Source organism: Vibrio paracholerae (genome assembly GCF_037672085.1).
Classification (GTDB): Bacteria; Pseudomonadota; Gammaproteobacteria; order Enterobacterales; family Vibrionaceae; genus Vibrio; species Vibrio cholerae.
Window position 1 is genome coordinate 288,358 of record NZ_JBBHLM010000001.1, and the last position, 112,456, is coordinate 400,813.

The window sequence follows — 112,456 nt, forward strand, 5'->3', positions numbered from 1 at the left end:
CAGGTTCTGCGAAAGCGATTATCGAAATTTTCCCTGAACTTAAAGGAAAAATTGATGGTCATGCAGTGCGCGTGCCGTTAGCTAACGCCTCTTTAACCGACATTATTTTTGATGTTAAGCGTGACACTACGGCTGAAGAGGTTAACGACTTACTTAAAGAAGCGTCGCAGAATGAACTGAAAGGCATACTTGGTTTCGAAGAACGCCCTCTTGTCTCTATTGATTACAAAGGGGACCAACGTTCAACGATTGTCGATGCGCTTTCGACTATGGTGGTTGGCAAGCGTATGGTTAAAATCTATGCGTGGTATGACAACGAAATGGGTTACGCAACACGTACCGCAGAACTTGTTCGTAAAGTCGGCCTAGCATAAGGAAGCAAACAAATGACACATCCTACGTGGGAACTGCCTGTTGAAGACAATAACGCAGCGTTAGTACTAACTCCTTGTCCTGGCACTAAAGAAGCGTCGCTGAGTGACAGTATTGATCAACTCAAGTCTCAAGGTGTCACCGTCGTTGTTACGGCACTGAGCACTCATGAGATGCAAGAAAAGGGCGTTGGTGACTTGCCAGACCTTGTTGAGAAAGCAGGCTTGCAATGGTTCCATACACCAATAGAAGATGACTGCGCACCAAACGAAGCGTTCTTGGCTCGCTGGAAACATATATCCCCTTCGTTACACAAAGCTATAGAAAATGGCGAAAAGATAGCGATGCATTGCATGGGGGGATCGGGACGTACTGGTTTGCTTGCTGCCCATCTCTTGCTAGAGAAAGGCTGGGAGTTGCAAGAAATCATCACCCATGTCCAGTCATTAAGACCTGGTGCGTTTACCAAAGATGTACAAGTTGAGTACATCCACCAATTTGCTAATCAATAAAAGCCTTAAAGAGCTGCCTTAGGCGGCTCTTTTTAAAGAGAGTGAATATGTTGTCTAAGCTCAACCAAAATGTCCGCCAGTACATGTTGGTCACATTTAACTATTGGAACTTCACCGTTACCGATGGCGCACTACGTATGTTGGTGGTGCTCTATTTTTATGACTTGGGGTATTCAACCTTAGAGATCGCCTCCCTCTTTCTTTTTTATGAATTCTTTGGCGTCGTCACTAACCTCATCGGTGGTTGGCTAGGTGCTCGTCTTGGTTTGAACCGAACGATGAATATTGGCTTGGGAATGCAAATCATCGCTCTTTCAATGCTGGCCGTTCCTGCAAGTTGGCTCTCGATTCCATGGGTCATGGCGGCACAAGCCTTGTCAGGTATTGCCAAAGACCTAAACAAGATGAGCGCGAAAAGCTCCATCAAAACTTTGGTGCCAGAGAATGCGCAAGGAGCATTGTATAAGTGGATCGCTATACTTACAGGCTCTAAAAACGCGCTAAAAGGTGCGGGATTCTTCTTAGGTGGTGCGTTGTTATCGATGATTGGCTTCCAATATGCGGTAGCTGCGATGGCAGGTGTTCTTTTACTGGTCTTTATCGGCAGTGTGATTAGCCTTAAATCCGACCTGGGCAAAGCGAAAAATAAACCTAAGTTCTCTGAAATTTTTTCCAAATCTAGCAGCGTAAACATTCTATCCGCTGCACGTATGTTCCTGTTTGGTGCGCGTGATGTTTGGTTTGTAATTGCACTGCCTATTTATCTGGGATCTGTGTTTGGATGGGATCATAGCGCCGTAGGTGGATTCTTGGCTATTTGGGTTATCGGTTACGGTATCATTCAAGGGATTGCACCAAAGATCACAGGCAGTAAATCAGGTCATACTCCAGATGGTAAAGCCGCGATAGTGTGGGCGTTGGTATTGTCTGTAGTGACTGGCGTAATTGCTTACAGTGTGCAGCAGCAATGGCACCCAGAAGTGGTTATTGTCGTTGGACTGATGATTTTTGGTGCTGTGTTTGCGGTTAATTCTTCTCTGCACTCGTACTTAATCGTCAGCTATGCCAAGGGAGATGGTGTCTCTCTGGATGTCGGTTTCTACTACATGGCAAACGCAATGGGGCGTTTGATAGGGACGGTTCTATCTGGATGGGTGTTCCAAATGTGGGGGTTCTCAGCCTGTCTATGGGTATCCTTTGCCTTCTTAGCATTAACGACCATTATTTCGTTTTGGCTGCCTATAAGTACAAATCAAAAACTGGCTCAGCAATAAATAAAACTAAGCAGATTTGTTCACCAATGCCAGCTACGATTGCTGGCATTATTTTTTAGCCTCAAGTCATCGAATAAGCGAGAGCTATAAAAAACGTTAATGAAGTAGTATCAGTTCGTTACGTATACACTTATCTACATTGATTTCAGATCGAGCACATGCTGTTTTATTTCTTCAGAATCGAGATTTTGAAAATCGATGTTTGCAAGAGCTTCAATTCTTCGTTTTAGAGAGGAGTATACTTTATCGCACTGCTTGTTAAATTCGGAGACTGAAGCTTCATCATTAGGCAATGGCTCAAGATCCCAAGCAACACGAATACCAGCAGATAACCAGTTTGGGCAAGTTTCATTGTGCATTGTGTCACACACAGTAATTATTAGATCTGGATGGAAGCTCAGCCTTTCTTCCCATGACGTGCTGTGAAACTCAGAGGCATCAAAACCATGCATATCAAGGTATTGTGCAATACGAGGATTGATCTGACCCTTAGGATGGCTACCGCCACTTGCGATTTGGAAATTTTCAGGCAGGTATTTTTTTGCAATTGCTTCAGCCAAAATGCTTCTGCTTGCATTACAGTTTGTTGACGGTTGAAAATAGGCATGAGCTAACTCATGGAAATACGCTGAGAAAGCGAGTCGTCTGCACTATCAATATTGGACAATAAATTTTTCCATACCTTAGTTAATCTATGGTTTACTAAATTAGTAAACCATATGAAACATTTCTGTCCATAAACGCGTTATCCCACCACAATCAGCCATGTGATCACCAAGCGACCATAAATCCAGGCCCATCGCCCTAGAATGTGGGGGTAATGCTTGAGCTAGTGTTGAAACATCCATTATCCAACGATACTTGTTACCAAGATAAGCCCTGCAGTGCCGACCGATATCCGCATAAAAATTTGCCTTTTATATTCATCTACCCGTCGACTAAAGTGCAATGTGTTGTTATGTTATAACATTGCATTTGGTAGTTGTTATCATTTAATCGTTAAGGGGAATGAGTTTGGGGGTGATCTTAGAAGTCAAGCAACTAGCAACACGAAGCCCGCAAGGCTGGAAAGCGTTGATTGATGCAACGTTTGAGGTCGCAGGTGGTCAATGTTTTGCCGTGATAGGACCGAACGGCAGTGGTAAATCGAGTCTGTTAAAATCGATTACTGGCGAATACGCGGCAGTGCAAGGTGAGCTGCTGATTAATGGTTACCAACTCAGCGAGTTATCTCTTCAGCAAAAAGCCAAATTGATTGCCGTTGTTGCTCAAAATGATTACGTCGATCCGCGTTTAACGGTACGTGAATATGTCAGTCTTGGTCGAGTGCCACATGCTTTCTGTTGTAGCCAAAGCTCTCACTTGGCGGCGGTTGATAACGCGCTTAATGACGTAAAACTGCTCGAAAAAAGCGAGCGTACAATGGGCTCGCTCTCTGGTGGTGAACAGCAACGAGCAAATATTGCTAGAGCTTTTGCCCAGCACCCTCAACTTTTACTGCTCGATGAACCTACTAATCATTTAGATCCTTTAGCGCGTTTAGAATTGCTCGCTCTAATTAAACGGAAAGGCGTCGCCTGTATTGCAGTATTGCATGATTTACAATTGGTTGCTCCTTTCGCCGATAAAGTGATTCTCATGGCCAATCAACGCATTGTGAAATGCGGCTCGGCAGTAGAAATCCTAAGCAATCAATATATCACGCCAATATTTGGGCTAAATGTGCTGACTTTTCAACACCCACATATCGACAACGCGGTTCTTCATTTTGAAGCTGCGTGTTAAGCACTCAAATTTTCGACAGGAATGACCTTATGAAATGGAAAGTTATATTTTCACTTTTATTGCCTATCACCGCTGCGCAAGCCGCGACAACCCAATATCCGGTGATAGTAGAAAGTTGCGGAACCCGATTGATGATTGAGAAGCGCCCGACTCATGCGGTGTTTCATGATATCAACATGACTGAAATGGCGTTTGCTTTAGGTCTGCAAGATGATATGGCTGGCGTTACTGGCATCACTGGCTGGTACAAGATGTCACCTGAATTTAAACATCGTTTGGGTGGGATTCCAGAGCTGGCACCTAAATACCCATCGCTTGAAACCATGATAGCCGCGAATGCCGATTTCTTCTTCGCTGGTTGGAATTATGGCATGACAGTGGGTGGCGAGGTCACGCCTGAAACATTAGCGCCTTATGGCATTGATACTTTGGTGCTGAGCGAAAGCTGTGTCCACACTCATCCGAAGCAGCAAAGGAGTGCCAGTATGGATTTACTGTATACAGACATTCTGAAGCTTGGCGTGATTTTCGACCGTCAAGATAAGGCCAATGCACTTGTCAACAGTTGGAAACAACGTATTGCGGCTTTGCCAAAGCCTACATCCAACGCCAAAGCTCCGAAGGTATTCTTATACGATTCTGGTCAAGATAAGCCGTTTACCGCAGGTCAGTTTGCGATGCCAGACGCTATGATTCGAGCCGCAGGTGGAGTCAATGTTGTGCATGATATGCCAACCAGTTGGGCGACCACTTCGTGGGAAAAGGTGGCTAAGGAAAATCCAGATGTCATCATTTTACTTGATTATCAAAATGCCAATGGTGCGAATGCACTGCAACATTTTCTCGAGCAACATCCGCTGATGAAATACACCAATGCGGTTAAGAACAAACGCTATATTAAGCTGCGATATGAACAATTAACGCCTGGGCCTGCGAATATCGCTGCCGTTGAGAAGATGGCTAGTGCTTTTGCTCAATAACACGGCTTATTAAATGATGAAAATTAGCCGCTATTCATGGATGTGGTTGTTGGGCTGCACTCTGTTAGGCACGACATTTCTATTGAGCTTAATGTACGGTTCGATGACCTTTTCTATCCATCAGGTTTGGGATGGAATGGCCGAGATTGGCTCACAAGATATGTCGATGACGAGCCGAATTTTGCTGGATCTGCGCTTGCCGCGAGCGCTGCTTGCGATTATTGCGGGTACGGGACTTGCGATGGTTGGAGCATTATTACAAACGGCCACGCGTAATGATTTGGCCGATCCATTTCTATTTGGCCTTTCTTCAGGGGCGTCTGCTGGCGCAGTGTTAGTTATCACTCGCTTAGGGGATACGCTCGGTGTTTGGTCGCTACCCATTGCCGCGTTTAGTGGTGGTCTTGTCTCTGCTGCTGCGGTGATTATGCTGTTCTCGATGCAGAAAAAGCGTGGTAACGACAACTTAGTGCTATGTGGGCTCGCCATCTCATTTTTGTTTGGTGCCATGACGAGCTTTTTTATCTATTCGGGCGACCAGCGTGCTGCCAGTTCTATTCTTTTCTGGACCATGGGAGGATTAGGGCTGGCGCGTTGGGATAATTTACCTTTTGCTTGGTTAGGTGTTGCGGTTGTTGTTGTGCTGTCGGTCAAACGGTATCGCGCGCTCGATACGCTGCTGGTTGGTGATCAGACCATTCACTCTCTGGGAATGAATGTTCATCGTCTGCGCAGTGAAATCTTTATCTGTTGTGCGTTTTGTACTGCGGCGATCGTCGCAATAACGGGTGTGGTGGGATTTATTGGTTTAATGGTTCCACATTTGATAAGGCCATTTTCGGGTATGACTCATAAGCGCTTGCTACCTCTCGTTGCATTATGGGGAGCGGTTATCATGAGCCTTGGTGATCTGCTTAGTCGCATATTACTTGCGCCGCAAGAACTACCGGTCGGAATTATTACTGCCGCGGTTGGCGGTGTGTTTGTTTTGTATTTAGTTTGGAAGAAAAATTAGTGTTATGAGAGGATTAAATGATGTGTTCCGTAGCCAACACTGTTGCAGCTTCAAGTAGGAAGGGTATAAAAAAGCCGCTGAATGCGGCTATTTATTGTAATGCCTTTATATATTAAGTGTTTTAGTGGTCACAGATATATCAGCTGTACGAGTTTTAGCGAGGTTGGCGCGAAATACCCCCTACCTTAGTCCTTTAAGAAAGGGGGAGGAGATTAACGCTCCCCTAATACTTCGAAATCATCGCTGGCTAAGCGGGCTTTTCCATCGGCTTCTACAACCCAATGTTCACGATGAATCGCGCCAAACGCTTTATTCATTTGCCATTTTGCGGTCAAAATGTAGCCGTTTTCACCTGCAGCTTGCCATTGCACATCATAGTACTCTACCTGTGCAAATCCTTGGTCCATAATATTTTGCCAAAAGGCCTGAATGGCTTCTCGGCCTTCAAATTGGCCAAAGGGACGAGCATGCATGATGGCATTCGTCGCGTACTGTTCTGCGCAGCCTTGCGCATCCTGTTGGTTAAACGCGTTCTGCCAAGCTTCAATACCCTTCATACAAACGGCTAATACTGAATGATCTAACATAGTGGATTCCTCTTAATCTTTCTTCTCCCTTCGACTTAAAGCGGCCACTTCAAGTTGTTTGGGGATATGGGTTTTTATCTGAAACGATAACGGCAAGTGGTTTGCGGATAACTCATCTCTTCCCAGTTAGATTAGTGCTTTCAATTGATCTGAAAAATACCAATAATAAAAATGACTGTTTAGAGAAAGAGAACAATTGGCCATGAATCGATTAAGGCAGATGGCGATTTTTGCGCATGTAGTGGAGGCCGGCTCCGTCTCTGCAGCAGCCGATAAACTTAATGTGTCAAAATCAGTGGTTAGCCAGCATCTCAAAACCTTAGAAAATGAGCTGGGTATGGTACTGATGAAAAGAACCACGCGGCGTCAAACATTAACCGATGTCGGCGAGCAGTTTTATTTAAAATGCAAAGAGTTGAATACGATTGCTGAGTCAGCTTGGGATATTGCCTCTGACTACCAAACCGAGCCGCAAGGGCGATTTCGTATTACGGCCTCGCACGCTTTGATGGATAGCTTGGTGGCACCTGTGATCGCCGAATTAATGACTCAATACCCTAAGTTAAAACCGGAATTGATTGCTGATGACCAGCATCTGGATTTGATGGCAAACGACATTGATATGGCGATCCGAATTGGCCCATCTCATGACAGTTCACTGAAACAAAAACGGATTGGCGAATTTAGAGATGTTTTATGTGGGCTTGAAGAGCGCAGGACGAAGCTTAATGAGTCGCCGTATATTGCGAATGTTTGGCAACCTAAGCAAATTGAACACCATTTTCGCAGCGCTGAGGGGCAGACGTGGATTTATCGTCAACAGGCGAGTTGTACCGCGAATTCATTTCATACCTGTTTAGCACTGATTCGCTCTGGCGCGGGCGTAGGTATTGTGCCTGATTTTTACTTGTCAGAGAGGGGATCACAACTGGTGAATGTCGTGCCTAACTACACTTTACCCATCAATACGGTTTATACCTTAACGCCGTACTCTAGCCATACACCTACAATCGTGAAGCTATGTACTGATTACTTGGAGCAAGCGCTAGGCAAAAGGTTGAGCTAGCCCCTTCCCTCAAGCGGAAAAGTGGCTTGAAGGAAGGGTGTAATCAGGGGAGCATTATCCCCTTCCTACTTGAAGCTGCAGCGGTGTTGGCTACGCTCGTTCACCCCAATCACCTCGTTCACCCCAATCACATAGTTTGCCTATGCTCATGGGGGTTCACTTACTTGCCGCCTACCTGCAACTCCAAGTTGTTTGGGTATAGGCCGTGAATATGCCCACTAAGCATCACTTCGCCTGATAAGGCAGCGAGGAGTGGTGCAGTACAATGCGCAGCTGGCCTTGCTCATCTTTCTTAAAAGCCCAGCTTTTATCTACCACGGTTTCCTGCCCTTTATCATTCACTAGGAAGACATTGCCTGTGGTGAGTGCAAGATCGCCATCAATGTAAACTGCGGCATTTTCAAAACGGTATTCCTTCCAGCCTTTTAGGGCAAAGCCCGAATCTTGTGGATAGCTTTTATTGTTGCCAACAAAGTAAGAGAGTGCGCCTTCTGTATCGGTGCGGAAGGTTTGCTTGCCACTGGCGAGGGTCGGTTTAAACAATACTGCGCCTTGTTGGTAGCCATAGGCTTGATCTAACACTTGGTTCGCAAGCTCAGTTGCCGCTTTGATGCCTTGTTTTTGATAAGTATCGCTGATTTTAATCAGCGCTTCGCCCCATGCTTGTTGGGCTTTTAGCACATCTTCATGAGTGATGTTGTTATTCACGACAAGATCGGCAGCTTGAGTCGTGAAAGGTAATAAGCCGCACAGAATCAGGGCGGAAACGGATAGAGTACGAGTCATACGTTGCATAATCTGCCTTCCTTAAATGTTTGCAGTAGGTTCAGCGCTACTCTACGAGGTTTCGATGAATGTAAACCGAGCGCAAAGATTAACCTCAGATTAACAAGATTTACCCTTGGGTAGAGGATCACGTAATCTGCATATCTCCTTGCTACTTAACGCGGTCTTGGCGACGCTGATTCATCTTAAACACCGAGTGTGTCTATGCTGATGGAGATGGACTCATTGGTCGCCTATTTGCCACTGCGAGTAGTTGAGACTCATAGAAAGAAGACAATTTTGGGAAATGACTATGTTTCGATATCGGCTTGCGTTTGTACTCGCATTACTATTGACCTTGATTTTGGCGCAGGCCGGGGTGGCTTATTGGTCAAATCAAGTTGCGAATCAGCATCTGCTGCGTGGGCAAATCTCAAGCCAAATTCTGCAAGGTTTTATGCAGTTAAGTACCGAAAAACAGCAACTTAAAGTCTGGCTCGCCGAGTATCTTCTGATTAAAGATGGCAGTACCCTGAAAAGGGATATGCGTTTTTCCAAAATTGAAGCGCTGCTACACAAGCTCAATCTTTTGACGGAGCAAGCTCAGCAGCACAGCTTAACCGTGCAAGATTTCTCAGAAATAAACCAGCAGATCAAGGTAATCTCCCTGTTTGAAACCAACTTCGCCAGCTTAAAAAAGGCGTTGCGTTCATGGGAAATTGCCAAAATTACTGACGATGATGAACGCTGGCTATTGTTGAACCAGTCGTTCGATCAGGTCGATGATACCGATTTACGCCAGCTGTTGACGCAAGCCATTAGCCTCCAGCAGCAGCGTACCGCACGTTATGAAGAAGCGGCGTTGGATGCGTTATCGAATGTGAGAGCGGTCATCACCAGCTTAGCGGTTTTTGGCATGGTGTCGGGGGCGCTGCTTGGCGTTTGGTTATTGCGTACCCTTTCTAAGCCGCTGGCTGAGTTGGTGAAAAGTACTACCGCCTTAGAGCAAGGCCGATTGGATCACCGCATTTCGATCAGCGGGCCGGATGAACTTAAAACGCTGGCGCGCCATTTTAACTATATGGCGCAAAGTCTTGAGCAAGCGCAGCAAAAAGAGCGGATGTCACGCCAATTAATTGAGCGAGAAGTGGCAGACCGAACCCAAGAGCTGGCGCAAGCTTTACAAACGTTGGAGAAAGCCAAGCACCAACAAAAAGAGTTCTTCGCTAATGTCAGCCATGAACTGCGCTCTCCTGCCACTGCGATTTTAGGTGAGGCGCAAATTACTCTGCGCAGTCGGCACAATAGTGATGATGAGTATCGGCAAACCTTGCTGCGGATCAGTGAGTCGGCAGAGCAACTGGCATTTCGGATTGAAGATTTATTGATGTTGATCCGACACGATGAGCGCCTGTTTCATCCTGCGTTAACCGAGTTGCTCTTAGGTGAAATTTGGCAAGCGGTGGTGCGGCAAGCCAGCTTGTTGACTCACGCGCAGCAAGTTGAGTTGACGGTGAATACGCCAGCACAGGGTGAGTGGCAAACACAGCTTTGCTATACGGATCGCGATAAATTGCTGATGGTGATCCGTATCTTGGTGGATAACGCTTTACGCTATGATCCGACGCAGCGACCGATAGGATTGAATCTTGAGTTGGATGAAGAGGCATGGCGTGTGCAATTGGTAGATCAAGGTATTGGGATTGCTGAAGCGGATCTGAGTGTGATTTTTGAACGCTATTTTCGTGCAGAAAATGGCAAGCGGTATCGCCCTGATGGGTTAGGCATTGGCTTAACGCTGGCGCAAAGTATCGTAAAACAACTGGATGGTGAAATCCGCATCGAAAGTGTGTTGGAACAAGGCACGACGGTGACGTTAACTTTTCCGCGAGGAGAGGAGCAAGATGCGAATCTTATTGATTGAAGATGATGAAAGAATTGCCCGTTTTATTGAGCGAGGCTTAAAAGCGGAAGGGCACCAAATCCACCGTTTGAAAGACGGTCAATACGGATTAGAAACCGTGAAAAGCAGCGAGCCGGACTTACTGATCTTGGATCGCATGTTGCCCCATGTGGATGGGTTAACCCTATGCCAGCAAATCCGTGCGACGGGTAATCAGGTTTTAATCCTGATGTTATCCGCTTTGGGCGAGGTGGAGGAACGCATCCAAGGATTGCGCACCGGTGCGGATGATTACCTCGCCAAGCCTTTCCATTTTGAAGAGCTGTTGGCACGCATCGAGGCACTGCAGCGGCGTAATATTCAAACCCACACCAGCAATAAGCTGCGTTTTGCTGATTTAGAACTCTGCCTATCCACCATGCGCGTGTATCGTGCCGAGCAACCGATAGAGCTGACGGCAAAAGAGATTTCAATACTTGAGCTTTTTTTGCGTAAACCGGGGCACATTTTTAGCCGGGAGCGAATTTTGGCGAATGTGTGGGGTATTCACCAAGATCCGCTGACCAATGTAGTCGATGTCTATATGCGTCGTTTACGCAAGAAAATCGATATGCCTTTTGCCCAGCCGCTGATCCAAACCAAGCGGGGTATGGGGTATTACTTAGGTGACGCTTAACCCTATTCTTTAGACGCCAATTGGGCAAACTTGCTGTAGCTACTCACGCGGCCATTGATGTATTCAATTAAGACCCTAATTCAATACAATGTCCACGATACAAAACCTGACTGTTTGGGTCTCTATTCGCGGTCACCAATAACTCTGAACTGTTTTTGAGCGCTTGCCATTCACTAGGTGACATGTAGCGAATATCATTAATTTTTTGCAGGCTATCTATCAATTGAAGCTTGCCCGTGTTTTTATCTCTCATCCAAACCATTGCTTGCCCAAATGAGGGATTTTCCATGTTAAGGTTCCGCTGCATGCGCAGGCTAGATTGCCCCGGTTTATCACCTTGATAAGCCACCAACGCAAAATGGTTTGTTTGGCTCTCGGAGGACATTATGGCTAAGTAGGTGATTGGGCGTACTTGAGCTATTTCAATCGTTGGCGATAGGGATTGCATTGTATTTTGCACCCAGATTCCGACAAAGAGTGACATGGTCATCCCGATGGGCAGCCACCACCAACGCATGCGTTGAAAGGGGCGAGCAGGGTTAGTGCGCTCAGTAATCTTTTTCCATACTCGTTTCGAGGGTGAAGCTAACGAGATAGTTGAGTTATGAAGATCTGCCGCTGGGGTCAAGCCTGATAAATGCTTTTGCCACAGCTCGATGTGCTCCCACCAAGTAGGATCAGCTTTCATCAAGGTTTCCATACGGCGTTTGACCAAGGGGGTTTGTGTACCTAACACGTACTCGGCGGCTAACTTATCTCGTAATTCCGCTTTTATATAGCGGCGGCTTTTCAATCGGTTAGACATTGTTTCAACTCCTGCAACCCGCGGCGGATCCAAGATTTTACCGTACCCAGCGGTGTATTGATGTGTTGGACGATTTCTTGATGACTCATTCCGTACTGATATGCCAAAACAATCGCGCTTCTTTTTTCTTCAGCGAGAGATTGCAAGCATCGGGTCAAATTCTGGTCGGATGCCGATTCGGTGGAGGATTCTTTTTCGAACAGATTTTCGAGCGATTCTTCGCTGCGGCGACCTCGTTTGCGGATTTCATCGATCGCTAGATTTCTCATACTCTGGCAAAGCCAGGCCCAAGGATAGTCAACCGGATAGGAGTGGTCATTGAACCAGAGTTTGACGAATCCATCTTGCAAAACATCCGCCGCAATATGTTCATCTCGGACAACATGGAGAATTAAGTTGTAAAGCCTTGAGCTGGTTAACTGGTACAGCGCTTCGAACGCCTTGCGGTCGCGAAGCGCTATTTTGGAGAGCAGTAAACCTATTGCATGTTTATCTGTACTCACACTGACCTCATTGAGTAATTAGGTGCCAGACGTTTTTTACCCCATCGCCTTGGGTTTCACCCGGTTCGGTATCTTTAAACCAACGATAAAGTGGTTGGCTTTTAAATGTCCATTGATAAGTATGATCATTTCGTTGTATCACGCCAAAATCACCAGTAAGTCGAAGATTTTCAATGCCTTTGTGTATAAGTGCTGCATCAACATAAGCTGGTGGCCATTTGGTTTCACATTCACCATAACACACCGACATCTCAGGTTTATCTTGATCAAAGGTATAGAGCGTTAATTGATTACTATCGACTAAAAAGCGGCGAGTACCATCATTAAATAGCTGCAGAGGAACATCATCAGCGCGAGCCAACTGCCAAACGCCTTTCACTCCAGCACCAGTGATGTCGCCGGGTTGGGTATCTTTCACCCATCGATAAAGCGGTTTGCCTGCTAATGTCCATTGTTGACGACCATCATCACGTATGATCGGCTTAGCGTTGTCCAGTTTTGCGATTTCAAGGGTGGATTCTTCATCGGCCCACATCGGTGGCCATAGTTTTTCACATTCCCCATTACAGACTGATTGGCCGACAGGATCTTTGGTGAAAGTATAAAGTGTTTTACCTGCATTATCTGTGTATACCTGTCCTAGATCGGTATCGATGGTTGTTGCCGCTAAGCTATAACTGGCAGGAAGTAAGAGAAGTGTTGATATGAAGAGTGTTTTCATAATGATTATCCTTATTGACGGGTCCAACCGTCACGTAAAAAATATTCGGCACCAGCGTCACTGGTGATGAAGTCGATAAAGTCTTGGGTTTGGCTATCTGCACCTTGCGCTTTGGCCAGATTCAAATCTCTATAGATACGTCGTTCAGGTTCGATCTCCACGTAGTCGACTTTATCTGTATGGTTTAATGGCCAATGAATCCAAGTAATCCAAGCATCTGCCTGTTGCTGCTGAAAAGCTTGGAAACTTGCACCACTACCTTTGGCGTAAGCGATAATTTTGCTGCGGAAGTTCTGTACATCAGCCAATGATCCTGTGCGGCCGGCGATATCCTCCCAAACTCCCGTGCCAGAGGTGTTGTAGACGCCCAACCCTTCGGTCACTACAATGCGTGATGGGTTATCGAGAAGATCTTGAATGCCACGAATCCCCTTAGGATTACCTTTAGCGACAGCGATGACCGCTCTGCGTAAGTAAATGGGCTCAACATCTTGATGAGTAATGAAAGGATAGGTTTCCGCAAAGGCACTCATCGATTGTTCGGAGGAACCAAACAGTAGATCGGCGTTTTTTTGCGCTTCCTGACTCCATTTGGATTCAGGGCCTGCGATGATATTTACCTTTACGCCACTTTGTTGGGTGAATGCTTGGGCTGCATGGCGTAATGCGGTATCTGGCCCTCCTGGACCATACACATTAATCACCCCATCTTTGGGTTGATGTATCTGGTTTGAGCTGCTTTGCGGCGCAGCGAATGCCGATGTACTCGCAACCAATAATAACCAATGAGTCATAACGCTATGACATTTCATGAGTTCTCCTTAAGTGAGGAAAAAAGTCACCTAAGAGACGTTAAAAGAAAGGATTTGGATGCACGAAAACAGAAAATTTTTGTTGAGCGCAAACGAGTATCGGATTAGAGGCGGGGCATTGGCTCGATTTAGAGCCGTGAGTTATAGCTATACTTGTTGGTTAGCGAGTTTAGCAAACTTGCTGTAGCTACTCACGCGGCCATTGATGTATTCAATGCCGCAGTGCACTGGGTGAGGTTGGTGGCCGACAATTTGGTATTCGACAATAAATTCACCGCTGATCACTTTGACGAACAAAAACCCGTCCATCACTTTCCACAAACCATGCAGCGCTTTGTCGCTGAATATGTCTTTCTCAATCAAGGTACCGTTGGGTTTAAAGGTCAGCAGTGATGAAAAACCATCGGCGTTGACCTTAATCCACGCGTGTTGATGCACTTCATAACTGAGAATTTTGCGCCGTGTTTTGATCCACTCTTCAAGTTCTTGCTGTTGTGCCGGGCTCAGTTGTGGCAGGGCCTCTAATTCAAGTAGGGTGTGGTGCTTCTCGTACCAAAACAGCTGAAGGTGGAGTAATTTCATGCTAACCGGTTGGAATTTCAAACAAACAGCCGCCACTGTGCGTCAAGGTGCGGATGAAGTCAACCATAAGGCGAGCTTGAAAAGGTGCGGTAGGCTGGGGGAAACCTACCGCACATTCCCTGTTCGGGAAGTGCCGCGTTGCGCGGCTCAGGAGCTTAAAGATGAGGGAACAAGCGAGGGAGTTCGGCGCGATCACAAGCTTGGTTTAATCGACGCTGCGCGGTGTGAATATGGTGTTGCCACTGTTCATCGTGCGCCCACATTTCAATCACTAACGGCACCACGCAATCCAGTGCTTTTAAGCGGCAGAACAGTCCATCAAAGTCGACGTCGCCTTCGCCAATCACTAAATCACGAAACTGTCCGGCGCACTGCTCGCTCACCTTGTAAGTGTCCTTGAGGTGGATCTGAGTGATGTGAGGTTTGCTTAACGAGAGCTCGGTCAGCAAGTCATAATTCCAGCCTGAGATGTTGCCAACGTCTGGATAAGCCGTAAAAAAGGGCGATTGGATCTGCCGATTCAGCACTTCAAATTTACTCAGCGCATTGAGATAAGGGGTATCCATGATCTCAACGGCTAACATCACGCCAGCGCGCTCAGCTAAACGGGCGGCGTGTTGTATGCCCTCAATAAAACGCTGATGAGTGGCTGAGTTGGCGGGCTCGTAATAGACGTCATACCCCGCCAACTGAATGGTGCGAATACCCAGTTTGTAGGCGAGGGTTATCGCCTTTTGCATAATTTGCAGCGCCTCATCGCGCAGCGCGGGATCGGCCGAGCCAAACGGAAACTTGCGATGAGCGCTAAGGCACATGGATTGCAGCGGCACGCCATACTCCTCACAAAGGCGGCGCAATGAATAAATGGTGACATCATCCCAATCGAGGCGGCTGCGGCGATCGTCGCTTTCATCCACCGAGATCTCCAGAAAATCGAAGCCGAGCTCTTTGGTGCAGGCCAGTTTTTCCTCCCAACTTAAGTGATTGGGCAGCGCTTTTTCATACAAGCCAACGCGGTGGCGCAGTAAATGTTGGTACATGCGGCCTCCTGTTATGGCCAGAAACGGTCGATCCGCTCACGCAGAGCCGCCGCGGTTTGTTGGCCTTCGGCGCCTGCTAATGCACGTCCGGCAATAAAGGTTTTGGTTTTGATCCCTTCAAACAGGTAAATATCTTCTGGTACGATGCCGCCGGTGATCGAAAGCTCAATGCCGAGCGCAGAGAGCTGGCGCATTTTGTCGAGATCGTCCGTTGTCCAACCAATCCCTGCCAATTCCGCATCGCGTGAGCGGTGGTAAATGGCTTGAGTGATGCCTAAATCGACCCACGCTTTAGCATCTTGCATCGTCCAGTTGCCATAAATCTCGATTTGGATTTCGCCATTCAGCTCATCCGCCACTTTTTTACACGCGGCAATGGTCGCGATGTGCGCGGCGGCTGAGACGGTGATCCAATCCGCCCCCGCTTCAAATGCCATGCGCGAGAGAATGGCTCCGCCATCGGTGGTTTTCATGTCACACACCAGAATATGATCCGGATGGTTGTGGCGCAGAGTCGACACCGCTTTCATTCCTTCCGCGAAAGCCAAAATGGTGCCAACTTCAATCACATCGACGTAACTGGCGACATTACTCGCTACGGCCACGGCATCGGTTAGGTTGGTTTGGTCGAGGGCGATTTGAATCATTGGTTTGGTCATACTGTTTATCCTTGAATATGTTCACGTATCAGTTGGGCAAGCCCAGCGTGGTTGTTATCGGTTGAGCAAAGGCTGCGCGCGTAAGATTTCACGGTGTCATCGGCATTGGCCATCGCTACGCCATGGCCCGCATAGCGCAGCATGGAGATGTCATTGTGGTTATCGCCAATCGCCATCACATGGTTGGCGGCGTAGCCGAGCTGAGCGACGTATTGCGCAAGGCGCAGACCTTTGCTGTTGCCTTTGGCGGCAAAATCAATGCGGTTGGACCAAGAGCGCTCGCCATTAAAATGGGCGTTGACCCAAGGATGCTCTAGGAGTCGCTCAACCGAGCTTGGTAAACCTTCGACGACAAATTTCCACACAAACTCAGAGTCGCGCGCAGTTTGGTGAAAGGAGTCAATCGCATAAATTTGCGGCGGATGAGTGAGAGAGGCCGCTTGCGCCCATTTTTCCAATGCTTGCATGTACGCGATGGGGCTGCGCTGCGAGTAAGTCATTGCATCTTTGATGTACATCACCAGCTTGAGCTGAAACTCTTGGGCCAGATCGATAAAGGTCAGCGCATCTTGCTTATCGATCGCATTGTGCTCCAGCACCGTTTCGCTTGCGTAGTCATACACATACGTGCCGTTGCAACAGATGATGGGCGTGGTCAGACCCAGTTCATCGTAGTAAGGGCGCGCAGCGGTGTGGTGACGGCCCGTGACGATCAGCACATGGCAATGCTGCTGAGCCGAGCGAATCGCGTCTTTGACTTGTGGATGGATGGTGTGATCGTCACTGAGCACAGTGCCATCAAGATCCAAGGCGAGCACTTTATACATAGCGATTACCTCTGGCCGTAGTAAGCGTTCGCGCCGTGTTTGCGCAGGTAGTGTTTATCGGACAATTCGGGCTGAATTTTGATGCCGCTATTGAGCGAGCGAGTGGCGAGTGCCATTGCGGAGATCTCTTCCAGCACCACGGCGTTGTGCACCGCATCTTCGGCATTTTTGCCCCAAGAGAAAGGCGCGTGTCCGGCCACAATCACACTCGGTACCGCCATCGGATCGATATGACGATGACGAAACTCTTCGACGATCACTAGGCCGGTGTTTTTTTCATACTCACCAGCAATTTCGCTGTGCGAAAGCTTACGCGTGCAGGGAATGTCGCCGTAAAAGTAATCAGCATGGGTTGTCCCGAGCGCGGGAATATCAATGCCCGCTTGAGCCCAAATCGTGGCGCTGCGCGAATGGGTATGCACTACGCCGCCGACGTCGGGAAAGGCGCGGTAGAGTTCAATATGGGTTGCAGTATCACTCGATGGATTTAATTTGCCTTCCACCACTTTGCCCGTGAGGTCGACAATCACCATATCTTCGGCGCACATCGCATCGTATTCGACGCCGCTCGGTTTAATCGCCAGTACGCCGCGTTCGCGGTCAATTTCCGACACATTGCCCCAAGTAAAAGTCACTAAGCCGTATTTGGGCAATTTGAGATTGGCGTTGAATACGCGCTGTTTCAGTTCGCTGTACATACTCCCTCCTACGCGATGTGCGCTAATTCTTGTTGGGCAGAAGCTTGTTGCGAGAGTGCTTGGTCAATCACCGCATACACTTGCTGTTTATCGCGGCAGCGGCGCAGCTTATCCAGATCCACTCCGGTGTCGCTGTTTTCATCATCCAGCACTTGCGTCACTTCCATCAGTCCTTCCATATGCTCATCGGAGGAACTGCCGGCTAAGGTAATCAGTACATCCACCGGCTCATCTTCGCCTTCGAAATAGATCGGCTCTTGTAAGGTCACCAGCGCAAAAGCGGTTCTCAACACGCCGTTTTCGGGGCGCGCATGGGGCAGGGCAAGATTAGGAGCGATGCAGATGTAGGGACCGAGCTGCTCGACGCTGGCGATGATCGCCTCGTGATAAGCTGGCGTGATTGCGCCTGAGGCAATCAACATATCGGTGCCAATTTTGATCGCTTCACGCCAGTTATTGGCTTTGGCTTGCAGTTGGATTGAGTTGTTTTCGATTAAGGATTGTTTGAGTCCCATGGTTCTATCTCCAGAGTAGAGCTGATCAAACCAGCTTCTTATTGTCGTAGGGGGCGGTAGGCAACCAGAGAGGTGCGACTGCCCACCGCCTGTCGAGCTAGCGAATTTTCACAAAATGGTTATGGATAATGTCGAGCAGTTCATTGCCAAAGGAATTCGGGTTGAGCATGTTCTGCACCCCGAGCACAAACTTGCCTTCGCCCGGTTCCATCTCGGCTGAGAGGTGTTTCGAGGAGACAATGATGTCGGTCGTCGCGAGTTTGGATTTGTAATCAGACACCGCGCAAGAATCCATCACGTGTGGAATGCCTTTTTGTTCCAGATACTTGCCGATTTTCATCTTCATCATCATCGATGAACCTTGGCCGTTACCGCACACTGCCAGAATGCTCACTGGACGAGTGCCTTGCGCAGCTTGCAGAGCTTGTTCAACCGCTTCAATCACTTCCGGCTCGTCACTGACCGTGATGCTACCTTGTGCATCTTCTTCGGCGCGTAACTGTTTGGAGGCAAAGAACATGTAGACTAACGCCAGGGCAACCAGTACGAAGAAGAAAAGTTTCGAGGCGGACAAACCTTGCATAATCGGTGGGAAGACCAGTGCCCAGTCGGCCATGCCCATCCAGCCACTGAATTCGGTGCCTTGTTGGGTGAAGAGGTGAATTGCCCATGCAGAGCCGAGCACTTCGATAATGCCCATCACAAAACAGATCTTCATCACCGCTTTCCAACCGCCGAAATGGTTCGCAAAGACGCCAATCGTTGCGTTGGAGAAGAACATAGGAATGAAGCCGGGGATGATCATGATTGGCGCATTAAACGCCAGCATGGCTAAGACTGCTGCAAACTGGCCGAGTGCGCCCCACATAAAGCCAAACACCATGGCATTGGGGGAGAAGGCGTAGATCGCCGCACAGTCAATCGCGAGCACAGCATTAGGAATAACGCGCTCGGAGATGCCTTTGAACGCTTCGGACAGCTCGGCGACAAACATACGCACGCCGGCCACAATCACTTGGATCGCGACGGCAAACTTAAGACCCGTTTCGAGGATGTAGAGAGTCCAGTGGGTGGAGCCCGCCATCTCTTGCAGATTATCCAGACCGAAAGAGAGCAGAATGATGCCGAAGAATATCGTCATTACAATCGCGGTGGCAGCGATGCTGTCGTGGAAAATATGTAGCCATTTAGGCAGTTGCAGGTGATCAACACTGTCTTTTTTATCCCCCAGTTTGGGAGCGATTTTTGTGGCGATCCATGAAGCCACTTGCTGTTGGTGGCCGATGGAGAAACCCGCGCCGCCAGTAACTTCTTCGGTCGGTTTAAACATGATATTGGCAGAGATGCCCCAGTAGAGCGCCATCAATACCGCCGAATAAATGATGGTTTCCCACATGCCCGCGCCGAGCACAAAGTAGAACACCGCAATCAACCCCGCTTGCTGGAACATGATGTGTCCAGTCAGCATGATGGTACGAATGCCGGTGTAGCGGCGAAACAGCACCAACAGAATGTTGATCGCCAGCGCCAGCAGCACGGCGTACCCGACCCATGAATAGTTATCGCCCATGGTTTCCATGGTGGCCATCATCGAGGTGTAGGGGTCAATCACTGATCCGGTTAAACCGTGGTATTGCGACAGCTTTTCAATCACAGGTTTAAAGCCAGCGACCAGTGTGCCTGCGCCCACTTGTACCAGCATAAAACCGACAATGGTTTTGATTGAACCTTTAATGATGGTTGTCGCATCGCGTCTTAGCAGCCAATAGCCGATTAAGGTGACTAGCCCTAGCAGCAAAGGGGCTTTGGTCATTACTTGGCTGTAAAAAATATAGAAAACGTCGTACAAGAACTCCATATCTCTACCCTTAGTTGTTTTGATGTAGGAAGAGTGATTTTTGGTGGTGCGTAAAATCGCTCCTTTTGCTCACGGAATAGACTTTAACAATCAAAAGTAATCATTCAATGCTCATTTGTGATTATTTTGATTTTTATCAATTTTGCCCAAAAGAAAACCACATAAATGATAGGTAGATCACCCTGTATTTTATTATTTGATTAAAAATCAATAGCTTAGATTTAATTGTGATAAATGTATGATTTCTATGTACAGAAAGTTTGACAAGATTTACGATGATTAATAGAATCAAAACCAATCAAGATTAATCACCAAATAATCACTAAGTCGACATTCGGTGAGTTTTTTCTCAGTTAGGTGATGGTATGAATGAAGTCCAACGACATAACGGTATTTTGTCTCTGCTTGAAGAGAATCAAGCGATTAACGTTTCACACATTATTGAGCGCTTTAATGTCTCTCCAGCCACGGCGCGGCGCGATATCGCCAAGCTTGATGAGCTAGGTAAACTGCGCAAAGTGCGTAATGGGGCAGAGCGGATTGAAAATCAAAAAAGAAAATGGTCACCGCTCAATATCAACAGCACAGAGCATTATGAAGAGAAATCGCTGATTGCCTTGAAAGCGGCTGAACTCTGCCAACCAGGCGATAGTGTGGTGATCAACTGTGGTTCGACCGCTTTTTTGCTGGGCCAGCAGTTGTGTGGCGAAAACGTGCAGATTGTGACCAACTATTTTCCGTTGGCGAGCTATCTGATCAATGAAGATCACGATGATGTGATCATCATTGGCGGACAATACAATCGAGCGCAAAGCATTTTCCTCAACCCCGCGCCAGATTCTCTTGGCGGTTATGCTGGAAACTGGATGTTTACCTCTGGCAAAGGGCTAACCGAAGCGGGATTGTATAAAACCGATATGCTCACAGCGGTTGCTGAACAGCAGATGCTAGAGCAGATCGATAAGCTAGTTGTAGTGGTGGACAGTTCAAAAGTCGGGCAGCGTACCGGCATGCTGTTTTGCCCTACCAGCAAAATTGACATCGTCATCACCGGTAAAAATGCGAATGCTGAAGTGGTGAAAGCCATTGAAGCGCAAGGGACGCAAGTGATTTTAGTGTAGCGTTTCACTCACTTTTACCAAATTAAAAAACTAACCCAACTGGCCAGTGCCAATCCTCAGGATTTCGGCGCTTGGCTCCCTACATCCAAAATTTATCTTAACGTTGTGAAACAAGAGGTGTTGTTATGAGTAAAGTGAATGAAATCACTCGCGAATCCTGGATTTTGAGTACGTTCCCTGAGTGGGGAACTTGGCTAAATGAAGAGATTGAGCAAACGGTTGTGGAGCCAAATACCTTTTCGATGTGGTGGCTAGGTTGTACGGGGATTTGGTTAAAGAGTGCTGGCAACACCAACCTTTCCATCGATTTTTGGTGCGGAACCGGTAAAAAAACGCAGAAAAACCGCTTGATGAATACCCAGCATCAGATGATGCGTATGGGTGGTGTGGAAGCGTTGCAACCGAACTTGCGTACCTCGATTTTCCCACTCGATCCGTTTGCGATTAAAGAGATTGATGCGGTACTGGCTTCACACGATCACGCTGACCACATTGACGTTAACGTTGCTGCAGCGGTGCTGCAAAACTGCGGCGAGCACGTAAAATTCATTGGCCCACAAGCCTGTGTTGATTTGTGGCTAGGATGGGGTGTACCGCAGGAGCGCTGCATTGTGGCAAAAGTCGGTGATGTACTTGAAATCGGCGATGTTAAGATTCGCGTGCTGGATTCGTTCGACCGCACGGCGTTAGTGACACTACCGAAAGGCGTATCGTCTTACGACAAAGCGATTTTGGATGGTATGGATGAGCGAGCCGTCAACTACTTGATCGAAACCTCGGGTGGCTCTGTGTACCACTCCGGTGATTCACACTACTCAAACTACTATGCGAAACACGGAAACGATTACCAGATTGATGTGGCGCTGCTGTCTTACGGTGAGAACCCACGCGGAGTGACCGATAAAATGACCTCTTCGGATGTATTGCGCGCTGCAGAATCGCTCGATTGCCAAGTCGTCATGCCATTCCACCACGATATTTGGGCGAACTTCCAAAATGATCCGCGTGAAATCGAAGTGCTGTGGAATATGAAAAAAGATCGCTTACAGTACCAATTTGCGCCGTTCTTCTGGCAAGTTGGCGGTAAATATACCTACCCTACCGATAAAGGACGCATGCATTACCAGCATTTCCGTGGCTTCCAAGATATCTTCAAAAATGAGCCAGAACTGCCTTATAAAGCCTTTTTGTAAGGATGAATGATAAAAAGCCACCATGCGTTGGTGGCTTTTTCTATGCCTGCACCTAATAATTTCCGCTAGGTACGATGGACAACATGAGAGGCTAGGATATTAACCACGGCCTAACATACGAGCCATAGTGGCATCTTTATCAATCAGTTGATGCTTAAGCACCGCCGCGATGTGCAGCAGCACGATAGCAATAATGATGGGAGGCGCAGTTTTGTGAACGGCTGCGCCAAGCTCTTGCAACCAAACCACTTTTTCACCTGCCGCAACCAGCGTATAACCAAACACTTCCAGTGCACGCCCTGCGCCGATATTCATCGCGATCCCAGAAAGTGGCATCGCCAGTGTGGCGAGCAACAATAAACCATGAACCGCTTTCGCGACTTTTTCCTGCCAAGCTGGCATCACAGAGGCCGGCGGAATCGCCCCTTCTTTGATTCGCCAAAAGACCCGCGCGAGCGCGAGCAGCAAGATCAGCACGCCAAATGATTTATGCAGCGCCACCAGTTCCATTTTTTCTGGCCCACGCGGTAAGTCGGATAGATAGGCTCCGACTATAAATACGCCAATAAAGGCCAGACCAACTATCCAGTGCAGAGCAATCGAGGTTTTCGAATAGGTTTTTGTGTTATCCATAATCTATTTCCACAAGTTTCATAAGGGTATGGTTATTATGCGCGATTAGCTTAGATTGTGAACAGTTTGTCTGAGTAAATTTAGGTAAAGGTAACAAGGTATGATGCCAAGCCGCATAACCCATTAAGCTAGCTTGCTTTTCATTGCCTCACCACAAGGCTGTGAACCCATAAGGTCACAGCCTTGATTGAACTGCCCAATCGTGAGGTTTTCGCTCGCGATGGTTATTCGTTTGATTGTTATTCGTGTGATTTTTATTTAGGTTGCCATTGATGGGGTTGCCCATTCGCCAATTGAGCCAATAGGCTGTGTGGCGCGATCACTTCTCCTCCTGCGAGCTTAAACGGCTGCGCGCTAAAATTCGCACTGAGAATCGAGCCATCACTATAGCGCGTTTGCTGCACTTGGCCTTGCTTATCCAGCCAGCGAAAATCGACCAAGGCTTTATCCCACAACTGCTCATGCAAGGGCAAAAACCCTTGTTGATAGTGCTTGAGCTGCTCGATACGCGCGGAGTTTTTACGCGTTTCATCGCGGCTTAAATGCACCATCGCCGGAGTGTTAAACAGCATGGCACGCAAATCACGCACGGCTTTGACATTCGAAAACTTCAAACTGTCGCTGTGCCAGTGGTGGCTAAATCTGCGATGTCTTGCCAGGTATATTGAGTAAAATCAGGATATTGACTGTGACTGCTGAGTAGCGCAAACGGGTATTGATTGAGGGTTTGGCTCGCCACCAGTGGTGCGCTTTGCTGCTCAAGTGCTGCGCGATAAAAAATCGACCAGCGCTGAGTTTCAGGCAGGTCAATATTGGCCAGTGCGGGCACTGCCCATAAGCTACACAGTAAGAGGCTTAACCAGCGGTGAGTCAGCAGCAACGTCATGATTTAAATACTTAGAATTGGGTTCATGCCAATAGTAGCCGCTTCATCACAAGATTTGTAATTTGGGTGTCAACAAATAGGAAATAGGAGGGAAGTTGGCAGCAAAGTCTGTTTTTACATTTTCCTTTGCGCCTACTTGTAACTCCAAGCCGTTTGGGTATATCTGCTCCTACCGTTCCATAACTATTGAGATAGTAATTTGCGAGAAATCGCGCATAATCTTGCTACTTACTCTGAAAGAAGACATGACCTATGACCAATTTTCAATATTACTTTCATCAACTGCCTTGTTTTGACTGTAAAAAAACCACCGTTAGTACGGATTTAGGCTGGTTAACGGCGGCGATGAAAGAGGATGTATTAGCACAAGTGGCAGAGCTGATTGCACAAGACAACGTTGAGCCAGATCTTTCCGTAAACGTGACTTGTACTAAAGAAGAAGCGCGCGATTACTTATTGCTGAACTTCTACGGTTACTCAGAAGAAGAACTGGCAAATCAAGTAGAAGCGGAAGATGAGCAAGAAGTCGCGGATGAAATCGCAGAACTGGTGGCAGAAGGCAATGGCGCAATTGTGTTTGAACACGAAATCGCGCTGCAAAGTTGTACCGATTGCGATATGGATGAAGCGTAATCCTTCAGCATAACAACAGAATGCTTTCATAATTTAAGGCGTTAGCAGAGTTCAATCGGCTAACGCCTTATTTTGGAAAACTCTATCCGATGACGATTAGATTCAGAAAAATGTAATCAGTAATATCTCTTTATGTATTATTTTTTGGAGGATGACGCACTAGGTATAAAAAGTAAGTAGTGCCTAAGTGATAATACTTCGTCACTAAAAAGCGAGCTATACAAGTGGAGCTTTCAACAACATCAACATCAGATAAACCATAGTCAGTGCGATTAGGGCATCCAAAATGCGCCATGCCCGTGCGCTTCGGAAAAGAGGTAACAAAAATCTCGAACCATAAATGATGGCAGTAAACCATAAAACGCTAGCCAAAGAAGCTCCAATCGCAAATTGCCATTTATCAATTCCAGAATACGGTATTGATAAACTTCCAATCATAAAAACAGTATCAATATAGACATACGGATTGAGCCAAGTAAAACCTAGACAAGCGAGTACAACCTTTTTGAGTTGCATGTGATCATCGCCTGCAGGCTTTAATAGACTATTGCCATACCATGCCTGTTTAGCTGAGGTGAAAGATGCCAAAGCTAAGAAAGCCGCTCCACCGTAACGAATAATCTCTATTAAGTCAGGCCAATACTTGATTAGCTTATCGATACCTGCCACTCCAGCACAAATCAGTACAATGTCACTCACTATACAAATAGTTGCTATTGTAAAGAGATGATTGCGTAAGAGTCCTTGTTTGAGTACAAACGCATTTTGTGACCCAATACAAACCAATAATCCAGCACTGGTTGTAAATCCCGTAATTGTTGAAGCACTAAACATACATTCTCCTATGGATTTATTTCTTCGTGGTTGAGTATAAGAAGTATGTCCAATTAAGAAAATTGATATAATCTAACCTAACTTTAGATAATTTAAATGGTTTGCTTATGAGTTTGTTATCTCCTCAAGTCGTCGCTTTTATTGCGGTTATTGAAGAAGGCAGTTTTGACCGAGCGGCTAAGAGACTATCAGTCACACCTTCGGCAATTTCACAGCGTATAAAGCAATTAGAAGATAAAATGGGGCAGCTGTTAGTTGTTAGGCAGTTTCCTTGTAAACCGACTCCATCAGGGGAGCAATTACTGAGTCGAGTTCAGCAGATGGCATTACTTGAATCTGAGGTGACAGCAGATTTGTTACCTGATGCACGTAGCAATATTCATTCGAGTACATTCTCGATCGCAGTGAATGAAGACTCTTTGTCAACATGGCTACTTAAAGCTTTAGCTCCGCTTTGTCGAACATATAATTATCAGTTTGATATTCGTGTAGACAATGAAGACTTTACTTTGGAGTATCTCAAAAACGGACATGTTATTGGTGCGTTAACTTGTGAGGCAAGACCATTGCAAGGTTGTGTGGTGCATGAATTAGGAAAAATGCGTTACGTTGCTGTAGCTACACCTGCTTTATTTGAACGCTATTTTCGCCATGGTCTAAATGTAGAAGCATTCCAAAATGCGCCAATGATTGATTATGATCACAAAGACTTTTTACAACGTCGATTTATTAGAACCATCACTGGACAGGAGGTTCTGCCTAGACATGTCCATTATCTGCCTAGTGCAACAGGAATTGTTGAAGCGGCATTATTGGAAATGGGCTGGTGTGTAACTTTGGAGGGTTTTTTAGGTGATAAGCTTGAAACCGGGCAGTTAATCGATCTAGCCCCAAATACCGCATTATATGCGCCTTTGTACTGGCAACATGTAGGAATCCGTTCTCGAGTACTATCAACAATTACCAATGCTTTAATAACGGAATCTAAACAAGTGCTCTATTTTTAGAGATTAAAATGATGCTGAAGAATGGAACCAGTGATAAAAAAGTAATGCTAATCCCTTAACCTTAAGAAGTTAGGAAAAGGCCTCGAAAGAGAATTGCTAAAGCTGACCGACGTCCTCATCGCATAAAATTCACGAATGATAATCTTATTGATATTCATGGTTTTAATTTGAATTTGACCTTCAAAGCGCTGGATATTTCTGTGATAGAGCTTGCATATCTTGAATCTATGCACCAATTTTTAAAGGTTGGCTAGGTGGCTCTCGTGTCATTTCATTCTATTACTCTAAGACTCGACCCCACCTGAAGAGGAACCGCAATCACATGCATGAAAACGGCAGGGGGAGTCATGACTCTAGGATTCAAAGGAAGAATATACGCCAGTGTGGTCATTTTGGTGACCATATCGCTGATGGTGTTAGGTACGATTAATATGCTCTCTCTGAAACGAGAGATGATTAAATCATTAACGACCGAAACGCAAAACAAGCTCAACTATCACGTCTCAGAACTTGAGTTTTGGGTGAAAAGCCGTTACGAGGCTGTATCACGTGGCGCTAAGTTATTTACTCCAGAGTTATCGGATACCGATAACCTCAATAAAGTACGACTACTGGCTGAAGCCGCGCAAATTACCAATGTGATTGCAGCCTATGAAGATGGCCGTTCTTACATGTCGATGGATAAAGAGGGGGGAGTGACGACAGAGCGGTTTAAATTTACCGACCGTGACTGGTATCAACAGGCCAAAAGTCGTCGTAGCCCATTTTTGACTGAGATTTATCAAGATCAAGTCACAGGAAAAAAAGTGATCAGTGCAGTGAGCCCGATTCTTCATCAAGGCCAATTTGTGGGCGCTTTGCTGGGTGACTTCCAGCTTGATGATATCATCACTCAAGTGAGTAATATGCGTTTTGCCGGAGGCGCAGCGACGCTGACCGATAAAAATGCGGTGTTTTTTGCTAGTGATGATCCCAACGATATTGGCCGCACCCCTTCCCAAGTCAGCCCATCGTTTCGCGAAATGGAAGCTGGGTTTCACCGTCAAGAGAGCGGGCATCTTTCCTTCCCTTATCTAGGGATTGAATTTGATGGTTACTACAAACGCGTCAATTTAACCAATGATATGTACTGGACCTTGATGGTGTTTGTTGATCAAGCCACCGCTTTAGCGGATGTCGATGTCGCTGTGGCGAATGCGATCACGACGGGGGTAGTGCTTATTGGGATCAGTGTTGGGGTGATCATCGTTCTCATCAATCAAATCTATAAACCTTTGCTACGTTTGAAAGTTGCTGTTCTGGATTTAGCCCAAGGCAACGGCGATCTAACTCGCCGCCTAGAAGTGAATGGTAACGATGACTTGGCGCAGATCAGTGAGGGCTTCAACCGCTTTTCAGGTAATTTACAAAACATGATGCTTCAGATTTCCGATGCAACTCAGATCATCTCAAGCAGTATTGAGCAGTTAAGCCAGACGGCGAAAGAGAACGAACAGATGCTGATTTCGCACTCTTCCGAAACCGATCAGGTGGTCACTGCGATCACGCAAATGAGTGAGAGTGCGCGCACGGTTGCAGAAAGCGTCACGCAATCAAATCAGATCACGGAAGCGGCGAGCAAAGAAGCGCAGCAATCTTTGGTGATTGTGAATAATGCCGTATCTACGGTGACTTCTTTGGTCAACGATGTGGAAAATATGTCAGAAAGCATCTCTAACATGAATCGCGATGCAAACAAAATCAGCGAAGTGTTAAGTGTAATTGGCGCAATCTCAGAACAAACGAACCTGCTGGCTTTAAACGCGGCTATTGAAGCGGCGCGAGCGGGAGAACAAGGTCGTGGTTTTGCGGTGGTGGCCGATGAGGTGCGTGCCTTGGCGGCAAGAACTCAAAACAGCACCACAGAAATCTCCGATATGTTGACGAAATTGTTGGAAGGTACCGACAGCGTCGTGGGTGCAATGGAGCGTACTAAGCAGCAATGTCAAACGACGGCGGATAAAACCTCTGAAGTTTCAGGCAGCCTGAATATGATGAGCGCATCGGTGAGCGACATTGATGATCTCAGCACACAAATTGCGGCGGCGACAGAGCAGCAAAGTACGGTGGCCGCAGAGCTTAGCCGTAACATGCTCTCAATCCGTGAGATCGTGGAATCTCTTGTGGTCAGCGGAAGACAGACCGTGGGCGCGACAGAATCGCTTTCTCACTCCAATCATGAATTAGAACAGCTAGTAGGCAAATTTAAACTGCGTTAATTAAGGTGTTCAATCATGACTCATACTCTATCTGATCGCTGGTTGGCGCTACCTGCCAACCAGCTCAATCCGCGTTTCGAGCAACATTACTTCGCCGTAAAAGCGAAGTTTTTTTCCCGCGATCCGGCATTGTGGCCGCTGTATCGTTCGTTGGAAATCCAACCGCTTTTGCAGTCGCGTCGAGAGTCACCCGTTTACGATCATCATCTGTTTAAACAACTGACTACCCGAGAGGAAGTGCCCCCTTTTTCACGTTACCAAGGCAAGCCATTTGATGAAGTGGCTCTTTATGCCGCGCAGCATTCGAAAAATTGGGATGATCCTCGCTCAGTCGAAAATGTGATTTCAACGCCGAGTGATCCCGCAATTCACGGCGCATTACTGGCGATGATTGCCAATCCCAATCTAGTGTATGGCGAATATTCGGGTATGGCGGCGGAGTTAGAAAAGTTGGTGGTACGGCAAATTGCTTCACTGGCGGGCTATTCTACCGAGCTGGCGACCGGGATTTTTACCCAAGGGGGGACATTTTGTAATTTATATGGATACCTGCTTGGGCTGCGCAAAGCATTACCCAATTCTATTTCTCAAGGTATTTCGACAGATTCCTTGCGGATGCTGAATTCTGAGGCGGGACACTACTCGAACATGACAAATTTGGCGCTGCTCGGGATCAGTGTGCAATCACAGGTGATCCGTGTCCGAGTCAACGACAATAACGAAATTGACTTGATTGATCTGCATCGCCAGCTCAGTCGCTGCTTTGAGCAGGAGCAGGTTGTGCCAACCATCATGCTCACGTTTGGTACGACCGATACGTTTGCGCTGGATGATATCAAAGCGGTCTATGACATCCGTGAATCGCTCTGCCATCAATATGGAGTGCGTCGTAAACCACATATCCATGTTGATGCCGCGGTAGGGTGGAGCTTACTGTTTTTCACAAGTTACGATTTACAGCGTAACCCGTTGGCGATTAACGCTGCGACCTTATCGGCCATCACCGAATGGCTACCTAAAATTCGCGCGCTGCAGTGGGCGGATTCGTTTACCGTGGATTTCCAGAAATGGGGTTATGTACCCTACACCTCCAGTTTGGTGATGATAAAAAATAGGCATGATTTACAGGCACTCAAATCTGATCCCAGCTATTTCTCCTATTTTGAAACCGCGCGGCAACAAGAAACGCATTTACAAGCCACGATAGAATGTTCACGCAGTGCGGTTGGGGTGTTTGCCGCCTATTCAGCATTGCAAATGATGGGGATTGATGGCTATCAAACCATCCTCGCGCATGGTTTACAAAACGCCAGTTATCTGCGCGCGCAGTTGGCGACACTTCCACATTGCAAATTGATCGCAGAACAAAATCATGGTCCGAGCGTGGCATTTCGTCTCTACCCTCCAAGTGTCAAATCAGCTCGTGAAGCTTTCGCTCTAGAGATGGACCTCAGTCAACATCCAGACTATGTCGAGAAGATGGTGACTCATACTCTGTATCATCGTAGCCACTTTCTTGCGCGCAAGGGGCAAACCTTAAACAGTAACTGGGTTGAATCACTAACGCGTACTCATTATGACCCTGAAGGTAACTGCTTGCATCTGCCGGGAGAAAAAGTGGTATTGATGAACCCGCATACCATGCGCACTCATTTGGATGCTTTCTTTACAGAAATGAGTCTCAGATAGGCACTCTTCATGACCGACCGACTAGTTGTGGTGCGCTAGTCGGTTGAGATCTGTAACACAATGTAAGTACTTGACCTTCAACTGTAAGAGTTAGTAAAGAGAAGCTGTGCTAAAGTCGCAGTTGGTTATACTGCTTGCTTGGTATTTTATTGGGGGACACGTTATGACCAGCACCAAGTTTCTCGTCAGGTTTTCAATGGGTTGTATGGCATTTGTGCCAACGTTAGGTTTTTCCGCTTTGACAGTCGTGCCCGAGCCACCACAGTTGGCTGCTAACGGCTATGTTCTAATTGATTTCCATACAGGTAAAGTTCTGGTCGAACACAACGCACATCAAAAACTCAATCCGGCCAGCTTAACCAAACTTATGACCTCATATGTCGCAGGACAAGAGATGAAACGCGGCAATATCCATGCGGATGATCAAGTGCGGATCAGCAACAACGCATGGGCAAAGAAATTCCCCGATTCATCAAAAATGTTCATTGAGGTAGGTAGTTACGTCAATTTGATGGACCTTTATCGCGGTCTAATCGTGCAGTCAGGGAATGATGCCAGTGTGGCGATTGCCGAGCATGTCGCTGGATCAGAAGGGGCGTTTGTGAGTTTAATGAACTCGTGGGCGCAGCAATTGGGAATGAACAATAGCTCGTTTGCTAACCCGCATGGGTTGGATAATCCTGCGTTGTACAGCACACCTTACGACATTGCGCTACTTGGCCGTGCGATTATTCGCGATCTGCCAGAAATCTATCCGCTGTACAGTGAGCTTTCGTTTACCTATAACGGCATCACTCAGCACAACCGTAATGGTCTGCTGCGCGATCGCAGTATGAATGTTGATGGCATGAAAACGGGTTACACCAGTGGCGCTGGATACAGTTTAGCCAGCTCGGCAACCAGTGGTGAGATGCGCCTTATTTCGGTGGTGATGGGATCTAAAAGTGTCAAAATTCGAGAAGCAGAAAGTAAAAACTTGCTGAGTTATGGTTTCCGTTTTTTTGAGACAGTCACACCACATCAAAAAGAAGCTGTGATTCAAAAACAGCGTCTCTGGTATGGGGATAAAAACGAAGTAGCGTTAGGCAGTGCCGAAACTGTCTACTTGACACTGCCACGCAACGATGTAAAAAAACTCAACGCTGTAATCCAATTGGATAAAACGCTCGAAGCGCCGATCGCTAAAGGTGATGTGGTTGGTTCGATTTTCTACTATATCGATGATGCAAAGGTTGGCGAGGCCAAATTGGTCAGCCAAGAATCTGTCGAACAGGGCGGGATCTTTAAACGTCTAATTGACTGGTTCAAGCTGCTCTTCTCTGGCTGGTTTTGATTGCGTTGTTCGATGGCTTATTCTTATCGATAGTATGCTCACTACAAACTGGGATTTTGATCTCAGTTTGTGGTTCTATGATCAACACACATCGCAAACTCACATCAGATTGACACGTTGCTCTAAAAATTCTGGCATGGTATCGGCCATTCGAAATAACGACGAGGAGAGGCAGAAATGGAACTGAACCAAGAAGACCGTAAGGCGCTGTACGACGTCTGGATGACAAAGAAAGCCAAAATGCACATGACCCAGATGGAGATGACTAAGCGTCTTGGTGTGAGTCAGGGGGAGTTTTCCGAGCTATTGCGTGGTGATGCGCCGCTGTCTATGTCTTTCGTCAGTCGTTTTTGCCAGCACCTCCATGTTGAGCCGCACAACGTATTACCTACGCTAAAACGCAAAACTCGCTCTGGTGAAAAGCTTGTTCATCTACAAAATCGAGTGACGGTTGATGGTGATATTAAACGTGTTTATGTAGAGGGCAACCAAGTCATTATTGAGTATACTCACTTAGCTAAATAGCCTTATTCGGCAACCCTCTCTATGTTCAAGTTATTATCGTTACGCTTACCTTAACGCTCAGCGTAACGATACAGCAGCTCAGTCAACTCGGTTGACCATGCCAGAGCATGTTCTGGTTGGATCGCGATCAGTTTTTCCACTTCAGCACAATGGGTTTCTAAATCCACACTCTGCTCTAAATGAAAGGCAATGGCATAAAAGTGCCACATCAAAAGGCGTGTCATGCGCTGGGTATTTTGCATCGCTTGATCTGAGCCTTCAAACATCGCAGGTAGCTGGCCTAAAGCGATCGCGTGCATTTTCACCATTGCATCAATATGTGCCATGTGTGCTTTTTCTTCGCCTGCAAATTCATCATCATCAAAGCGGTACAACTCGCGTAAAGTCTCTTCGCTGATCAAACGGTGCAAAATGCGCAAACTGAATTCGGTTAGCTCTTGTTTATCCATTGCACGCAGGCATTGATAAGTGTAGTCACGCTCCATGGCATTACTCTTCTTTGGGTCATAACAGGAGGCGATATTGTAAAGAGTTTTTGAGTGAGTGCCAGTCAATCTTATTTGAGTAAGTTGTCGATTACATTCGGCCGTGATGAGTTTCTAGAATCTTATATTCCGAACATATTCATTTTGTCTGCCAATACTATTCTGCATCATGTCAAACCTAAACCATGCTTCAATCAACCAGTTAAGTGAGGGACTATGAAAAAGACAACGTGGGTATTAGCGATGGCAGCCAGTATGAGCTTCGGCGTACAGGCTTCCGAATGGGGGTATGAAGGAGAGCATGCTCCGGAGCATTGGGGCAAAGTTGCCCCACTTTGCGCAGAGGGTAAAAATCAAAGCCCGATTGATGTCGCGCAAAGCGTTGAAGCGGATCTACAGCCTTTCACGCTCAATTATCAAGGGCAAGTGGTTGGGCTGCTCAATAACGGGCACACTTTACAAGCGATAGTCAGTGGTAATAACCCACTGCAGATCGATGGCAAAACGTTTCAGCTTAAGCAGTTTCATTTTCATACCCCTTCTGAAAATTTGCTAAAAGGAAAACAATTCCCACTGGAAGCGCATTTTGTTCATGCCGATGAGCAAGGCAATCTGGCGGTTGTTGCGGTGATGTACCAAGTGGGGTCGGAAAATCCGCTGCTTAAGGATCTCACGGCGGATATGCCGATCAAAGGGAATTCGACTCAGCTCACGCAAGGGATCCCTTTGGCTGATTGGATTCCAGAATCGAAGCACTACTATCGTTTCAATGGCTCATTGACTACGCCGCCTTGCAGTGAAGGTGTACGTTGGATTGTGTTAAAAGAGCCAGCACATTTGTCGAATCAACAAGAGCAGCAGCTGAGTGCCGTGATGGGACACAATAATCGACCCGTACAACCGCATAATGCTCGTCTTGTCTTGCAAGCCGACTAAATACAAGGCTTAGCAGGCATAAAAAATGGCGTCCAAGAGGACGCCAAAATCTTCGCAGAAATTAAATTCACAGAAGTTAAATTGGGACGAGAAAAGTCTCACAACAGCGATGATAAGCCGTGTGGCTGGTCATCCTTTACTGCCGCCTGTCAACGTTAACTTTGTGATTTGACGAGAAGATGTCTGTTTTGCTGCGATTTGATGACGTCTCGAAAAAAGCTATGAAAAAGGCGAGCACTCTGGCTCGCCTTTACTAAACAGATTACCGATTAGTCTTGATAACTGTCAATGCTTGGGCATGAACAGACGAGGTTACGGTCACCGTACACGTTATCGACACGATTCACCGTTGGCCAGTATTTGCTGGCTTTGGTGTGCGCCGATGGGAAGCAGGCGATTTCACGTGAGTATGGACGATCCCAATTCTCTTCGCGCAGATCTGCTTGGGTATGTGGCGCATGTACCAGAGGGTTGCTTTCCAATGGCCATTCGCCATTTTTCACCTTGTCGATCTCGCCACGAATCGCAATCAATGCATCACAGAAGCGATCCAGCTCCGCCAAATCTTCCGATTCTGTTGGCTCAACCATTAAGGTGCCCGCGACTGGGAATGACATGGTTGGCGCGTGGAAGCCGTAGTCCATCAAGCGTTTGGCAATATCTTCTTCGCTAATCCCAGTTTCTTCTTTCAGAGGACGGATATCGATGATGCACTCGTGCGCCACTCGACCATTCGCACCACGGTAAAGGATCGGGTAGTGCGGACGCAGACGCTCCATCACATAGTTGGCATTCAAAATCGCCAGCTTGGTGGCTTCAGCCAGACCTTCTGCACCCATCATCGCAATGTAGGCCCAAGAGATCGGCAGAATGGATGCGCTGCCAAGATCGGCTGCGGAAACCGCGAAATCGGAACCCTCTACGCCACCTTCAATGTGTCCTGGTAGGAAAGGCGCTAGGTGCGATTTCACACCGATAGGTCCCATGCCTGGGCCGCCGCCGCCGTGTGGAATACAGAAGGTTTTGTGCAAGTTCAGGTGTGATACGTCTGAGCCGATAAAGCCCGGCGAGGTCAGCCCCACTTGCGCGTTCATGTTCGCACCATCAAGGTAAACTTGACCACCTGCTGCATGCACCATTTCACACACTTCTCGCACTTGCTGTTCATACACGCCATGCGTTGAAGGGTAGGTGATCATGATGCTGGAAAGATGGTCTTTGTGCTTTTCAATCTTGTCGGCAAGGTCAACCATATCAATGTTGCCGTTGTCATCGCATTTCACCACCACAACTTTCATCGACACCATTGCCGCGGTAGCTGGGTTGGTGCCGTGTGCAGAGCTTGGGATGAGGCAAACATTGCGGTGGCCTTCGCCACGGCTTTGGTGATAACGCTGAATCGCCACTAAACCAGCATATTCACCGGAAGCCCCTGAGTTAGGTTGCAATGAGAAAGCATCGTAACCAGTAATCTCACACAGTTTTCGCTTCAGGTCTTCAGCCAATGCCGCATAGCCCGCTGCTTGTGCTTTTGGTACAAACGGATGCAGTGCGCCAAATTCAGGCCAAGTGACAGGGATCATCTCCGCCGTGGCGTTGAGCTTCATGGTGCAACTGCCTAGCGGGATCATGCCGTGAGTCAGAGAGAAATCTTTGTTTTCCAGATGCTTCATATAACGCAGCATCTGAGTTTCACTGTGGTGTGTGTTAAACACAGGGTGAGTCAAAAACGCGCTTTGACGACGGCAACTTTCTGGAATCGCGGCGAGCTCATTGGTCGCAATACGGTTTGAAAGTGCATGAACCTCTTCTTTAATACCAAAGATCGCAAAGAGCGCTTCAACGTCAGCCACTGTCGTGGTTTCATCAAAGCTCACGCCAAGCTGATTAGGCAGTTTACGCAGGTTGATGTTCGCTTGTTGCGCAGCTTGGTACAGAGCATCGGTTTTTGCACCTGTATTGATCGCCAGCGTATCAAAGAAATGCTGATGCGCCAGTTCGTAACCCGCTTTGGTTAAGCCAGCAGCAAGAATCGCGGTGAGGTGGTGAGCGCGGCGCGCAATAGTGCGCAGACCTTGTGGACCATGGTACACCGCATAAAACGCAGCCATGTTGGCCAGCAGTGCTTGTGCGGTACAGATGTTGGAGGTCGCTTTTTCACGGCGAATGTGTTGCTCACGGGTTTGCATTGCCATACGTAAGGCTTGATTGCCTTTCGCATCAATCGAAACACCGATCACACGTCCCGGCATGGTGCGTTTGTGCGCATCACGTGTTGCCATGAAAGCCGCGTGTGGACCGCCGTAACCCATAGGTACACCAAAGCGCTGCGCTGAACCAATCACCACATCAGCGCCCATTTCACCCGCAGGTTTGAGCAGCACGCTGGCGAGTAAATCGGTCGCCACGGTGACTAAGGTTTTGTTGGCTTGTGCTTTGGCGATGATGTCAGTCAGATCGCGCACTTCACCGGTTGTACCTGGGTATTGCAGCAGTGCGCCAAAAGCTTCTTGTTGGGTGATGTTGTCAATCGAATCGACTTTTACCTCAAAGCCAAGGAATGCGGCGCGAGTTTTCACCACTTCAATGGTTTGTGGATGCACGTCATCGGCAACAAAGAACAAGTTGCTTTTGCTCTTACCTGCGCGTTGACACAGTGCCATTGCTTCGGCCGCTGCTGTCGCTTCATCCAGCAGTGACGCGTTCGCAATCTCCATCGCGGTTAAATCCATCACCATCTGCTGATAGTTAAGCAGCGATTCAAGACGGCCTTGCGAAATTTCTGGCTGATAAGGGGTGTAAGCGGTGTACCAGCCCGGGTTTTCCATCACGTTACGTAAAATGACGTTCGGTGTGAAGGTGTTGTAGTAACCCTGACCGATGAAAGTCCGTTTAAGCTGGTTAAGTTTGGCGAATGATTTCATCGTTGCCAGCATATCAGCTTCGCTTTGAGCGGGCGCGAGCTGCATTGGCGCTTCTAAACGGATTTGTGCAGGCACGGTTTGGGCGATCAGCGCATCCAAACTTTCCGCATTCACCGTTTTAAGCATGGAGGCTTGTTCTTGTTTATCTGGCCCGTTGTGGCGTGCAACGAACTCATTTTGTGTGCTTAGGCTGTGAAGTAATTCTGTCATTGTCCTTTACCTTCTTTCCATGTGAGCATGCGAACAACCTTGGTGGAATCACCACTCACTTGGCGATCAAACATCACTCATTTGCGGTGAGTGACTTTGAAAAAAAGCCGCCCTGAAGGGCAGCTTTCTCATGCATATTGCGTTTAGTCTTCTTCGATTGAAGCTAGGTACTCTTCCGCGTCTTTTAGATCTTTGAGTTCATCAGGATCGGACATTTTCACTTTCACGATCCAACCGCCATCGTAAGGCTCTTCATTAATCAGCTCTGGGCTGTTTTGCAGATCTTCGTTGACCTCAATGACGACACCGGTCACTGGTGCATAGATGTCAGAAGCGGCTTTCACCGATTCAACCAGTGAAAAGCTGTCACCCGCATCAATTTCGGCATCGATTTCAGGTAACTCTACAAACACTACGTCACCGAGCATTTCTTGGGCGTGCTCAGAGATGCCGATGGTTACTGTACCGTCACCGTTGTCGCGAACCCATTCATGGCTTTCTGTGAACTTCAGTGTCTTGTCCATTGCGTATTCTCCAAAAAATATCGTACTGATAAAAAGCTATTGATAGAGCGGAAAGCGTTGGCACAGTGCTTTCACTTGTTTACGCACTTGTTGCTCAACGTCTGGGTTGCCTTCTGGGCTGGCCACCAAACCATCCAGAACATCCCCAATCCACTCACCGATGAGTTTGAATTCTTCACGACCGAAACCACGGCTGGTTCCGGCAGGCGTACCTAAACGAATGCCCGATGTAATCATAGGCTTCTCTTCGTCAAATGGGATGCCGTTTTTGTTACACGTGATCCCGGCACGCTCTAAGGCTTGTTCAACTTGGTTGCCTTTCAAACCTTTAGGTCTAAGATCGACCAACATGAGATGCGTATCCGTTCCGCCAGTCACAATGTCACACCCGCGAGTTTGCAACACTTCAGCCAGCACTTTTGCGTTATCGATCACCGAATCAATATAAGTACGGAATTCAGGGCCGAGCGCTTCACCAAATGCCACTGCTTTAGCTGCAATCACGTGCATCAGTGGGCCACCTTGTAAACCGGGGAACACTGCAGAATTAATCTTTTTGTTGATCTCTTCGTGGTTGGTCAAAATCATGCCGCCGCGTGGGCCACGTAGAGTTTTGTGTGTTGTCGTGGTGACGACATGGGCATGCGGCAGCGGGCTTGGATGTGCGCCAGTTGCTACCAGACCAGCAATGTGCGCCATATCGACCATCAACAGCGCGCCAACTTCGTCAGCAATTGCGCGGAATTTAGAAAAATCAATCACGCGTGGAATGGCACTGCCGCCTGCGATGATCATTTTTGGTTTGTGCTCTAACGCCAGTGCACGAACAGAATCGTAGTTAATTTCGAGAGTTTGACGATCCACACCGTATTGCACCGCATTGAACCATTTACCTGAAAGAGCTGGGCGCGCACCATGGGTGAGGTGACCGCCTGCATCCAGCGACATACCCATAATGGTATCGCCCGGTTGCAGCAGAGCAAGCATCACAGCGCCATTAGCTTGAGCGCCTGAGTGTGGTTGAACGTTTGCGTATTGACACTGAAAAAGCATTTTGGCGCGTTCGATAGCAATTTGCTCAACGCTGTCAACATGCTCACAACCGCCGTAGTAACGACGACCCGGATAACCTTCGGCGTATTTGTTGGTCAGGCAAGTGCCTTGCGTCTGCATAACTGCTTTAGAGACGATGTTTTCAGAGGCAATCAGTTCAATCTGTTCATTTTGGCGGGTGTATTCAGCTTGAATGGCGGCAAATACCGCATCGTTGGTCGCCGCCAGTGGGGTAGAGAAGAAGTTCTCAAGGCTAACGTTAGGATAAGCTTTGTTTAGATTTGCATTCATTGTAGATGGCCTTCCAATCTGATAACCGCACTAAGATGGGGTTATCGCTCCTTTTTCTGATCGCAATACTCATCGCGATCGGCTGAGTCATTCCTAATTTTGATTGCCCTAAACCTTGGCAATCTATCCCCTTCCTACTTGAATCTGCAGCGGTGTTGGCTGCATTCTTTCACCCCAATCACATAGTCTATCTATGTTCATGGGGATTCACTCACTTGCCGCCTTGCTGCAATTTCAAGTAGTTTGGGTATAACCCCAATGCGTAGGGTCGAAAACTCGCGGTGATAAACTGAAAAATCAGCTAAGAGCCGCGAGTGATTGCATCTCTTCATCTAACAAGTCGGTAACATACTCTTTGCTTACAGAACAATCAATCAAAAATTTCCTATAGGAAACACGGTTTCTGATCTGCTTAGCAAAAGTACTTTTATTTCTTTGTGTACTCTTTAATCAACAAATCGCTTCATGCCACAATGCTTGGTAGACAGGAAGTTTTATAACCAGAGGGAAAGCATGTCAGAAGACATTTATGATGAGTACCCATCCATCACTTTGGCGCGCGAATCGGGCGAGCAAGGCATCGAGCCACTCAAGCTGGGTCAGCGGATCAAAGACATTCGCACGCGATTAGGCATCACGCTTGAAGAGGCGAGCCAGCGCACCGGACTCGCTCGCTCTACACTGAGCAAAATCGAAAACGAGCAGATCTCGCCAACCTTCCAGGCTATGCAAAAATTGGCGCATGGTTTGCAGATTGATATGCCGCAACTCTTTGAACCACCAAAGAAAATTGTTGCCACGGGGCGGCGTGATATTACCCGTAAAGAAGCAGGAAAGCCGCACCCAACCCAAACCTATGAACATGAATTGCTGGCAACCCAGCTTTCTAACAAAAAGATGATGCCGTTCAAAAGCCGCGTGCGTGCCAGAGCGTTTGAAGAGTACAGCGATTGGGTGCGTCACGATGGTGAAGAGTTTCTGCTGATCCTTGAAGGCGAAGTGATGTTCTACAGCGAATTTTATGAGCCGGTACATCTGGTGGAAGGGGACAGTGTGTATTACGACGCGAACATGGGACACATGCTGGTTTCGGTGAGTGAAGAGGATGCGCTGATCCTTTGGGTCACCGCAAGATAGTGAGTTTCCTATCCGAAACATCCGCGTATAACAACCCAAGACGTGGAGTGTGTCGGTGGTGGTTTTTGATAACCATTCCTTAACAATGTTGTTAACTGTGATGGTGAGCACTGTTTTAATTTGGTGAATCCTCTAAAACGGGCTCGGCTTGTTTATTATCGGAAACATAGTTTCCTCACTAAAGGAATCTTGCCACGGTAGATTGCGCCAAAAGCGCAGCTTTGGCTTATATGGAGAACAAGAATGACTCAGCAACACGAAACCTTACTGACGACACCGCTACATGCGCTACACATTGAAGTTGGCGCAAAGATGGTGCCTTTTGCGGGCTACGATATGCCAGTTCAATACGCCCTTGGGGTGAAAAAAGAGCATATACACACCCGTGAAGCAGCCGGTCTGTTTGATGTTTCCCACATGGGGCAACTGCGTTTGTACGGTGCTCAAGCGGCTGCCGCCTTAGAAGTCTTGGTTCCGGTTGATATTATTGATCTCCCTGTTGGCAAACAGCGTTATGCGTTTTTCACCAATGCCCAAGGTGGCATTATGGATGATTTGATGGTGGCCAATATGGGGGATCATCTGTTTGTGGTGGTGAACGCGGCGTGTAAAGCGCAAGACATTGCGCATCTAAAAGCGCATCTGCCTGCGGATGTTGAGATAGAAGTGATTGAAGATCGCGCTCTGCTCGCGCTGCAAGGTCCGAAAGCCGCGCAAGTGCTCGCACGTCTGCAACCTGCCGTTGCCAAGATGCTGTTTATGGATGTTCAACTCCTTGAGATCGATGGTGCAGAATGTATTGTCAGTCGCAGTGGCTACACCGGTGAAGATGGCTACGAAATCTCAGTGCCTGCTGATAAAGCGGCGGCACTGGCTCGTAAACTGACGGAGTTTGAAGAAGTGGAGTGGATTGGCCTTGGCGCGCGCGACTCACTGCGTTTGGAGTGTGGTTTGTGTCTCTATGGACACGATCTCGACCCAACCACAACGCCAGTCGAAGCAAGCTTGCTGTGGGCTATTCAGCCAGTTCGTCGCAAAGGTGGCGCACGTGAGGGCGGCTTTCCCGGTGCAGAGATCATTCTCAGCCAGATTGAAACCAAACAAGTTAGCCGTAAACGCGTCGGTTTGGTCGGACAAACCAAAGCGCCAGTACGCGAAGGCACTGAACTGTTTGATGCGCAGGGCAACAAAATTGGTATCGTGACCAGTGGAACTGCAGGCCCAACGGCCGACAAACCTGTTTCAATGGCTTATGTCAGCACTGAACACGCCGCTTTAGGCAGTGAAGTGTTTGCCGAAGTGCGCGGGAAGATGCTGCCAATGACCGTTGAAAAAATGCCTTTTGTACCTCAGCGTTATTATCGCGGAGCATAATCTAATCAGTGTTGTTCTTATAAATAGCGCTTATTAACAAAGGAAGGGAAACCTTCCTTTGTATTTTTGGCAACAGAGGTTTACCGCCTGACCTAACCGAGAAAGCGGTTGTCATTTCAGCATATTGCTTTATGATGCTGCGACGTACTTAAGCTGGTGCATCCGTATTTGTACCAAAATTTGTACCGAATTTTTTGAACTCGTTACGCTGCAATTCATAACAAAATGAATTTAAGCGTAATTTTTTCACACAAGTGTTGCTTGGTGTGCAACACCACTGTAAGGATAATACATGCCTATTATTACTCTTCCTGACGGTAGTCAGCGTCATTTTGACAACCCAGTATCTACTCTCGAAGTTGCCCAATCTATCGGCCCAGGTCTTGCGAAAGCGACCATTGCCGGTCGTGTGAATGGTGTACGCGTTGATGCTTGCGATCTGATTGAACACGATGCCAGCCTAGAAATCATCACCACGAAAGATGAAGTCGATGGTTTAGAAATCGTGCGTCACTCATGTGCGCACTTGCTTGGCCATGCACTGAAGCAGCTTTACCCAAATGCGAAAATGGCGATTGGTCCAACCATCGACAGCGGTTTTTACTACGACATCGATCTCGAGCAGTCTCTCTCTCAAGAAGATCTTGAGAAAATCGAAGCTCGCATGGTTGAGTTAGCGAAAACCAAATACGCGGTTGTCAAAAAGAAAGTGAGCTGGCAGGAAGCGCGCGATACCTTTGAATCGCGTGGCGAAAGCTACAAAATGGAAATTCTTGATGAAAACGTGGCGCGTGATGATCGCCCAGGTCTTTACCATCACGAAGAATACATTGACATGTGCCGTGGTCCACACGTACCCCACATGGGCTTTTGTCAAAACTTTAAATTGCTGAACATTGCAGGTGCATACTGGCGTGGTAACAGCGATAACAAAATGCTGCAGCGTATCTACGGTACCGCGTTCCATGATAAGAAAGCTCTGCAAGCGCATTTAACTCGCCTTGAAGAAGCCGCAAAACGTGACCATCGTAAAATCGGTAAGCAACTTGATCTGTTCCATATGCAGCAAGAAGCGCCGGGTATGGTGTTCTGGCACCACAATGGGTGGTCAATCTTCCGTGATCTGGAAATCTTTATTCGTCAAAAATTGAACGAATACGGTTACCAAGAAGTAAAAGGTCCATTGATGATGGATCGCGTACTTTGGGAACGTTCAGGTCACTGGGATAAATACGCTGATGCGATGTTCACCACTTCATCAGAAAACCGTGAATACGCGATCAAGCCGATGAACTGTCCGGGTCACATCCAGATTTTCAACCAAGGTTTGAAATCTTACCGTGATCTGCCATTGCGCATGGCTGAGTTTGGTTCCTGTCATCGTAACGAGCCATCAGGTTCACTACACGGTATCATGCGTGTTCGTGGCTTTACTCAAGATGACGCGCATATCTTCTGTACTGAAGATCAAATTCAACAAGAAGTGACTTCGTGCATCAAGATGGTGTATGACACTTACACGACTTTTGGCTTCCAAAATATCGTGGTGAAGTTGTCTACTCGCCCTGAAAAGCGCGTGGGTAGCGATGAAATTTGGGACAAATCAGAACAAGCGCTGATCGATTCTCTGAAGGCAATGGACATTCCATTTGAAATTCAGGAAGGCGAAGGTGCGTTCTATGGTCCGAAAATTGAGTTTACACTCTACGACTGTTTAGGTCGTGCGTGGCAATGTGGTACAGTGCAGCTCGATTTCAACTTGCCTACACGTTTAGGTGCCACTTACGTTGGTGAAAGCAATGAACGCTTAATTCCGGTGATGATCCACCGTGCGATTTTGGGTTCACTTGAACGCTTTATCGGTATTCTGATTGAAGAATACGCAGGATTCTTCCCAACTTGGTTGGCGCCAGAGCAGGCTGTTGTTGTAAATATCACGGATAAACAAGCCGACTATGCTCATGAAGTCGCTCAAAAGCTACAAAAATGTGGCATTCGAGCAAAAGCAGACTTGAGAAATGAGAAAATAGGCTTTAAAATCCGCGAACACACTTTGAAGCGTGTTCCGTACATGTTGGTTTGTGGCGACCAAGAGATGGAAGCTGGCGAAATCGCAGTACGTACACGTAAAGGTAAAGATCTTGGTAAATTTAAATTGGATGATTTTATTGCACATATCCAAGCTGAGATTGCAAGCCGTAAGCTTAATCTGGAGGAATAAACTATTAAAGGCGGAAGACGTGGCCAAGTTCCGGTCAAGCAAAACCAGCACCGTTTAAACGGTGAAATTCGTGGCGTTCGTGAAGTTCGTTTAACTGGCGCAGACGGTGAGTCTGTAGGTATCGTTTCGATCCAAGAAGCACTGGCTACAGCAGAAGAATCTGGTTTGGATCTCGTTGAGATCAGCCCTAACGCCGAGCCCCCGGTCTGTCGTGTGATGGACTACGGCAAGTTCCTCTTTGAGAAGAGCAAGGCTACAAAAGAGCAGAAGAAGAAGCAAAAGCAGATCCAGATTAAGGAACTCAAATTCCGTCCTGGGACTGATATCGGAGACTATCAGGTAAAACTACGCAACCTGATCCGTTTCCTTGAAGAAGGCAACAAAGTGAAAGTAACGATTCGCTTCCGTGGCCGAGAGATGGCTCACCAAGACATCGGTGTAGACGTTTTGAATCGACTGAAAGAAGACACTGACGAATTCGCAGTGGTTGAGTCTTTCCCGACCAAAATTGAAGCACGCCAGATGATCATGGTGTTAGCCCCTAAAAAGAAGTAATTAACGGCATTACAAGTAATGAACCTAGCCGTTGAAAGGCGGCTGGGTTTTATTCGCCCTAATTACACTGTTATTTAACTACTACAATGCGGAGTTATTCATCATGCCTAAGATGAAAAACAACAAAGGTGCTGCTAAGCGTTTCAAAAAAACTGCTGGTGGTATTAAATTCAAGCACGCTACTAAACGTCACATTCTGACTAAGCGTACTACTAAGAACAAGCGTCAGCTGCGTCCAAACGCCATTCTGCCTAAGTGCGAACTGGCTGCTGTAGCACGTATGCTTCCATACGCTTAATTCTTTTTAGTTTAATATTCGTTTAGTTTAGGAGAGACATAATGCCTCGCGTAAAACGTGGTGTACAAGCTCGTGCACGTCATAAGAAAGTTTTAAAACAAGCTAAAGGTTACTACGGTGCACGTTCACGTGTTTATCGTGTAGCGTTCCAAGCAGTTATTAAAGCTGGTCAATACGCTTACCGTGACCGTCGTACTAAGAAACGTCAATTCCGTCAACTGTGGATTGCTCGTATCAATGCAGCGGCTCGTCAAAATGGCCTATCTTACAGCCGTTTCATCAACGGTCTGAAGAAAGCATCTATCGAGATCGATCGTAAGATCCTTGCTGATATCGCAGTATTCGACAAAGCAGCATTCGCTGTTCTGGTTGAAAAGGCGAAAGGCGCTCTGTAATAGCGTGCTACTAAGAAAGGGGAGCATTCATGCTCCCTTTTTTCTATCTGACATTTCATGATTTCGCAAAGAACCCATGCTAAAGACGGGATAATGGGCTTAAAACACCGCTTGCACCTCTATCAAGAACATGAGTGTAAATCTGTGTCGTTTTTACATCGGTATGTCCTAGTTGCTCTTGCACGGTTCGAATGTCCGCCCCTACTTCAAGTAAATGTGTTGCAAATGAATGTCTGAGAGTGTGGCAAGTAACGGTCTTTTCAATTCCTGCTTCTTTAGCTGATCTTCTCACCGCTTTTTGTAGTACCGTTTCATTCATATGATGGCGGCGCATTACATCAGATTCCGGATCTAGAGATAACTGAAAAGACGGAAAAAGATAGTGCCAACGAAGCTCATAAGGTGCATTTGGGTATTTTTCTTTTAGGGCGTTAGGCAACCAAACCCCCCCGTAATTTTTCTGATGCAGATCTCTGTCGTAATAGCGTTTTGCCAGCGCAATTTGCTCTTTGAGATGGGGATAGAGTTCTTTCGCTAACGTGACTGTCCGATTTTTCCCACCTTTACCTTGCCAGATTCTGATTGCACCATAATCAAAATCGATATCCTGAACTCTCAAACGCATACACTCCATCAACCTTAACCCCGAACCGTAGAGTAACTTGATGGGAAGTTGATGCTTAGGATCGACAATTTCAAGTAAACGTCGAATCTCATCTCTAGTCAGTACAACCGGTAACTTTCGTTCTAGTTGCGAGCGTTGAAAGCGGATCTCAAGAGAAAGGGGTGTTTTTAGAATTTCTTTGTATAGAAAACTGAGTGAGTTCAAGGCTAGTGATTGAGTCTTTGTGGCCACTTTACCTTGCACGGCTAAGTAGGTTAAAAATTCTTCGACCTCTTTATCTCCCATTAAGCTAGGGTGCTTTTTATTATGAAAATGGATGTAACGAGTGATCCAATGAAGGTAAGCTTCTATGGTCTTTTTGGCATAGTATCGAGTTTGCATAAATTCGCGAACACTTAACAAAAATTGGGATTTCATATTGTTCTCACTAAATATTTGCTGGTTATTTATACAGTATTTGTTGGTTGTTTTCATGTCAAGAGGCTATGCAGACATCTGCAATCTATAAGCTGAGATTTTTGAACGGTGTGATGCTCAACATACTGATTTGGAAGGGTACTATGGTATTATGCACCCAGTGGTCTATTAATTAGAAAGCGGTAGCCTACCTATTGGAAAGGTAAGAAGCTGTCTAGAAAGCGTTATGCTTAATCCATAAAAATCAGTAGTTTGCCGTTGTCGATTCCTTTGGCATTTCGTTCATGTTTTGTCGGCAATTCAATATTGTTTTTCGCTGCCTAATGAAGTGGCAATGTATCTGGCGCTGAAAAATCGCAGTGATTGCCTCATTGTGTTGTTGAGTCTGCGTGAGGTTAGTATTGTTGGCTCAAGTCGCTTTGAGCAGTTTGGTGCCTTTACTTATGGGCTTAAAGTTTGTCAGCAATTAGGCATTGTTTTTCGCTGCCTAATGAAACGGCAATCTGTCTGTCGCTGTAAATTTCAGTGTCATTGCCTCATTGAGTTGTTGTGCCCATGCGTGGTGAGTGAGTTTGTCGGAGAGGGTTTCCACATTGGCCTGGTTACTAAATGAAAGCCTGCATTGGTTAGTTCATAGGTAAAAGTTGAGCCAGTTCTAATTCAAGATAATTCGAAGTTTGGTCAATAATTTCAGTGAGTTATTCTTGAGTTGGTTCAAATGTAAAGTGTTGAAGCTTAAGCATAACAAACGCCTCAAGAGGGACTGTCAACGCGTGGCGTTTCCAGTCCCATTGAGCCGAAGTGGTTTCGGCTGTTGTGTTTGAGTTTAGTGGTAGTGCGTTGCCAGCCCCTTAGGCGGGCGTTATGCTTAATCCATAAAAATCAGTAGTTTGTGGTTGTCGATTCCTTTGGCATTTCGTTCATGTTTTGTCGGCAATTCAATATTGTTTTTCGCTGCCTAATGAAGTGGCAATGTATCTGGCGCTGAAAAATCGCAGTGATTGCCTCATTGTGTCGTTGAGTCTGCGTGAGGTTAGTATTGTTGGCTCAAGTCGCTTTGAGCAGTTTGGTGCCTTTACTTACAGGCTTAAAGTCTGTCGGCAATTGAATATTGTTTTGCGCTGCCTAATGAAACGGCAATGTGTCTGTCGCTGTAAATTTCAGTGTTATTGCCTCATTGAGTTGTCGTGCCAATGCGTGGTGAGTGAGTTTGTCGGAGAGGGTTTCCACATTGGCCTAGTTGCTAAATGAAAGCCTGCATTGGTCAGTTCATAGGTAAAAGTTGAGCCAGTTCTAGTTCAAGAAAATTCGAATTTTGGTCAATGATTTCAGTGAGTTATTCTTGGTTTGGTTCAAATGTAAAGTGTTGAAGCTTAAGCATAACAAACGCCTCAAGAGGGACTGTCAACGCGTGGCGTTTCCAGTCCCATTGAGCCGCGGTGGTTATGGTTGTTGTGTTTTAGTTTAGTGGTAATGCGTTGCCAGCCCCTTAGGCGGGCGTTAGGTTTAAGGTTGTTCATGGAAATCAAAGAGTTTAGTGCCTGTAATCTCGAATCGTTGAGAAAGCTCTACTTGGACTCTAGACGAGATAGTTTCCCATGGCTCAAGGCGGATAGTTTTCGGATAGAAGACTTCGACCGCGATAGTCAAGGTGAACGAATTTGGTTGTCTGAGGTTTTAGGGAATGTTGCCGGCTTCATTTCCATTTGGGAGCCTGACAATTTTATTCATCATCTCTATGTCGCAACCGAATATCAGGGGCAAGGTGTGGGCTCGATGCTGCTTAACGGCGCAAAAATGAGATATGGCAACTTAAGCCTTAAGTGCATGGTTCAAAATCAAAAAGCACTCAACTTTTATTTGTCGCAAGGTTTTGAAATTGTGTCGCAAGTGGATGATGAATTGGGTGGTTATTACTATATGAGCTTCGTAGCACAAACCTAACAAACGCCTCAAGCGGGACTGTCAACGCGTGGCGTTTCCGTCCCATTGAGCCGCGGTGGTTTCGGCTGTTGTGTTTGAGTTTAGTGGTATGCGTTGCCAGCCCCTTAGGCGGGCGTTATGTAAATTGAGTCAAATGGGAGAAAACGTCATTGGAAAGTCTATTAACCCCTACTTTGCCAAGCAATATTAATTCATTTTATGAGATGCTTGTCTCTGTAGCTGGCGTTTTACTTGGTATTGGCTTTGCTGCAATGCTCTTTATTTTACAAAGTGGTTTTTCGTCATTTAAGTTCTCTAGACGAATGTTTGTGATGCTATATCTTTATTTTGGAAAGCAAGTTCTACTGTCTTTGGCGTATTTAACAATCATGCCGTTTTTAGTTTTGTATTTGGCAGACAGTAAACAGTTGATAGCTTTTATTCATTTGCTGTTTTGTCTCTTTTTCTTAGTTAGTGCTCTGGATTATGCGAAAGAAGAGGGGTACATCAATACAATACAGGGCCATAAGTTTGTGCCATCAAAATACGGTAAGTTCCGCAGTTACTTTCGATATATATACAATCGCGGGTTATTAAGAAACATTGTCCACTTATTTCCTCCTATTTTTGTTGTTTTGTATCCTTACATACTGTCATTTAAGTCTAGCTTTACACTAGAGTTGACGGAAACAGCGATGTTTTATAGTTGCTTATTAGTTCTTGCTTATACGCTATTCAAACTAACCATGTTCGTACCGGAATTTTTTACATTTACAGACATGGAGTTCCAATCTGCACATATGTTCAGTGAAGGTGAGGCGATATCAGATGAATCTAAAGATAAGAACGAAAAAGAGTTAGAGCTTCTTAAAAAATACTTAGTTAACCATGGTGTAAGTGAGCTTAGCCCAATGTCTCCATTGGCGTTTATGGATGGGGAGCTTACCGCAAACCTTATCTCAAGTAATAATGGGGTTGCTCATTTCAACTTCTATGTCAGAATTCATAACGCCACACCACCAATGGTAAGAGAACAAGTGGCGAATTATGGATATCAGTTTGCGAATTGTCTTCTGAACTCAAAAACAGACATTACTCAATATGTAATGTCTTTTCATGTACAAATTGCTACAGATAAACAAAGAAATCTGTTCTTCAGATTCGATAGGCATGACTTTGAACAAGCAAAAGTCAAAAATATAAATAATCCTATGTGTATCTACGATCTAAAAAATGTTTGTATCGATGAACTGTTTAGGTAATTTACATAACAAACGCTTCAAGAGGGACGGCCAACGCGCGGCATTTTTACTATGCGTTGGTTTTTGTGATTACGGTGTTATGCGGTAAGTTGGCAGTAGCGTTGGCTGCCCCTTAAGCGGGCGTTAGCTTCTTAAAGGCTAAAATCATCAAAATCCAAACTTCTTGTTCTGAAAAATCAGCTTTTAGTGTTCAAATTGCACAATTTGGCATTTGAATTTTGCTAGATACTGATTTGGTAGAAAGTGTTGGAAGTTCCGCAGTTTCAAAGCCGCTGAAAGCCAACAAGTCTCGATGCTTCAAAGTCGTTGAATGTTCAATTCGGTCAACTTGGTTTCACAAAAAGCAACATCGTCGCTGAAATCGTGCTTCTTTGTCGGAAATGCAGTAAGTGGCCAACTTAACCTTGAACGCTGCAAGTTTTGGCAGGTCACTTCACAGCTTTTGGCGTTGGACGTGTGTTTGAGTGATGCTTTTGCGTAAAATGTATTTCAAGCAAATGTGTTTAAAAAGTCATTGGTAAACAATGGGCTACGAAGCTAACAAACGCCTCAAGAGGGACTGTCAACGCGTAGCGTTTCCAGTCCCATTGAGCCGCTGTGGTTACGGTTGCTGTGTTTGAGTTTAGTGGTAGTGCGTTGCCAGCCCCTTAGGCGGGCGTTATGCGGTTCGAGGAAGAGAACAATGAGAGCACCATTTCAAGTATTAGTTTTTCCGTATCAAATTCTCGAACAACAACCTCGATACTTAATCGGGCAACGAAGTGATAATGGTGTATGGCAAGCTATTTCAGGCGGTGGTGAAGATAGTGAATCTATTCTTGAGGCAGCAAAGCGTGAACTTCAAGAAGAAACTAGTTTAATTGGCTGCGATTGGCAGCAATTGGACTCAATGTGTATGCTTCCCAAAGTGTACTATGCGGATCATGAGAATTGGACTAATCATCGGTTTGTAGTACCGGAATATTCTTTTTCAGTTCGAGTGTCTGCTGAGCCTCAGTTATCAAATGAGCATACAAATTTTCGTTGGTGTGGCTTTCAAGAAGCGAGTGAACTTTTGAAATATGACTCAAACAAAATAGCTTTATGGGAGCTTGATCAGAGGCTTAAGAGCACGCTTTGAAAAATCGCATAACAAACGCCTCAAGAGGGACTGTCAACGCGTGGCGTTTCCAGTCCCATTGAGCCGCGGTGGTTTCGGCTGTTGTGTTTGAGTTTTGTGGTAATGCGTTGCCAGCCCCTTAGGCGGGCGTTATGTGTTTTCCTAGAAAATGGAGTTTCTGATGAAAATTAGTCACCTTGATCATTTGGTTCTGACTGTTGCAGATATTCCAACAACAACGAACTTTTATGAAAAAGTGTTGGGCATGAAAGCTGTTAGTTTTGGCGCTGGTCGGATTGCTCTAGAGTTTGGTCACCAGAAGATCAATCTTCATCAACTCGGTAATGAGTTTGAACCTAAAGCCCAAAATGTCAGAGTTGGGAGCGCAGATTTGTGCTTTATTACCGACACAGTTCTGTCTGATGCGATGAAGCATGTGGAGAATCAAGGTGTGACTATCATGGAGGGGCCTGTAAAACGTACAGGTGCACAAGGTGCAATCACATCATTCTATTTCAGAGACCCTGATGGGAATCTTATTGAAGTATCAACGTATTCAAACACATAACAAACGCCTCAAGAGGGACTGTCAACGCGTAGCGTTTCCAGTCCCAATGAGCCGCGGTGGTTGCATTTGTTGTTTTTGAGTTTAGTGGTAATGCGTTGCCAGCCCCTTAGGCGGGCGTTAGTTTCTCTCGGGAAAATTCATCAAAAACTCACGCACAAGGTTCTGAAAATTCAGCATTTAGCATTCAAGCTGCACAATTTGGCGTTTGGGGTTTCTTGATGCTAATTTGGTCGAAAGCGTTGAAAGTTCTGTAGTTTCACAATCGCTGATAACTAACAAGCTTCGATTGCTCAATGTTGTCGGATGTTCAACACGGATAGTTTGGTTTCCCAAATAGCTGCATCATCGCTGAAATTGTGCATTCTTTGTCGCGGACTCTTAACCGTGGCCAACTTAACCTTGATCGTTTTGAGGTTTGGCAGCCAACTTCACAGCTTTTGGCTCTGGACGTGTGTTTGTGTGATGCTTTGCGTAAAATGACTTTCAAGCAAATGTGTTTAAAAAATCATTGTTAAACAATAGGCTACGAAACTAACAAACGCCTCAAGAGGGACTGTCAACGCGCGGCGTTTCCAGTCCCAATGAGCCGCGGTGGTTACGGCTGTTGGGTTTGAGTTTAGTGTTATGCGTTGCCAGCCCCTTAGGCGGGCGTTAGCCTTCATGGAGTTAAATATGAACAAGAAAGATATAATGGATATATTTTTTAGTAACAAATCTAGAGAAATATTGTTTAGCTTAGTTGATCGAGAAGATCCGAATAGCTCGGCTACTGGAAATGATGACGTATTTGAGCCAACTATCTCCTCGATATTTCAGTTGTTTGATGAATTAATGCTCAAAAATACTCCAGATTTATACCAGGCTGAATGGCTTCTTTTATATAAGAGTTTATCTTCAATTTCTGGGGTTCAACGATTACCAAACTCAATCCAACGAATAAGAACAGCTGTAATTATGTCATTAGAAGACTTAGGGAGTGATGAGCCTTACAAAGTTAATAACTTTGAACTATCAAAAAAACTTGCTGGTTTCTCGGACTTATCATTGTGTGCTATTTACTATCAAGTTCAGAAAGCACTGGTTGCTACGAAACGAAATCAAGAGTACAACTTCCCAGAAATTGAGTTTAAAGGCTAACAAACGCCTCAAGAGGGACTGTCAACGCGTAGCGTTTCCAGTCCCATTGAGCCGCGGTGGTTACGGTTGCTGTGTTTCAGTTTAGTGGTAATGCGTTGCCAGCCCCTTAGGCGGGCGTTATGCTTAATCACCAATAATCAGTGGTTTATGATTGTTCTTTGTTCCCTTGGCTTGTGAGTTTTGTGTTTCTCGGCAAGTTGGCTTCAGTGTGCGCGGTTTTCCGGACAATTATTCTTTGGCGCTGGAAATTCAGCGAATTGCCTCATTCAATTTTCGGGCAAGCACGAGGTTATGACGGGTGGCTCAATCGGAAATTTGGTCTTAGGTTTTTTCGTTTTAGCTGCCAAAGTTCAAAGTCTGATTTTCAAAATTATGAGTCATTTCAGTTTTTGGCTTTTGTTCGTGAGTTAAAGTCGAGTTAATCTTGGTTCTGGCAAAACGTAAGTCATTGAAGCTTAAGCATAACAAACGCTTCAAGAGGGACAGCCAACGCGTGGCATTTTTACCATGCGTTGGTTTTTGTGATTACGATGTAATGCGGAAGCTTGGTAATGGCGTTGGCTGCCCCTTAAGCGGGCGTTAGTTTCTCTCAGGAAAATTCATCAAAAATTTACGCACAAGGTTATGAAAATTCAGCCTTTATCGTTCAAGCTGTACAAATTGGCGTTTGAGCTGGAGTCTGATGCTGATTTGGTAGAAAGCGTTGAAAGTTCAGCGGTTTCAAAATCGCTGATAACCAACAAGCTTTGATGCTCAATGTTGTCGGACGTTCAACTTGATCAGTTTGGTTTCATAAAAGGCTGAGTCATCGCTGTGATCTGGCTTTCTTTGTCGCGGACTCTTAACGTTTTGGCAGCCAACGTCACAGCTTTTGGCGTTGGGCGTGTGTTTGCGTGATGCTTTTGCGTAAAATGACTTTCAAGCAAATGAGTTTAAAAAGTCATTGTTAAACAATAGGCTACGAAACTAACAAACGCCTCAAGAGGGACTGTCAACGCGTGGCGTTTCCAGTCCCAATGAGCCGCGGTGGTTGCAGTTGTTGTGTTTGAGTTTTGTGGTAATGCGTTGTCAGCCCCTTAGGCGGGCGTTATATTAATGAAGGAGTATGTGAGACTTGAAAATCTTAGATTATGTCGACAGTTGGTTCGTCCATATGACTATTGCCGTTGTTTTTTCCTATGTCGCTTTGGCTTCTTCTGCTGATCCACTCATTAACCTAATTGACTCAGACTTCTATATCTATGCATTCTCAGATTTGTTGCCTGTAAACTCCGTAATCTTCAATATATCAATCGGCATATTGATTAGTTACATCTTCTACTTTTTAGTTGTGTTCCTTCCAAGCTTTAGGGCTAAGAGATTAGTAATGCCAGTACTAGTTAAAAGAATTAGCAAGATAGATGGCGCAGTTAGTAGAATGCTTAGTGATATTGGTAATTCAAGTGGAGTCATTCTTTCACCAGACTCTCTAAATTTTAATGACTTGGACTCTGCACTTTCGTCTGTTAACTCATATACAGTCCACTCAAGTTTTAAATACTATGTCCCAAAAGTTGTTAATGAACAATATTTATTTGGAGCAGATGGTAAAGTGGTTTTTACAGAATGCTGTGATACATTGGGTCATAGATTGGCACACGAGTGGTCAATCATAAAGTCTAGCAAAAATGAATTAATAAGCTTATACGGAGTGCTTCCAATTAAGTCTATAGCTGTTCTTGACTTAATTGATGATATAGGGTTCGATTTTGTTTTTCAAAATCACCATACGTTACACTCCTATAGTTCACAAAATATTTTTCAGCTTTATGAGTTTGTATCTAGGCTTAAACAGTCAATCACGAAATATTAATATAACAAAGCGTTCAAGAAGGACAGCCAACGCGTGGCATTTTCATTATGCGATGGTTTTTGTGCTTACAGTGTTGTGCGTTAAGTTGGTAGCTGCGTTGGCTGCCCCTTAACGCGGCGTTAGCTTCTTAAAGGCTGAAATCATCAAAATCGAAGCTAAATTGTTCTGAAAAATCAGCTTTTAGCGTCTAAATAGCACAATTTGGCTTCTGAGTTTTGCTTGATGCAAATTTGGTAGAAATAGCTGAAAGTTCCGCAGTTTTAAAGTCGCTGAAAACCATCAAACCTCGATGCCTCAATGCTGTTGGATGTTCAACACGGCCAGTTTGGTTTCACAAAGGCTGCATCATCGCTGAAAGTGTGCTTTCTTTGTCGCGGACTCTTAAAAATGGTCTACTCAACCTTGATCGTTTTAAATCTTGGCAGCCAACTTCACAGCTTTTGGCGTTGGGCGTGTGTTTGCGTGATGCTTTTGCGTAAAATGCTCTTCAAGAGAAGTGGTTAAAAATCATTTTGAAACAATAGGCTACGAAGCTAACAAACGCCTCAAGAGGGACTGTCAACGCGTGGCGTTTCCAGTCCCAATGAGCCGTGGTGGCTATGGTTGTTGTGTTTGAGTTTCGTTGTAGTTCGTTGTCAGCCCCTTAGGCGGGCGTTATGCTTAATCCATAAAAATCAGTTGGTTGTGTTATCGATTTCTTTGGCATTTCGTTCAGGTTTTTTCGGCAATTCAATATTGTTTTTCGCTGCCTAATGAAGCGGCAATGTGCCTGGCGCTGTAAATTCTGAGTGATTGCCTCATTGGGTTTTTGAGTCTGCGCGAGGTTAGTCTTGTTGGCTCAAGTCGCTTTGAGCAGTTTGGTGCCTTTACTTACAGGCTGAAAATTAGTCGGCAATTGAGTACTGTTTTACGCTGCCTAATGAAACGGCAATGTGTCTGTCGCTGTAAATTTCAGTGTTATTGCCTCATTGAGTTGTCGCGCCCATGCGTGGTGAGTGAGTTTGTCGGAGAGGGTTTCAACATTGGCCGAGTTGCTAAGTGAAAGCCTGCATTGGTCAGTTCATAGGTAAAAGTTGAGTCAGTTCTAGTTCAAGAAAATTCGAAGTTTGGTCAATGATTTCAGTGGGTTATTCTTGAGTTGGTTCAAATGTAAAGTGTTGAAGCTTAAGCATAACAAACGCCTCAAAGGGACTGCCAACGCGTGGCGTTTCCAGTCCCATTGAGCCGCGGTGGTTACAGTTGTTGTGTTTGAGTTTTGTGTTATGCGTTGCCAGCCCCTTAGGCGGGCGTTATGCTTAATCCATAAAAATCAGCAGGTTGTGAATGTCGATTCCTTTGGGATTTCGTTCAGGTTTTGTCGGCAATTCAATATTGTTTTTCGCTGCCTAATGAAGCAGCAATGTATCTGGCGTTGTAAATTGCCTCATTGGGTTTTTGAGTCCACGCGAGGTGAATTTTGCTCTCTCAAGTCGCTTTGAGCAGTTTGATGCCTTTATTTACAGGTCGAAAGTCAGTCGGCAATTGAGCATTGTTTTGCGCTGCCTAATGAAACGGCAATGTGTCTGTCGCTGTAAATTTCAGTGTCATTGCCTCATTGAGTTGTCGTGCCCATGCGTGGTGAGTGAGTTTGTCGGAGAGGTTTTCTACATTGGCCTAGTTGCTAAATGAAAGCCTGCATTGGTTAGTTCATAGGTAAAATTTGAGCCAGTTCTAGTTCAAGAAAATTCGAGTTTTGGTCAATGATTTCATTGGGTTATTCTTGACTTGGTTCAAATGTAAAGTGTTGAAGCTTAAGCATAACAAACGCCTCAAGAGGGACTGTCAACGCGCGGCGTTTCCAGTCCCAATGAGCCGCGGTGGTTGCAGTTGTTGTGTTTGAGTTTAGTGGTATGCGTTGCCAGCCCCTTAGGCGGGCGTTATGTTTATAAGAGGGTATGAAGTAGTTGGTTTTTCAAATTTACTATAATTTAAGAGCGCTGGTGCGGTTCTATCTGATATCGTACTTTATTAGGCACCTTAGCAATGAACACCCTCAATTTGTTTTCTTGCCTCGTTATAACATTGAACTATTCATAGCGGAAAATACGCATATCAAGGAAGGAAAAAGAGTTAGTAAAGACCTAGTAATGTACTCTAGAGTTAAGCTCAGATTTAAACCTAAACAGGTATGTAGCAAAAGACTTAGAGTTTTATCGGGTATCGATTCCGGATCCATGAGCGAGCGGAAGTACTATTTGTCGTATGATCATTTAGCACATATGAAAGTTTATATTCATATCGAACAAAATAGGTGGTCAGACTCTACCAATACATATTCAACATTTACATTATTAAAATACTACCTATATAGGAAATTTGCTATTTTCTACTTAGCAATAGCGTGGGAAAAGATAAGCTGGTTAAGGAATAGGATTTTCCACCGTTTAAGACCGCTCGATGTAGTTAAGTCAAAATATGAAATATTCCAGGCTATCTTTGAGAGCAAAGATTTTGTAAAAAGTGGTTTGTTTAATCAATCAGATTTAATTGACCTGCTTTATCCTAAGAAAGAGTATAAAGGTGTCATTCCAAGAACGGTTATTTCCAACTATATAAAGCTTGTTATAGACTCAGCGATTGAGTCTGGTGAGCTTGCATCGATAAATAAAGACCGTCCGAATGAGATAATTAAGGTCACCGGTCTAGGTATAAACTTTTATACAGAGACGAAAGAGGCCTACAAGAAAGATGTACAACTATTGAAGCTACAAAAATCTCAAACAGTTACCCAAAGAACTATTGCGTGGTTGACATTAGTACTTGCTATAGCCACTTTGCTTACGCTAGTTGATAAAGTAGATTTGATTCTATATTGGTGGAATTATCTTTGGTGTCTGTACGAAGCATAAACATAACAAACGCTTCAAGAGGGACAGCCAACGCGCGGCATTTTTACCATGCGTTGGTTTTTGTGGTTACGATGTTATGCGGAAAGTGAATCGTAGCGTTGGCTGCCCCTTAAGCGGGCGTTAGGCATTCAGGAAAGTATGAAGATTAAGTTTAGTGAGTCAGAGTATATTGAGATCGAGCTGCTAAGTAGGGGAGCGGCTAATTACGTTTATGATTGTAACTTGTTGATATCAATTCAGACATCCAGTACTAAAATAACTCAGGAAGTTTGGGTCGACGGCTATGAGTTTAAATGCTTTCTAAACAATTTGGATAAGCTCCAATCAGTTCTAATTGGTGAAGCATCAATCACTTCTGAAACAATAGGTGAGCTACTAATATCAATTAGATCTGTCGATACATCTGGACATTTTGTTTTCTATATCGAGCTAGGTAAACAGAAACTTATTGGGCCTGAGCTTTTTTGGACTAAGACAGTTGATGTATTCCCAATTGAAACGACATTGTTGGACGAAATTTGTGCAGGTTTCGAGGGTGGTTTTCGGGAAATAAAAAATGCCTAACAAACGCCTCAAGAGGGACTGTCAACGCGTGGCGTTTCCAGTCCCAATGAGCCGCGGTGGTTACTGTTGTTGTGTTTGAGTTTAGTGGTATGCGTTGCCAGCCCCTTAGGCGGGCGTTATGTGTAATTCAGTCAAAGAGAACACATATGAATCATCTAGCGATGGCTGTCGTAATAAAGAATAACCTTGTTTTGGTACAAAAACGGTTCAGAAAAAATACTGGGATGATTTTTGAGTTTCCGGGTGGTTCTATTGATGCCGGTGAGTCAGGAGAACAAGCAGCTATTCGTGAACTCTGGGAGGAAACTGGGCTGAGAAATTTAGAGCTCATTGGCACTCATAAGTCCATCAACGAGAATGGCGGCGATATTTATCATGTTGTTTTCAGCGCTTCGATGGATGCTGAGCCTAAAGAGATCGAACCTTACCGACAACAAACGTTTTATTGGTTTGAGGCTTCCCAAATTCCACTGAATGACTTTTATAATGCTGATGTAAATTTCATCATGGAACATTTGGGCAGTTACACATAACAAACGCCTCAAAGGGACTGTCAACGCTCGGCGTTTCCAGTTTCAGTGAGCCGCAGTGGTTATGGCTGTTGTGTTTAAGTTTAGTGTTATGCGTTGCCAGCCCCTTAGGCGGGCGTTAGCTTTAATTGAGTGAGATATAGCGTATGTTAAGTTTTATTTTTAGTATTTTTCTATCCGTTATTTCTGGGATTTATGCAGGGCTGGTTGTAGCGCGATTTATCAAGTTTGAAGAAGTTAGGAAAAATATTAAAAGAATTATTCATGATGTCCAAATAATACATGATCTACAAGAAGATGATTACTTTTTGTTAGATAGGGGCGATTACACTCAGCTCACTTTATGCATTGGAGAGTTACAGGTTTCGAATCACGATGAAGCGGCTGAAAAAGTAAATATGCTATTTACTCAATTATCTGGTTTTGAAAGGTTAAAATCGAATAAAAACAGATCTGATATTGAGACGCTTAAAGCTCAGTTAGTTTCTATACCTGAAAATATTGCGCCAAATATATGGGTATTAATTAGTGTTAAGCTTGCAATATAAAGCTAACAAACGCCTCAAAGGGACTGTCAACGCGTGGCGTTTCCAGTCCCAATGAGCCGCAGTGGTTACGGTTGTTGTATTTAAGTTTGGTGGTAATGCGTTGCCAGCCCCTTAGGCGGGCGTTAGCCATAATAGGAAAGTTAGTCATTGATTAATAATATGAAAGAATTTCTAGATGTTTTGAATGAAGCCAAAAATGTACGACTAAACTTGGCAATTTTTTTTGTGGTATCAATTCTGTTATGGGCAGGCAGCTTTGAACATATTGCTCTTGAATCATTATCAAAGACTTTGCTTCAAAGTCTATTTTTCTTAACCTCAATACGCCTTGTATATGCTGGGATTTCTTTGATGTTCGGCACTTTTGAAAACAGTCGAATGAAAAAGAAAAATGCAGAAAATGAGAAAGAAAGAGTGTTGCTTGAAGAAAAGGAAAAGCAGGACAAGAAAGAAAAAATGCGCCGGCAATTCCATGATTTAGATGTTCATCAATTGTATATAATTCAGGAACTCAAAAAGCAAAATTACGTCTTGGTCAGAAAAGGGGCTGCATTATTCACGTTGAAAAATGCGAACATAATTTACACACCTGCGGTTGTAGGTAATTCAGAATCGGCATCGCTAACTTCTTTAGCAAAATCGCTGATGGACGAAGAACTTTGGGCTAATTTTGATCAGCTAAAATACAATCCTTTAACTAGATTTTTTAGTGGCATGCAGCCAAAAGATGTAGAGCATTTTGTTGAGTTTTTGAAGAAAGATTCAATCTGTACGAAAAGGTATAATCCTTATGATGGCAGTTACTACTATGATAATGAGCGAGTTTTCTCAGCATTTTCTAAAACTATAGTATTCTCGCAGCCACAACGCAGCTATACCTATCATCTTGATCCTATAGCAAAAGAAGTTGTTGTTTCTTTGTTTGGTAATGAGGTCAGTGACAATTATGGCTAACAAACGCCTCAAGAGGGACTGTCAACGCGTGGCGTTTCCAGTCCCATTGAGCCGCGGTGGTTGCAGTTGTTGTTTTTGAGTTTAGTGGTATGCGTTGTCAGCCCCTTAGGCGGGCGTTATATTTTTGAGGAAAGTTATGAGTTTATTAAACAATGCAGTTGACTCGATTCAGGTTGGTGTCGAAGATTTCGATATGGAAGATGACCGCAGAAATGCTTCGGCTATTAGGAACATTTTTGCCGGTATTCTTCTTTTATATAAAGAAAAGCTATGCCGTCTTTCTCCAGATAACGACAAAGAGTTACTGATCAAAAAGAAAATTCAACCTGTAATTAATGAACAGGGTGCGTTGGAATTTCAGGGCAACGGTCATAATACTGTTGACGTGCAAATGATTAAGGAGCATTTCAAATCTCTGAAAGTCAATGTTGAGTGGAAGAGGTTTGATGAAGTGAATAGGTTAAGGAATGACCTTGAACATTACTACACAGCAAAAAGTCCTGACGCTATTCGTGAAATAGTTAGTAAGTCTTTCTTACTAATTCGTGACTTTACAGCCAATGAACTCCAAGAAAACCCTGTTTCGTTATTCGGTGAAGGTTGTTGGCAATCACTACTAAATGTAGCGGATGTATATGCTAAAGAAGAGGCTGAGTGTAAAGAGTCTCTGGATAAAATTGATTGGAAATACGGTGTTGTCAGCGAAATACTATCTAGTCTTCGTTGTAATTCATGTCATTCATCACTTGTTTTTGCTCCTTATGAGGATGATGTATACCCAACGATTAACTTAACTTGCCGTTCTTGTGATAATGACTTTTCATTTGATGATGTTGTTGCAAGTTGTGTGAAAGCTAGCTTATATGGTGCTTATGTCAGCTCAGTAATGGACGGTGGTGAGAGTCCATATGATTCTTGTCCAGAGTGTAATGAAACGACTTATATTCATGAAGAAAGCTGTTGCATTAAATGTGAGTACACACAAGAGCACACTCACTGTGATGACTGTGGTGAGAGCCTAACTCTTGATGAGCAGTACTTAGAAGGACGTTGTGGCTACTGCCAACATCGATGGGAAAAAATCATGGCGGAATAAAAATATAACAAACAATTCAAGCAGACCCTCAACGCGTGGCATTTTTGTTTTGCGTTGAGTTTGGTGATTACGGTGTTGTGCGGGAAGTTGGTAGTCGCGTTTCGGGCTACTTAATTGGGCGTTATGTGCTTTGTGGTCTTTTCCACAAACTAAGATATTTATAGTAGTGGAACTCTTTGAAAATTATTTTATATATTAGGTGCCTCGTGAAATTTAGTAGATTATTTTCTGTCATGTTTGGACTCATTTCCATCCCGTCTTTTTCATCAACCAGTACTTTAGAGTGTATTTATAAGAAGTATTCTGACCCAGTTGGTGTTCACGTTATAAAAGATGGCTTTATTCTAAGGTTTTCAAGTGATCCAAAAAGTAAAAAGGTTTATTTACTGGAAAATGATAATAGCCATGAAGTAATCAAGGTACTTGGAGCTGATCATGTTTCATTTATAGAAATAAACGATGGAAATGTTACGGTCACTGCAGTTACAAACACAATGGATACAGTGCATAGTCGACATATAGTATTTCCAGGTGGTTACTTGTTACCATCACAGTTCTATGGAAAGTGCACTACAAAATAAAATGCACATAACAATCGCCTCAAGAGGGACTGTCAACGCGTGGCGTTTCCAGTCCCAATGAGCCGCGGTGGTTTCGGCTGTTGTGTTTGAGTTTAGTGGTAATGCGTTGTCAGCCCCTTAGGCGGGCGTTATATTTTTATTTTGGTTAGGAGTTAAAATGAAAAACATCAATATAATAAAAGGGGACTTTTCCGGTGAGATATGGCAGCTGGAGAAAGATTTAATTAAAACTGGATTTTATAAAATAAAGCATATTCCTTTTTCTGAAATAACAGAATTAAAGAAGTTAGAGGTTACTAAAAAAGAACATTTTGTTGAGTTTTCATTAGCGGACGGAAAAAGTTTTATCTCAACAATGAGTCAGAAAACATATGATTCATGTTACAAGTCATTCATTGAATTTGGTAATCAACCAAAGAATCTGGAGTTGCCTCTAGTCAATAAATCTAAGTCGAATGTTATCCTCGCTGGTTTTGGTATTTTATTTCTAGCAGTAATTCTAAGAGGTGAGCCAGAAAAGCAGCTAGTAACTTCTGAAAAAGTTACACTTTGTAAGGCATACATAGGAGAAATGTTCGGGAAGCCAGTAAGTATAATTGATAATTACAAAAATTCTGATGGGCTGATTTATGTCCGCTATGTGCGAGCATCAGATAAAACTTCTTGGAGTTATGTGTGTGATGTATCTGGAGGGAGAATGGTATGGGCAGGTTGGATGAATGATACTCAAAATTGGGGACGCTGGCGTTTTGAGGATGAAGTGAAACTTAACTACGATAATAATTCAAAGAAAATGGTGTTTATGATGCCTGACACCGGAAATAGAGTAGAAGTAAAATTGTAGTCATTAAAAATATAACAAACGCCTCAAGAGGGACTGTCAACGCGTGGCATTTCCAGTCCCATTGAGCCGCGGTGGTTGCAGTTGTTGTGTTGAGTTTAGTGTTATGCGTTGCCAGCCCCTTAGGCGGGCGTTATGTGTTTTTCTGGAAAGTTTTCACAGCTCTGCGCTTATAATTCGGACGTGAGGTGCACTATGTCTGAAAATCAAAACGTTAAAAGAGCTGAACCGATTGAAACGTGTTCATATAAGAGTCCTTGTGTTCGTCATTGTTGTTTAGATGATAAAGACAATCTGCATAGGTTGTGGTAGGACTCTTGACGAGGTATGTCGTTGGAGTGGTGAAACAAATAGCGAAAAACAAGAGATACTAATCAATAGTTTAGCTAGAGTTCAGAGCCGAAATATATCGACATGAAGCATCTTAGTCTTGTGTATGTGATGGTTTTTATCGAATGCTGTTTGGCATAAATGCCTTTCGCTACCTCTTTAAATGGAAGTGTGGGTATCAGAAACACACACATAACAAACGCCTCAAGAGGGACTGTCAACGCGTAGCGTTTCCAGTCCCATTGAGCCGCGGTGGTTGCAGTTGTTGTGTTTGAGTTTAGTGGTAGTGCGTTGCCAGCCCCTTAGGCGGGCGTTATGTGTTTTTCTGAAAAATTTTCACAGCTCTGCGCTTATAATTCAGACGTGAGGTGCACTGTGTCTGAAAATCAAAACGTTAAAAGAGCTGAACCGATTGAAACGTGTTCATATAAGAGTCCTTGTGTTCGTCATTGTTGTTTAGATGACAAAGACATCTGCATAGGTTGTGGTAGGACTCTTGACGAGATATGTCGTTGGAGTAGTGCAACAAATAGCGAAAAACAAGAGATATTAATCAATAGCTTAGCTAGAGTTCAGAGCCGAAATATATCGACATGAAGCATCTTGGCCTTGTGTATATGATGGTTTTTTATCGAATGCTGTTTGGCATAAATGCCTTTCGCTACCCCTTTAAATGGAATGGTGGGTATCAGCAACACACACATAACAAACGCCTCAAGAGGGACTGTCAACGCGTGGCGTTTCCAGTCCCATTGAGCCGAGGTGGTTTCGATTGTTGTGTTTGAGTTTAGTGGTAGTGCGTTGCCAGCCCCTTAGGCGGGCGTTATAGCTTATCTCACATTTCAACCTAGACATTGCTCAATCGATGCCTCAGAGTAAATTCCGACTTTGCTCAACAAAAGGAACAAGTATGTTTAGTCACATCATGATCGGCTCAAATGATATTGAAAAGTCAAAGGTTTTCTATGATGCCATATTGTCGGTGTTAGGTTATCCGGCGGGTGTTATTGACGCTAAAGGCCGCTGTCTCTACATAAACCAAGACGGTGTGCTTGGTATTACTAAACCAGTAAATGGTGAACCTGCGACGCATGGTAATGGGATGACAATTGGCTTTAAAGTTAGTAGCCGAGAGTTAGTAGAAGCATGGCATGCAGCCGGTTTAGCAAATGGTGGAGTTGCTTGTGAAGATCCTCCGGGTATCAGAACGAGTGGACAAAGAAAAATGTATTTAGCTTATTTACGAGATCCTGCAGGCAATAAGCTATGTGCAACACATCATATGTCCACGGGCAACTAAAAGCACCGCTATAACAAACGCCTCAAAGGGACTGCCAACGCGTGGCGTTTCCAGTCCCATTGAGCCGCGGTGGTTTCGGTTGTTGTGTTTGAGTTTGGTGTTATGCGTTGCCAGCCCCTTAGGCGGGCGTTATGCCCTTTTACGGTAGATGTAATTGAAAGTAGGAAGGTTAACTATGAATACCCCAAGAAATCATCACTATGTCCCTCAGCACTTTTTGAAGGCATGGCAATCTTCCGAAGGGAAGATCTATAGTTATAGGGTTAACCCTTACACTAAGTTAGGTGAAGTAAAGGAAGCATCGATCAAGCGTTCTGCTTCCCAAAAAGACCTTTATCATATCGCTTTCCATGATGGTGGTTTTGAGATCGAGACTACCATAATCAACCCTTATATAGATGATGATGGCGCTGGGTTAATTGAGCTGGCTCGAAATACAGTTATATCTGACTGGAGCAATGAGAAACAGTTAAAACTTGCTCGTTATATCGTTTGTCTTGAGGCTAGGCACCCTGATGTTGTAGACATAATGAACATAAGCTTATCTGAAATTAAAGAACGCTTTAATCAGCAAGGAATATATTCAGATGAGGCTATTGACGATGTATTCGACTATTTTGGGACAACACAAGATGTTGGTAAGGTAGCTTTATCTGCATTAGTACAGAATGAAGAATTAGCATTATTGGAAGAGCCATTTGCTGATGGCTTGGTTCGAAGTGATTTTATTGAAATTACACTGAAAACTGATCAGTTTATATGCTCTAACTACCCGACAGGGCGGTGGGGACATTTCCTTGAGAACGTACTTTTATTTTTGGCAGTTAGCCCTACTAAAGCTCTTATATACTCAGCCGATAGTCGAATGGCTCAGTTATATAAAAGCTTACCGGAATCTGTTGTAATCGACTTGGTTAATTTATATACGTTGGGCAACGCCACGATCGCGTATCATACTGATAATAAGCAACTAGAATTCGTTACAGAGCACTTAGGATGGGCAAAAAAACTCAAAAGCCTAGATGAGCAGCGTGAATACGTCGGTAAGTTTTTTGACCAAGCATTAGCACGGGCATAACAAACGCTTCAAGAGGGACAGCCAACGCGCAGCATTTTTACTATGCGTTGGTTTGTGTGTTTACGGTGTTATGCGGAAGCTTGGTAGTAGCGTTGGCTGCCCCTTAAGCGGGCGTTATGCTTAATCCATAAAAATCAGTAGTTTGCCGTTGTCGATTCCTTTGGCATTTCGTTCATGTTTTGTCGGCAATTCAATATTGTTTTTCGCTGCCTAATGAAGTGGCAATGTATCTGGCGCTGAAAAATCGCAGTGATTGCCTCATTGTGTTGTTGAGTCTGCGTGAGGTTAGTATTGTTGGCTCAAGTCGCTTTGAGCAGTTTGGTGCCTTTACTTATGGGCTTAAAGTTTGTCAGCAATTAGGCATTGTTTTTCGCTGCCTAATGAAACGGCAATCTGTCTGTCGCTGTAAATTTCAGTGTCATTGCCTCATTGAGTTGTTGTGCCCATGCGTGGTGAGTGAGTTTGTCGGAGAGGGTTTCCACATTGGCCTGGTTACTAAATGAAAGCCTGCATTGGTTAGTTCATAGGTAAAAGTTGAGCCAGTTCTAATTCAAGATAATTCGAAGTTTGGTCAATAATTTCAGTGAGTTATTCTTGAGTTGGTTCAAATGTAAAGTGTTGAAGCTTAAGCATAACAAACGCCTCAAGAGGGACTGTCAACGCGTGGCGTTTCCAGTCCCATTGAGCCGAAGTGGTTTCGGCTGTTGTGTTTGAGTTTAGTGGTAGTGCGTTGCCAGCCCCTTAGGCGGGCGTTATGTAACTGTAAAGAAAAAAGACCACAATGCATTGAAAAGTAGATGTTTTTTATGATTGATCTAATTTCAATGTCGATTTTCTCTGAGTGGGTTTTGTGCATGTTGATTTAGCTTTCGGCTTCTTTGTTCTTCGAGTTTTCCGTTTTTTCTTAATGGTAAAGTGGGTTTGCGATAAGTTTAGTGGCAGTCATTTTTTTCTTTGAACTAGGGCTCGCAGTTTCGTCGTTGCCACGCAAATTCTACTGGGTTACTGCTAACTTTTCATGTAAGTTAAACGGTATTTGGTAATGCTGTTCTTTGTAATGCTTTGAAATAGTTAGCAAAGTTACATAACAAAGCATTCAAGAGGGACAGTCAACGCTTGGCAGTTTTGGTTTGGTTGGCATTTGAGGTTACGGCTGGCTAGTTTGAGTTTAGTTGTTTGCGTTGCCTGCCCCTTAATGCGGCGTTAGGTGTGTAGTATTCACAGTTTGGCTTTATTTTTGTTGATGCATTTCTCTTGATTATGTATAAGTCGTTTTGAAAATAACCTTTAACACCATGATTACATTAGTTTTTGCTAACCTTTAATAACATGGAGAATAAAGGTGGAAAAAAGTAACGAGAAAGTACAGTTGCTAGTAAATGCTATTCGGTTTCGTAAACCCTACACGGCTAATGATTTTCAAGTAACCGCATCTGAGCTGAAAGTGAAAAAAGAGAGTTATCACTTAAGTAAAATCAAGAGTATTGAACTGAAGCGTCTTGGCTTCAAAGATAACGTGGTTAAAGTGACAACATACGCCATTTTACTGTCAGCAGCGACTTGGGCTTTTGTACCTGAGTTTGGTTTTTTTGCGCTCATAATTGCTCTGATTTTGGCTTTGGTTTCGATGAGAAAGTATGAGTTGAAAGTAGAGTTTAAAGGTACAGATGAAACGGGTGATTACTGGGTATCAATAGCTCGTTGTTGGACGGAAGATGAATTTCATATTCTAGAGAATATTTATACTGAACTGAAAAGCAGAATCTAGCACAGAGGCTCGTCAATTTTGGCGAGCTTTTGAGTTTATGGTCCCGCACCTAACAAACGCCTCAAGAGGGACTGTCAACGCGTGGCGTTTCCAGTCCCATTGAGCCGCGGTGGTTACGGCTGTTGTTTTTGAGTTTGGTGTAATGCGTTGCCAGCCCCTTAGGCGGGCGTTAGCTTCTTAAAGCGAAACTAATCAAAATCTGGGTTTAATTGCTTTGAAAACTCAGCTTTTAGCATTCAAATTTCACAACTTGGCTTTCGAGTTTTTCTGATGCCGATTTGGAAGAAAGTGTTGAATGCTCAGCAGGTTCAAAGTCGCTGAAAACTAACAAGCTTCGATGCTTCAATGTTGTTGGACGTTCAGCGCGGTCAGCTTAATTTCACAAAAAGCTGCATCATCGCTGTGATCTGGTTTTCTTTGTCGTGGACTCTTAACCGTGGTCAAATTAGCCTTGAGCGTTTTGAGTTTTGGCAGCCAACTTCACAGCTTTTGGTATTGGACGTGTGTTTGCTTGATGCTTTTGAGTAAAATCACTTTCAAGCAAAGGTGTTTAAAAGTTATTTGGAAACAATAGGCTACGAAGCTAACAAACGCCTCAAGAGGGACTGTCAACGCGTGGCGTTTCCAGTCCCATTGAGCCGCGGTGGTTGCAGTTGTTGTGTTTGAGTTTCGTGGCATGCGTTGCCAGCCCCTTAGGCGGGCGTTATGTTTAATTACGTAAAATCAGTTGGTTGCATCATTTTTTTGTTCACGAAGCCTTCCAGCTTTTCTCTTATCGGCAAGTTAACTTCAGTGATCGTTGTTTGCTGGACTCTAATTCGTGAGCGCCAAAATTCAGAGAGATACCCCATTGAAATGCAGTGTTTGGGTGAGGCGAGTGCAGCTTGCTCAATTTTAAAGTTAGAGCTTCAGCTTTCGTTTCTCACGTTAAGACTCAATGCAAGTTCGATCAAATTTATTCGTTAATTCAGTTTGTTAACCTATGGTTTTGGTTTGCAGAGGTAAGTCTGTTCCATACGCAGGTGTAGTTGTAAATGTAGGTTGGACAGCATTTAATATTTCAGGTGGAGTTTATAAGGTTCAAGAAGGTATGAGGAGGTTGCTAGACAATGAGAAGTAAGCTAGTTACAGGCATGAGGGATATTGTACGTGTGTTCTTTTGGTGTCAGCATGTGCACAATTATAACTATGGTGGTAACAAAAAAGATGGGGTTATTTGGCCGTTTATACTGACCTCTTCATTGATTGGTATTTTCATTCATGGCATTTATATGTTGATATGCTTAAGTGTGGGAATGGTTACCGAGCAAGGCTTTGTGCTTCCCTACACAGTTAGTTGGTTGCTATCTGCTTGCTTCACTTATCTTATCTGTATGAAAAGTCAAGGGTTTAAGCAAGGTGAAACCTACTTCGAACCCGTTGAAAAAAATGCGAGACGTAGTACAGCGTTGTCTTTGAGTTTTCTTTTTACAGCTATATGTTTTTCCACACGTATAGGATTTTTCGTGCTAGGTTTTTTCGGATCCTTGTTTAGGTAACATATACCCGTGATCATTGAAGATGCTTGATTTTCAATAGAATCAGAATCACAAATTAATCGGGACAGATATTTTAATAACACTACTGTTGGTAGCTCATTGCTAAAGGGTGAGGATCTATTTGGTGCTGTTTTCCGGACATCCATTCTTGGGCGCTGAAATTCAGAGAGTTGCCTCGGTTGATGTTCGGGCAAGCGCGAGGTTAGGGCGGTTGGCTCAATCAGAAATCGGCTTTAAGTTTCTAGTTGTCAAAGCTTGAAATGTTAAAAGCCCAAGTCTGCTTTTCAAAAGTTATGAGTCAATTCAGTTTCTTAGGTTTTGCCTTTTGTTTGTGAGTCAATGCTGAGTTAATCTCGGTTTTGTTAAAACGTAAGTCATTGAAGCTTAAACATAACAAACGCTTCAAGAGGGACTTCCAACGCGCGGCATTTTTATTATGCGTTGGTTTTTGTGGTTACGGTGTTATGCGGAAACTTGGTAGTCGCGTTGTCAGCCCCTTAAGCGGGCGTTATGTACTTTCCTGAAATCCCTCCTACAAATCAAACTTGTGCACAGTGTTATTATGCGTTAGTCTTGCTCCATGGATGCACAATGAGACAGTGCAAATTGCAATGGCATTAGAGTTTAAAGATAAGTGGTTAGAGCAGTTTTATGAGGATGATAAACGACATCGTTTAATTCCAAGTAGTATAGAGAATGCTCTATTTCGGAAGCTGGAAATCTTAGATGCAGCCCAAGCTGAATCAGACTTAAGAATTCCACCGGGTAATCGTTTTGAACATCTTGAAGGAAATCTTAAAGGTTGGTGTTCAATTCGAGTGAACAAACAGTATCGTTTGATTTTTCAGTGGGTTGATGGTGTTGCACTAAATACTTACTTAGACCCACATAAGTATTGAGGTCACGACTATGCGTAAGACAAAACGTCGTCCAGTTAGCGTTGGGGAAATGTTAAAAGTTGAATTTCTTGAACCAATGGGCATCACATCAAAAGCGCTCGCTGAAGCGATGGGCGTTCACAGAAATACGGTGAGTAATTTGATTAATGGCGGTGTGTTAACAGCTCCGGTAGCAATCAAGTTAGCAGCGGCATTAGGAAACACACCAGAATTTTGGCTTAACATTCAACATGCAGTTGATCTTTGGGATACGAGAAATCGTTATCAAGAAGAAGCAAAGTTTGTAAAGCCGTTGTTTGTTTCGCTGGAACAAAGCGCACGTACATAACAAACGCCTCAAGAGGGACTGTCAACGCGTGGCGTTTCCAGTCCCATTGAGCCGCAGTGGTTATGGTTGTTGTGTTCGAGTTTAGTGGTAATGCGTTGCCAGCCCCTTAGGCGGGCGTTAGTTTCTATCTAGAAAAATCATCAAAAGATCAGGTTCAACGTTCTGACAAATCAGCTTTTAGCGTTCAAGTTGCACAATTTGGCTTTTGAGTTTTGCTTGATTCTAATTTGGTAGAAAGCGTTGAAAGTTCAGTAGTTTCAAAGTCGCTGAAAACCAACAAGCCTCGAAGCTTCAATGTTGTTGGATGCTCAACACTCAAAGTTTGGTTTCACAAATGGCTTCATCATCGCTGAAAGTGTGCTTTCTTTGTCGCGGGCTCTTAACCGTGGCCTACTTAACCTTGAATGCTTTGAGTTTTGGCTGCCAACTTCACAGCTTTTGGTGTTGGACGTGTGTTTGCTTGATGCTTTTGCGTAAAATGACTTTCAAGAAAATGTGTTTAAAAATCATTGTTAAACAATGGGCTACGAAACTAACAAACGCCTCAAGAGGGACTGTCAACGCGTGGCGTTTCCAGTCCCATTGAGCCGCGGTGGTTGCAGTTGTTGTGTTTAAGTTTAGTGGTATGCGTTGCCAGCCCCTTAGGCGGGCGTTATGCGTAAAGTGGCTAACTAAATAATTTTCCTAAATTTTAAAAGGTTAGTATGAATTTTGATGTTATATCTCAAGGTGTCAATCCAGATAAGGCGTTGATTTATATGTGGGAAATCTACGATAAAACTGACGTTCTTGTTGGGCGGTATGTGGGTAAAGCAAAAAATGGAGCTAAACGACCGCTGAAGCATTACAAACGGAATGTGGCTCGTTTGATCGCGGGGAAACCATATCGGAAATCAAACCCAAACAGCTATCGTGTAGTCCATAAAGCATTAGCTGATGCTGTGGACAAGAATTATGTGATAAAACTTTACTTTCTTGCCAACATCAATGAAGGCGAGGACATTAATCAAGTAGAGCAAGCGTTGATTAATCAACATGACTGTAAAGGCTCAGAGTCATGGCAGTTAAATGGCTAGAATTTACGCATAACAAACGCCTCAAGAGGGACTGTCAACGCGTGGCGTTTCCAGTCCCATTGAGCCGCGGTGGTTACAGTTGTTGTGTTTGAGTTTTGTGGTGTGCGTTGCCAGCCCCTTAGGCGGGCGTTATGCTTAATCCATAAAATCAGTAGGTTGTGAATGTCGATTCCTTTGGCATTTCGTTCAGGTTTTGTCGGCAATTCAATATTGTTTGTCGCTGCCTAATGAAGCTGCAATGTGTCTGGCGCTGTAAATTCTGAGTTATTGCCTCATTAGGTTTTTGAGTCTGCGCGAGGTTAGTATTGTTGGCTCAAGTCGCTTTGAGCAGTTTGGTGCCTTTACTTGCTGGCTGAAAGTCAGTCGGCAATTGAGCATTGTTTTTCGCTGCCTAATGAAACGGCAATGTGTTTATCGCTGTACGTTTCAGCGTGATTGCCTCATTGAGTTATTGCGCCCATGCGTGGTGAGTGAGTTTGTCGGAGAGGGTTTCCACATTGGCCTAGTCGCTAAATGAAAGCCTGCATTGGTCAGTTCATAGGTAAAAGTTGAGCCAGTTCTAATTCAAGAAAATTCGAAGTTTGGTCAATGATTTCAGTGGGTTATTCTTGAGTTGGTTCAAATGTAAAGTGTTGAAGCTTAAGCATAACAAACGCCTCAAGAGGGACTGTCAACGCGTAGCGTTTCCAGTCCCAATGAGCCGCGGTGGTTACGGTTGCTGTGTTTGAGTTTAGTGTTATGCGTTGTCAGCCCCTTAGGCGGGCGTTAGCTTCTTGAAGCAAAATTCATCAAAGTCTGGGTTTAATTATTCTGAAGATTCAGCTTTTAGCGTTCAAGTTGCACAATTTAGCTTTTGAGTTTTGCCTGATGTTGATTTGGTAGAGCGTATTGAAATTTCAGCAGTTTCAAAGCCGCCGTAAGCTAACAAACCTCGATGCTTCCATTTTGTTGGATGCTCCACACGGAAAGTTTGGTTTCACAAAGGCTGCATCATCGCTGTGATCTGGCTTTCTTTGTCCCGGACTTTTAATCGTGGCCAATTTAGCCTTGATCGTTTTAAGTTTTGGCTACTTACTTCACAGCTTTTTGTGTTGGACGTGTGTTTGTTCGATGCTTTTCCGTAAAATTACTTTCAAGCAAATGTGATAAAAACCATTGTAAAACAATAGGCTACGAAGCTAACAAGCGCCTCAAAGGGACTGCCAACGCGTGGCGTTTCCAGTCCCATTGAGCCGCGGTGGTTTCGGTTGTTGTGTTTGAGTTTAGTGTTAATGCGTTGCCAGCCCCTTAGGCGGGCGTTATGCTTAATCCATAAAAATCAGCAGGTTGTGATTGTCGATTCCTTTGGCATTTCGTTCAGGTTTTGTCGGCAATTCAATATTGTTTGTCGCTGCCTAATGAAGCGGCAGTGTATCTGGCGCTGAAAAATCGCGGTGATTGCCTCATTGTGTTGTTGAGTCTGCGCGAGGTTAGTGTTGTTGGCTCAAGTCGTTTTGAGCAGTTTGGTGCCTTTACTTACAGGCTGAAAGTAAGTCGGCAATTGAGCATTGTTTTTCGCTACCTAATGAAACGGCAATGTGTCTGTCGCTGTAAATTTCAGTGTCATTGCCTCATTGAGTTGTTGTGCCCATGTGTGATGACTGGGTTTGTCGGAGAGGGTTTCCACATTGGCTAATTTGTAGGATGAAGCTCTGCATTGGTTAGTTCGCAGGTAAAGTTTGATTCAGTTCCAATTTAAGAAACTCTATGGTTTGGCTAATTATTTCAATGGTTTATTTTTGAGTTGTTTCAAATGTACAGTGTTGAAACTTAAGCATAACAAACGCCTCAAGAGGGACTGTCAACGCGCGGCGTTTCCAGTCCCAATGAGCCGCGGTGGTTTCGGTTGTTGTGTTTGAGTTTTGTGGTGTGCGTTGCCAGCCCCTTAGGCGGGCGTTATATGCGTATGCGCGTATGGGTAATATATGAAACAAAAAATAATATGCACGTTGGTATTTTCTATCGGTATCATAATTGGTAGTTGGTTTGGTATTAATCGAGTCACTGTTGAATTTGAAAGTATTCCCAGTAAGTCATTTTTCGATTTACTATCATTGACCTTAAACTTCGGTGGTTTTATTTTATCAGGGCTATCATTTGCAATTGCATTTAATGTTTTTTCTGAATGGAAGTTACATCATAAAAAAGAGCTATTAATGGAATTAAAAACAGAATCTATTGATCGTATGCTTAAATGTCATACTGCTCTATCAGTTTTTTCTTATCATAATGCTTGTAAAGATACATCGTTACTATTTAGTAACTCCATTTCTGAACTTCAAAGTGTTACTATGCGTTATTTTAGTATGATAACTTCCAAAGAAATTTCAACTGTTGAATTGTTGGCTTGTAATATCAATGGTGACCGAATGAAAATAGTTAAAGATTATTCGACATTGATGGTGCATATCTATAATTCGGTCAAGGTTGATTCGGCATTAATTGATCATCAATTTATAACATTTTCCAATGGAAATAATGGAAATTTTGCGCGGAAGAGAATGCTTGAAGTTAGTATAAATAATCTAGGAATTAATCTATCGATACAGAATGATCAATTGGACTTAAATAAATTGAGTGGGGAACTGTACCTTTTTCTCATAAATAATAGCGGTGAGTTGGTAGAGCAAGCATATTCCGATGATGACCGCATATAACAAACGCCTCAAGAGGGACTGTCAACGCGCGGCGTTTCCAGTCCCATTGAGCCGCGGTGGTTACGGTTGTTGTGATTGGGTTTAGTGTTATGCGTTGCCAGCCCCTTAGGCGGGCGTTATACAGGTATATGCGGATATATTAGATTTTGGTGAAGTATGGCAAACGAACAGTATAAAGATCAAAAAAAACCACTTGCATATAGTAAAGGTGAAATAGAAAGAGCTGCAGATAGCATAAGACATGGGGTTCAAGGTGATGAACGAAACGTTGCTATATCAAAAATCCAAAATTTCCGAGAGTTTCACCTTTACCCGTTGATGTTACTTAAGAATCACCTAGTTAGAACTGCTAATAAGGTTAATAAGAAAATAATTGTAGCTAGACGTTTGAAACGCTTACCTACAATTATCAATAAGCTTGAAAGGCCTACGCTAGATGGTCAAGGTGCTAATAGTATTCGAATTACAAGTATGCAAGACATTGCTGGTTGTAGGGCAATAGTTAAAAATACTAAGCAGCTTTTTGAACTTAAAAAACGGCTTGAAAGTAGCCGTTCAGTACACAAAATTATTCGAACTCGTGATTATCTAGTGCAGCCAAAAGAAAGTGGTTATGGTGGTTTGCACCTTATATACAGTTGCTACGAAGGGCAAGAAGAACATCATACGTGGAACAAAGCAAAAGTAGAAATACAGCTAAGAACAGAGCTACAACATTCTTGGGCAACAAGTTTAGAAATCATTGATACTCTTACGGGAATTGAATTGAAAACTAGCCACGATGGACATGAAAAGTGGCGGCGCTATTTTTCTTTGGCTGGACAATTGGTTGCTCATCATGAACAGCTATGCACCATTACACAAGATGAGCTAGAAAAATTATGCCTTGAACTCAAACAACTTGAGACTGAGTTACATGTACTGACTAAGCTCGCTCAATACTCATTAGCAATCAACTTTACAACAGGAACGCAAGTACCAAAGAAAGCGTTAAATAGTAACTGTATGTTTTTGGTTGAAATGATGCGAGATGGTCACAAACATCCTTATGAAAATGAAGCAAAAAAAGTTATGAAAATGAAAGTTTCCATAACAAGATTTAGTTCAAAACAAAGTGACACTGCATTGAAAGCTCTGAATGAGTCTGAGCTTAATGAAAGTGTCGTATTGTCTGTATTGTTATCAGCTCCTGATATACGTATGTTAAAAAAAGCATACCCAAATTATTTTGGTTCAACGCATCAGTTTGGTAATTTTATCAAGTCCTACATCAGTAATATCCCTGTATAACAAACGCCTCAAGAGGGACTGTCAACGCGTAGCGTTTCCAGTCCCATTGAGCCGCGGTGGTTGCAGTTGTTGTGTTTGGGTTTAGTGGTATGCGTTGCCAGCCCCTTAGGCGGGCGTTATGTGTTTTTCTGAAAAATTTTCACAGCTCTGCGCTTATAATTCAGACGTGAGGTGCACTATGTCTGAAAATCAAAACGTTAAAAGAGCTGAACCGATTAAAACGTGTTCATATAAGAGTCCTTGTGTTCGTCATTGTTGTTTAGATGACAAAGACATCTGCATAGGTTGTGGTAGGACTCTTGACGAGATATGTTGTTGGAGTAGTGCAACAAATAGCGAAAAACAAGAGATACTAATCAATAGTTTAGCTAGAGTTCAGAGTCGAAATATATCGACATGAAGCATCTTAGTCTTGTGTATATGATAGCTTTTTATCGAATGCTGTTTGGCATAAATGCCTTTCGCTACCCATTTAAATGGAAGGGTGGGCATCAGAAACACACACATAACAAACGCCTCAAGAGGGACTGTCAACGCGTGGCGTTTCCAGTCCCAATGAGCCGCGGTGGTTTCGGTTGTTGTGTTTGAGTTTAGTGGTTTGCGTTGCCAGCCCCTTAGGCGGGCGTTATGCTTAATCCATAAAATCAGTAGGTTGTGAATGTCGATTCCTTTGGCATTTCGTTCAGGTTTTGTCGGCAATTCAATATTGTTTGTCGCTGCCTAATGAAGCTGCAATGTGTCTGGCGCTGTAAATTCTGAGTTATTGCCTCACTAGGTTTTTGAGTCTGCGCGAGGTTAGTGTTGTTGGCTCAAGTCGTTTTGAGCAGTTTGGTGCCTTTACTTACAGGCTTAAAGTCTGTCGGCAATTGAATATTGTTTTTCGCTGCCTAATGAAACGGCAATGTGTCTGTCGCTGTAAATTTCAGTGTTATTGCCTCATTGAGTTGTCGCGCCCATGCGTGGTGAGTGAGTTTGTCGGAGAGGGTTTCCACATTGGCCTAGTTGCTAAATGAAAGCCTGCATTGGTCAGTTCATAGGTAAAAGTTGAGCCAGTTCTAGTTCAATGAAAGTCGAAGTTTGGTGAATGATTTCAGTGGGTTATTCTTGGTTTGGTTCAAATGTAAAGTGTTGAAGCTTAAGCATAACAAACGCCTCAAGAGGGACTGTCAACGCGTGGCGTTTCCAGTCCCATTGAGCCGCGGTGGTTTCGGTTGTTGTGATTGATTTTAGTGGTATGCGTTGCCAGCCCCTTAGGCGGGCGTTAGCTTCTTAAAGGCTAAAATCATCAAAATCCCAACTTCTTGTTCTGAAAAATCAGCTTTTAGTCTTCAAATTGCACAATTTGGCATTTGAATTTTGCTAGATGCTGATTTGGTAGAAAGTGTTGGAAGTTCCGCAGTTTCAAAGCCGCGGAAAGTCAACAAGTCTCGATGCTTCAAAGTCGTTGAATGTTCAATTCGGTCAACTTGGTTTCACAAAAAGCAACATCGTCGCTGAAATCGTGCTTCTTTGTCGGAAATGCAGTAAGTGGCCAACTTAACCTTGAACGCTGCAAGTTTTGGCAGCTCACTTCACAGCTTTTGGCGTTGGATGTGTGTTTGAGTGATGCTTTTGCGTAAAATGCATTTCAAGCAAATGTGTTTAAAAAGTCATTGTTAAACAATGGGCTACGAAGCTAACAAACGCCTCAAGAGGGACTGTCAACGCGTGGCGTTTCCAGTCCCATTGAGCCGCGGTGGTTTCGTCTGTTGTGATTGAGTTTAGTGGTAATGCGTTGTCAGCCCCTTAGGCGGGCGTTAGCCCTCAAGAGGAAAAAAGTGATATTTCGGACGTTAAGCATACTAGCAATAATTGGTAGCGTTTTGTGGTTCATAAGTGAGCCTAGTCCAGAGCCTGCAGTCGTGTTTGTTGCTAGTCTCGCTGCATTCTTTAGAGACGAAGTTCATGGCATCATTGGTGCTAAATTTGTATCTCTCTCATCACGAGCGGCTCCAATACGTGATTTTCAGCACTACAAATATTCATTTGTTTCTGATAACTACATATCACCCGCGATATTAGATGATCTTAATGGTTGGATTTCTGATGTTGGCGACCAAATTGTTTCTATCAATATCTCTGACGCCAACCAGAGTAATCGATATTTTGGTAAAGTTGATACGCGGCATGTTTCTGGCACTTTTCCCGTAGTTGACTATAAAAGTGACGATAAATATTTGAGTTACCAGTATGTTGGTTGTTCGTTTAGTGGTGTTCATATCTTGAAGTTAGTTTCTAACTACGGAGGTGGCGGCTATTTCCATTCGCTGCTACTTGTAACTGTAATGGCGGATAGCTGCATTGAGTTTGAATCAACTTCTAAAGCGATTAAAAAGGAACGTTTTGTTATTAAAAAAGTAGGCACGATACCTTTAGGTGACCGTTACGATGGTACGGTTACATATAGGTTGGGCTTCCTGACAATATCGGCCTGTAAAGGTTTAAAAGCGTTACGTACCAAGCACGAGCGGGTATTCATACTTTAGGCATCGGGCTAACAAACGCCTCAAGAGGGACTGTCAACGCGTGGCGTTTCCAGTCCCAATGAGCCGCGGTGGTTATGGTTGGTGTGTTTGAGTTTAGTGGTAATGCGTTGTCAGCCCCTTAGGCGGGCGTTAGCTTCTTAAAGGCTAAAATCATCAAAATCCCAACTTCTTGTTCTGAAAAATCAACTTTTAGTGTTCAAATTGCACAATTTGGTATTTGAATTTTGCTAGATGCTGATTTGGTAGAAAGTGTTGGAAGTTCCGCAGTTTCAAAGTCGCTGAAAACCATCAAGCTTTGATGCTTCAATGTTGTTGGATGCTCCGCACTGAAAGTTTGCTTTCACAAAAAGCAGCATCGTCGCTGAAATCGCGCTTTCTTTGTAGGAAGTTCGGTAAGTGGCAAACTTAACCTTGATCGCTGCGAGTTTTGGCAGCTCACTTCACAGCTTTTGGCGTTGGACGTGTGTTTGAGTGATGCTTTTGCGTAAAATGCCTTTCAAGAAAAGGTGTTTAAAAGTCATTTTGAAACAATGGGCTACGAAGCTAACAAACGCCTCAAGAGGGACTGTCAACGCGTGGCGTTTCCAGTCCCAATGAGCCGCGGTGGTTGCAGTTGTTGCGTTTGAGTTTTGTGTTATGCGTTGCCAGCCCCTTAGGCGGGCGTTAGCTCTCTTTCAAAGTTCATCGCAGAGTCCAAAAAGCCAAGCTGGATTTGAAGTTCTTTTTAGCAATATTTCAGGAGATAGTATGAGCACAAGGTTTTGTGAAAAGTGTGGGAAGAACACTGAACATAAAGAAGTGATGAAGCAAAAGCCATCAAAGTACGGTAAGTCCAAAAGAGAGCAGTTCAAAGCATTTCTAGATGGATTTTTTAGTAGTTCGGCAGCCTCTTTACCTGGTGGCGTTTCGTTAGAATTAACAGATAGATATGTTGTTTGTGCTATCTGTGGCAGCACAACTTTAGAAAATCATGGTGAACAATTTCAGTAACCTATTCGCCAAGCAGAGAGCTAACAAACGCCTCAAAAGGGACTGTCAACGCGCTGCGTTTCCAGTCCCATTGAGCCGCGGTGGTTACGGTTGTTGTGTTTGAGTTTGGTTGTTATGCGTTGTCAGCCCCTTAGGCGGGCGTTATACGATTTAAGTGAGGATTGCATCTTGTCAAAAGAACAAGTAATAAAAGAATATGATGAGAAACTAGGGCTTTATACACAGCTTTCAACATCAGTTGAGTCTTTGATTTCTCGCTTGTTGAGTGTTTCTGAAATCACACCTCACTCGATCAGTGCTAGAGTTAAAGACCGTCTTAGTTTAGTAAAGAAAATTGAGAAAAAAGAAAAATATAAGTCACTATCAGATTTGACTGATATTGTTGGTATCAGATTGATAAGTCATTATTCTGATGAAGTTGATAAAATTGCAAACATAATTGAACAAGAGTTCAATGTTGATAGAGAGAACTCTATTGATAAAAGGGCAAGCTTAGATCCCGATCGATTTGGATACCTATCATTACATTATGTTGTTAGTTTATCTGATAGCCGTTCAGGATTGATTGAGTATAGCAAATTTTCAGGGTTAAAATTTGAAGTTCAAATAAGATCAATACTTCAACATACATGGGCTGAAATTGAGCATGATATTGGTTATAAATCTAAAATTGAAATTCCTAAACCTGTGCGTCGTAAATTTTCTCAACTTGCTGGTTTATTGGAGTTGGCGGATGACCAATTTATTCAAATTAGAAATGAATTAAGTAATTACGAAACAGATGTAAAAGACGTTATTGTGATCTCTCCTCAGAGTGTGGATATTGATACTATTACAGTACTTAATTACATAAATAAAGATAAATTCATAAGTGATCTAGATAGAAAAGTAGCAAAAATATTAAAAGTTGACTTAATAGAATTGACTAAAGAAAACGCATCTCGACATGTTAAGTATCTTGATTACTTTAAAATTGATAATTTCTCAGAACTAGATGAATGTGTTAATAAATATCAGGAATATATTATGCAGAGAGCTGCTGATATAGGTGAACACAAAAATGGTGAGACAGTTAGCCGAGGGATTTCTCTATTTTATTTATATCAAATTTTAGCGTCTAAGCTTGAATCCGAAAATGATATATTAGAATTTCTCAACCACATGAGCTTATCATGGGCAGATAAACGAGAAGATTTTGCTAAGTATTTGTATGAATTTGGTAAGAAAATCGTATAACAAACGCCTCAAGAGGGACTGTCAACGCGTGGCGTTTCCAGTCCCATTGAGCCGCGGTGGTTTCGGTTGTTGTGTTTGAGTTTAGTGGCAATGCGTTGCCAGCCCCTTAGGCGGGCGTTAGCTTCTTAAAGCGAAAATCATCAAAATCTGGGTTTAATTGCTTTGAAAACTCAGCTTTTAGCATTCAAATGTCACAACTTGGCTTTCGAGTTTTCCTGATGCTAATTTGGTAGAACGTGTTGAAAGCTCAGCGATATCAAGTCGCTGAAAATCCACAAGCCCCGAAGCTTCAATGTTGTCGGATATTCAACACGGCAAATTTGGTTTCACAAATGCTGCATAATCGCTGTGATCTGGTTTTCTTTGTCGCGGACTCTTAACCGTGGCCAACTTAGCCTAGATCGTTATAAGTTTTGGCAGCCAACTTCACAGCTTTTGGCGTTGGACGTGTGTTTGTGTGATGCATTTGCGTAAAATACATTTCAAGCAAATTTGTTTAAAAAGTCATTTGTAAACAATGGGCTACGAAGCTAACAAACGCCTCAAGAGGGACTGTCAACGCGTGGCGTTTCCAGTCCCAATGAGCCGCGGTGGTTGCAGTTGTTGTGTTTGAGTTTAGTGGTATTGCGTTGCCAGCCCCTTAGGCGGGCGTTATGCTTAATCCATAAAAATCAGCAGGTTGTGATTGTCAATTCCTTTGGTATTTCGTTCTGGTTTTGTCGGCAATTCAATATTGTTTGTCGCTGCCTAATGAAGCGGCAATGTATCTGGTGCTGAAAATTCAGTGTTATTGCCTCATTGAAATGTTGAGTCTGCGTGGGGTGAATGTTGCTGGCTCAAGTCGTTTTGAGCAGTTTGGTGCCTTTACTTACAGGCTTAAAGTCTGTCGGCAATTGAGCATTGCTTTGCGCTGCCTAATGAAATGGCAATGTGTCTGTCGTTGTAAATTTCAGTGTCATTGCCTCATTGAGTTGTCGTGTCCATGCGTGGTGAGTTGGTTTGTCGGAGAGGGTTTCCACATTGGCCTAGTTGCTAAATGAAAGCCTGCATTGGTCAGTTCATAGGTAAAAGTTGAGCCAGTTCTAATTCAAGGAAACCCGGAGTTTGGCTAATGATTTCAGTGAGTTATTCTTGAGTTAGTTCAAATGTAAAGTGTTGAAGCTTAAGCATAACAAACGCCTCAAGAGGGACTGTCAACGCGTGGCGTTTCCAGTCCCATTGAGCCGCGGTGGTTTCGGCTGTTGTGTTTGAGTTTAGTGGCATGCGTTGCCAGCCCCTTAGGCGGGCGTTATAAGCTCTTAATTCTGTTAATTAAGTCAACTTATGCGTAATTGATAATCTGTAACATCTCATAAGTTTAACTTGCTCATATGGATGCTTATGAAATCTTCATCTCGTAGTAAAAAAATTGCTATAGCTTCAAGTTTTTTCTTTGTCTTAGGATTGATATCTTTAAATTTTGAAGGTCTTGGTTTGTTGCCAATTTTTATTGTTGTTGTTTCCTTTTTTATGGCAGTGGTTCACGGAGTTCTTCATTTTAGTGGACGAAAAAATGGAGATGTATTCGAAACATATCAAGAAGCAGCAAAAACTAAGGCATCTGCATTAGAAGTTGGTTTGAATAGCAAAGTAGAAAAACGCTAGCACGCTTATAACAAACGCTTCAAGAGGGACAGCCAACGCGTGACATTTTTACTATGCGTTGGTTTTTGTGGTTACGGTGCTATGCGGAAACTTGGTAGTAGCGTTGGCTGCCCCTTAAGCGGGCGTTATGGCGCAATATGAAACAACCAGTGAGGTGATTGTGAGCCAGAAAGTAAAAGTTGCATTGCTGTGGCTCAAAGAGCTTCTCGAGTCGAAGCAAATTTCATATCAAATAGTGGGTGGTTTAGCGGCCAAAATCCATGGCGGCTCACGAGAAGTCGCAGATATTGACCTCTATATTCACAAAAGTGATGCGCATAAAATCTTGGCGGATGTTAGCCAATATATTTCAAAGCCTCTTACTCATTACATCGAAGGCTCTTGGGATTTAGAGTATTTTCAGTTGATTTATGGCTCACAGAAAATAGAAATAGGCCTAGCACCAGGAACTAAAATACGAGCATCGGAAAGTGATGAGTGGCATGAGCTGCATACCAATTTTGAGCGTTCAGTTTCTGGTGAATACTTGGGTGTTGTGGTGCCGACAATACCCGTTGATGATTTGGTTGCTTACAAACGTGTACTTGGCCGAGAAGTTGATTGGATTGATATTCAAGAGTTAACGGGTGAAATCACGCCATAACAAACGCCTCAAGAGGGACTGTCAACGCGTGGCGTTTCCAGTCCCAATGAGCCGAGGTGGTTGCAGTTGATGTGTTTGAGTTTGGTTGTTATGCGTTGCCAGCCCCTTAGGCGGGCGTTATATTTTTAAGTTGGTTAAATGAATAAAAAGATATTAAATATTCATACGAATGCGTATGAGAAATGGAAAACTCAAACCCAAGATGCATTTGAGTTTTCAGTCCTAGTATGTTCGGCTGTTCCTACATTAAAACGAAATATTCAGCTATTTGAGAAAGGTGTTATAGATTCAATGACCAAAGCTGATCATTACGCTCCGAAAGGAGATGTTTCGCGTGAACAGCAAAATAAAATGAATACTGAACTTAAGGGACGAGCTGTAGGATATAAACAAAAATTAGCTAAGTATACATTGCTCAGTAATTTTAGTTTTTTCGAATCGTATGTTCATGATGTAATTTATGAATTTATTGATTCTCATGGTGGTAGAGATCAATTACTTGCTAATGCCAAGAAGAAAACACTAGATCATATTACAAATGATAGCCAAGACATTGAGAAGCTAAGACGAAAAATAAGAAGAGCAAATAAGGTTAAATCCTATCAACAGTATGTTTCGGCAAGCGATAAACTTGAAGGTTTAGGGTACAGATTTCCAAGTGAACAATTTTCAACCTATGGCATAAAGATGCTAGTTGAGCGTTTGAGTAATCTACGTTCTGTTGAAATTCCAGATTTACTTTCAGATGGATTCTCTCTAGAACTCTCAGAACAAGAGGTAAGTGATTTCCATGGTATAAGAGATATAAGAAACAAAATCGCTCATGGGGAACCTGTAAATTTGGATTTACGAGAAGTTGCTGATAAATGCTTGATAATAAGAGAAATAGCAAAGAAAGTGGACCAACATCTACTAAGATATTTTTTTATATCTGAAACCTTTCCTAAAAGTGCCGAAAAAATATAACAAACGCCTCAAGAGGGACTGTCAACGCGTGGCGTTTCCAGTCCCATTGAGCTGCGGTGGTTTCGGTTGTTGTGTTTGGGTTTTGTGGTAATGCGTTGCCAGCCCCTTAGGCGGGCGTTAGTTTCTATCTAGAAAAAATCATCAAAAGCTCAGACTCAATGCCCTGAAAAGTCGGCCTTAAGTGTTCAAGTCGCACTATTTGGCTTTTGAGTTTTGCCTGATGCTGATTTAGTAGAAAGTGTTGAAAGTTCAGCTATTTCAAAGTCGCTGAAAGCCAACAAGTCTCGATGCTTCAAAGTTGTTGGATGTTCAACTCGGTCAACTTGGTTTCACAAAAAGCAGCATCGTCGCTGAAATCGCACTTTCTTTGTCGGAAATTCGGTAAGTGGCCAACTTAACCTTGATCGCTGCGAGTTTTGGCAGCTCACTTCACAGCTTTTTGCGTTGGAGTGTGTTTGTGTGATGCATTTGCGTAAAATGACTTTCAAACAAATGCGTTAAAAGTCATTGGCAAACAATAGGCTACGAAACTAACAAACGCCTCAAGAGGGACTGTCAACGCGCGGCGTTTCCAGTCCCAATGAGCCGCGGTGGTTGCAGTTGTTGTGTTTGAGTTTGGTGGTAATGCGTTGCCAGCCCCTTAGGCGGGCGTTATGCGCCAAAGATCGGATTAACATCCATGCTCTTATGTAAAATACGGACGACTCTAATTTGTTGGCTGCCTGTTTGTTGATAAAAAATTACATGGCTACCTTGAGGAAATTTCCGGTAACCATCTCGAATTTCATCACACGATTTGCCGATGTCGGGATTTTCAGCCAAAAGCCAAAATGAATCGTCAAATTGCTTTAAGTAGATGTTTCGCTGTTCTTTGCCCCAACGGCGTTGAGTAAATAAAGCGATATCACGTAAATCAGTTTTGGCTGCAGTTGTAAGATTAAATGGTTTCATCGATTAGTTTCACTATCAAGTTCATTGATGAAACTATCAAGGTCGTAATCAGCGTCACCACTTTGTTCACCTTCAACAAGTAGTTGACGAAGAGTCTGCAGTTTAGTCTCTTGGTTTTCGAGTAAACGCAAAGCAGAGCGAATGACTTCACTTGCAGAGCCATAACGCCCACTTTGAATTTGGTTTGTGATAAAACCATCAAAGTGCTCACCAAGGGTAATACTTGTGTTCTTAGCCATAAATTTCATCCTCAAAAGTACCAAGAAGTACCTAATTATGGTATCAAATGACTTCCAAGGCAAGGCGCATAACAAACGCTTCAAGAGGGACAGCCAACGCGTGGCATTTTTATCGTGCGTTGGTTTTTGTGATTACGGTGTTATGCGGTAAGTTGGTAGTAGCGTTGGCTGCCCCTTAAGCGGGCGTTATGCTTAATCCATAAAATCAGCTGGTTGTGATTGTCGATTCCTTTGGCATTTCGTTCAGATTTTGTCGGCAATTCGATATTGTTTTTCGCTGCCTAATGAAGCGGCAATGTGTCTGGCGCTGTACATTCCAAGTTATTGCCTCATTGGAATATTGAGTCTGCACGAGTTGAGCTTTGCTTTTTCAAGTCGCTTTGAGCAGTTTGGTGCCTTTACTTATGGGCTTAAAGCCTGTCGGCAATTGAGCATTGTTTTGCGCTGCCTAATGAAACAGCAATGTGTTTGCCGCTGTACTTTCAGTGTTATTGCCTCATTGAGTTGTCGTGCCCATTCGTGGTGAGTTGGCTTGTCGGAAAGGGTTTCCACATTGACCTAGTTGCTAAATGAAAGCCTGCATTGGTCAGTTCATAGGTAAAAGTTGAGCCAGTTCTAATTCAAGGGAATTCGAAGTTTAGCCTATGATTTCAGTGATTTACTCTTGGGCTTGTTCAAATGTAAAGTGTTGAAGCTTAAGCATAACAAACGCCTCAAAGGGACTGTCAACGCGCGGCGTTTCCAGTCCCAATGAGCCGCGGTGGTTTCGGTTGTTGTGTTTGAGTTTTGTGGTGTGCGTTGCCAGCCCCTTAGGCGGGCGTTATGGCTATCAAGTTGAGTCCATCATTAATGTCGGTAAATTGGTTTAAATTGCAGTACTATTCTGCGATTAAACTTGCTGAAGAACTCGATGACAATCCCAATTAAAAATGTATCAAATCCGGAAATATCGTGCTCAAACTGCGATGCTTGTTGTTGCCGTTTGGAGGTTATGATCATTACCGATACAGGTGTACCAGAGCAGCACATTGCATTTGATGAATGGGGTGGAGAAACTATGCTGCGTTTGTCAGATGGTTGGTGTTCAGCTCTAGATCGTGAAACGTTCATGTGCGCAATTTACGAAAATCGCCCTTGGATTTGTCGAGAATTCGAAATGGGCTCTTACGAATGTCGATATGAACGGATAGAGCTTTCCTAAAGTTTTACCCAATAAATCAGTGAGTTGTTAGCCATAACAAACGGTTCAAGAGGGACAGCCAACGCGTGGCATTTTTATTATGCGTTGGTTTTTGTGGTTACGGTGTTATGCGTAAGCTTGGTTGTGGCGTTGGCTGCCCCTTAACCGGGCGTTAGGGCTTAATGGAGAAAGGAAACAATGGAGCTTGTTTTTGGCTACGCACTGGGATTTTTGGTGTTGATGCCGTTACTGACGCTCATGCATGAGCTTGGTCATGCGATACCTCAGTTGTGTATGAAAAAGAAAGTTGTCATTGATTTGGGTGGCTCGAGCCTAATCCCGATAATAAAAGTGAGCCGCTTGTTTATCAGAATTGCGCCATTTTCTACTTTTCATGGCTTTTGTAGCATAAGTTCAAGGCTGTCGAGAGTCGGTTTGGTGTTCACGTTGCTTGGTGGCCCACTAGTAACATTACTTTTAGCCATGTTATTAAATGAGCTAAGAATGGTTGACGCGGGTCAATGGTTCACTTTTTTAGCAAGCTTTGGTTTTTACTTCACGGTGTTTCAATTAGTTCTTACTTTAGCACCAATGAAATATCCAAGTTTTTTTGGTGGTTATAGTGGCACAAAAAGTGATGGGTTAAGAATATTAGAAGCCCTAAGGTGTAATGAAAGTACGCCCTAACAAACGCCTCAAAGGGACTGCCAACGCGTGGCGTTTTCAGTCCCATTGAACCGCAGTGGTTACTGTTGTTGTGTTTGAGTTTAGTGGTAATGCGTTGCCAGCCCCTTAGGCGGGCGTTATGCTTAATCCATAAAAATCAGTAGTTTGTGGTTGTCGATTCCTTTGGCATTTCGTTCATGTTTTGTCGGCAATTCAATATTGTTTTTCGCTGCCTAATGAAGTGGCAATGTATCTGGCGCTGAAAAATCGCAGTGATTGCCTCATTGTGTTGTTGAGTCTGCGTGAGGTTAGTATTGTTGGCTCAAGTCGCTTTGAGCAGTTTGGTGCCTTTACTTATGGGCTTAAAGTTTGTCAGCAATTAGGCATTGTTTTTCGCTGCCTAATGAAACGGCAATCTGTCTGTCGCTGTAAATTTCAGTGTCATTGCCTCATTGAGTTGTTGTGCCCATGCGTGGTGAGTGAGTTTGTCGGAGAGGGTTTCCACATTGGCCTGGTGACTAAATGAAAGCCTGCATTGGTCAGTTCATAAGTAAAAGTTGAGCCAGTTCTAATTCAAGGGAATTCGATATTTGGTCAATATTTTCAGTTAGTTACTCTTGAGTTGGTTCAAATGTAAAGTGTTGAAGCTTAAGCATAACAAACGCCTCAAGAGGGACTGTCAACGCGCGGCGTTTCCAGTCCCATTGAGCCGCGGTGGTTACGGTTGTTGTGTTTGAGTTTGGTGTTATGCGTTGTCAGCCCCTTAGGCGGGCGTTATGCTTAATCCATAAAAATCAGCAGGTTGTAATTGTCGATTTCTTTGGCATTTCGTTCAGGTTTTGTCGGCAATTCAATATTGTTTTTCGCTGCCTAATGAAACAGCAATGTATCTGACGCTGTAAATTCTGAGTGATTGCCTCATTGGGTTGTTGAGTCTGCGCGGGGTTAGTATTGTTGGCTCAAGTCGCTTTGAGCAGTTTGGTGCCTTTACTTACAGGCTTAAAGTCTGTCGGCAATTGAACATTGTTTTTCGCTGCCTAATGAAACGGCAATGTGTCTGTCGCTGTAAATTTCAGTGTTATTGCCTCATTGAGTTGTTGTGCCAATGTGTGGTGAGTGGGTGGGTTTGCCGGAGAGGGTTTCAACATTAGCTGAGTTGATAGATGAAACTCTGCTTTGGTCAGTTCATAGGTAAAATTTGAGTCAGTTCTAACTCAAGAAAATTTGAAGTTTGGTCAATATTTTCAGTGGTTTACTTTTGAGTTGGCTCAAATGTAAAGTGTTGAAGCTTAAGCATAACAAACGCCTCAAGAGGGACTGTCAACGCGCGGCGTTTCCAGTCCCATTGAGCCGTGGTGGTTACGGTTGTTGTGTTTGAGTTTAGTGTTATGCGTTGTCAGCCCCTTAGGCGGGCGTTATATGCTTTCGGAAAATGGAGGTTTCATGGCACAGAAAACAGATCAACATTTAGTCCCAGCTTGCTATTTAAGGTCGTTTTTAGCTGACATATCAGATTTACAAAAGAATAATCCGAAAATGAAATCTGGGGTTTTTGTTAGCTCAAAAACTCTAGACTCAGGGTGGAAGATGAGAGGTGTAAATCACAATATATTTACGGTGAATAAATTTTACAACCTTCCGGAAGATGACGAAAATGAGCCGATAATTGAAAATTTCTTATCTACGGTAGAAAGCTTATATCGTAAGTATCTTACAAAAGTAGAGAATCGTGAATTGACTAATGAAGTAATGTCCTTTCTCTCATATTTTGTGACGTTACAGCATATTAGGGTAGTTCGTTTCATTCGCTCTATGCAGGGAACGTGGGATGACATTGCTAAATATTGTGATGACATTACTGGTGAGAATGATTATAAAAAGTTACTTGCTGATGTTGTTAAAAGACAAATACCAACAATAGACTTAGGAGGCATCGCTCACCCAAACTCTAGAATCGTATATAATCATACTAAGTTTAAGTTTGTTACATCAGACAATCCTGTAATTAGAAAAGATGTAAATAAAAACGATCTAAGTCGTATTTTACCAAAGGAGATTATTCGAAGTGATGTGCCAGAATCATATGAGTCAGTTCTGTTCTGTTTTCCATTGACACCAAGTATTGCTTATATTTCTTGTGATTTAATCATTTCTGAAAATGAGATTAATTTTTATGATCGTCATTTGGAAAATATATTTTATCTGAATTACTATTCAATATTAAATGCTGATGAAAAGGTCTACTCATCTATAGCTGAACCAATGAAAGGGGAAGTTGAACTATCTAGACATCTTAAAGAGCTAAAGTCCAAAGGGCAGTATATTAAAGTTTATACTGAACTATACAGATTAAGGATAGATGGTGAGTTAATAGAAAGTGATGGTAACATTTTGAGGTTCAAATGTTATCATACTAATGAGTTACCCAAACTTGCTACAGGTGATAAAGTCTCTTTAGTCGAGGTAATCAATGATGGCAAAAGTATAGTTGGTAAGCGATATTGCTCGATAATGGAAGTCGACAATGTTTCTGGTTTGGTTTCTTTTAAATCAGACCTCAAGCTACGCATATAACAAACGCCTCAAGAGGGACTGTCAACGCGTGGCGTTTCCAGTCCCAATGAGCCGAGGTGGTTTCGGTTGTTGTGATTGAGTTTAGTGTTATGCGTTGCCAGCCCCTTAGGCGGGCGTTATGCTTAATCCATAAAAATCAGCAGGTTGAGGTTGTCGATTCCTTTGGCATTTCGTTTAGGTTTTGTCGGCAATTCAATATTGTTTGTCGCTGCCTAATGAAGCGGCAACGTGTCTGGCGCTGTACTTTCAGTGTTATTGCCTCATTGAGTTGTCGTGCCCATTCGTGGTGAGTTGGCTTGTCGGAGAGGGTTTTCACATTGACCTAGTTGCTAAATGAAAGCCTGCATTGGTCAGTTCATAGGTAAAAGTTGAGCCAGTTCTAATTCAAGGGAATTCGAAGTTTAGCCTATGATTTCAGTGATTTACTCTTAGGCTTGTTCAAATGTAAAGTGTTGAAGCTTAAGCATAACAAACGCCTCAAAGGGACTGTCAACGCGCGGCGTTTCCAGTCCCAATGAGCCGCGGTGGTTTCGGTTGTTGTGTTTGAGTTTTGTGGTGTGCGTTGCCAGCCCCTTAGGCGGGCGTTAGGCACAGGGTGGAAAATTGGAACTACAACAGTTAAATCAGCGCTATCTTAAATGCTTGCTCGACCATGTTGAACTTGACTCAGAATTGACGTTTTGTGAAGGGGCTGTGCTACCAAAGCATGTTCTGATTCGTTCTTATGAGCAGCTCCAAAATTCAAAAGCTGAAATTTGGTCATTACCTTACATGATGTCAGTGGACAATAATGTCGTTGGTTTCTGTGGCTTCAAAGATGAACCTCAAGATGGTGAAGTTGAAATTGGATACAATGTTTCGCCTTATAAACAAGGTCGAGGATTTGCAAAATTGGCAGTCAATCAACTTTGTCAGTTAGCGTTTAATGTGGATTCAATTGAAAGTGTTGTGGCTTTGATTTCATCGGCGAACCTCGCTTCGTTGAATGTCGTACGAGCCAACAACTTTGTTTTCATTGGTTTTGTGGTTGATAGCGACAATGAAAAATTGGAAAAATGGGTGCTACAGCGGGCATCCTGTGCCTAACAAACGCCTCAAGAGGGACTGTCAACGCGCGGCGTTTCCAGTCCCATTGAGCCGAAGTGGTTTCGGCTGTTGTGATTGAGTTTAGTGGTAGTGCGTTGCCAGCCCCTTAGGCGGGCGTTAGCCGTTTGAAAGCTTGCTATGCTCTGAGTGATAGAATAGTATCACTTTGGTGTTTCTTTGGAGCAGCTTAAATGAAAGTAGAACTTGTAACGTCACTAAAACGGCAGGCCACTAAGATCCTTGCCGATCTTCATGATACTAAAGAGCCAGTATTGATAACTGAGCATGGAAAGCCGTCAGCTTATCTTATTGATGTAGATGATTATGAATTTATGCAAAATCGTTTAGCAATCCTCGAAGGAATTGCTCGTGGTGAGCGAGCTCTAGCGGATGGCAAAGTAGTCAGCCATCAAGATGCTAAGGACAGAATGTCAAAATGGCTGAAATAGTTTGGACGGAACCAGCTCTATCCGATCTAAATGATATTGCTGAATACATAGCGCTTGAAAATGTCGTAGCTGCTAAACAACTGGTGCAAACTATTTTTACAAAAGTTGAACGTTTGGCCGATTTTCCAGAGTCTGGACGCATTCCACCAGAACTAGAGCACCTCAATTATCGTGAAGTCGTTGTAAATCCGTGCCGTGTTTTCTACAAGTATGATGATGCAAATGTTCGTATTCTTTTTGTTATGCGTGCGGAGCGAGATTTGCGTCGGTTAATGCTTACGAAACAGTAGCTTTAGAAAAAACGGCTAACAAACGCCTCAAAGGGATTGTCAACGCGTGGCGTTTCCAGTCCCATTGAGCCGCGGTGGTTTCGGTTGTTGTGTTTGAGTTTAGTGGTAATGCGTTGCCAGCCCCTTAGGCGGGCGTTATAAGGTGTTTTAGCAAAGGAGTCTGTATGCTTGACAAGGAAAATACTGGTCTGATTATCGTTGATATCCAAGGCAAGTTGGCTCGATTGGTTTCTGACAGTAATGAGCTTGTTTCAAACTGCATAAAACTAATTAAAAGAGCTCAATTGCTAGGATTGCCAATAGTTTGGCTTGAGCAAAATCCAGATAAATTAGGTCAAACCATCGAAGAGCTCAGAGTGTTATTGAGTAATCAACAACCGATTAGCAAGTTCAGTTTTGATGCTTGTGGTGAGCCTCGTTTCATCGGAACTATCCAAAAATCAAAGAAAACGTCTTGGTTAATATGTGGTATCGAAGCTCACATATGTGTTTATCAAACGGCTATTCATCTCAAAAATCTAGGTTACGACATACATTTAGTGAGTGATTGCGTGTCTTCACGTGATGAATCAAACAAGGAGCTAGCAATTACAAAGCTAGCAGGGGCTGGTGTTGAAATAACAGGTTTAGAAATGAGTCTTTATGAACTGGTTAAAGATTGTAGAGCGGCAGAGTTTAAAGAAATACTCAATCTAATTAAGTAGTTATCCACCTTATAACAAACGCCTCAAGAGGGACTGTCAACGCGCGGCGTTTCCAGTCCCATTGAGCCGCGGTGGTTGCAGTTGTTGTGTTTGAGTTTAGTGTTATGCGTTGCCAGCCCCTTAGGCGGGCGTTATGTCACAAGCGTTAAAATGAAATCCTCAGTGGAGTTTTTTAATGAAAGCATTCGAAATTGAACCTAAGTTAAAGCCTGATATGTCAAGGTATCTCATTCATATGACGGGTAAATCTGCCATAAAGAGTATCTTGACTGGTGGAAAAACAGATAATGAAGGTTTTATCAAGGCTCAAAACCCAAATGGTTCAACATCGAGTAACTTTACCCATAAAATCGCCTGTTTCACTGAAACCCCGATTTTTGCTTTGGGTGGTTTTGTTGCAATATCAGAAAGGCGTAGAGAGCAAAATATGCACTATGGCATTGGCTTTCGTAAATCTTATATGGTTAAGCATAATGTTAGACCGACAATTTACCTAGACAATGATGTACTTGGAAAATTGTTCTCAATTTCCGATGCTTCTGAGGACGAACAAGTAAGTTCATTAGTGGATTCAATCAAATCACTTGCTCACCCGTTGGGTGAAAAAACATACCGACAAGGCTTCACTTGGGAAAGGGAATGGAGGTATGTTGATGATTGTGGTTTTTACTTTGATTTTGATGCCATCGAAATAATTTGTTGTCCCAAAGAAGAGCAATTAGAACTTCAAGTAATACTTGGTGGTTTTTCCGATAAGATCCAATTTGTTGATTCGTGGGCACAATATAAAAGTCATACTGCGCATATAGAATACTCTGAAATCAAAGGGAGAATTGCACAGGGGTTAACTAGTCATGATGAGTTTGAAATTGATGACTTTCTTGAAAACTATGAAGAGAACCTAGAAAGTCTCAAAGCTTACAAGGATTATGTGGTTTCCCTAAAAAGCAGTGTGGATGATATCGAAAGACAATTAGTTGATATGGTTGAGTGGAAAAATTATATAGATGCCCATACTGCTACACATTGTGGACACTTTTCTGAAAATCTTGTTTGGCGCTCTGACTTTGAAGAATCTTTCTGTCCTGAATGTTCCAGAGAGTTTGATGAAGGCATGGCGAAAGCTATGCTCGACGACTAATCGGAAAAGTGACATAACAAACGCTTCAAGAGGGACAGCCAACGCGCGGCATTTTTATCATGCGTTGGTTTGTGTGTTTACGGTGTTATGCGGACAGTTCGTAAAGCGTTGGCTGCCCCTTAAGCGGGCGTTATGCATTTTTTAGGAAAAGAGGAACTATGGTTGTTGAAGTTAGGCGAGCAGAGCCATCAGATGCTAAAGCGATAAAAGGAATTTATGAGTGCCCAAATGCCTACACCGGCACATTACAACTTCCGCTTCCATCCTCCGATATGTGGGAAAAACGTTTCCAGAATATTCCAGAGCACGTTTATGCGTATGTGGCAGTAGTGGACGGTGAAGTAGTAGGTAATTTGGGCTTTGAGCTATGTACCAATCCGCGACGTCGTCACGTTGGTACATTCGGCATGGGCGTAAAAGACGATGCTCAAGGTTTAGGTGTTGGTAGTGCTTTACTGAAAACGGTTATCGATTTAGCGGATAACTGGCTGAATTTGAAACGAATCGAATTGACGGTCTATGTGGATAACGAACGAGCGATTAATTTGTACAAGAAATTCGGTTTTGTAATTGAAGGTGAGTCGAAAGCTTATGCATTCAGAAATGGCAGCTACGTTGACGTTTACCATATGGCTCGCGTTGTGGCACATGCATAACAAACGCCTCAAGAGGGACTGTCAACGCGTGGCGTTTCCAGTCCCATTGAGCCGCGGTGGTTTCGGTGGTTGTGTTTGGGTTTGGTTGTTATGCGTTGTCAGCCCCTTAGGCGGGCGTTATGGCGCAAGGTGAAAATGAAAGGCATCGTTGATTTAATTAGAAAAGATCCCATTCGACTTGAAGCACTAGAATGTGTCTACCAGCTTGAACTGCCTCAATGCTACATAGCCGCAGGTTTTGTGCGAAACCTTGTCTGGGACTCTTTACATCACAACGTAAAGCTGACGCCATTAAACGACATTGATGTCATTTTCTTCGATGCCGATCGTTTAGATTCAGATTATGAAAAATCACTTGAGCTCAAGTTGTCGGAGCAAATGCCCCAGCTCAATTGGCAAGTGAAAAATCAAGCTAAGATGCACTTACAAAATGGCGACAATGCTTACCAAAGCATATTGGATGCCATGAGCTATTGGCCTGAAAAAGAAACGGCGGTAGCGGTGAGAAAAGTCGAGCATGATCGTTACGAATGTATATCAGCCTTTGGTTTCGAGAGTTTATTTCAAGGTTTTATCACACATAATCCTAAACGAGCATATGGAATCTTCGAAAATCGAGTAAAGTCAAAGGGTTGGTTGGCTATATGGCCTAACTTGAGAATTGCGCCATAACAAACGCCTCAAGAGGGACTGTCAACGCGTAGCGTTTCCAGTCCCATTGAGCCGCGGTGGTTGCAGTTGTTGTGTTTGAGTCTAGTGGTATGCGTTGCCAGCCCCTTAGGCGGGCGTTATAGCTCTTATCTGAACTAGCTCTTGCTATCTATACGCTTGGTGCGTACACTCCATTTATGAAAAGTGTATTTGTCGAATCAACAATTTTTGAAAAGTACCGAGATGAATATCTCAGTGATGAGGAGTATAGGCTCTTTCAAGCAGAGCTAATGCTAAACCCCAAGCTGGGTGATGTGATTCAAGGTACTGGCGGTTTGCGAAAAATTCGAGTTGCGAGTAAAGGCAAGGGAAAGCGTGGTGGTTCACGGATTATCTATTACTTTCTCGATGAAAAGAGGCGTTTCTATTTGCTAACCATTTACGGCAAAAATGAAATGTCTGACTTGAATGCAAATCAAAGGAAACAACTAATGGCTTTTATGGAGGCGTGGCGCAATGAGCAATCGTGATTTATTTGCAGAGTTAAGCTCAGCTCTTGTTGAGGCTAAGCAGCATTCAGAAGGTAAGCTTACTCTGAAAACACATCATGTGAATGATGTGGGTGAGTTGAACATCTCACCGGATGAAATCGTGAGTATTCGCGAGCAGTTCAATATGTCCCGCGGAGTCTTCGCGCGGTTACTTCATACGTCTTCGCGCACATTGGAAAACTGGGAACAAGGTCGTAGTGTGCCAAATGGTCAAGCGGTCACTCTTTTAAAGTTAGTACAGCGTCATCCAGAAACGTTGTCACACATAGCCGAGCTATAACAAACGCTTCAAGAGGGACAGCCAACGCATGGCATTTTTACTATGCGTTGGTTTTCGTGGTTACTGTGTTATGCGGAGAATCAGTAGTGGCGTTGGCTGCCCCTTAAGCGGGCGTTAGGTTGCTTCACAAAAGGGAGTACCTAATGGACGTAAATTTAGCTGAAAAATTGATTGCAGACGTACTGACCACAAAGTTTGGTTGTGAGTTTGAACCTGTTCCATCACATCGACATCTGAACTTCAGAAGTGCAGATTATGACTTTTCGTTTCCTGCCAATTTATTGTATGAAGCTGGTAGCAAGTGTTTAGAGCAAAAGATTAGTCATTGGCTTCAGCGGGATTTCGATTTAATCAAAGCGGGTAGTCATGTAATTTATAATGGAAATGGCGAGATTATGCCTGATTCGGTAATTGCAGAAGAATAGTTCTCATCGAAACACAGGGTGACATATGAAACCAATTGGTTTTGGTGATAGTGCTTCTCATTATCGCTAGAATCAATTCTGAGCGTGTCTATTCACTCTAGGCTTGTTGGTTATGGCATAACGTCTTGGGCTTGTCTCAGAGCCTAAATAGGCGGCTAAATTGGCAAGCCTTTGCTTTGATACTGTGTCTGTATATTTTTCTCGGTCAAATGGACGTTGTGCGACTCTAACTTGGCTGTCATAGGTGTATCGAGAGAGCACTTTGCTAAGCAAGTTCAAATCAAGTTCGGCAGAGGTGAGAATTTGAATGTATCCGACAGTGCCATATCTGAACTGATTTTTTAATCTCAACACCCAAATCATAGTGATACTTTTGAATGCAGCACTGACAGGTTTTTTAATTTCCTGCATCAAATTGTTGAACAGAAATGCATCATCAAAGTTATTAAAAAATATCGCTGTCTGATGCGTGGGCTTGATGGTTTTAATGTGATTAATCAGCTTACGCTTAGTCTTATCTTGAGATGATTCAGTCATAGTTTATACACCAATAATCATATTTCTCTATATCCTTATATTGCTTCCAGAGAATGTGAGTTTTATCGTATGTTTAATGGTGCATAAGTTATTGATTTATTGGTATTATGCAATTGTGATATTGGTCGAGTTGACGACTAAGAATTACGAAAATCGGATAGTAGTGCGGTGAAAATCACACTCAAAATGAGACATCGTAACCTAACAAAGCATTTAAGTGGGATTCACAACGCGTAGCATTTTTAGCATGCAGTAGCTATCTTGGTGAGCGTAGTTTGCATTGAGTTAGTTTGGGCGTTGTTCACCCCTTAATGCGGCGTTAGCCGTCATCGAGGAAATATGAAAGTTCATCTATTGAAAGATAGCACTGACTTGAGGTCAGTTGCAGAAGTACTACTGACACTTCGTCCAGATTTTGATTTGGAATCTCTGTCTGCACAAATACTTAAACAGCAGTCGAATGGCTATAAAGTTGCGTATGTAAAATCAGGTGATGCTGTATTGGGTGTTGCTGGATTTTGTATTATGCTTAATCCATAAAAATCAGTAGTTTGTGGTTGTCGATTCCTTTGGCATTTTGTTCATGTTTTGTCGGCAATTCAATATTGTTTTTCGCTGCCTAATGAAGTGGCAATGTATCTGGCGCTGAAAAATCGCAGTGATTGCCTCATTGTGTTGTTGAGTCTGCGTGAGGTTAGTATTGTTGGCTCAAGTCGCTTTGAGCAGTTTGGTGCCTTTACTTACAGGCTTAAAGTCTGTCGGCAATTGAATATTGTTTTTCGCTGCCTAATGAAACGGCAATGTGTCTGTCGCTGTAAATTTCAGTGTTATTGCCTCATTGAGTTGTCGTGCCAATGCGTGGTGAGTGAGTTTGTCGGAGAGGGTTTCCACATTGGCCTAGTTGCTAAATGAAAGCCTGCATTGGTCAGTTCATAGGTAAAAGTTGAGTCAGTTCTAGTTCAAGAAAATTCGAGTTTTGGTCAATGATTTCATTGGGTTATTCTTGAGTTGGTTCAAATGTAAAGTGTTGAAGCTTAAGCATAACAAACGCCTCAAGAGGGACTGTCAACGCGTAGCGTTTCCAGTCCCATTGAGCCGCGGTGGTTACGGTTGTTGTGTTTGAGTTTTGTGTTAATGCGTTGCCAGCCCCTTAGGCGGGCGTTATAAGCACCAATTCAAATTAAGGAGATAATTTGAGTATTTGTGAATGTGAAGGACCAATAAAAGTAAAAACGAGAGTTTCTCATACTTGCTGCACATGTAATCAGCCTGTAAAAGGTTTACAGCTTAAGAAAAAATTGAAATATATGGCCATCATTGGAGTGGTTGGTTATGGAGTTGGGCAAGTAACTGAAAATGTTATTTTTGATAATAGATATCCTTTAGAAGTTGAGTATTCAATTCTTGATGCATGTGTTAATAGCTCTGGAAGCCCCTTAAGTCTTAAGCAATATCGGAGCAAGCAAAAAGTGTGTCTATGTGCGGTGGGAGAAACTATTAATACAGTAAACTATTCATCATATAAATCATCGAGCCATGAATTTAACCAAGTTTTACTAAGAAATTTAAATAGGTGCTAGGTGTTACTACCTAGCACCAGCGTTGCTATTTTGAACGAGGCGGATTGTTGCCTCTGCCGTAAGCGCGTCATAAACCCCGCATTCTAATCGTCTAGCCCGAATAATAAGATCAAACCTCCAACCCAAAGGCGATTTGAAATGGCTAAACGACGCACTCACCAAGAATGGCGAACCCTGTTCGAACACTATGAATCCAGCCAGTTATCACAACGATTATTCTGTGAACGTAACGGACTGAGCCTCTCCACTTTTTACGCTAAGCGCCAACAGTTAAAGCACATCGAAAAACCGAACACGATTGGCTTTGTTAAAGCAGAAGTCGTTGAAAAGAGGACAAAGTATCAAGCCACTCACCTTGTCGTTGCCAACATGACACTACTTGTAAACAATGTTGAACTGATCATTCCGCAAGGCACGCCAACAACCTATCTTGCAGAACTTATCGGTGCGCTGTCATGAAACGCATGCTCAGTGCTCCCGAAATCTATCTCTATCGTGAAAGCGTCGATTTTAGAAAGTCCATCAACGGTCTCGCGGCCATGATTGAAAGTGACACCGACTTACCGTTAGGAAGTGGTGCACTGTTCCTGTTCACCAACAAACAGCGCGACAAAATCAAAGTGCTGTACTGGGATAAGACAGGCTTTGCTCTTTGGTACAAGCGCCTTGAAAAAGCCAAGTACAAGTGGCCATCAAAAGAGCAAAACGACGTGTTTACCCTAACTCAATTCGAGCTTGATAGACTGCTTTCTGGCTTCACGATTATCGGCCACAAACCCGTTATAATAAATGATTTTACAATGACTTAAGCGATAATAAAGTCTTATCCACCAAGCATTAATGGCATAATTTTAGTATAATCAATGCCATGAAAAAGACGCCAAATATCAATCCAGAAAGCCAAGATGTTGCCGAGCTACAAGCGATGGTGAAAGCGCTGTTGGCGTCAGAAACCCAATTGAAACAAGAGCGCCAGTCGCTGCTTGAACAACTCAAACTTGCCTTCGACCGTCAGTTCGCTAAACGCTCGGAGGCGTTAAAGCCTTACAATGAATCACAAGGTGACCTCTTCAACGAAGCGGAATGTGAAGCCGCTAAGGAAGAAGAGGTTGAGGTCACGACGACCAACACAACCAAGAAACGTGGTAAACGCAAGCCACTGCCAAAGAGCCTGCCTCGTGAAGTTATCGAACTTGATTTAGACGACCATGAAAAGCAGTGCACTTGCTGCCAACATAGTCTGCATAAAATCGGTGAAGACCGTAGCGAGAAACTTGAGTTCACGCCAGCGGTACTAAAAGTGTTGGAATATGTTCGTCCTAAATATGCTTGCCGCCAATGCGAACAAACAGAAGACAAAAACCACGTCGTTCAAAAGCCAGCGCCGCAAAGCATTATCCCTAAAAGCTTCGCCACAGAAAGCTTACTGGCCAATATCATCCTCGGCAAATACCAATACGCGATGCCACTGTATCGTCAAGAATCCCTGTTTACCCAGTCGGGTATCGAACTCTCACGCACCACCATGGCAAGGTGGGTTATCCAAGTCAGTGAGAAGTTCGCCCCACTTTACGCGGCCTTAAAAACGCACCTACTTGAGCAAGTGGTGGTTCAGGCGGATGAAACGCCGCTCAATGTCCTCAAGGAAGACAAGCAATGCTACATGTGGCTCTACTGCTCGGGCGCGGACTCGCCAGGTGCCGCACTCCCTAATGTGAAAAATATCGTCTTGTACGACTATCAAAACAGTCGCGCGAGGTCGTGCCCTGTTGCCTTCTTGGGGGATTACAGTGGTTATCTGCAAACCGATGGCTATGGTGCTTATGATGGGCTTCATCGAGTCACCAATGTCGGTTGCTTCGCGCATGCTCGGCGTAAGTTCATGGACGCGAAAAAGCTTCAAGGCAAAGGTAAGTCAGGTAAAGCGGATAAAGCGCTTGCCAAAATCCAAAAGCTTTATGGGATAGAATCACGCTTAAAATGTGAGTCTGCGGAAAAACGAAAAGCAGAACGCCAGCAGCATGCCAAACCGATACTGGATGAGTTATACGAATGGATGACGACTCAACAGATGCTTGAGTCTAGCCCGCTGGGTAAGGCGATAAAATACACGCTCGGCCAATGGTCAAAGTTAATCCTCTATATCGATGACGGTCACTTATCGATAGACAATAACCGTGCTGAACGCGCCATTAAGCCGCTGGTTATTGGTAGAAAGAACTGGCTCTTCTCGACCAATCCCAATGGAGCTGAAGCGAGTGCGATGCTTTACAGCATCGTTGGGACAGCGAAAGCCAACGGTCTCATCCTCTACGACTACATGGTCAAGTGCATGAAAGAGCTAGCGAAAGCAGAGCCAGATATCGATGCACTCCTGCCTTGGAACTTCAAACACTAACAATATCGCCCTGTGGGATCATGGGGCGGATACCCTCTGCCTCCACCAGATGGGTTTCCAGTTTTGCTAGGTCCGTTAGGTGGGGTGTTTCCTTTAGCCATATATTTATCCTTTAGTTTCTACATCGGTTGTCTGAATTAGACGAATACACTTTAGCTCATGTTTGGGGACATATGGGGACACATGACAGTGATGAATTAAAAAAAGAAATCAAAGAGCTTCTAGGGGTCTTGGAGTGGTCTCAAAGGCAGCTTGCACGTGAGTTGTATATGGATGAGTTCGATGATGATGACGCTGTTGAGTTGCGTAAGTATGAAGAGCGTGTAAGAAAGGCTCTTTCTAGATCAAAGAACCAAACTGAGCTCTTATATGGTTATTTATGTTTTATAAAAAACCATTACGCATTTAGAAAGACACGCTTAATATCAAATGCTTATCAAAAGCCCGATGTGTTATCTCGAGAACAGTTTGAGATGATGAAAGCAGTCTCAAAGTTAATTGATGAGAAATTGGGCTAGGGTGCTTATAACAAACGCCTCAAGAGGGACTGTCAACGCGTGGCGTTTCCAGTCCCATTGAGCCGCGGTGGTTACGGTTGTTGTGATTGAGTTTTGTTGTTATGCGTTGTCAGCCCCTTAGGCGGGCGTTAGCCGACTTCTACCACCTTGTCTGCTCACAAGTGTATACTTGGCCTAGTTTTACTTAAATTGAAGAATATCGCTATGACAGCATTTTCAGATAACACTTGGCATATGAAGCCAAATATAGCTTTGGCTAAGCAGCTTGCTAAAAGAGATGTGCCTGCTCTGGTTTATGATGCGGTGAACCTTGAAGGTGTTGCAATGACTTTGCCAGAGGTACAAACCATCCTTGATGGGATCACTGTCGGTGGTCATCGAATCAGTGATCAAAACATGGCCATGAACCAAGCTAAAGCATGGGAATTTATCTTTGCTTTAGTCGATCGTGGAGAGTTTAAATTTAATAAAGAAATAGCCTTAAAAATTCACAACATAGCCGGGCAAGAAGAGGCATTGGAGTGGGGAAAATTCCGTTCGGGTTATGGGGCTCTGAGTATGAACCTCCAGCTCCGGATGAGTTGGATGCAAAGTGGATTGAGGTTGAGCAACAAGTAGGCAATGAGGCTGATATTTACGATCAGGCGATCACTGCATTTTTACAAATGGCCCGAGCCCAATTTTTTTGGGACGTCAATAAGCGTACTGGCCGTTTTATGATGAATGGGATCCTTTTAGCTAATGGTTTTCCGATCATCAATGTTCAAGCAAAGCGTCAACAAGAGTTTAATACGCTGATGCTCGATTTTTACAGCTCCAATGATATGACAGCGATGAATAAGTTTTTGCGAAGCTGTTTGGATGAGAAAATCATCCGTAATTTCAAACTGGATCTGAAAATCGGCTAACAAACGCCTCAAGAGGGACTGTCAACGCGTGGCGTTTCCAGTCCCATTGAGCCGCGGTGGTTATGGTTGTTGTGTTTGAGTTTAGTGGTAATGCGTTGTCAGCCCCTTAGGCGGGCGTTATGTGTTTTTTAGCTAGTCCTAATCGAAACAAGCACATAGAATTGGCAGACTCGTTTCCAAGTTAGTTTTCAGCATGAATAGATCAAGCATGTTTGGGATTGTGGCATCACTATTTGGATTGTCAGCATTAATCTTTACTCTGATGGATGGCTCAGATTTTCCATTAATTCAATGGCCATACGAAGCATATCAAGGCTTGTTATTTTCGTTTGTTTGGGGCTTTGGCGTATCAGCGACGGTTGGATATCTGCTGTCAATCCTAGTTTTCCTTTGTGTTGCCGTTGTTTGCTTTGCAGTTGGTCATAAAATATCGCGTAGCATGTTTGGGTGAAGCTAACTTTAGCTTAGAGTTCATACACATAACAAACGCCTCAAGAGGGACTGTCAACGCGTGGCGTTTCCAGTCCCATTGAGCCGCGGTGGTTTCGGTTGTTGTGTTTGAGTTTAGTTGTTGTGCGTTGCCAGCCCCTTAGGCGGGCGTTATGCTTAATCCATAAAATCAGTAGGTTGTGAATGTCGATTCCTTTGGCATTTCGTTCAGGTTTTGTTGGCAATTCAATATTGTTTTTCGCTGCCTAATGAAGCGGCAATGTGTCTGGCGCTGTTAATTCTGAGTTATTGCCTCATTAGGTTTTTGAGTCTGCGCGAGGTTAGTATTGTTGGCTCAAGTCGCTTTGAACAGTCTGGTGCCTTTACTTACAGGCTTAAAGTCTGTCGGCAATTGAGCATTGTTTTGCGCTGCCTAATGAAACGGCAATGTGTCTGTCGCTGTAAATTTCAGTGTCATTGCCTCATTCAGTTGTCGTGCCCATTCGTGGTGAGTTGGTTTGTCGGAGAGGGTTTCCACATTGTGTTCTGGTCTAATCCCATCGGACACTTAATTTTGAGACAGTATGGTCAATAAATTAAGAGGTCTATATGAGTCTGAAGAAATCACATAAAAGTTATCCGCAGGCATTTAAAGATGAAGCCGTCTTGATGGTGCTAGAACAAGGTTATAGCGTTGCCGATGCGGCAAAGTCTCTTGGAGTTAGCACGAGCCTGCTTTACAACTGGAAAGAAAGACACGAAGCCCTGAAACAAGGTATCACCTTAGAAGAGTCTGAGCGGGATGAGTTGAAGCGATTGCGTAGAGAAAACAAAGAATTGCGTATGGAGAAAGAAATTCTAAAAAAGGCAAGCTCCTTCTTTGCGAGAGAAATGAAGTAAGATTTCGTTTCATCAAACGGCAATCTCACCTGTTTCCCGTGGCACTGTTATGTCGAGTAATGAGCGTAAGTAAATCAGGTTATTACGATTGGCATAAGCGCCCTGCAAACGTGATAAGCCTTGAAACACTGAAGCTTTATCGCCTTGTTCGACAGCTATTTAAGCAAAGTCGAGGCAGCTTAGGGAATCGTGAAATGGTGAAGAAATTGCGCAAGGAAGGCTATCAGGTTGGTCGCTATCTCGTTCGTAAAATTATGCACCGCCTTCGACTTAAAGCAACCCAGCGACGCGCTTACAAGGTGACAACGCAGCGAAAGCACTCAGATGCAGTGGCTGATAACCTGTTAAATATGAACTTTAATCCAGTATCGGCTAATCAGGTCTGGGCGGGTGACGTGACCTATTTAAAGACGGGTGAAGGCTGGATGTATTTAGCAGTGGTGATGGATTTATATTCACGCCGGATTGTGGGATGGCATATAGACAAACGCATGACTACAGATTTGATATCTAAGGCATTAATAAAAACCTACAACCTGCGACAACCAGCGCGAGGGCTGGTATTTCACAGTGACCGAGGCTCGCAATATACCAGTAAGCAATTCGGTAGGCTGCTATCGAGCTATGGTATCCGAGCTAGCATGGGTGATGTGGGGGCGTGTTGGGATAATGCCGTTGTTGAGCGATTCTTTGGCAGCTTAAAACACGATTGGATTTTTAAAGTTAATCAACCAACAAGGGAGTTTATGAAGCAAGATGTGACTGCTTACATGAAATATTACAACTTGGAGCGGCTGCATTCTGCTAATGACGATCTTTCACCGGTAGAGTTTGAAAATTCTCAAGTAGAAGTGTCCAGTTTGGGTTGACCAGTACAGGCCATGATGGCTGGGGTTATCCTTCATTACTCAATAAGTTAGATATTCAATAACGTCTCACTTTACGCCGATCTACAATGTCAAGTCGCTTGGGTACAGTGTTGTACTGTAGCAAGCGGCATGATTGACGTGCGGGAGCTCATGCTTGATCGGTCATCAGAAAATGAGAACTTAATCGGCATTCTAGACGTTAAACTCGGGGCGTGTATTTCGCACTTTTCCAGCGGTTTGGGGATTCACTCAAGCGTAGTAATGCGTCTGACAATACTTCATTGAGTTCTCAAGGTGCCCCATCACAAAAATCACGATTTTCAAGGTTTCTTTCTGGTTTGAGATCTTCCCCAATAAGATCGCATTGATCTTGTTCATTGGTCGGTTTTCGTTGATCTAAATCAATACTCTCACTTGATGCATTTCGTTAAATACGCCACAACATATAGTGTCAGTCGCAGAAAAATTAGCCCTATATAGTGTATTTGTGGGTAACTCTGTGAGTATGCTGGGTAAGGAGAGAAGGTGAAACCTATCGTAATCAAACGTGATGGCTCAAAAGCGCCATTCAACAGGGATCGTATCCAAGCTGCTGTAGAAAGTGCTGCGGAACATGCCGATCAGGAAATCGCTATCTACGCACTCAATGTGGCATTAGCCGTTGAACTCAAGCTGCGTGATTACGATGAGGTACACATCACCGAGATTCAAACCTTAGTAGAGAACGAGCTAATGCAAGGCCCGTACAAAGCATTAGCTCGTTCATACATTGAATATCGCCATGACCGCGATGTCGCGCGTGAGAAGCAGAGCAAGCTGACCAAAGAAATCGAAGGTCTGATCCAAGAAAGCAATGCGGATCTACTCAATGAAAACGCCAATAAAGATGGCAAAGTGATCCCGACTCAGCGCGATTTGTTGGCGGGTATTGTCGCCAAGCATTATGCCAAAACGCGAATTTTACCACGTGATGTGGTGCAAGCTCATGAGTCGGGCGACATTCATTATCATGATCTGGATTATGCGCCTTTCTTCCCGATGTTTAACTGCATGTTGATTGACCTAAAAGGCATGCTGACTCATGGGTTTAAAATGGGTAATGCTGAAATTGACACGCCTAAGTCAATTTCAACCGCAACGGCAGTTACCGCGCAAATTATTGCTCAAGTCGCGAGCCATATTTATGGTGGCACAACTATCAACCGGATTGATGAAGTACTGGCTCCTTATGTGACGGCAAGCTACGAAAAGCATTTAGAGATTGCCCGCGAATGGGATATTCACAGCCCTGAAGCGTTTGCTAAGGCGCGCACTGAAAAAGAGTGCTATGACGCTTTCCAATCGCTGGAGTATGAAGTCAACACGCTGCATACCGCGAATGGGCAAACACCGTTTGTGACTTTTGGTTTTGGTCTGGGCACAAGCTGGGAATCGCGCTTGATCCAGCAATCGATCCTGAAAAATCGCATCGCAGGTTTGGGTAAAAACCGTAAAACTGCGGTATTCCCGAAACTGGTGTTTGCGATTAAAGATGGACTCAACCACAAAGCAGAAGATCCTAATTACGACATTAAGCAGCTCGCGTTAGAGTGCGCTTCTAAACGCATGTACCCAGACATTCTCAACTACGACAAAGTGGTTGAAGTGACGGGTTCATTCAAAACCCCGATGGGATGTCGCTCGTTCCTAAATCCTTATGAGGAAAATGGGGAGTTGATCCATGAAGGGCGTAATAATCTTGGCGTTGTAAGCTTGAACCTGCCACGCATTGCCTTGCAGGCGAAAGGCGATATAAATAAATTCTATGCTCTGTTGGATGACAAACTGAAACTTGCTCGCCGCGCATTAGATACTCGGATTAACCGTTTAGAAAATGTGAAAGCACGTGTTGCACCAATCCTATATATGGAAGGGGCATGTGGTGTACGTTTGAAAGCGAATGATTCGATTGCGGATATTTTCAAACATGGCCGTGCTTCTATTTCATTGGGTTATATCGGTGTACATGAAACCATCATGGCGCTGTTTGGTCAGCAAAAGCATGTTTATGATGACGTGCAACTGCGTGAAGAAGCCGTGAAAATCATTCAACATCTGCGCAACGCGGTTGAGCAGTGGAAAAAAGAGACCGGTTACGCGTTCAGCCTCTATGGCACACCGAGTGAAAACCTGTGCAGCCGATTCTGCCGAATTGATGCCAAGCAATTTGGCGTGGTGGAAGGAGTGACGGATAAAGGTTACTACACCAACAGCTTCCATTTGGATGTTCAGAAGAAGGTGAATCCGTACGACAAGATCGATTTTGAAATGCCATATCCGGAAATTTCAAGCGGTGGATTCATCTGCTACGGCGAATTCCCGAACATGCAACGTAACGTAGAAGCGCTCGAAAACGTATGGGATTACAGTTATCACCGCGTGCCGTATTACGGGACCAATACGCCAATCGATGAATGTTATGAGTGTGGTTTCACCGGCGAATTTGACTGTACCAGTAAAGGGTTTGTTTGCCCGCGATGTGGCAATCATGAGCCGACCAAAGTCTCAGTGACGCGTCGAGTATGCGGTTATTTGGGCAGCCCAGATGCACGTCCATTTAACGTCGGTAAGCAAGAAGAAGTCAAACGTCGGGTGAAGCACCTGTAACAGTATGAATTACCATCAATATTATCCGATTGATGTGGTTAACGGGCCGGGGACACGCTGCACGCTGTTTGTCTCCGGCTGCGTTCATCAATGTAAAGGATGTTATAACCAAAGCACGTGGTCGCTGTCGTCTGGACATCGCTATACCCAAGAGATGGAAGATAAAATCATTGCGGACTTGAAAGACACACGTATCAAACGCCGTGGCTTATCGCTCTCGGGTGGCGATCCGATGCATCCTGCCAATTTATCTGCAGTGTTACAGCTTGTTCAGCGGGTAAAAACCGAGTGCCCAGATAAAGATATCTGGCTCTGGACGGGATATACCTTGGCGGAATTGGATGATAGCCAACAAGCTTTACTGCCATACATTGATGTGTTGGTGGATGGCAAATTTATCCAAGAGCAGGCTGATCCTGGGCTAGAGTGGCGGGGCAGTGCGAATCAAGTGATTCATCGCTTTACCTTGTAAGTCCTTGTTCTCAGCGCTCTAGTGTTTAAGGGGCGACTGAGAACAAAAAATCCCTTTCGGTTTTCTCTTATCTAGTTTACTTTGTGAGTTGTTACCTGAATTTCAAAGGGTTGTGACTTTCATGTTTACTCATTTACCAGCACCAGTTTTAGATCCAATACTTTCTCTCTCCGTCGCCTTTCGCAATGATCCTCGTCCACAAAAAGTGGATCTGGGAATCGGCGTTTATAAAAACAGTCTTGGCGAAACGCCAATCATGCGTGCCGTTGCGCTGGCGCAAGATAAAGTGGTGGCAAGCCAAAAAACCAAATCTTATGTCGGCCTTGCCGGTTGTGAAGAGTTCAACCAGAGCATGATGCAGCTCGTATTAGGTTCAACCTTGGATAAGGAGCGCACGATTGCAATCCAGACTCCGGGAGCCAGCGGCGCGCTGCGTATGCTGGGGGATTTGATGCGTGTGGCGCAACCGGATACTACTGTGTGGATCACCGATCCTAGTTATGTCAACCACAAGCCCGTGATGGAAGCGGCTGGTCTGAAAGTACGTTACTACCGTTATTTCAGCCGTGAAACCAAAATGGTGGATACCGAACAAATGTTGGCCGATCTGGCACAAGCGGGAACGAAAGATGTGGTGTTACTGCATGGTTGTTGTCATAACCCGACAGGTGCCGATATCGATTTTTCTGCGTGGCAAGCGATCACTGAGTTGGCGCAGAAAAACGGCTTTATCCCTTTTGTCGACATCGCCTATCAAGGTTTTGGTGACGGCTTAGAACAAGATGCACAAGGTTTGCGTTACATGGCTGAGCGCATGGAAGAGATGTTGATCACGACATCCTGCTCTAAGAATTTCGGCTTGTACCGTGAGCGTACGGGAGCGGCGATTGTGATTGGGAAAAATCAGCAAGAGGTGACCAATGCACGCGGCAAAATGCTGACCTTAGCGCGTTCCACTTACACTATGCCGCCCGATCACGGTGCTGCTCTCGTCAAAACAGTGTTAAGAGATGAGCAGCTCACGGCAATTTGGAAACAAGAGTTGAGTGAAATGCAGCAACGTTTGTTAACTCTGCGCAAAAATTTGTGTAATGAGTTGAGAAATCAACACAATACGCGACAATTCGACTTCATTGAGAGCCATAGAGGCATGTTTACTGTACTGGGATTCAGTGCTGAGCAGATGGGAAGGCTGCGTGAAGAGTTTGCGATTTATGGTGTCGCAGATGGACGAATTAATATCGCAGGGCTGACCGAAAAAGACATTCCTTATGTGGCCAATGCTATTATTCATGTGTCGTAAATGAAGATGACAGCAATATGCCCAATCAGGAAGGGTGGTATTTGATTAGGTGAAACTATGAGTCAACCACTGAAGTTGTTAGTACCATTAATGTTAAGTAGTGGATTGGTGGCTTGCGCTACCAATCCGGTGCCATCTACATCGGCACAAGTGCCTGAGGTGGTGGAGACGCAAGCTCAGCCTGTGGTAACTGTGCCTGAAGAGATCGTCGATCCTAATGCTCCTCTGGTCGAGACTTTACCCTTGCTTGAGCCTGCACACTCGTTTGAAGAGAAAGATGATTTTTCGACAGCGACAAAAACTTCTGATGGCAAGATAGTATTAGGCGATAAAGAGTGGGTTTATCTGCCGGGTTTGAAAGAGAGTTTCAAAGCACGAATTGATACTGGGGCGACCACCTCATCGATCAGTGCGGTAGATATCGTGCCTTTTGAACGCGGCGGACAGGATTGGGTGAAATTTCGTATTGAACACGATAATATTCGCAGTGAGGAGTTAAGTTTACCCGTCGAACGTTGGGTGAGAATTCGTCAATCGAGTGCCGAGGAAGCGCAGCGTAGAGCCGTTGTGGTGGCATGGATCCAAATTGGTGATTTAAAAGAGCAAACGGAGTTTACTTTGACCGATCGCACGCACTTAACTTATCCACTGCTACTGGGGCGCAGCTTCTTTAAAGATGTCGCGGTAGTGGATGTCTCTCGCCACTATATTCAACCCAAACATCCAAGCCCTAAAAAATAGTCCGAATCTTCTCGCCTAACTTGAGGGCAGTGAAAGTGTTGGCTATGTTCCGATCCTCATGCACATAGGCAATCGATGTTCATGGAGAAGCCACTTGGGGTTTTTTAGGTATAAAACGCTCTTTAGATATAAAGAAGTTGTTTAGATATAAAAAAGCCAGCGGAATTCCACTGGCTTTTTCATTTTCACTGAGCATTTATGTCACTAAGTACGCCTTTCACCATGCACTCAGATTAAGCCGCGACCGCTTTGGCTTGTGCCGACTTTTTCAGCATAGCGTAGCCAAAACCGGTAATCGCCGTACCGACAGCAATCGCGACCAAGTACAGCAGCACCGGGCTTATCGCATTCGGGATCAAGAGCACAAACAGACCGCCGTGTGGCGCCATCAATTTCGCGCCAAATAGCATAGAGAGTGCGCCTGTCACGGCTCCACCCACCATACAGGCTGGGATCACACGCATTGGATCTTTGGCGGCAAAAGGAATTGCACCTTCAGAGATAAAGCATAGGCCCAGAACAAAAGAGGCTTTTCCTGCTTCGCGCTCTCCCGCTTCAAACTTGTCTTTCGCGATAAAGGTCGCTAAGCCCATACCCAATGCTGGTACCATACCTGCCGCCATGATTGCGGCCATTGGCGCATAAGTTTGTGAGGCGAGTAAGCCGACGCCGAAGGTGTATGCGGCTTTGTTCACTGGGCCACCTAAGTCGAAACACATCATGGCACCAAGCACAATACCGAGCAAAATCGCGTTGGTTGATCCCATGTTGTTTAGGAAGCTGGTCATGCCGCTCATGATGCTCGACATGGGGCCGCCCACGACGTAAATCATCACTAATCCGGTAAATAAGCTGGCAATAAACGGGATGATCAAAATCGGTTTTAGCGCGGCCATTGATTGAGGCAGTTGCACTTTATCGGCGATAAATTTGGCGCTGTAACCCGCGAGGAAACCTGCAACGATACCGCCAAGGAAACCGGCGCCCGTTGAGCTTGCGAGCATACCGCCAATCAAACCCGGTGCCAGTCCCGGACGATCGGCAATAGAAAATGCAATGTAACCAGCAAGCACCGGAATCATCAGCGCAAATGCTGAACCTCCGCCAATCTGCATTAAAGCAGCAGCTAAAGTGCCTTCTTCTTTGAACGCTTCAATACCAAATACGAAAGAGAGCGCGATGATAAGACCGCCAGCGACCACGACAGGCAGCATGTGCGATACGCCCGTCATCAAGTGTTTATACACGCCTTTTTTCTCTTCTGCTTTGTCGTTAGTCGCGCTGTTGGCAGAGCTTGAAAAAGTTTTCGCTTGCGTGAAGGCATTACTGAGCTCCTGCGCGGTTTTCTTCAACGCGAGGCCAGTACTGGTTTTATAGAGTTTTTTTCCATTGAAGCGATCCAGAGGAACATCAATATCGGCCGCGATGATCACTAGATCGGCGGCAGCAATTTCTTGCTCCGTCAGTTGGTTTTTAGCACCGACTGAACCACGCGTTTCAACTTTGATCTGATGGCCTTGACGTGTCGCTTCCGCTTCTAGTGCTTCCGCTGCCATAAAGGTGTGTGCAACCCCCGTTGGGCAAGCAGTAATGGCGACGATTTTTTTGGCAGAAACAGGCGCTGTGGAGGGGGAGTCACAGCGTGTTGCCTGCTCGGAGCTGAGTTCAGTCGCTTGTTCTGCGGCTTGCTTAAGGTAACCGACGGGATCGGAAGTACAGGCGGTAATAGGGCTTTGGTAGACTTTTTTACCGACAAAACGCTGCATATCAATCTCGCCGTTAGCGGCCAGTATGACCAGATCGGCTTTATTGATTTCCTCTTCGCTTAAGGTGTGGCCTGCAATCACTGTTGAGTGACATTCGATATAGGCTTCCCACCCTAACGTTTTACTGGCTTGCTGCAGTAAACCCGCCGCAATAATGCTGTTAGCAACGCCACTTGGGCATGCGGTTACAATGGCTATTTTCATCTTCACGACCTTCTGTCCTTAGGCACCCATCGTAGGATGGAGTGCGGATACTTGAATTTGTTGTTGTAGGGTATTGAGTTGCTCCCTATCACCAAGACCAACGCCGACTTGGGTTACCGCAAGTGCAGACAAGGCCGTTGCGAAACGGAGCAAAGATTCTTTTTCCATACGTTGCATATGTCCCCAACATAGACCAGCAACCAGCGTATCGCCTGCGCCGACTGTGCTCACCACCGGCATTTTGGGTGGTTTTGCATGCAACCATTGGTTTTCATGCAGCCACATCACGCCTTCGGCCCCCATTGAAATAACAATGTTTTCAATCTGTTTTTGGGCGAGTTCGGCGGCGGCTTGCTGGCAGTCGGTTAGGGTAGTCAGCTCGCGACCACACCATTGAGAAAGCTCTTCATCATTGGGTTTAATCAGCCAAGGTTTAGCATCCAATCCTGCCAACAGTGCATCGCGGCTACTGTCAAACAGTACTTTTTTATTCATGCTGCGCAGTTGGGCAATCCACCCAGCGCAGCGCTGTGGTGAGATACCTTGTGGCAAACTGCCCGCGAGCACGAAATAATCATGATCCTGTGCTAGGCGCTGTAAGGTCGCTTCGAAAGCCTCAATATCCGCTTCCGTCACCTGAATACCGGGAAAATTGATGTCACTGACTGCACCACTTTGTTCAACCAGTTTGACGTTAATGCGCGTCGCTCCCGCGATGCGAATAAACGCATCCTGTACGCCCAACTGCTCAAACAGTTGGCAGAAGAGTTCTTGATTATCTCGGCCAAGAAAGCCCGTGACTGTCACTTGTGCGCCAAGTTCACTGAGTACTTTGGCAACGTTTACCCCTTTGCCCGCGGCATGCAGTGAACTCTGCCCAACTAAGCTGACTGAGCCAACGTTAAGCTGGTTTACACTGCCCGTTAAATCGAGCGCTGGATTTAAGGTGATGGTGACCACTTTTTTTGTCATGTGATGCCCCTTAACCTTCGCCTAAGCCAGCATTGATCGCCACGCCTAGCGCTTGCAGCGCGGCTTCTGCATCTGGGCCTTCTGCGGTGAACTGCAACTGATGATTGTGTTTTACGCCCAGCGCAATCACTTTCATCAAGCTTTTGGCATTGACGACTTGACCATCGCCATCCAGGTTAGACACACGGATATTAGATTCAAACTTCTTGGCTTCGGCGACTAACATCGCACCGGGACGAGCGTGCAGACCATGGCTATTTTTAATGCGGAAAGTCGCCGTATGAGCGCGAGCTGAATCAGGCTCTGCCACCGTTTCTGCGGCTATCGTTTCCCCAGTGATCGTTTCCCCAGCAATTGTTTGCTGAGCGATGGTTTGTTCAGCGTTGCCGCTAAACAGATTAAGCAGTTGCTGAACATCGGCCTGTAAGAGTTGATCTTGTTTTTGCTCAAACACGCACTGAGTAATGGTGTTAAGCAGAGGCTGGTGGACATCATTACACACCGAAAACGCAATCAGCGCTTTCACCGCTTGTTGCTCATATTCACAATGGTTTGCCGTAGTGACAATCGACATCCCAGTCCGTTTTACGGCGCGATCGCTGGCTACTAACCACAAACCGCGTCCAAGATGAGTCGGTGCTTTAGTGACTAGGTCGGCAACAAATTCATTTTCTGCGCAGCCCGTGTTTTTCAACAATCCCCCCGCGACAGCGCTCATTTGCACCATATCACTGGCTGGAAACTGCAATTGGATCAACGAAGCGTCAAAATCTGCGGTTAACTGGGCTTCACCTTTGATAATGGCAATAATTTGTTGCGCTGTTTTGGCTTGCTGGAGCGCTTGCTCAACGCCATCGGCAGACAGCACTCTGGTCAGCTGCTTTAGAATGCCCAAATGTTCATCCGATTTCGCGGCGATACCGATGGCCACATACACCAGATTACCGTCTCCCCAATCCAAACCTTGCGGGAAGTGCATGGCGGTGACACCTGTCTGCTTAACCAGTTCGCGGGTATCGGTTGTGCCATGCGGAATCGCAATCCCATTACCGAGATAGGTGGAATGCTGTGCTTCGCGATTGAGCATACCTTGCGCATAGCCTTCTGCCACTAAGCCTTTCGCGGTCAACGCGTGAGCCAGTCCTTGAATCGCAGCTTGCTTATTCGCAAAGTGTTGCTGCAATTGAATATCTTGTGTGGTGAGTTCTAACATTCTTAACTCCTGTCTGCCTCTATAGGCGGGATGTGGTATTTCGCTGCAGGTTTTCAGTTGAAGCAATACCTTGTCATTCATCCCGTCTCGTTTTCCTTTGAGCTGAATCGGTTCAGCATAAAGGGCAAAAAAATTCAGCAAAACTTCGAATACTCACGATCTTGCTGCTGGATACTCGACACAATCTGACCTGTGTAGTGGGGGGAGATTGTGAATCAACGGTACTTTTGCTGAATCCTTTCAGCTTTAATACTGAATCGATTCAGCGTATAATTCAACACTAGGCTAGGATCAAAAATCGCGTTCTATGATCAGACGCACATAAAACGAGACCCCCTTATGACACTGGATGAAATCGCGAAATTAGCTGGCGTATCGAAAACCACCGCCAGTTATGTGATCAACGGCAAGGCGCAGAAGTATCGGATCAGTGAGAAAACGCAGCACAAAGTGATGGCTGTGGTGGAGCAGTATAATTTCCGGCCGGATCATGCCGCATCGGCATTGCGTGCAGGCAATAGCCGCTCGTTTGGTTTAATCATTCCGGATCTGGAAAACACCAGTTATGCGCGTTTGGCAAAATTACTTGAACAAAACTCGCGGCAAGCCGGCTACCAAATTTTGATCGCTTGTTCCGATGATGACCCACAAATTGAAATGGCAGCGGCTGAAGCCTTAGTTTCTCGCCGAATCGACGCTCTGTTTGTGGCGAGCGGTATTCCGAATGCCAGTGAGTATTACCTCAAGTTGCAACAATCAGGAACGCCTGTGATTGCGATTGACCGTGCCTTGGATGATGAGTATTTCTCCTGCGTGATCAGTGAAGACTTTGGCGCGGCATTTGAGTTAACGCGTTCCGTGCTTACTCAGGATGTGCACAGCGTCGGTTTGGTTGGCGCGCTACCCGAACTGAATGTGTCGCGTGAACGTGAACAAGGGTTTGCCATGGCGGTTAAGCAGCGCGGCTTACCAACCACTCTAGGTTATGGTGAGCATTTTAACCGTGAAGAGGGGCGTAAAGTATTTGCCAAATGGGTGGCGAATGATCAGTTGCCTGATGCGGTGGTGGCAACATCCTATACGCTCCTTGAAGGCATTCTTGATGTTTTGCTTGAGCAGCCAGAATTGATGCAAAAAGTTCGCTTAGCGACCTTTGGTGATAACCGCTTACTCGACTTTTTACCCATCCGAGTGAATTCTCTGCCTCAGCAATTTGAATTGATTGCCGATAGCGCATTAGCCTTGGCGCTGAACGCGTCGGCGAAACGTTATCAAACGGGGATCGAGCTCATTCCACGTCAGTTAAAGGTGCGCACTTAAACAAAATAAAGGTATGATATGCGCCAGTTTTCGTTTCCTCCCACAGGCAAGGCATGAAGTTTCTACATACTTCGGATTGGCATCTTGGTCGCCAATTTCATCAAGTCTCATTATTAGATGATCAAAGCGCTGTTCTCGCACAACTGATCGACTTTCTGCGCGACAATCCGGTGGA

General features: G+C 44.4%; 129 protein-coding genes and 13 pseudogenes (2 of these 142 running past the window's edge). 113 read left to right on the forward strand and 29 right to left on the reverse strand.

Annotated features, from left to right (window positions below):
- The 3 genes in view from R4537_RS01205 to arsJ are tightly spaced (at most 47 nt apart) and all read left to right on the forward strand, a layout consistent with a single transcriptional unit that may run on beyond the window.
- A protein-coding gene (locus R4537_RS01205) for an ArsJ-associated glyceraldehyde-3-phosphate dehydrogenase (RefSeq protein WP_071178642.1) crosses the window boundary here: on the forward strand, nt 1-374 show its final stretch. Its footprint begins 628 nt before the window's first position; only the last 374 of its 1,002 coding nucleotides appear in the window; its start codon lies beyond the left edge, outside the window; it ends in the stop codon at nt 372-374.
- Between the two features lie 12 nt (nt 375-386).
- Entirely contained in the window at nt 387-884 is a 498-nt protein-coding gene (locus R4537_RS01210; RefSeq protein ID WP_071178643.1) for a cyclin-dependent kinase inhibitor 3 family protein, read from the forward strand.
- 47 nt (nt 885-931) lie between these two features.
- Nucleotides 932-2,158 carry an organoarsenical effux MFS transporter ArsJ gene (gene arsJ / locus R4537_RS01215; protein ID WP_175463845.1) on the forward strand — a complete coding sequence of 409 codons (1,227 nt, stop codon included), beginning with the start codon at nt 932-934 and terminating at the stop codon, nt 2,156-2,158.
- A gap of 134 nt (nt 2,159-2,292) precedes the next feature.
- Here arsJ and R4537_RS01220 read toward each other — a convergent pair.
- Nucleotides 2,293-2,724: pseudogene (locus R4537_RS01220) on the reverse strand (arsenate-mycothiol transferase ArsC); the annotation flags it as partial.
- Nucleotides 2,725-3,166: 442 nt separating this feature from the next.
- On the opposite strand from R4537_RS01220, the gene R4537_RS01225 reads away from it, so the two are divergent.
- The 3 genes from R4537_RS01225 to R4537_RS01235 are packed head-to-tail and all read left to right on the forward strand — an operon-like array spanning nt 3,167 to nt 5,938.
- A complete protein-coding gene (locus tag R4537_RS01225) occupies nt 3,167-3,943 on the forward strand; it encodes an ABC transporter ATP-binding protein (RefSeq protein ID WP_057558634.1) in 777 nt (258 codons plus the stop codon).
- Nucleotides 3,944-3,972: 29 nt separating this feature from the next.
- Nucleotides 3,973-4,923, forward strand: coding sequence for an ABC transporter substrate-binding protein (locus R4537_RS01230; protein ID WP_071178646.1), 951 nt, complete (start codon nt 3,973-3,975; stop codon nt 4,921-4,923).
- Nucleotides 4,924-4,939: 16 nt separating this feature from the next.
- On the forward strand, nt 4,940-5,938 hold the full coding sequence (locus R4537_RS01235; protein WP_376765576.1) for a FecCD family ABC transporter permease: 999 nt from the start codon (nt 4,940-4,942) through the stop codon (nt 5,936-5,938).
- A gap of 212 nt (nt 5,939-6,150) precedes the next feature.
- Here the strand turns inward: R4537_RS01235 and R4537_RS01240 are convergent, their stop codons facing one another.
- Entirely contained in the window at nt 6,151-6,525 is a 375-nt protein-coding gene (locus R4537_RS01240; RefSeq protein ID WP_002043332.1) for a YybH family protein, read from the reverse strand.
- Between the two features lie 202 nt (nt 6,526-6,727).
- On the opposite strand from R4537_RS01240, the gene R4537_RS01245 reads away from it, so the two are divergent.
- Complete coding sequence (locus tag R4537_RS01245) at nt 6,728-7,591, forward strand: LysR family transcriptional regulator (RefSeq protein WP_071178648.1); 864 nt, start codon at nt 6,728-6,730, stop codon at nt 7,589-7,591.
- 225 nt (nt 7,592-7,816) lie between these two features.
- Here R4537_RS01245 and R4537_RS01250 read toward each other — a convergent pair whose 3' ends face one another.
- Nucleotides 7,817-8,386 (reverse strand): phosphoribosyl-AMP cyclohydrolase, encoded by a 570-nt coding sequence (locus tag R4537_RS01250; protein ID WP_001189466.1) that lies wholly within the window; start codon nt 8,384-8,386, stop codon nt 7,817-7,819.
- Nucleotides 8,387-8,669: 283 nt separating this feature from the next.
- On the opposite strand from R4537_RS01250, the gene R4537_RS01255 reads away from it, so the two are divergent.
- Nucleotides 8,670-10,280: a HAMP domain-containing sensor histidine kinase gene (locus R4537_RS01255; RefSeq protein ID WP_071178649.1), complete on the forward strand. Its 1,611-nt coding sequence runs from the start codon at nt 8,670-8,672 to the stop codon at nt 10,278-10,280.
- Entirely contained in the window at nt 10,261-10,935 is a 675-nt protein-coding gene (locus tag R4537_RS01260; RefSeq protein ID WP_001221472.1) for a response regulator transcription factor, read from the forward strand. The genes R4537_RS01255 and R4537_RS01260 overlap by 20 nt, the downstream gene beginning before the upstream one ends.
- Nucleotides 10,936-11,002: 67 nt before the next feature.
- Here R4537_RS01260 and R4537_RS01265 read toward each other — a convergent pair whose 3' ends face one another.
- The 11 genes from R4537_RS01265 to R4537_RS01315 form a co-directional block, all read right to left on the reverse strand.
- A complete protein-coding gene (locus tag R4537_RS01265; RefSeq protein WP_071178650.1) occupies nt 11,003-11,740 on the reverse strand; it encodes a hypothetical protein in 738 nt (245 codons plus the stop codon).
- The gene (locus R4537_RS01270) at nt 11,725-12,243 is read right to left on the reverse strand and encodes an RNA polymerase sigma factor (protein WP_071178651.1); all 519 of its coding nucleotides are present in this window, start codon (nt 12,241-12,243) and stop codon (nt 11,725-11,727) included. Before R4537_RS01270 ends, R4537_RS01265 begins: the two co-directional genes overlap by 16 nt.
- Nucleotides 12,244-12,250: 7 nt before the next feature.
- Nucleotides 12,251-12,964, reverse strand: coding sequence for a hypothetical protein (locus tag R4537_RS01275; RefSeq protein ID WP_071178652.1), 714 nt, complete (start codon nt 12,962-12,964; stop codon nt 12,251-12,253).
- An 11-nt stretch (nt 12,965-12,975) separates the two neighbouring features.
- Nucleotides 12,976-13,776: a substrate-binding domain-containing protein gene (locus R4537_RS01280; protein ID WP_057558643.1), complete on the reverse strand. Its 801-nt coding sequence runs from the start codon at nt 13,774-13,776 to the stop codon at nt 12,976-12,978.
- A gap of 147 nt (nt 13,777-13,923) precedes the next feature.
- Nucleotides 13,924-14,358 carry a hypothetical protein gene (locus R4537_RS01285; protein WP_071178653.1) on the reverse strand — a complete coding sequence of 145 codons (435 nt, stop codon included), beginning with the start codon at nt 14,356-14,358 and terminating at the stop codon, nt 13,924-13,926.
- Nucleotides 14,359-14,513: 155 nt separating this feature from the next.
- A complete protein-coding gene (locus R4537_RS01290; RefSeq protein ID WP_071178654.1) occupies nt 14,514-15,398 on the reverse strand; it encodes an L-ribulose-5-phosphate 3-epimerase in 885 nt (294 codons plus the stop codon).
- Between the two features lie 11 nt (nt 15,399-15,409).
- Nucleotides 15,410-16,057 (reverse strand): 3-keto-L-gulonate-6-phosphate decarboxylase UlaD, encoded by a 648-nt coding sequence (locus R4537_RS01295; RefSeq protein WP_071178655.1) that lies wholly within the window; start codon nt 16,055-16,057, stop codon nt 15,410-15,412.
- Between the two features lie 5 nt (nt 16,058-16,062).
- On the reverse strand, nt 16,063-16,884 hold the full coding sequence (locus R4537_RS01300; protein ID WP_071178656.1) for a Cof-type HAD-IIB family hydrolase: 822 nt from the start codon (nt 16,882-16,884) through the stop codon (nt 16,063-16,065).
- Between the two features lie 5 nt (nt 16,885-16,889).
- Complete coding sequence (locus R4537_RS01305; RefSeq protein ID WP_000286768.1) at nt 16,890-17,582, reverse strand: L-ribulose-5-phosphate 4-epimerase; 693 nt, start codon at nt 17,580-17,582, stop codon at nt 16,890-16,892.
- An 8-nt stretch (nt 17,583-17,590) separates the two neighbouring features.
- Nucleotides 17,591-18,097 (reverse strand): PTS sugar transporter subunit IIA, encoded by a 507-nt coding sequence (locus R4537_RS01310; RefSeq protein WP_001897404.1) that lies wholly within the window; start codon nt 18,095-18,097, stop codon nt 17,591-17,593.
- 97 nt (nt 18,098-18,194) lie between these two features.
- Complete coding sequence (locus tag R4537_RS01315) at nt 18,195-19,955, reverse strand: PTS ascorbate-specific subunit IIBC (protein ID WP_071178657.1); 1,761 nt, start codon at nt 19,953-19,955, stop codon at nt 18,195-18,197.
- Between the two features lie 365 nt (nt 19,956-20,320).
- Here R4537_RS01315 and ulaR point away from each other — a divergent pair, with 365 nt between their 5' ends.
- Complete coding sequence (gene ulaR / locus R4537_RS01320) at nt 20,321-21,076, forward strand: HTH-type transcriptional regulator UlaR (RefSeq protein ID WP_001006791.1); 756 nt, start codon at nt 20,321-20,323, stop codon at nt 21,074-21,076.
- A 125-nt stretch (nt 21,077-21,201) separates the two neighbouring features.
- Nucleotides 21,202-22,269, forward strand: coding sequence for an L-ascorbate 6-phosphate lactonase (gene ulaG / locus R4537_RS01325; RefSeq protein WP_071178658.1), 1,068 nt, complete (start codon nt 21,202-21,204; stop codon nt 22,267-22,269).
- 99 nt (nt 22,270-22,368) lie between these two features.
- Here the strand turns inward: ulaG and R4537_RS01330 are convergent, their stop codons facing one another.
- From R4537_RS01330 to R4537_RS01340, 3 genes and pseudogenes are all read right to left on the reverse strand, one after another.
- Nucleotides 22,369-22,902 (reverse strand): cytochrome b, encoded by a 534-nt coding sequence (locus R4537_RS01330; protein WP_071178659.1) that lies wholly within the window; start codon nt 22,900-22,902, stop codon nt 22,369-22,371.
- Between the two features lie 254 nt (nt 22,903-23,156).
- Nucleotides 23,157-23,540: pseudogene (locus tag R4537_RS01335) on the reverse strand (glycoside hydrolase); the annotation flags it as partial.
- Nucleotides 23,531-23,788, reverse strand: a pseudogene (locus tag R4537_RS01340) (DUF3404 domain-containing protein); the annotation flags it as partial. The pseudogenes R4537_RS01335 and R4537_RS01340, both read right to left, overlap by 10 nt.
- A 252-nt stretch (nt 23,789-24,040) precedes the next feature.
- On the opposite strand from R4537_RS01340, the gene R4537_RS01345 reads away from it, so the two are divergent.
- Nucleotides 24,041-24,421 carry a hypothetical protein gene (locus tag R4537_RS01345; RefSeq protein ID WP_000181106.1) on the forward strand — a complete coding sequence of 127 codons (381 nt, stop codon included), beginning with the start codon at nt 24,041-24,043 and terminating at the stop codon, nt 24,419-24,421.
- A gap of 216 nt (nt 24,422-24,637) precedes the next feature.
- Here the strand turns inward: R4537_RS01345 and R4537_RS01350 are convergent, their stop codons facing one another.
- Nucleotides 24,638-25,255, reverse strand: coding sequence for a LysE/ArgO family amino acid transporter (locus tag R4537_RS01350; protein WP_000490471.1), 618 nt, complete (start codon nt 25,253-25,255; stop codon nt 24,638-24,640).
- 107 nt (nt 25,256-25,362) lie between these two features.
- On the opposite strand from R4537_RS01350, the gene R4537_RS01355 reads away from it, so the two are divergent.
- The 5 genes from R4537_RS01355 to R4537_RS01375 all read left to right on the forward strand — a co-directional run bounded on the left by R4537_RS01355 (nt 25,363) and on the right by R4537_RS01375 (nt 32,067).
- Nucleotides 25,363-26,262 carry a LysR family transcriptional regulator ArgP gene (locus R4537_RS01355; RefSeq protein ID WP_000055353.1) on the forward strand — a complete coding sequence of 300 codons (900 nt, stop codon included), beginning with the start codon at nt 25,363-25,365 and terminating at the stop codon, nt 26,260-26,262.
- 347 nt (nt 26,263-26,609) lie between these two features.
- Nucleotides 26,610-28,520, forward strand: coding sequence for a methyl-accepting chemotaxis protein (locus tag R4537_RS01360; RefSeq protein ID WP_071178673.1), 1,911 nt, complete (start codon nt 26,610-26,612; stop codon nt 28,518-28,520).
- Between the two features lie 15 nt (nt 28,521-28,535).
- On the forward strand, nt 28,536-30,209 hold the full coding sequence (locus tag R4537_RS01365; protein WP_071178661.1) for a pyridoxal phosphate-dependent decarboxylase family protein: 1,674 nt from the start codon (nt 28,536-28,538) through the stop codon (nt 30,207-30,209).
- A 196-nt stretch (nt 30,210-30,405) separates the two neighbouring features.
- Entirely contained in the window at nt 30,406-31,542 is a 1,137-nt protein-coding gene (locus tag R4537_RS01370) for a D-alanyl-D-alanine carboxypeptidase family protein (RefSeq protein WP_071178662.1), read from the forward strand.
- 177 nt (nt 31,543-31,719) lie between these two features.
- Nucleotides 31,720-32,067 (forward strand): helix-turn-helix domain-containing protein, encoded by a 348-nt coding sequence (locus R4537_RS01375; protein WP_000422463.1) that lies wholly within the window; start codon nt 31,720-31,722, stop codon nt 32,065-32,067.
- Nucleotides 32,068-32,117: 50 nt separating this feature from the next.
- Here the strand turns inward: R4537_RS01375 and R4537_RS01380 are convergent, their stop codons facing one another.
- Nucleotides 32,118-32,552, reverse strand: coding sequence for an exoribonuclease R (locus R4537_RS01380; protein WP_071178663.1), 435 nt, complete (start codon nt 32,550-32,552; stop codon nt 32,118-32,120).
- A gap of 216 nt (nt 32,553-32,768) precedes the next feature.
- Here R4537_RS01380 and R4537_RS01385 point away from each other — a divergent pair, with 216 nt between their 5' ends.
- Nucleotides 32,769-33,488, forward strand: coding sequence for a carbonic anhydrase (locus R4537_RS01385; protein WP_071178664.1), 720 nt, complete (start codon nt 32,769-32,771; stop codon nt 33,486-33,488).
- 269 nt (nt 33,489-33,757) lie between these two features.
- On the opposite strand, the gene gcvP is transcribed toward R4537_RS01385, so the two are convergent.
- From gcvP to R4537_RS01400, 3 genes are all read right to left on the reverse strand, one after another.
- Complete coding sequence (gcvP, locus tag R4537_RS01390; RefSeq protein ID WP_071178665.1) at nt 33,758-36,622, reverse strand: aminomethyl-transferring glycine dehydrogenase; 2,865 nt, start codon at nt 36,620-36,622, stop codon at nt 33,758-33,760.
- A 143-nt stretch (nt 36,623-36,765) separates the two neighbouring features.
- Nucleotides 36,766-37,146: a glycine cleavage system protein GcvH gene (gene gcvH, locus R4537_RS01395; protein WP_000361811.1), complete on the reverse strand. Its 381-nt coding sequence runs from the start codon at nt 37,144-37,146 to the stop codon at nt 36,766-36,768.
- 36 nt (nt 37,147-37,182) lie between these two features.
- Nucleotides 37,183-38,490 carry a serine hydroxymethyltransferase gene (locus tag R4537_RS01400; RefSeq protein WP_071178666.1) on the reverse strand — a complete coding sequence of 436 codons (1,308 nt, stop codon included), beginning with the start codon at nt 38,488-38,490 and terminating at the stop codon, nt 37,183-37,185.
- A gap of 513 nt (nt 38,491-39,003) precedes the next feature.
- Between R4537_RS01400 and R4537_RS01405 the strand changes: the two genes are divergently transcribed.
- The 6 genes from R4537_RS01405 (at nt 39,004) to rplT (ending at nt 44,470) form a co-directional block, all read left to right on the forward strand.
- The gene (locus R4537_RS01405) at nt 39,004-39,627 is read left to right on the forward strand and encodes a helix-turn-helix domain-containing protein (RefSeq protein WP_001287801.1); all 624 of its coding nucleotides are present in this window, start codon (nt 39,004-39,006) and stop codon (nt 39,625-39,627) included.
- Nucleotides 39,628-39,870: 243 nt separating this feature from the next.
- Nucleotides 39,871-41,001, forward strand: coding sequence for a glycine cleavage system aminomethyltransferase GcvT (gene gcvT / locus R4537_RS01410; RefSeq protein WP_071178667.1), 1,131 nt, complete (start codon nt 39,871-39,873; stop codon nt 40,999-41,001).
- Nucleotides 41,002-41,293: 292 nt separating this feature from the next.
- Entirely contained in the window at nt 41,294-43,222 is a 1,929-nt protein-coding gene (gene thrS, locus R4537_RS01415; RefSeq protein ID WP_071178668.1) for a threonine--tRNA ligase, read from the forward strand.
- Between the two features lie 3 nt (nt 43,223-43,225).
- On the forward strand, nt 43,226-43,777 hold the full coding sequence (gene infC, locus R4537_RS01420; RefSeq protein ID WP_080388492.1) for a translation initiation factor IF-3: 552 nt from the start codon (nt 43,226-43,228) through the stop codon (nt 43,775-43,777).
- Between the two features lie 103 nt (nt 43,778-43,880).
- Complete coding sequence (rpmI, locus tag R4537_RS01425) at nt 43,881-44,075, forward strand: 50S ribosomal protein L35 (protein WP_001925732.1); 195 nt, start codon at nt 43,881-43,883, stop codon at nt 44,073-44,075.
- Between the two features lie 41 nt (nt 44,076-44,116).
- Nucleotides 44,117-44,470, forward strand: a complete 354-nt coding sequence (gene rplT / locus R4537_RS01430) for a 50S ribosomal protein L20 (RefSeq protein ID WP_001138368.1) — start codon at nt 44,117-44,119, stop codon at nt 44,468-44,470.
- A gap of 79 nt (nt 44,471-44,549) precedes the next feature.
- Here the strand turns inward: rplT and intIA are convergent, their stop codons facing one another.
- On the reverse strand, nt 44,550-45,512 hold the full coding sequence (gene intIA, locus R4537_RS01435; protein ID WP_071178669.1) for an integron integrase IntIA: 963 nt from the start codon (nt 45,510-45,512) through the stop codon (nt 44,550-44,552).
- A 334-nt stretch (nt 45,513-45,846) separates the two neighbouring features.
- Between intIA and R4537_RS01440 the strand changes: the two genes are divergently transcribed.
- The 54 genes and pseudogenes from R4537_RS01440 (at nt 45,847) to R4537_RS01705 (ending at nt 82,138) form a co-directional block, all read left to right on the forward strand.
- The gene (locus R4537_RS01440; protein WP_071178225.1) at nt 45,847-46,125 is read left to right on the forward strand and encodes a DUF3709 domain-containing protein; all 279 of its coding nucleotides are present in this window, start codon (nt 45,847-45,849) and stop codon (nt 46,123-46,125) included.
- A 359-nt stretch (nt 46,126-46,484) separates the two neighbouring features.
- Nucleotides 46,485-46,763, forward strand: a complete 279-nt coding sequence (locus R4537_RS01445) for a DUF3709 domain-containing protein (RefSeq protein WP_338952959.1) — start codon at nt 46,485-46,487, stop codon at nt 46,761-46,763.
- Between the two features lie 267 nt (nt 46,764-47,030).
- On the forward strand, nt 47,031-47,456 hold the full coding sequence (locus R4537_RS01450; RefSeq protein ID WP_338952960.1) for a GNAT family N-acetyltransferase: 426 nt from the start codon (nt 47,031-47,033) through the stop codon (nt 47,454-47,456).
- 149 nt (nt 47,457-47,605) lie between these two features.
- The gene (locus tag R4537_RS01455; protein WP_139284696.1) at nt 47,606-48,697 is read left to right on the forward strand and encodes a hypothetical protein; all 1,092 of its coding nucleotides are present in this window, start codon (nt 47,606-47,608) and stop codon (nt 48,695-48,697) included.
- Between the two features lie 310 nt (nt 48,698-49,007).
- Nucleotides 49,008-49,178 carry a DUF645 family protein gene (locus tag R4537_RS01460; RefSeq protein WP_080483482.1) on the forward strand — a complete coding sequence of 57 codons (171 nt, stop codon included), beginning with the start codon at nt 49,008-49,010 and terminating at the stop codon, nt 49,176-49,178.
- A gap of 201 nt (nt 49,179-49,379) precedes the next feature.
- A complete protein-coding gene (locus R4537_RS01465) occupies nt 49,380-49,817 on the forward strand; it encodes an NUDIX hydrolase (RefSeq protein ID WP_001202554.1) in 438 nt (145 codons plus the stop codon).
- Between the two features lie 160 nt (nt 49,818-49,977).
- A complete protein-coding gene (locus R4537_RS01470) occupies nt 49,978-50,364 on the forward strand; it encodes a VOC family protein (protein WP_000703163.1) in 387 nt (128 codons plus the stop codon).
- Between the two features lie 341 nt (nt 50,365-50,705).
- Nucleotides 50,706-50,879 carry a DUF645 family protein gene (locus tag R4537_RS01475; RefSeq protein ID WP_235859120.1) on the forward strand — a complete coding sequence of 58 codons (174 nt, stop codon included), beginning with the start codon at nt 50,706-50,708 and terminating at the stop codon, nt 50,877-50,879.
- Nucleotides 50,880-51,036: 157 nt separating this feature from the next.
- Nucleotides 51,037-51,501: a hypothetical protein gene (locus tag R4537_RS01480; RefSeq protein WP_080483469.1), complete on the forward strand. Its 465-nt coding sequence runs from the start codon at nt 51,037-51,039 to the stop codon at nt 51,499-51,501.
- 756 nt (nt 51,502-52,257) lie between these two features.
- Nucleotides 52,258-52,411: pseudogene (locus tag R4537_RS01485) on the forward strand (DUF645 family protein).
- A 456-nt stretch (nt 52,412-52,867) separates the two neighbouring features.
- Entirely contained in the window at nt 52,868-53,353 is a 486-nt protein-coding gene (locus R4537_RS01490) for a hypothetical protein (RefSeq protein ID WP_170887265.1), read from the forward strand.
- Nucleotides 53,354-53,650: 297 nt separating this feature from the next.
- Nucleotides 53,651-53,832 (forward strand): annotated as a pseudogene (locus R4537_RS01495) (DUF645 family protein).
- Nucleotides 53,833-54,161: 329 nt separating this feature from the next.
- On the forward strand, nt 54,162-54,395 hold the full coding sequence (locus tag R4537_RS01500) for a DUF3709 domain-containing protein (RefSeq protein WP_113611007.1): 234 nt from the start codon (nt 54,162-54,164) through the stop codon (nt 54,393-54,395).
- A 328-nt stretch (nt 54,396-54,723) separates the two neighbouring features.
- Nucleotides 54,724-54,831, forward strand: coding sequence for a DUF3709 domain-containing protein (locus tag R4537_RS01505; RefSeq protein WP_338953083.1), 108 nt, complete (start codon nt 54,724-54,726; stop codon nt 54,829-54,831).
- Nucleotides 54,788-55,021: a DUF3709 domain-containing protein gene (locus R4537_RS01510; RefSeq protein ID WP_080483235.1), complete on the forward strand. Its 234-nt coding sequence runs from the start codon at nt 54,788-54,790 to the stop codon at nt 55,019-55,021. Before R4537_RS01505 ends, R4537_RS01510 begins: the two co-directional genes overlap by 44 nt.
- 458 nt (nt 55,022-55,479) lie before the next feature.
- On the forward strand, nt 55,480-56,241 hold the full coding sequence (locus R4537_RS01515; RefSeq protein WP_340100774.1) for a hypothetical protein: 762 nt from the start codon (nt 55,480-55,482) through the stop codon (nt 56,239-56,241).
- 138 nt (nt 56,242-56,379) lie between these two features.
- On the forward strand, nt 56,380-56,805 hold the full coding sequence (locus tag R4537_RS01520) for a PH domain-containing protein (protein WP_071178875.1): 426 nt from the start codon (nt 56,380-56,382) through the stop codon (nt 56,803-56,805).
- A 146-nt stretch (nt 56,806-56,951) separates the two neighbouring features.
- Nucleotides 56,952-57,338, forward strand: a complete 387-nt coding sequence (locus tag R4537_RS01525; RefSeq protein ID WP_071178876.1) for an NUDIX hydrolase — start codon at nt 56,952-56,954, stop codon at nt 57,336-57,338.
- 143 nt (nt 57,339-57,481) lie between these two features.
- The gene (locus R4537_RS01530; RefSeq protein ID WP_071178877.1) at nt 57,482-57,883 is read left to right on the forward strand and encodes a hypothetical protein; all 402 of its coding nucleotides are present in this window, start codon (nt 57,482-57,484) and stop codon (nt 57,881-57,883) included.
- A gap of 159 nt (nt 57,884-58,042) precedes the next feature.
- On the forward strand, nt 58,043-58,837 hold the full coding sequence (locus tag R4537_RS01535) for a hypothetical protein (RefSeq protein ID WP_071178878.1): 795 nt from the start codon (nt 58,043-58,045) through the stop codon (nt 58,835-58,837).
- A 136-nt stretch (nt 58,838-58,973) separates the two neighbouring features.
- The gene (locus tag R4537_RS01540; RefSeq protein ID WP_071178879.1) at nt 58,974-59,933 is read left to right on the forward strand and encodes a hypothetical protein; all 960 of its coding nucleotides are present in this window, start codon (nt 58,974-58,976) and stop codon (nt 59,931-59,933) included.
- Between the two features lie 206 nt (nt 59,934-60,139).
- Nucleotides 60,140-60,514, forward strand: a complete 375-nt coding sequence (locus tag R4537_RS01545) for a hypothetical protein (RefSeq protein WP_080483414.1) — start codon at nt 60,140-60,142, stop codon at nt 60,512-60,514.
- 157 nt (nt 60,515-60,671) lie between these two features.
- Entirely contained in the window at nt 60,672-61,358 is a 687-nt protein-coding gene (locus R4537_RS01550) for a hypothetical protein (protein WP_071178880.1), read from the forward strand.
- A gap of 132 nt (nt 61,359-61,490) precedes the next feature.
- Nucleotides 61,491-61,773: pseudogene (locus tag R4537_RS01555) on the forward strand (DUF1289 domain-containing protein).
- A 227-nt stretch (nt 61,774-62,000) separates the two neighbouring features.
- A complete protein-coding gene (locus R4537_RS01560) occupies nt 62,001-62,282 on the forward strand; it encodes a DUF1289 domain-containing protein (RefSeq protein WP_080483474.1) in 282 nt (93 codons plus the stop codon).
- A 313-nt stretch (nt 62,283-62,595) separates the two neighbouring features.
- The gene (locus R4537_RS01565; protein ID WP_071179054.1) at nt 62,596-62,985 is read left to right on the forward strand and encodes a VOC family protein; all 390 of its coding nucleotides are present in this window, start codon (nt 62,596-62,598) and stop codon (nt 62,983-62,985) included.
- Nucleotides 62,986-63,160: 175 nt separating this feature from the next.
- Entirely contained in the window at nt 63,161-64,063 is a 903-nt protein-coding gene (locus R4537_RS01570; protein WP_071179055.1) for a DUF4238 domain-containing protein, read from the forward strand.
- Nucleotides 64,064-64,287: 224 nt separating this feature from the next.
- Entirely contained in the window at nt 64,288-64,566 is a 279-nt protein-coding gene (locus tag R4537_RS01575) for a DUF3709 domain-containing protein (RefSeq protein WP_071178225.1), read from the forward strand.
- 839 nt (nt 64,567-65,405) lie between these two features.
- Entirely contained in the window at nt 65,406-65,831 is a 426-nt protein-coding gene (locus tag R4537_RS01580) for a hypothetical protein (protein ID WP_071178894.1), read from the forward strand.
- A 345-nt stretch (nt 65,832-66,176) separates the two neighbouring features.
- Entirely contained in the window at nt 66,177-66,359 is a 183-nt protein-coding gene (locus tag R4537_RS01585; protein WP_071178893.1) for a DUF645 family protein, read from the forward strand.
- A gap of 581 nt (nt 66,360-66,940) precedes the next feature.
- Complete coding sequence (locus tag R4537_RS01590; protein ID WP_001256772.1) at nt 66,941-67,369, forward strand: hypothetical protein; 429 nt, start codon at nt 66,941-66,943, stop codon at nt 67,367-67,369.
- A 611-nt stretch (nt 67,370-67,980) separates the two neighbouring features.
- Nucleotides 67,981-68,268: a type II toxin-antitoxin system RelE/ParE family toxin gene (locus tag R4537_RS01595; protein ID WP_001162670.1), complete on the forward strand. Its 288-nt coding sequence runs from the start codon at nt 67,981-67,983 to the stop codon at nt 68,266-68,268.
- Between the two features lie 10 nt (nt 68,269-68,278).
- Nucleotides 68,279-68,596 carry a HigA family addiction module antitoxin gene (locus R4537_RS01600; RefSeq protein ID WP_001232701.1) on the forward strand — a complete coding sequence of 106 codons (318 nt, stop codon included), beginning with the start codon at nt 68,279-68,281 and terminating at the stop codon, nt 68,594-68,596.
- A 294-nt stretch (nt 68,597-68,890) separates the two neighbouring features.
- On the forward strand, nt 68,891-69,073 hold the full coding sequence (locus R4537_RS01605) for a DUF645 family protein (protein WP_148495037.1): 183 nt from the start codon (nt 68,891-68,893) through the stop codon (nt 69,071-69,073).
- Nucleotides 69,074-69,300: 227 nt separating this feature from the next.
- Nucleotides 69,301-69,672: a GIY-YIG domain-containing protein gene (locus tag R4537_RS01610; RefSeq protein WP_057552189.1), complete on the forward strand. Its 372-nt coding sequence runs from the start codon at nt 69,301-69,303 to the stop codon at nt 69,670-69,672.
- A 283-nt stretch (nt 69,673-69,955) separates the two neighbouring features.
- Nucleotides 69,956-70,189 (forward strand): DUF3709 domain-containing protein, encoded by a 234-nt coding sequence (locus R4537_RS01615; protein ID WP_002023451.1) that lies wholly within the window; start codon nt 69,956-69,958, stop codon nt 70,187-70,189.
- 425 nt (nt 70,190-70,614) lie between these two features.
- Nucleotides 70,615-70,796 (forward strand): annotated as a pseudogene (locus R4537_RS01620) (DUF645 family protein).
- Between the two features lie 284 nt (nt 70,797-71,080).
- Complete coding sequence (locus R4537_RS01625) at nt 71,081-71,347, forward strand: DUF3709 domain-containing protein (protein WP_181725189.1); 267 nt, start codon at nt 71,081-71,083, stop codon at nt 71,345-71,347.
- 289 nt (nt 71,348-71,636) lie between these two features.
- Entirely contained in the window at nt 71,637-72,368 is a 732-nt protein-coding gene (locus R4537_RS01630) for a hypothetical protein (protein WP_071179051.1), read from the forward strand.
- 156 nt (nt 72,369-72,524) lie between these two features.
- Nucleotides 72,525-73,658, forward strand: a complete 1,134-nt coding sequence (locus R4537_RS01635) for a RelA/SpoT domain-containing protein (RefSeq protein WP_071179052.1) — start codon at nt 72,525-72,527, stop codon at nt 73,656-73,658.
- 118 nt (nt 73,659-73,776) lie between these two features.
- On the forward strand, nt 73,777-74,058 hold the full coding sequence (locus R4537_RS01640) for a DUF1289 domain-containing protein (RefSeq protein ID WP_080483472.1): 282 nt from the start codon (nt 73,777-73,779) through the stop codon (nt 74,056-74,058).
- Nucleotides 74,059-74,410: 352 nt separating this feature from the next.
- The gene (locus tag R4537_RS01645; protein ID WP_248344628.1) at nt 74,411-74,671 is read left to right on the forward strand and encodes a DUF3709 domain-containing protein; all 261 of its coding nucleotides are present in this window, start codon (nt 74,411-74,413) and stop codon (nt 74,669-74,671) included.
- A 435-nt stretch (nt 74,672-75,106) separates the two neighbouring features.
- Nucleotides 75,107-75,277 (forward strand): DUF645 family protein, encoded by a 171-nt coding sequence (locus R4537_RS01650; protein ID WP_000483444.1) that lies wholly within the window; start codon nt 75,107-75,109, stop codon nt 75,275-75,277.
- Nucleotides 75,278-75,520: 243 nt separating this feature from the next.
- Nucleotides 75,521-76,183: a hypothetical protein gene (locus R4537_RS01655; RefSeq protein ID WP_338952979.1), complete on the forward strand. Its 663-nt coding sequence runs from the start codon at nt 75,521-75,523 to the stop codon at nt 76,181-76,183.
- 437 nt (nt 76,184-76,620) lie between these two features.
- A pseudogene (locus tag R4537_RS01660) lies at nt 76,621-76,671 on the forward strand (DUF645 family protein); the annotation flags it as partial.
- 259 nt (nt 76,672-76,930) lie between these two features.
- A complete protein-coding gene (locus R4537_RS01665; protein ID WP_000107462.1) occupies nt 76,931-77,173 on the forward strand; it encodes a hypothetical protein in 243 nt (80 codons plus the stop codon).
- A gap of 168 nt (nt 77,174-77,341) precedes the next feature.
- On the forward strand, nt 77,342-78,409 hold the full coding sequence (locus R4537_RS01670) for a GTP pyrophosphokinase (protein WP_170831662.1): 1,068 nt from the start codon (nt 77,342-77,344) through the stop codon (nt 78,407-78,409).
- 348 nt (nt 78,410-78,757) lie between these two features.
- A pseudogene (locus tag R4537_RS01675) lies at nt 78,758-78,820 on the forward strand (DUF645 family protein); the annotation flags it as partial.
- The gene (locus R4537_RS01680) at nt 78,810-78,923 is read left to right on the forward strand and encodes a cell shape-determining protein MreC (protein ID WP_230611254.1); all 114 of its coding nucleotides are present in this window, start codon (nt 78,810-78,812) and stop codon (nt 78,921-78,923) included. The pseudogene R4537_RS01675 and the gene R4537_RS01680, both read left to right, overlap by 11 nt.
- A gap of 202 nt (nt 78,924-79,125) precedes the next feature.
- A complete protein-coding gene (locus R4537_RS01685; protein WP_148537625.1) occupies nt 79,126-79,449 on the forward strand; it encodes a DUF3709 domain-containing protein in 324 nt (107 codons plus the stop codon).
- Between the two features lie 340 nt (nt 79,450-79,789).
- On the forward strand, nt 79,790-80,053 hold the full coding sequence (locus tag R4537_RS01690) for a hypothetical protein (RefSeq protein WP_071179112.1): 264 nt from the start codon (nt 79,790-79,792) through the stop codon (nt 80,051-80,053).
- 127 nt (nt 80,054-80,180) lie between these two features.
- Nucleotides 80,181-80,696 (forward strand): MazG-related protein, encoded by a 516-nt coding sequence (locus tag R4537_RS01695; protein WP_071179111.1) that lies wholly within the window; start codon nt 80,181-80,183, stop codon nt 80,694-80,696.
- A gap of 138 nt (nt 80,697-80,834) precedes the next feature.
- The gene (locus tag R4537_RS01700) at nt 80,835-81,662 is read left to right on the forward strand and encodes a HEPN domain-containing protein (protein WP_001035095.1); all 828 of its coding nucleotides are present in this window, start codon (nt 80,835-80,837) and stop codon (nt 81,660-81,662) included.
- Nucleotides 81,663-81,985: 323 nt separating this feature from the next.
- A pseudogene (locus R4537_RS01705) lies at nt 81,986-82,138 on the forward strand (DUF645 family protein).
- A gap of 175 nt (nt 82,139-82,313) precedes the next feature.
- On the opposite strand, the gene R4537_RS01710 reads toward R4537_RS01705, so the two are convergent.
- Both R4537_RS01710 and R4537_RS01715 read right to left on the reverse strand, forming a co-directional pair.
- Nucleotides 82,314-82,613, reverse strand: a complete 300-nt coding sequence (locus tag R4537_RS01710) for a type II toxin-antitoxin system RelE/ParE family toxin (protein WP_000802131.1) — start codon at nt 82,611-82,613, stop codon at nt 82,314-82,316.
- Entirely contained in the window at nt 82,610-82,852 is a 243-nt protein-coding gene (locus tag R4537_RS01715; RefSeq protein WP_002044787.1) for a type II toxin-antitoxin system ParD family antitoxin, read from the reverse strand. Before R4537_RS01715 ends, R4537_RS01710 begins: the two co-directional genes overlap by 4 nt.
- A 284-nt stretch (nt 82,853-83,136) precedes the next feature.
- Between R4537_RS01715 and R4537_RS18670 the strand changes: the two genes are divergently transcribed.
- The 18 genes and pseudogenes from R4537_RS18670 (at nt 83,137) to R4537_RS01805 (ending at nt 93,505) form a co-directional block, all read left to right on the forward strand.
- Nucleotides 83,137-83,196, forward strand: coding sequence for a DUF3709 domain-containing protein (locus R4537_RS18670; protein WP_369698709.1), 60 nt, complete (start codon nt 83,137-83,139; stop codon nt 83,194-83,196).
- A gap of 11 nt (nt 83,197-83,207) precedes the next feature.
- Nucleotides 83,208-83,425, forward strand: a pseudogene (locus tag R4537_RS01720) (DUF3709 domain-containing protein).
- Between the two features lie 337 nt (nt 83,426-83,762).
- Nucleotides 83,763-84,053, forward strand: a complete 291-nt coding sequence (locus tag R4537_RS01730) for a YkgJ family cysteine cluster protein (RefSeq protein ID WP_080483480.1) — start codon at nt 83,763-83,765, stop codon at nt 84,051-84,053.
- Nucleotides 84,054-84,230: 177 nt separating this feature from the next.
- Complete coding sequence (locus R4537_RS01735) at nt 84,231-84,719, forward strand: hypothetical protein (RefSeq protein WP_033933186.1); 489 nt, start codon at nt 84,231-84,233, stop codon at nt 84,717-84,719.
- A gap of 226 nt (nt 84,720-84,945) precedes the next feature.
- Nucleotides 84,946-85,224 carry a DUF3709 domain-containing protein gene (locus R4537_RS01740; RefSeq protein WP_071178225.1) on the forward strand — a complete coding sequence of 93 codons (279 nt, stop codon included), beginning with the start codon at nt 84,946-84,948 and terminating at the stop codon, nt 85,222-85,224.
- A gap of 376 nt (nt 85,225-85,600) precedes the next feature.
- Nucleotides 85,601-85,849, forward strand: a complete 249-nt coding sequence (locus R4537_RS01745) for a DUF3709 domain-containing protein (protein ID WP_422641470.1) — start codon at nt 85,601-85,603, stop codon at nt 85,847-85,849.
- A 292-nt stretch (nt 85,850-86,141) separates the two neighbouring features.
- A complete protein-coding gene (locus R4537_RS01750; RefSeq protein ID WP_071179060.1) occupies nt 86,142-87,272 on the forward strand; it encodes a DUF4238 domain-containing protein in 1,131 nt (376 codons plus the stop codon).
- Between the two features lie 167 nt (nt 87,273-87,439).
- A pseudogene (locus R4537_RS01755) lies at nt 87,440-87,609 on the forward strand (DUF3709 domain-containing protein).
- A gap of 266 nt (nt 87,610-87,875) precedes the next feature.
- Nucleotides 87,876-88,358 carry a GNAT family N-acetyltransferase gene (locus R4537_RS01760; protein WP_071179059.1) on the forward strand — a complete coding sequence of 161 codons (483 nt, stop codon included), beginning with the start codon at nt 87,876-87,878 and terminating at the stop codon, nt 88,356-88,358.
- Between the two features lie 191 nt (nt 88,359-88,549).
- On the forward strand, nt 88,550-88,807 hold the full coding sequence (locus tag R4537_RS01765; RefSeq protein ID WP_000861987.1) for a type II toxin-antitoxin system Phd/YefM family antitoxin: 258 nt from the start codon (nt 88,550-88,552) through the stop codon (nt 88,805-88,807).
- Nucleotides 88,795-89,097, forward strand: a complete 303-nt coding sequence (locus R4537_RS01770; RefSeq protein ID WP_000818171.1) for a type II toxin-antitoxin system RelE/ParE family toxin — start codon at nt 88,795-88,797, stop codon at nt 89,095-89,097. Before R4537_RS01765 ends, R4537_RS01770 begins: the two co-directional genes overlap by 13 nt.
- A 164-nt stretch (nt 89,098-89,261) precedes the next feature.
- Nucleotides 89,262-89,801 carry a hydrolase gene (locus R4537_RS01775; RefSeq protein WP_338952989.1) on the forward strand — a complete coding sequence of 180 codons (540 nt, stop codon included), beginning with the start codon at nt 89,262-89,264 and terminating at the stop codon, nt 89,799-89,801.
- Between the two features lie 175 nt (nt 89,802-89,976).
- The gene (locus R4537_RS01780) at nt 89,977-90,942 is read left to right on the forward strand and encodes a hypothetical protein (protein ID WP_148494386.1); all 966 of its coding nucleotides are present in this window, start codon (nt 89,977-89,979) and stop codon (nt 90,940-90,942) included.
- Between the two features lie 158 nt (nt 90,943-91,100).
- Nucleotides 91,101-91,598 carry a GNAT family N-acetyltransferase gene (locus R4537_RS01785; RefSeq protein ID WP_071178896.1) on the forward strand — a complete coding sequence of 166 codons (498 nt, stop codon included), beginning with the start codon at nt 91,101-91,103 and terminating at the stop codon, nt 91,596-91,598.
- Between the two features lie 135 nt (nt 91,599-91,733).
- Nucleotides 91,734-92,270 carry a nucleotidyltransferase family protein gene (locus tag R4537_RS01790; RefSeq protein WP_071178897.1) on the forward strand — a complete coding sequence of 179 codons (537 nt, stop codon included), beginning with the start codon at nt 91,734-91,736 and terminating at the stop codon, nt 92,268-92,270.
- A 176-nt stretch (nt 92,271-92,446) separates the two neighbouring features.
- Nucleotides 92,447-92,779, forward strand: coding sequence for a type II toxin-antitoxin system RelE family toxin (locus tag R4537_RS01795; protein ID WP_000843587.1), 333 nt, complete (start codon nt 92,447-92,449; stop codon nt 92,777-92,779).
- Entirely contained in the window at nt 92,766-93,080 is a 315-nt protein-coding gene (locus R4537_RS01800; RefSeq protein ID WP_000071008.1) for a helix-turn-helix domain-containing protein, read from the forward strand. Before R4537_RS01795 ends, R4537_RS01800 begins: the two co-directional genes overlap by 14 nt.
- A gap of 143 nt (nt 93,081-93,223) precedes the next feature.
- Nucleotides 93,224-93,505 (forward strand): hypothetical protein, encoded by a 282-nt coding sequence (locus tag R4537_RS01805; protein WP_069648539.1) that lies wholly within the window; start codon nt 93,224-93,226, stop codon nt 93,503-93,505.
- 72 nt (nt 93,506-93,577) lie between these two features.
- On the opposite strand, the gene R4537_RS01810 is transcribed toward R4537_RS01805, so the two are convergent.
- On the reverse strand, nt 93,578-94,042 hold the full coding sequence (locus R4537_RS01810) for a hypothetical protein (protein ID WP_069648540.1): 465 nt from the start codon (nt 94,040-94,042) through the stop codon (nt 93,578-93,580).
- A gap of 339 nt (nt 94,043-94,381) precedes the next feature.
- Here R4537_RS01810 and R4537_RS01815 point away from each other — a divergent pair, with 339 nt between their 5' ends.
- The 15 genes and pseudogenes from R4537_RS01815 (at nt 94,382) to R4537_RS01885 (ending at nt 106,806) form a co-directional block, all read left to right on the forward strand.
- A complete protein-coding gene (locus tag R4537_RS01815; protein ID WP_071177737.1) occupies nt 94,382-94,582 on the forward strand; it encodes a hypothetical protein in 201 nt (66 codons plus the stop codon).
- Nucleotides 94,583-94,675: 93 nt separating this feature from the next.
- A complete protein-coding gene (locus R4537_RS01820) occupies nt 94,676-94,954 on the forward strand; it encodes a DUF3709 domain-containing protein (protein WP_057561549.1) in 279 nt (92 codons plus the stop codon).
- A 281-nt stretch (nt 94,955-95,235) separates the two neighbouring features.
- Nucleotides 95,236-95,622 (forward strand): hypothetical protein, encoded by a 387-nt coding sequence (locus R4537_RS01825; RefSeq protein ID WP_139284672.1) that lies wholly within the window; start codon nt 95,236-95,238, stop codon nt 95,620-95,622.
- 138 nt (nt 95,623-95,760) lie between these two features.
- Nucleotides 95,761-96,081 carry an IS66 family insertion sequence element accessory protein TnpA gene (gene tnpA / locus R4537_RS01830; protein WP_114813763.1) on the forward strand — a complete coding sequence of 107 codons (321 nt, stop codon included), beginning with the start codon at nt 95,761-95,763 and terminating at the stop codon, nt 96,079-96,081.
- Entirely contained in the window at nt 96,078-96,431 is a 354-nt protein-coding gene (gene tnpB, locus R4537_RS01835; RefSeq protein WP_071178690.1) for an IS66 family insertion sequence element accessory protein TnpB, read from the forward strand. The genes tnpA and tnpB overlap by 4 nt, the downstream gene beginning before the upstream one ends.
- Nucleotides 96,432-96,490: 59 nt before the next feature.
- Complete coding sequence (gene tnpC / locus R4537_RS01840) at nt 96,491-98,020, forward strand: IS66 family transposase (protein ID WP_114813761.1); 1,530 nt, start codon at nt 96,491-96,493, stop codon at nt 98,018-98,020.
- Nucleotides 98,021-98,148: 128 nt separating this feature from the next.
- The gene (locus tag R4537_RS01845) at nt 98,149-98,538 is read left to right on the forward strand and encodes a hypothetical protein (RefSeq protein WP_139284671.1); all 390 of its coding nucleotides are present in this window, start codon (nt 98,149-98,151) and stop codon (nt 98,536-98,538) included.
- A gap of 204 nt (nt 98,539-98,742) precedes the next feature.
- Nucleotides 98,743-99,446: pseudogene (locus R4537_RS01850) on the forward strand (Fic family protein).
- A 193-nt stretch (nt 99,447-99,639) separates the two neighbouring features.
- Nucleotides 99,640-99,897 (forward strand): hypothetical protein, encoded by a 258-nt coding sequence (locus R4537_RS01855; RefSeq protein ID WP_338952994.1) that lies wholly within the window; start codon nt 99,640-99,642, stop codon nt 99,895-99,897.
- Between the two features lie 213 nt (nt 99,898-100,110).
- Nucleotides 100,111-100,470, forward strand: coding sequence for a DUF3709 domain-containing protein (locus R4537_RS01860; RefSeq protein ID WP_080483250.1), 360 nt, complete (start codon nt 100,111-100,113; stop codon nt 100,468-100,470).
- A gap of 14 nt (nt 100,471-100,484) precedes the next feature.
- Nucleotides 100,485-101,644, forward strand: a protein-coding gene (locus tag R4537_RS01865; RefSeq protein WP_139284674.1) for an IS3 family transposase whose coding sequence is annotated in 2 segments (ribosomal slippage) — nt 100,485-100,734 and nt 100,734-101,644 — 1,161 coding nt in all. Because the reading frame shifts where the segments join, the coding sequence is not laid out codon by codon here.
- A gap of 525 nt (nt 101,645-102,169) precedes the next feature.
- On the forward strand, nt 102,170-104,290 hold the full coding sequence (gene nrdD, locus R4537_RS01870) for an anaerobic ribonucleoside-triphosphate reductase (protein ID WP_000802768.1): 2,121 nt from the start codon (nt 102,170-102,172) through the stop codon (nt 104,288-104,290).
- A 4-nt stretch (nt 104,291-104,294) separates the two neighbouring features.
- Nucleotides 104,295-104,762 carry an anaerobic ribonucleoside-triphosphate reductase-activating protein gene (gene nrdG / locus R4537_RS01875; RefSeq protein WP_001106209.1) on the forward strand — a complete coding sequence of 156 codons (468 nt, stop codon included), beginning with the start codon at nt 104,295-104,297 and terminating at the stop codon, nt 104,760-104,762.
- A gap of 121 nt (nt 104,763-104,883) precedes the next feature.
- Complete coding sequence (locus R4537_RS01880) at nt 104,884-106,065, forward strand: amino acid aminotransferase (RefSeq protein WP_071178050.1); 1,182 nt, start codon at nt 104,884-104,886, stop codon at nt 106,063-106,065.
- A 57-nt stretch (nt 106,066-106,122) separates the two neighbouring features.
- Nucleotides 106,123-106,806 (forward strand): ATP-dependent zinc protease family protein, encoded by a 684-nt coding sequence (locus tag R4537_RS01885; RefSeq protein ID WP_071178051.1) that lies wholly within the window; start codon nt 106,123-106,125, stop codon nt 106,804-106,806.
- Between the two features lie 233 nt (nt 106,807-107,039).
- Here the strand turns inward: R4537_RS01885 and fruA are convergent, their stop codons facing one another.
- Genes fruA through fruB form a run of 3 tightly spaced genes read right to left on the reverse strand, consistent with a single transcriptional unit; the run spans nt 107,040 to nt 110,961 of the window.
- Nucleotides 107,040-108,776 (reverse strand): PTS fructose transporter subunit IIBC, encoded by a 1,737-nt coding sequence (gene fruA, locus R4537_RS01890; RefSeq protein WP_071178052.1) that lies wholly within the window; start codon nt 108,774-108,776, stop codon nt 107,040-107,042.
- Nucleotides 108,777-108,794: 18 nt separating this feature from the next.
- Nucleotides 108,795-109,748, reverse strand: coding sequence for a 1-phosphofructokinase (pfkB, locus tag R4537_RS01895; RefSeq protein ID WP_071178053.1), 954 nt, complete (start codon nt 109,746-109,748; stop codon nt 108,795-108,797).
- 10 nt (nt 109,749-109,758) lie between these two features.
- Complete coding sequence (fruB, locus tag R4537_RS01900; protein ID WP_071178054.1) at nt 109,759-110,961, reverse strand: fused PTS fructose transporter subunit IIA/HPr protein; 1,203 nt, start codon at nt 110,959-110,961, stop codon at nt 109,759-109,761.
- A gap of 339 nt (nt 110,962-111,300) precedes the next feature.
- Between fruB and cra the strand changes: the two genes are divergently transcribed.
- A complete protein-coding gene (gene cra / locus R4537_RS01905; protein WP_000171123.1) occupies nt 111,301-112,281 on the forward strand; it encodes a catabolite repressor/activator in 981 nt (326 codons plus the stop codon).
- Nucleotides 112,282-112,334: 53 nt separating this feature from the next.
- Nucleotides 112,335-112,456 carry the 5' end (the start) of an exonuclease SbcCD subunit D gene (locus tag R4537_RS01910; protein ID WP_071178055.1) on the forward strand. It continues 1,018 nt past the right edge of the window, so the window shows 122 of its 1,140 coding nt (coding positions 1-122); it begins with the start codon at nt 112,335-112,337; its stop codon lies off the right edge, out of view.

Bases quoted from the DNA above. Each gene is read 5' to 3' on its own strand.
- R4537_RS01210 (WP_071178643.1), top strand. From the start codon at position 387: ATGACACATCCTACGTGGGAACTGCCTGTTGAAGACAATAACGCAGCG.
- arsJ (WP_175463845.1), top strand. From the start codon at position 932: ATGTTGTCTAAGCTCAACCAAAATGTCCGCCAGTACATGTTGGTCACA.
- R4537_RS01225 (WP_057558634.1), top strand. From the start codon at position 3,167: ATGAGTTTGGGGGTGATCTTAGAAGTCAAGCAACTAGCAACACGAAGC.
- R4537_RS01230 (WP_071178646.1), top strand. From the start codon at position 3,973: ATGAAATGGAAAGTTATATTTTCACTTTTATTGCCTATCACCGCTGCG.
- R4537_RS01235 (WP_376765576.1), top strand. From the start codon at position 4,940: ATGAAAATTAGCCGCTATTCATGGATGTGGTTGTTGGGCTGCACTCTG.
- R4537_RS01240 (WP_002043332.1), bottom strand. From the start codon at position 6,525: ATGTTAGATCATTCAGTATTAGCCGTTTGTATGAAGGGTATTGAAGCT.
- R4537_RS01245 (WP_071178648.1), top strand. From the start codon at position 6,728: ATGAATCGATTAAGGCAGATGGCGATTTTTGCGCATGTAGTGGAGGCC.
- R4537_RS01250 (WP_001189466.1), bottom strand. From the start codon at position 8,386: ATGCAACGTATGACTCGTACTCTATCCGTTTCCGCCCTGATTCTGTGC.
- R4537_RS01255 (WP_071178649.1), top strand. From the start codon at position 8,670: ATGTTTCGATATCGGCTTGCGTTTGTACTCGCATTACTATTGACCTTG.
- R4537_RS01260 (WP_001221472.1), top strand. From the start codon at position 10,261: ATGCGAATCTTATTGATTGAAGATGATGAAAGAATTGCCCGTTTTATT.
- R4537_RS01265 (WP_071178650.1), bottom strand. From the start codon at position 11,740: ATGTCTAACCGATTGAAAAGCCGCCGCTATATAAAAGCGGAATTACGA.
- R4537_RS01275 (WP_071178652.1), bottom strand. From the start codon at position 12,964: ATGAAAACACTCTTCATATCAACACTTCTCTTACTTCCTGCCAGTTAT.
- R4537_RS01280 (WP_057558643.1), bottom strand. From the start codon at position 13,776: ATGAAATGTCATAGCGTTATGACTCATTGGTTATTATTGGTTGCGAGT.
- R4537_RS01285 (WP_071178653.1), bottom strand. From the start codon at position 14,358: ATGAAATTACTCCACCTTCAGCTGTTTTGGTACGAGAAGCACCACACC.
- R4537_RS01290 (WP_071178654.1), bottom strand. From the start codon at position 15,398: ATGTACCAACATTTACTGCGCCACCGCGTTGGCTTGTATGAAAAAGCG.
- R4537_RS01295 (WP_071178655.1), bottom strand. From the start codon at position 16,057: ATGACCAAACCAATGATTCAAATCGCCCTCGACCAAACCAACCTAACC.
- R4537_RS01300 (WP_071178656.1), bottom strand. From the start codon at position 16,884: ATGTATAAAGTGCTCGCCTTGGATCTTGATGGCACTGTGCTCAGTGAC.
- R4537_RS01305 (WP_000286768.1), bottom strand. From the start codon at position 17,582: ATGTACAGCGAACTGAAACAGCGCGTATTCAACGCCAATCTCAAATTG.
- R4537_RS01310 (WP_001897404.1), bottom strand. From the start codon at position 18,097: ATGGGACTCAAACAATCCTTAATCGAAAACAACTCAATCCAACTGCAA.
- R4537_RS01315 (WP_071178657.1), bottom strand. From the start codon at position 19,955: ATGGAGTTCTTGTACGACGTTTTCTATATTTTTTACAGCCAAGTAATG.
- ulaR (WP_001006791.1), top strand. From the start codon at position 20,321: ATGAATGAAGTCCAACGACATAACGGTATTTTGTCTCTGCTTGAAGAG.
- ulaG (WP_071178658.1), top strand. From the start codon at position 21,202: ATGAGTAAAGTGAATGAAATCACTCGCGAATCCTGGATTTTGAGTACG.
- R4537_RS01330 (WP_071178659.1), bottom strand. From the start codon at position 22,902: ATGGATAACACAAAAACCTATTCGAAAACCTCGATTGCTCTGCACTGG.
- R4537_RS01345 (WP_000181106.1), top strand. From the start codon at position 24,041: ATGACCAATTTTCAATATTACTTTCATCAACTGCCTTGTTTTGACTGT.
- R4537_RS01350 (WP_000490471.1), bottom strand. From the start codon at position 25,255: ATGTTTAGTGCTTCAACAATTACGGGATTTACAACCAGTGCTGGATTA.
- R4537_RS01355 (WP_000055353.1), top strand. From the start codon at position 25,363: ATGAGTTTGTTATCTCCTCAAGTCGTCGCTTTTATTGCGGTTATTGAA.
- R4537_RS01360 (WP_071178673.1), top strand. From the start codon at position 26,610: ATGACTCTAGGATTCAAAGGAAGAATATACGCCAGTGTGGTCATTTTG.
- R4537_RS01365 (WP_071178661.1), top strand. From the start codon at position 28,536: ATGACTCATACTCTATCTGATCGCTGGTTGGCGCTACCTGCCAACCAG.
- R4537_RS01370 (WP_071178662.1), top strand. From the start codon at position 30,406: ATGGGTTGTATGGCATTTGTGCCAACGTTAGGTTTTTCCGCTTTGACA.
- R4537_RS01375 (WP_000422463.1), top strand. From the start codon at position 31,720: ATGGAACTGAACCAAGAAGACCGTAAGGCGCTGTACGACGTCTGGATG.
- R4537_RS01380 (WP_071178663.1), bottom strand. From the start codon at position 32,552: ATGGAGCGTGACTACACTTATCAATGCCTGCGTGCAATGGATAAACAA.
- R4537_RS01385 (WP_071178664.1), top strand. From the start codon at position 32,769: ATGAAAAAGACAACGTGGGTATTAGCGATGGCAGCCAGTATGAGCTTC.
- gcvP (WP_071178665.1), bottom strand. From the start codon at position 36,622: ATGACAGAATTACTTCACAGCCTAAGCACACAAAATGAGTTCGTTGCA.
- gcvH (WP_000361811.1), bottom strand. From the start codon at position 37,146: ATGGACAAGACACTGAAGTTCACAGAAAGCCATGAATGGGTTCGCGAC.
- R4537_RS01400 (WP_071178666.1), bottom strand. From the start codon at position 38,490: ATGAATGCAAATCTAAACAAAGCTTATCCTAACGTTAGCCTTGAGAAC.
- R4537_RS01405 (WP_001287801.1), top strand. From the start codon at position 39,004: ATGTCAGAAGACATTTATGATGAGTACCCATCCATCACTTTGGCGCGC.
- gcvT (WP_071178667.1), top strand. From the start codon at position 39,871: ATGACTCAGCAACACGAAACCTTACTGACGACACCGCTACATGCGCTA.
- thrS (WP_071178668.1), top strand. From the start codon at position 41,294: ATGCCTATTATTACTCTTCCTGACGGTAGTCAGCGTCATTTTGACAAC.
- rpmI (WP_001925732.1), top strand. From the start codon at position 43,881: ATGCCTAAGATGAAAAACAACAAAGGTGCTGCTAAGCGTTTCAAAAAA.
- rplT (WP_001138368.1), top strand. From the start codon at position 44,117: ATGCCTCGCGTAAAACGTGGTGTACAAGCTCGTGCACGTCATAAGAAA.
- intIA (WP_071178669.1), bottom strand. From the start codon at position 45,512: ATGAAATCCCAATTTTTGTTAAGTGTTCGCGAATTTATGCAAACTCGA.
- R4537_RS01440 (WP_071178225.1), top strand. From the start codon at position 45,847: ATGTATCTGGCGCTGAAAAATCGCAGTGATTGCCTCATTGTGTTGTTG.
- R4537_RS01445 (WP_338952959.1), top strand. From the start codon at position 46,485: ATGTATCTGGCGCTGAAAAATCGCAGTGATTGCCTCATTGTGTCGTTG.
- R4537_RS01450 (WP_338952960.1), top strand. From the start codon at position 47,031: ATGGAAATCAAAGAGTTTAGTGCCTGTAATCTCGAATCGTTGAGAAAG.
- R4537_RS01460 (WP_080483482.1), top strand. From the start codon at position 49,008: ATGTTCAATTCGGTCAACTTGGTTTCACAAAAAGCAACATCGTCGCTG.
- R4537_RS01465 (WP_001202554.1), top strand. From the start codon at position 49,380: ATGAGAGCACCATTTCAAGTATTAGTTTTTCCGTATCAAATTCTCGAA.
- R4537_RS01470 (WP_000703163.1), top strand. From the start codon at position 49,978: ATGAAAATTAGTCACCTTGATCATTTGGTTCTGACTGTTGCAGATATT.
- R4537_RS01480 (WP_080483469.1), top strand. From the start codon at position 51,037: ATGAACAAGAAAGATATAATGGATATATTTTTTAGTAACAAATCTAGA.
- R4537_RS01490 (WP_170887265.1), top strand. From the start codon at position 52,868: ATGCCAGTACTAGTTAAAAGAATTAGCAAGATAGATGGCGCAGTTAGT.
- R4537_RS01515 (WP_340100774.1), top strand. From the start codon at position 55,480: ATGTACTCTAGAGTTAAGCTCAGATTTAAACCTAAACAGGTATGTAGC.
- R4537_RS01520 (WP_071178875.1), top strand. From the start codon at position 56,380: ATGAAGATTAAGTTTAGTGAGTCAGAGTATATTGAGATCGAGCTGCTA.
- R4537_RS01525 (WP_071178876.1), top strand. From the start codon at position 56,952: ATGAATCATCTAGCGATGGCTGTCGTAATAAAGAATAACCTTGTTTTG.
- R4537_RS01530 (WP_071178877.1), top strand. From the start codon at position 57,482: ATGTTAAGTTTTATTTTTAGTATTTTTCTATCCGTTATTTCTGGGATT.
- R4537_RS01535 (WP_071178878.1), top strand. From the start codon at position 58,043: ATGAAAGAATTTCTAGATGTTTTGAATGAAGCCAAAAATGTACGACTA.
- R4537_RS01540 (WP_071178879.1), top strand. From the start codon at position 58,974: ATGAGTTTATTAAACAATGCAGTTGACTCGATTCAGGTTGGTGTCGAA.
- R4537_RS01550 (WP_071178880.1), top strand. From the start codon at position 60,672: ATGAAAAACATCAATATAATAAAAGGGGACTTTTCCGGTGAGATATGG.
- R4537_RS01560 (WP_080483474.1), top strand. From the start codon at position 62,001: ATGTGTTTTTCTGAAAAATTTTCACAGCTCTGCGCTTATAATTCAGAC.
- R4537_RS01565 (WP_071179054.1), top strand. From the start codon at position 62,596: ATGTTTAGTCACATCATGATCGGCTCAAATGATATTGAAAAGTCAAAG.
- R4537_RS01570 (WP_071179055.1), top strand. From the start codon at position 63,161: ATGAATACCCCAAGAAATCATCACTATGTCCCTCAGCACTTTTTGAAG.
- R4537_RS01575 (WP_071178225.1), top strand. From the start codon at position 64,288: ATGTATCTGGCGCTGAAAAATCGCAGTGATTGCCTCATTGTGTTGTTG.
- R4537_RS01585 (WP_071178893.1), top strand. From the start codon at position 66,177: ATGTTGTTGGACGTTCAGCGCGGTCAGCTTAATTTCACAAAAAGCTGC.
- R4537_RS01590 (WP_001256772.1), top strand. From the start codon at position 66,941: ATGAGAAGTAAGCTAGTTACAGGCATGAGGGATATTGTACGTGTGTTC.
- R4537_RS01595 (WP_001162670.1), top strand. From the start codon at position 67,981: ATGGCATTAGAGTTTAAAGATAAGTGGTTAGAGCAGTTTTATGAGGAT.
- R4537_RS01600 (WP_001232701.1), top strand. From the start codon at position 68,279: ATGCGTAAGACAAAACGTCGTCCAGTTAGCGTTGGGGAAATGTTAAAA.
- R4537_RS01605 (WP_148495037.1), top strand. From the start codon at position 68,891: ATGTTGTTGGATGCTCAACACTCAAAGTTTGGTTTCACAAATGGCTTC.
- R4537_RS01610 (WP_057552189.1), top strand. From the start codon at position 69,301: ATGAATTTTGATGTTATATCTCAAGGTGTCAATCCAGATAAGGCGTTG.
- R4537_RS01630 (WP_071179051.1), top strand. From the start codon at position 71,637: ATGAAACAAAAAATAATATGCACGTTGGTATTTTCTATCGGTATCATA.
- R4537_RS01635 (WP_071179052.1), top strand. From the start codon at position 72,525: ATGGCAAACGAACAGTATAAAGATCAAAAAAAACCACTTGCATATAGT.
- R4537_RS01640 (WP_080483472.1), top strand. From the start codon at position 73,777: ATGTGTTTTTCTGAAAAATTTTCACAGCTCTGCGCTTATAATTCAGAC.
- R4537_RS01650 (WP_000483444.1), top strand. From the start codon at position 75,107: ATGTTCAATTCGGTCAACTTGGTTTCACAAAAAGCAACATCGTCGCTG.
- R4537_RS01665 (WP_000107462.1), top strand. From the start codon at position 76,931: ATGAGCACAAGGTTTTGTGAAAAGTGTGGGAAGAACACTGAACATAAA.
- R4537_RS01690 (WP_071179112.1), top strand. From the start codon at position 79,790: ATGAAATCTTCATCTCGTAGTAAAAAAATTGCTATAGCTTCAAGTTTT.
- R4537_RS01695 (WP_071179111.1), top strand. From the start codon at position 80,181: ATGGCGCAATATGAAACAACCAGTGAGGTGATTGTGAGCCAGAAAGTA.
- R4537_RS01700 (WP_001035095.1), top strand. From the start codon at position 80,835: ATGAATAAAAAGATATTAAATATTCATACGAATGCGTATGAGAAATGG.
- R4537_RS01710 (WP_000802131.1), bottom strand. From the start codon at position 82,613: ATGAAACCATTTAATCTTACAACTGCAGCCAAAACTGATTTACGTGAT.
- R4537_RS01715 (WP_002044787.1), bottom strand. From the start codon at position 82,852: ATGGCTAAGAACACAAGTATTACCCTTGGTGAGCACTTTGATGGTTTT.
- R4537_RS01730 (WP_080483480.1), top strand. From the start codon at position 83,763: ATGACAATCCCAATTAAAAATGTATCAAATCCGGAAATATCGTGCTCA.
- R4537_RS01735 (WP_033933186.1), top strand. From the start codon at position 84,231: ATGGAGCTTGTTTTTGGCTACGCACTGGGATTTTTGGTGTTGATGCCG.
- R4537_RS01740 (WP_071178225.1), top strand. From the start codon at position 84,946: ATGTATCTGGCGCTGAAAAATCGCAGTGATTGCCTCATTGTGTTGTTG.
- R4537_RS01750 (WP_071179060.1), top strand. From the start codon at position 86,142: ATGGCACAGAAAACAGATCAACATTTAGTCCCAGCTTGCTATTTAAGG.
- R4537_RS01765 (WP_000861987.1), top strand. From the start codon at position 88,550: ATGAAAGTAGAACTTGTAACGTCACTAAAACGGCAGGCCACTAAGATC.
- R4537_RS01770 (WP_000818171.1), top strand. From the start codon at position 88,795: ATGGCTGAAATAGTTTGGACGGAACCAGCTCTATCCGATCTAAATGAT.
- R4537_RS01775 (WP_338952989.1), top strand. From the start codon at position 89,262: ATGCTTGACAAGGAAAATACTGGTCTGATTATCGTTGATATCCAAGGC.
- R4537_RS01780 (WP_148494386.1), top strand. From the start codon at position 89,977: ATGAAAGCATTCGAAATTGAACCTAAGTTAAAGCCTGATATGTCAAGG.
- R4537_RS01785 (WP_071178896.1), top strand. From the start codon at position 91,101: ATGGTTGTTGAAGTTAGGCGAGCAGAGCCATCAGATGCTAAAGCGATA.
- R4537_RS01790 (WP_071178897.1), top strand. From the start codon at position 91,734: ATGAAAGGCATCGTTGATTTAATTAGAAAAGATCCCATTCGACTTGAA.
- R4537_RS01795 (WP_000843587.1), top strand. From the start codon at position 92,447: ATGAAAAGTGTATTTGTCGAATCAACAATTTTTGAAAAGTACCGAGAT.
- R4537_RS01800 (WP_000071008.1), top strand. From the start codon at position 92,766: ATGAGCAATCGTGATTTATTTGCAGAGTTAAGCTCAGCTCTTGTTGAG.
- R4537_RS01805 (WP_069648539.1), top strand. From the start codon at position 93,224: ATGGACGTAAATTTAGCTGAAAAATTGATTGCAGACGTACTGACCACA.
- R4537_RS01810 (WP_069648540.1), bottom strand. From the start codon at position 94,042: ATGACTGAATCATCTCAAGATAAGACTAAGCGTAAGCTGATTAATCAC.
- R4537_RS01815 (WP_071177737.1), top strand. From the start codon at position 94,382: ATGAAAGTTCATCTATTGAAAGATAGCACTGACTTGAGGTCAGTTGCA.
- R4537_RS01820 (WP_057561549.1), top strand. From the start codon at position 94,676: ATGTATCTGGCGCTGAAAAATCGCAGTGATTGCCTCATTGTGTTGTTG.
- tnpA (WP_114813763.1), top strand. From the start codon at position 95,761: ATGGCTAAACGACGCACTCACCAAGAATGGCGAACCCTGTTCGAACAC.
- tnpB (WP_071178690.1), top strand. From the start codon at position 96,078: ATGAAACGCATGCTCAGTGCTCCCGAAATCTATCTCTATCGTGAAAGC.
- tnpC (WP_114813761.1), top strand. From the start codon at position 96,491: ATGAAAAAGACGCCAAATATCAATCCAGAAAGCCAAGATGTTGCCGAG.
- R4537_RS01855 (WP_338952994.1), top strand. From the start codon at position 99,640: ATGAATAGATCAAGCATGTTTGGGATTGTGGCATCACTATTTGGATTG.
- nrdG (WP_001106209.1), top strand. From the start codon at position 104,295: ATGAATTACCATCAATATTATCCGATTGATGTGGTTAACGGGCCGGGG.
- R4537_RS01880 (WP_071178050.1), top strand. From the start codon at position 104,884: ATGTTTACTCATTTACCAGCACCAGTTTTAGATCCAATACTTTCTCTC.
- R4537_RS01885 (WP_071178051.1), top strand. From the start codon at position 106,123: ATGAGTCAACCACTGAAGTTGTTAGTACCATTAATGTTAAGTAGTGGA.
- fruA (WP_071178052.1), bottom strand. From the start codon at position 108,776: ATGAAAATAGCCATTGTAACCGCATGCCCAAGTGGCGTTGCTAACAGC.
- pfkB (WP_071178053.1), bottom strand. From the start codon at position 109,748: ATGACAAAAAAAGTGGTCACCATCACCTTAAATCCAGCGCTCGATTTA.
- fruB (WP_071178054.1), bottom strand. From the start codon at position 110,961: ATGTTAGAACTCACCACACAAGATATTCAATTGCAGCAACACTTTGCG.
- cra (WP_000171123.1), top strand. From the start codon at position 111,301: ATGACACTGGATGAAATCGCGAAATTAGCTGGCGTATCGAAAACCACC.